Origin of the sequence: Moraxella nonliquefaciens (genome assembly GCF_001679005.1) — a bacterium.
Classification (GTDB): domain Bacteria; phylum Pseudomonadota; class Gammaproteobacteria; order Pseudomonadales; family Moraxellaceae; genus Moraxella; species Moraxella nonliquefaciens.
In genome coordinates this window covers 230,686-346,028 of record NZ_LXTW01000012.1, presented here as the reverse complement: position 1 = coordinate 346,028, position 115,343 = coordinate 230,686, and the positions used below count along the sequence as shown (strand labels likewise).

The window sequence follows — 115,343 nt, the reverse complement described above, 5'->3', positions numbered from 1 at the left end:
GGGACATTTAGTGTATCCACATTATAATTTTGCATTGGCTCTCTCCTGTTGCTCTTTGTCTTGATTCGCCCATGTATTAGAGACGATGTCAGGGCATGTTTGGCTGTGGCTGATGTTTTCATCATCAAGTGCTTTTTTACCCAAATGATATGCCGCAACCAATGCCCCCAAAAGCAAAAATGCCGCCACCTCCACAAGCAACACATACCCTGTAAATAAGCGTATACCCACATCTTTGGCAGAGATGGTATCGCTTTGTAGCTGTATGGATTGGTCTGTACCATAGCCAATAAAACCAATCAGCACCGCCCCAACAATCATCATCAGACACACAGGCATCGCCCACGCATTGGCGGTAAGCCATGTTTTTTCTTCTGTGGTATCTGTGCCTAGATTTAGCATCATGATGACAAACACAAATAACACCAAAATCGCCCCAGCATAGACAATGATTTCAAGAATGCCTGCAAATGGAGCACCTAAGATAAAGAAAATACCCGCCACGGCCAATAATGATACAATCATGGATAAAATGGCATGCACAGCATTGGCGTGCGTTACCACCCTTAGGCTTGCCCAAATTGCCACCAGCGATAAGACATAAAAACCCACCACACTGCCATTTGCCAAAAACGCCTTTAACACATCAATCATGGCAACAAACTCCGCACATTAACAGGCTCTGCTTCACGCTCGTGCGACCCTTTGGGTTTATCGTCCGTTGCCATGCCTGTTACTCTATAATAGTTGTATTCTGGGTATTTACCCACACCACTGATGAGTAAATGTTCTTTTTCATACACCAGATTTTGGCGGTCATATTCACCAAGCTCAAAATCAGGGGTGAGCTGAATGGCGGTGGTTGGGCACGCCTCTTCACACATGCCACAAAACACACAGCGACTAAAATTGATGCGAAAAAACTCAGGATACCAACGCCCATCTTCTCGCTCTGCCTTTTGTAGGCTAATACAACCCACAGGGCAAGCCACCGCACACAAGTTACACGCCACACAGCGTTCATCGCCATCAGGGTCTCGGGTCAGCACAATGCGACCACGAAAACGGGGTGGTACAGGCACAGGCTGTTCAGGGTATAAAATCGTGTCTCTGGGTCTTAGGGCGTGGCTATTGACCATCCACATTGAACGCACAATGGTAAACATGCCCACTGCCGTATTTTTTAAAGTTGCAAACATTTAATTCACCATCAAAATCACAAAAGCAGTCGCCAAAAGGTTTAGCAGCGTTATGGGTAAGCACACTTTCCAGCCAAAATTCATCACCTGATCGTATCTGGGACGCATGAGTGAACCACGAATTAGCACAAACAAAGTCATAAAAAACAAGGTCTTAATCAAAAACCAAAACACAGGTGGCACAAAGGGCAAATCCAGATTAAATGGGGCAAGCCAACCCCCAAAAAACAAACAGGTCATGAGTGCTGAGATGACAACCACATTGACATATTCACCGATAAAAAACATGCCAAATTTCATGCCAGAGTATTCCACATGATAACCCTCTGCCAGTTCTTGTTCCGCCTCTGGTTGGTCAAAAGGGTGGCGGTGGGTAACTGCCACGCCTGCCACACAAAAGGTCAAAAACCCCAAAAATTGTGGAATGACATGCCAAACATCTGCCTGAGCCAAGACAATCTCACGCAAGTTAAATGACCCTGTCATCGCCACCACGCCCATGAGCGATAAGCCCAAAAAGACCTCATAGCTTATCGTCTGAGCCGCTGAACGCAGACCGCCAAGCAAAGCAAATTTATTGGCAGAAGCCCAGCCGCCAAACATCACCGCATACACCGCCAAACCTGCCATGGCAAAGAAAAATAAAATGCCAATGTTCCAATCTGCTGCCCCCAATGTGGGTGATAAGGGAATGATGGCAAAAGACGCCAAAGCACTAAACATGGCAATGGCAGGGGCTAGGGTAAATAGGCGTTTGTCGGCAAAGTTGGGTGTCCAGTCTTCTTTAAAAAAGATTTTGAGCATGTCCGCCACCAGTTGTAGCGAGCCTTGCCAGCCAACACGATTTGGGCCATAACGGTCTTGCCACAACGCCAACATACGCCGTTCATACACAATCATCAAGGCCGCTGTCACAACAAGCCCCAAAAAAATAATCAGCGTTTGGGCGGTCATAAAAACAAACGACCACCACTCAAACGACCAAGTGCCAAGCCATGACGGCACATCAGGAATCACACGAATACTCATTTATGCCCCCACTTCATTCATCGCAAACGGTGTGTTATTAAACCCTGCCTTTGGTGTAAAGATATTCTCACGCTTGATACTTGCCAATCTCTGCATGCTCCTTTGATGTTCAGGCACATAGACAGGCGTATCAGCTTCCGCCTTTTTGACAGTCGTTGGTATACCGAGCATAAGCGGTACAACGCCATCAGGATAACCAATACAGCCATCTGCCAAATAATCCACCACCTCCACAGGCAAGGTAATCTCTGCCCCATGCTGGGCAAGAGTTAATTTATCGCCCGCCTTAACCATCCAACGCTCTGCATCATCATGGTTTATCATCCACATGGCGGGCTTGATTTGGCTTGCTACCACAGGGCTACGGCTTATCATGCGTGAGCTTGCAAATAGATTATGCACAGGCACAACGACCGCACGACCATCAAAAATGCTTGTAGCAACATTCACATTATCAATATCAACACGCCCAAACACCATTTGCGTCTTTGGCAGTGTCTCAAACAGACGAATGCCCACATCGCCACCTTTTAATCGCCCACCAACTTTATTTTGGTATTTATTCCATGCTTGTGGGGAGTTCCAGCCTGCTGACCACGCAAAAGGGATGAGGCTTGGATTGGTCTTATCGCCCACATAACCCTCCATTGAAAAGGTCAAACCACTGTCTAAGTCCTTAGGTTGCATGGGTTCGTGGATAGAAATGGGCGAGCGTAACACCGTCCGCCCCGAATAACGGCGTGGTTCACGGGCAACTTTTAGCCCTGTAATGCGATAATCTGACTCTGGGGCAGCATCTTTGATTTGAGCAAGGTATGGATACTCTACAATCAGCTCATCAATGACATCATCAAGATGGTGCCAGATGGGTTCACCCATCTTGTTTGTCATGGCATTGTCAAGTGCATGTAGCCAACGCCAACTGTCTTTTAGCTCGCTGGTTGGTTCATAATATTTTTTATCATAGCTTGCAAAAAACCGCCCTGCTCGCCCCTCAGCAGAGACAAGCGTGCCATCACTTTCAGCAAATGATGCACTTGATAACACAAAATCAGCTTTATCATGCCATTCATAAGACTGATGGTCTAGTACGATGAGTGTTTTTTGTGTTAATTTGTCAAATTGGTTTGGGGTCAGATTTGACAAATCATGTTCTAACACGACCACCGCCTCAAACGCTTGTGCCAAAACCTCCTCCATCGCCTGCCCACCCAACAAATTCACACCCACGCTATTGGACTCTGGCATGGCAACATACACGCCTGTTTTATCAGCATACAGAGTATTTGTCTTTAATAGGCGAGATGACAGCTCTTTTTCAAAGTCATTGGGGTCTCGCTCTGTGGTGTGCGTACCGTCCGTTTTGGCATCTTTATCAGGGTCAATGAACTGACGAGCGACCTCATCACGGATTTTGGCGTTTTGCACTTCTACAAATTCACGCTCCACATGGGCGATTTTGGCACGCTTGGCGGTCAAGGTTTGGGCAATGTAGCCTGCGGCCTGAACGATTGCTTTTGATGTCAAACTTGTGCCTGTAACAACAAGCGGACGATTTGCCATAATCAAATCATAAGCGATATGATGCGCCAAAAATTGCATTGCCATGTCATCATCAATCACCAAATCCGTCTGTTTTTCTTTGGCAAAAATGGCGTTCTCACTTTTGCCAATCTCATCTAGCGTATCAGCATATGCCTTGATGACATCGCCCACCATAAAGCCCAATTTGGCAATGTCATCTGGTGTGGCAACAGCAGACACTTTGGCAATGTCGGATAGCTTAGTATCTGCCACACACGCCACATAAATCGGACTGTACGCACTTTGTCCGATACGCTTAACAGGTTCAGCAAGCCAATGCTCGGTTTTTAGGGCACTTGCCATTTGGCGGGATTTATTCTTAGCCGCTTGGCGTACTGACAAGGCAACACGGCTTGCCGTTTGGGTAATGTCCTCCCCCAAAATAAACACGCCATCTGCCGTCTCAATCTGTGCCAATGATGCCTGATGCACCGCTTCATGGCGTAATAATGCCACACCCAATTCCACCACATCTTTAACGGCCGCTCGCTCGCCTGTGCTAAAATTGTTTGCTCCAACCAGTCTTTTTAGGGCAAAATTACTCTCCAAACTGGCTCTGGCTGACCCAATGCCAATCACATTTTTACCTTTTAGCAAGTCCGCCACGCCATCCACAGCAAGCTCTGCACTGGTCTTGACAAATTGTCCATTCACATTTTTAAGAGGATGGGTTGGGCGGTCAGCACGATTGACATAACCATAACCAAAACGCCCACGGTCGCATAAAAAGTAGCCATTGACATCGTGATTATAGCGGTTCTCAATACGCCGAAGCTCGCCATAACGCTCGCCTGCTGAAATGTTACAGCCTGCCGAACAGCCATGGCAAATGCTTGGGGCATATTGCATGTCCCATTTACGATTGTAACGCTCAGAATGGGTTTTATCCGTAAACACCCCTGTGGGGCAAACTTCGGTTAAATTACCACTAAACTCACTGTCAAACTGCCCATCTTCTGGGCGACCAAAATAAACACGGTTATTAGACGCATACACGCCCAAATCATCACCACCTGCATAATCTTGATAAAATCGCACACAGCGATAGCAGGCGATACAGCGGTTCATTTCATGAGCGATAAAAGGCCCAAGCTCTTGATTGTGGTGAGTGCGTTTGGTAAAGCGGTAACGGCGACGATGATGACCTGACATATAAGTCATGTCTTGCAAATGACAATGACCACCCTCTTCACAAGTGGGGCAGTCATGGGGGTGATTGGTCATCAAATATTCCACAATGCTTTTGCGAAATGCCTTGGCTTCATCATCATCAACAGAGATATACATGTCATCACTGGGGGCAACCATACAGCTCATCACCAACCGCCCTTTGCCTGCTTGATAATCCTCGGCGTTATTATACTGTTTGACGGCACACTGACGACAAGAACCGACCGAACCTAGGGCTGGGTGATAACAAAAATACGGCACATCAATGCCAAGCGACAGGCAGGCTGAGAGCAGGTTATCCGAGCCGTCCACATCATAAGTTTTACCATCTATATGAATGACTGCCATGTTACACCCCCACCTTATTTTGTTGTGGTTTTGATTGGTTGTTTACTTTTTGCTCAAATTCATGACGGAAATATTTTAACGCACTCATGAGTGGCTCCATCGCCCCTGGGGCATGAGCGCAAAAGGTTTTGCCAATCCACAAATCTCGTGTCAGCTCGGATAGTTTGTCAATGTCGTCCGCTTGGGCCTGTCCGTTATCCATGGCATCAAGGATTTTAACGCCCCACGGTAAGCCATCACGGCAAGGGGTACACCAGCCACAACTTTCACGCTGAAAAAACTGTTGTAGATTTTTTGACAAACTCACCATGTCTTGGCTTTCGTCCACCACCATCATCAAGCAAGTACCCAAACGACTGCCCGCTTTCATGATGGGGTCAAAGTCCATCACCAAATCCAAATGCTCATCACTTGCGGTCAAAAAGTCGGTACTCGCTCCCCCCGGTAGCCATGCCTTTAAGCTAAGCCCCTCTTGCATGCCACCTGCCAGCTCTATTAACTCCCTTGCGGTATGACCAAAAGGCAACTCCCAAAGCCCTGCATCTTTGACACGCCCTGACACGCCCATGATTTTGGTGCCAGGGGTGGTGGATTTGCCCTTGGCTTTTGGCAAATTCAAATACCAATCCACCCCATTTAGCAAAATGGCAGGCATGTTGTTTAATGTCTCAACATTATTCACCACCGTTGGGCGACCCCACGCCCCTGAAACTTGGGGAAATGGCGGTTTGGTGCGTGGGTTGGCACGCCTGCCCTCCAAGCAATTAATGAGTGCCGTCTCTTCACCACAAATATACCGCCCCGCCCCTGTATGAACATGCAAAGTAAAGTTAAACTCCGTCCCCAAAATCCCATCACCCAGCAAGCGATTGGCGACACACTCGTTAATGGCGTTTTGTAAGCGCTTGGCAGCTAGGACATACTCGCCACGGATAAAGACATAGCCCACGCTCGCCCCAATGGCATAGGCACTGATGAGCATGCCCTCAATGAGCTGAAAAGGCAGACGCTCCATCAATAGGCGGTCTTTGAATGTGCCAGGTTCCATCTCATCGGCATTACAAATCAAATAACGCACGCCCCCATCAGGCGGGGTCATGAATGTCCATTTTAGCCCTGCGTTAAACCCTGCCCCACCACGCCCACGCACATTGGCGGTTTTTATCATCTCGCCGACTTCTTTGGGCGATTTGGATAGGGCGTTTTTTAAGCCAACAAAACCGTCCAGCTTTTCATAATCTGCCAGTGTCAGCAGTGCATCATGATGATACAGTCGCCATGTCAAAGGGTGCGTTTGTGATGTTGGTGCTTGACCGTCCGCCAGTCCCACGCCCCAGATTGGGGTTTTTTGGCGGTTAAGCTGGCTTGGGGCAAGTCCGTTTTTACGAGCGTCAATCTGTTCGCTGACATTTGGCTTATTCATACATATTGCTCCAATAATAGACCGACCTCGGACGGCAGCACAGGGCCATAAGTGTCTTCATCTATCAGCACACTTGCCCCTTTATCACAATTTCCCAAACAACAAATTGGCAACAGGGTAAACCTGCCATCAGCTGTGGTTTGCCCAAACTCAATGCCCAGCTGTGCCTTAAACTCAGCCAAAAGCGGTTCATAGCCTGTCAAATAGCAAGCAATGCTATCACAAACCAAAATCACATGTCGCCCAACAGGCAAGCGATAAATGCGATTAAAAAATGTCGCCACCCCCTCAACATCTGCCACACTGATGCCAAGCATGTTGGCAATGGCAGCCACTTGGGCATCATTGACCCAGCCGTTACGCTTTTGCACAAGTTTCAAAGCATCAAGCACCGCCGCACGGGGCTGTGGGTAGTGATGAATGTGATGATGAATGCCGTCAATTTCTTGGGGCATTAAAATGGCGTGAATGTCCACTTTGGGGGTTTTGTCGGTAACAATTTTCATGGTAACCTTTTGTATTTAAAATTCTAAAACATTGTGTCAATGATTTAATAACAATATTTAATAATAAGTTAAGGCATTTAATAATGACTTAAAGTTTAATTAAACCTGAATGCCCAATTTTTAGAGCCAATACCAATAAAACAATAAAAATTAACATTTTAAAAAAATTTGGGCTAATCTTAGCTCTTAACCAAATGCCAGCATACAATCCAATAATAGACAATACGGACAGTAAAAATATTAAACCGTATTCACTCTTATTTAATAACCAATACTGGTCTTTTAGCATATATATTTGAACAATTTTCGCCAAAAGATAGCACAGGTTGCTTGCTTTTGCGATGCGGTTTTTATCCTCTGTTTCACTCAGCAAAAATATTAACAATATGGGGGACATGGTATTGGTTGAACCGCCAATAACGCCTGCCAAAAACCCAAACAGAACCATATTTTTATTATTGGCAACCACTTGAATATTTTTTGCTTTTGCACATACATTTAAAATGCCATTGACAGAATAATACAATGTAATGATTGCCATCAGTAAAAACAGCCAAGACACTGGAAGTATCAAAAGCAGCTTTACCCCCAAATGCTGCCAACGACGCTACCAATAGCAAGCAATTTATAGGTTTTTAAATAATAAACAATCTCTTGGTAAAAACCCTTTTTGTTATTGCTACATAGAACCAACAAGCTCATTAACAGGCTTGGTAATGCCACCAAGGCAACAACCTTAGACAATGGCATGATAAAAGCCAATGCGGTTGTACCGAGCATCGGAAACCCCATGCCTGTAATTCCGTGCAGTATGGCGGCAGCAATAAAAACAATAGATTGTATTATTTCTTGCATGACCGTCCTTTATAAATGCCTATTTTGATAACTCTTAGAGCAATTTTTAAATCGCCATCAATCTTTGGCGAAAAGGCAGTTACCTATCACAATCTGCCATCACAATATCAATGCTTGCCAAATAAATAATCGCATCAGACACCAAAGAGCCGTTAATCACGCTGGGCATCTGCTGCAAATGGGCAAAGGTTGGCGTGCGAATGCGTGTGCGATAGCTCATGGTGGATTTATCGGATATGACATAATAGCTGTTAAGCCCCTTAACGCCTTCTACCATACACGCTGACTCCCCTGCTGGCATGACAGGCCCCCATGATACTGATACAAAATGGTTAATCAGCGTTTCAATATCTTTTAGAGTTTTATCTTTTGGCGGTGGCACAGCCAGTGGATGGTCAGCCTTATATGCCCCAGATGGCATGTTATTTAGGCATTGTTCAATGATGCGTAAACTTTGGCGAATCTCTTCAATTTTAACCAAACAGCGGTCATAGGCATCACCGTTATAAAACACAGGAATTTCAAAGTCAAAATTCTCATAACCCAAATACGGTCTCGCTTTACGCAAATCAAACTCAATGCCCGTCGCCCTTAGTCCTGCCCCTGTTACGCCCCACGCCAGAGCATGTTTGGCATCATATTGGGCGACATTTTGCGTGCGTCCTTTTAGCACACTATTGGTCATGGTTGCCTTGACATATTCATCAAGGCGTTTTGGCATCCAGTCCAAAAACTCACGCACCAACCGCTGCCAGCCATTGGGTAAATCATGTGCCGTACCGCCTATCCGAAACCACGCAGGGTGCATGCGATAGCCTGTTACCGCTTCTATGACATCATACGCCTTTTGACGGTCAGCAAACATATAAAACACAGGGGTCATGCCACCAGCGTCTTGAATAAATGTGCCCCAATAGAGCAGGTTATTGGTAATCCTAAAAAACTCACTCATCATGATGCGAATGACATTGGCACGCTCAGGGGTGCTGATGCCTGCCAGTTTCTCCACCGCCATGATATAAGGCAACTCATTCATCACCCCACCCAAATAATCAATGCGGTCGGTATAAGGAATGAATGAATGCCAAGTCTGACGCTCCGCCATCTTCTCCGCCCCACGGTGGTGATAGCCAATGTCAGGGATACAATCCACAATCTCCTCACCATCAAGCTGCAACACCAAACGAAACGCCCCATGAGCAGATGGGTGGTTTGGCCCGATGTTTAAAAACATAAAATCCTCATCACGCCCAGAGCGTTTCATGCCCCACTCTTCTGGCACAAAGCGTAAGTTCTCTTGCTCAAACTCTTGTTTGGCGGTGTTCAAAAAATAGGGCGTAAATTCGGTGGCTCGTGCGTGATATTCTTTGCGTAATGGGTGTCCCTCCCAATATTTGGGCAATAAAATGCGTGTCAGATGCGGATGCCCATCAAACACCACCCCAAACATGTCCCACACCTCACGCTCATACCAGTTGGCATTGGGATAAATCTTGGTCGCAGATGGGACATGCTCACCTTCTTTTAAAGCAACCTTAATGCGAATGTCTGAATTTCGCTCCAAGCTCATCAGATGATAAAACACCGTAAAATCACTGTCAGGCAAGCCATGGCGGTACTGACGCAAACGCTCATCAATGGCGGACAAATCCACAAGCATGACAAAGGGCTTGGGCAATGTGCGTAAAAACAGCAAAACATCAAGCAACTGTTCAGCGGTTACCCAAATGGTTGGTATGGTGTCTGCCGTTTCTTGGATAACAAGATTTTCAAACTTAGCGTTTAACTGATTTAAAATATCAAAATCGTGAATGTGGTGAATGCTCATAATGCCAACTTTTTATAATATGTTTGTTAAATTGGTCGCTTGCGTGGGGCTTGCAGTCTCCAAACACTTTAACTAAATGGCAAATTATAACGCAAAATCGCTTTTTTTACAGCATATTTATGATAGATTACGAGAAAAATTGAATGATAAACCATTGTGAGATATAAATTTATTTTATAATTGATGGCTACATCTTGACAATAAATACTTTATTTGATATAAAATTGAGGAATTCCTTAGGTTAAGGATGTACCCGATGAAAACCGTAGCAGATATGCAAACTATCTTGAAAAAACTATCAAAATACTGGCAACAGAATGCAACTGTACATACTTTTGATGGTGATTATGATGATATTGAATTCTTTGCCGATAAAAAAGACTTTGCTGAATGTCTATTGCCTTTTGCCAACCATGATGCTTGGCTAAATGCACCACAACCCAAAAAAGATGCTTGCTTGTCTTATGCTTGGATTCTGTATAACATGAAAACAGTCTATATAGAATGTGATGTTGTTACGCCAGCATGCGAGAATATCTTAAAATACCCCCTAATACAGAAAATTTGGCAGATGTGCAAAAAGTCATCGCCAAAGCATTGCTTGATGAAGCATTGCACACCAAGATGTCTATTGGTGCGTGCAACTATATTTACCAAAAACGAAATTTACCTCACTTAGGCGAGAATAATTTTTACCTTTCACAATGGCTAAACGAGACACTAAATAAACAACTTGACGAAAAAAATAGAAGGTTGGTGCAATTTGCAGTGGCGTGTGCTAGTGAAACACTAATTACTGACTATCTAGACATTCTGTCCAAGGATAACACCATTCAAAATATCTGCTATGAAGTTACCAAGAGACACGCCCTTGATGAGCGTAGTCATTCTGGTGTATTTAGCCATGTCGCCTTGGAAGTGCTAAAAAATGAAAGCAAAGAAACTAGAACGCTATTCATTAATACTCTAAAATCTACCGTACCTTTATTTGCACATACTGAAATGAAAGAATGGGAAAAAATCTTTGGAATACTTAACTTTCCTAATTATCAAGAAATATTAAGAGACACGGATACATTAAAAAATATTGGTATTTATGATAACTCAGTCAATAAACTGTTACTAAGATTGGGAGCAATGTGATGGAATTACTTGGTTTTAGCATAGATATTGTTGTCTTTTTATTAATAGGTTCTTGTATTGCAGGCTTTATTGATGCGATTTGTGGGGGTGGCGGTCTTATTTCTATTCCTGTATTATTAACCGCAGGATTTAGCCCCGCACAGGCGATTGCCGCCAATAAGTTACAAGGAACAGTAGGAGCAATTGCCTCCACCCAATATTATTTAAACAAAGGTGTATTAGATAAAAAATTACTCATTGCTTTATTGCCTCCTGCTATAATTGGCGGTGCAATCGGGACTGCCACTTTATCTTTGTTACCTAGTACACTCCTTGAAAAAATTCTCCCTTTTTTGTTAATTGCAATGGCTTTATATTTTTATTTCTCCAAGAATTTGTCAGATACCACAAAGAAAGCAAAGATGGGTGTATTTCTGTTTTCTTGGACAATTATCCCTGTTATTGCTTTTTATGACGGATTTTTTGGAGCAGGTGCAGGTACTTTTTACCTACTTGCAGTAACTTCTTTACTAGGTTTTGCCGCTACCAAAGCAATGGCATATTCAAGAGTACTTAACCTAGCCAGCAACCTAATTTCCTTGCTTGTCTTTATTTATTTAGGCAAGATGGCGTGGATGGCAGGTATTTTAATGGCAATTGGCGAAACAATTGGAGTATATCTAGGTAGTCATTTAGTTGTAAAAAATGGTGCAAAACTTATGCGTCCTTTGGTGGTTATTGCCTGCGTGCTAATGGCAATTAAATTACTATGGTCATCATCTTGATTTCAAGACAAATAAATCCACAAGCATGACAAAGGGCTTGGGCAATGTGCGTAAAAACAGCAAAACATCAAGCAGCTTATCACAAGCCACCCAAATGGTTGGAATGCTGTCTGCCGTTTCTTGGACGAGAAGATTTGTAAACTTAGCGTTTAACTGATTTAAAACATCAAAATCGTGAATGTGGTGAATGCTCATAATGCCAACTTTTTATATTTGCGTTTGTTCATTTATCAAACCTGATAAACCTGATATTTGCCTTTACCAATGAATTTATTTGCTCATTTGTTTTCCTATTTGGGATAATAAACCTTGGTGCATTTGGTTAATCAGAACAATGCCCATGACAATAAAAATTGCCCCAACAAAAAACTGATGGGTTGGTAATTCATGTAAAAATACCCAAGCCATCACAACCGCAAAAATAGGCTCAGATAATTCAGTTACCTGCACTTTTGCCGCTGTCAAATAATTTAAAGCCTTAGTTGTACAATAAAATCCCAATATGGTAGGCAATAGAGCCAATGCCAATACATTCATCACAATCAAAGCATTCCAATCAATATGATGTCTGTTATTTAAATAGGGAAAAAACAAATACACACCACCAAACATCATAAATAATCTTGTTAAATAAATCCCACCATTTAACGAGAATTTTTTTACCAACACTGAAAACACGCCATAGCCACTACCTGCAATGATTGCATTTAGCAACATGGTTAAATTACTGCCACCAGACCAAGATATCAAGAATATTCCAACAATCGCCAACAATGTCCCCAAAATAGCAGTAATTGTTAATTTCTCATTTAATAACATTCTTCCAAATAACAACGCAAAAACAGAAGCAGAAGCCATTAAAACAACCACAACATTTGATGCAAAACCGTATTGATAAGCGGTTGTTTCAAAGAAAAATAGCACAAAAATACCTAAAAATGCACAGATGGCTATTTTGGTCAGTAGATTTAACCAATTTAAATCTGATGTTATTTCAGCATTGACAATCTCTTTTTTTTGTACCGATAATGGTTTGTTAATTAAAATCAAACTTAATATCACAAAAGCACAAACCGTCTTAAAAAAAGCAATGTCTTGTGGAATTAAGCCATTTTGCAGCAAAACCTTACTAAATATCCCAATGGACGCATTAAGAGCAGCAGCTGATAATGCCAATAAAACCCCCAGCATGATTTTAGACATATTCCCTTCTCCATAATTGTTGCCACATAGAGGGGTTTTTATTACCAGAAACAAAAATTCCACCAAATCTTTCATTTATGAAGCGATACTCATCATCTTGCATTAAAATATGATGAGCTTTTTTTAAGTTCCAAAATAAAATGGTAGGAAATAAATGATGAATAAGGTGCATGAGAAATTTTATCTATAAAATAAAACTCACTCCACCCCATCAGGACTTCTTAAATTTTTCACCGCAATGCGGTCAGCTTGTTTTCTATCTCGCTCTGGCATCATCATCGGCTGATACACCCCTTGGTCAAGATGAATGCCCAGCGGACGGCGTTCTTTTTGAATGCTCTCTTGTAATAGCATGATGGCTTGAATGAGTGCTTCGGGGCGTGGCGGACACCCCGGAACATACACATCCACAGGCAAGATTTTATCCACCCCCTGCACCACCGAATAAATGTCGTACATGCCGCCAGAATTGGCACACGCCCCCATGGAGATGACCCACTTGGGTTCTAGCATTTGTTCATACAGCCTGAGTATCACAGGTGCCATTTTGACAAAACAAGTCCCCGCCACAATCATCACATCAGCTTGGCGAGGGGAGGCACGAATGACCTCCGCCCCAAAACGAGACAAATCATGCACGCCTGTCAAGGTCGTGGCGTACTCCACATAACAACAGCTTGTGCCAAAGTTAAAGGGCCATAAGGAGTTTTTGCGACCCCAGTTGGCAAGGTTGTGCGTCAAATCGGACAATCTGCCCAAAAAAACATTTTTATCCACCTCGGCTTGGGTGATATCATCAATGATTTCACGGCTTTGTTGTGGGTATTGCTTGGTATGTTGGTTTGGTTTGGTGAGCGTATATTTCATCGTCTTAATCTTGCTGGTTAATAAACTGGCGTTATTTTAGATTTGGTTTTTGATTTATCCAAATGACTGTTTTAGGATTGCAAATCAGATTTTACCCTTGATTTATCATTGCCATCTGCTCCATTGTCTTAATGATCAGAATTGTTTTTTATTTTCTTGATACCAAAAATTAAACAAATAATCACCCCACCCATAAATGCAAAATTATTAGAAACAATCGCTGCCATCACAAAACTCATGGCAAGCATGGCAAATGTCCAATCAATTTTATACCCTTTTATTATCATGAGCCTTCCTTATCACTTAAAAATCACCCATACCAACAAACACTGTCAATCAATTGGCGGTGCTATTATGAGTTAAAATCTTGGGTGGTTACCCGACCTGTGGTATTAATGTGGTCAATGTTTGCCATTTGTTCGCTGTCCTTGTCAAGCACCGCTTGTAAGCCTTTACGCCCTGCAAAAATCCGCCCTGATGACTGGGCAGGGACTTTTCCTGTGGGGTCGGTATGCAGTTCATCAATGCCATGAAAAGCGGTAATGGCGGTCAAATCAAAGTCGGCAGGACGGCTTAGGATGCGTTTTTTCTTAATGCGTTTATCGGCAGGCGCCCAGTTCATCGCACCAAGGTGCATCTCATAGACAAGCCCCACAAATAAAATGGCAATAAAGACAAAAGCACTGGCAAACCCCACCCAACCCACTTCACGCACACTCACTGCATAGGCATACAAGTACAAGGCCTCTAAGTCAAATATCACAAAGAAAATCGCCACAAGGTAAAATTTGGCAGACAAACGAATACGTGCTGAACCTACTGAAACCACGCCTGCTTCAAAGTTTTCTTGTTTTTGAGAACCGCTTGAACGCCCACCCAATAGGCGTGGCACGACAAGCATAAAGACGACAAGCCCTAAACTGGCAAGTAAATAGACAATGGCTGACCATTCGGCTAGCATAATCACCTCATGTGATTTTATAAAAATAGACTATATAAAGCATCGGTAGAATTCTGCCAGTCCTGACAGATTGACCCTTGCAATTATAGCATATTTCACAAAATTATTTAAATAAAAAATAACCGTACCAGTCATGTCAATCATTGGATGGGTTTTGGTGCTTTTGATAAAAACACCGCCAACTTTTTGACGGTGTTACGTTCTATCTTATTTGTTGTGTCTGATAAATCATCAACGCAAAAACGCACGGGCGTTACGAAACAGTCGCATCCACGCCCCATCTTTGTCCCACTCATTTGGTCTCCATGAGTGATTGACCGCACGTAATGTCCGCTCTGGATGTGGCATCATTAAGGTAACACGTCCATCATTGCTACAAATGCCTGTAATGCCTTGGGGTGAACCGTTGGGATTTAGTGGATAATGTTCAGTAGCCCTCCCTTGACTGTCCACGTAACGCAAGGCGATTTGACCGCTATTTTCCAGCTCAAAAATCGCCTTATCATCAAGGTTGGCAAAACCCTCACCATGTGCCACTGCAATCGGTAAGATACTCTCTTGCATGCCCTTTAACAGCACGGATTTGGTACGCTCTACACGCACATTGACCGTACGAGCTTCAAAGCGAGCTGAGACATTGGTGCTAAACCGTGGAAAATGCTCTGCACCCACCATCAGCTCTTTTAACTGGCTCATCATCTGACAGCCGTTACATACCCCCAAAGCAAAGGTTTCAGGACGATGAAAGAATCTGGCGAACATCATTGACAGCTCTTTGTGGTGTAAAATACTGCTTGCCCAGCCTGAACCTGCTCCAAGCACATCGCCATAACTAAATCCACCACAAGCCACCAACCCATCAACATCACGCAAATTGACACGTCCGCTCATCAAATCACTCATATGCACATCAATGGCATCAAAGCCTGCCAGTTTAAAACCCGCCGCCATCTCCAAATGCCCATTAACGCCCTGTTCACGTAAAATGGCAACTTTGGGGTAACTGGTGCGATTATTCACATATGGGGCTTCTATGGCTTGATTTAGGTCGTAATTTGCCTGTGCAATCAGTCCATGATGGTCAATGTCATTGATGAGTGCAAACTCTTGGTTGGCACAGGCAGGATTATCACGAATACAAGCGATGGCATGACTGACTTTTGTCCACTCATTTTGTAGGTCGCTACGCATGAACTCCAAATTCATACTGGCTGTCTGTATGCTTAGAATGTCTTGGTCAGCACCGCCAGCAGGAGTGGCAAAGACTTCTCCGATGTCACAAACCATCTGTGATACACCCATACTTTGAGCCAGCTCCTCAAAATCAAAGACGTATTCAGGCAACACCTGCACCACCGCCCCAAGCTCCTCAGCAAATAACTGCCCTAAGAGATTATCATCATCTAAGGACAGATTGATGGCAACACGAGCGGTAAACTGCATCTCCGCCACCGTCGCAATCAAGCCGCCATCTGAGATGTCATGATACGCACTGATAAAGCCCTGATTATTGGCAGTTTGGATGAATTCAAAGAACCGTTTCAAATCATCTGCACTGTCCACATCAGGACAATCATCACCGAGTTGACCAAGTGTCTGGGCAAGGATAGAACCGCCCAAACGGTACTGCCCTTTTGATAAATCAATGCGATACAAACGACTGTCGGTATTGGTCAGTTCAGGCGTTAGGGTTTTATTAATGTCTTGAACAGGGGCAAAGCCTGTGATGATAAGACTCATGGGCGATACCACTGCCTTATCCATGCCATCATCTTGCCAGCCTGCACGCATGGACAAGCTGTCTTTGCCCACAGGGATGGCAATGCCCAAAACAGGGCACAGCTCCTCGCCCAGTGTCTGCACCGCATCATAAAGTGCCACATCCTCACCATCATCACCACAGGCTGCCATCCAGTTGGCAGATAAGGTAATCTTTGAGATATCAGCAATGTTTGCACCAGCTAAGTTAGTAATCGTCTCACCCAGTGCCAGACGTGCTGATGCTTTGGGGCTGATGAGTGCCACAGGCGTGCGTTCGCCCATCGCCATCGCTTCACCTGTATCGGCAAGCAATCCTGTCATCGTTACCGCACAGTCCGCCACAGGAATCTGATAACGCCCTACATACTGTTCACGCACCACCATGCCTGTAATAGAGCGGTCGCCAATACTAATCAAAAATGATTTGCTTGCCACGGTAGGGTGTCTTAGCACATCACGAACGAAACCTGCAATGTCTGATTGTTGAATGTTTAACGCTGTTAATTTAGGATGCAGGCGACGCACCGAACGCTTCATCTTAGGCATGCCACCTAATAGCACTTGCATGGGCATATCCACAGGTTGCTCTGGCAGCAGCTCATCATTGACTTTAAGCTGACGCACATCAGTTGCCACACCCAGTATGGCAAAAGGACAACGTTCACGTTCACAAATTTGGGTAAATCGCTCTTCATCTTTTGGGTTAATGGCAAGCACGTAGCGTTCTTGGGCTTCGTTTGACCAAATTGCCATGGGCGACATACCACGTTCTAATGATGGTACTTTTCTAAGCTCCAACACCGCCCCAAGCTCATGGTCATGAACAAGCTCTGGCATGGCATTAGACAGACCACCTGCCCCAACATCGTGGATGGAGACGATGGGATTGTGTTCTGCTCCCATCGCCCAGCAAGCATCAATCACCTCTTGACAGCGACGTTCCATCTCTGCATTATCACGCTGAACACTGGCAAAATCCAACCCCTCATCCAAACTGCCACCATCAACCGAGCTTGCTGCTCCACCGCCCAATCCAATTTGCATGGCAGGCCCACCAAGTACAATGAGCAAATCGCCCTGTTTGATGGGATTTTTTTGCACCAAATCACGCTTGATGTTGCCATAACCACCAGCAATCATGATCGGCTTATGATAACCACGCATTTGACTGCCATCTTGCATGGCACTGGTGTCAAGCTCAAAACTTCTAAAATAACCTGTCAAATTAGGACGACCAAACTCATTATTAAATGCTGCACTGCCAAGCGGTGCGTGAGTCATAATTTCAAGGGCGGATGCCATACGTGCAGGCTTACCGTATGCTTTGGTATTTTTTTCCCATTTTTCAGGCATGTTTGGCAGATGCAAATGAGATACGCTAAACCCTGTCAAACCCGCTTTTGGCTTACCACCACGTCCTGTCGCTCCCTCATCTCGTATCTCACCGCCTGAACCTGTTGCCGCTCCTGCATATGGGGCGATGGCGGTTGGATGGTTGTGCGTTTCAACTTTCATCAAGATATCAACAGGCTCTTTGTGAAAGCCATATTCATGCAAGCGGTCATCATTTTTGTTCACATAAAAACGTTCAGCAATGAAGCCCTCCATGACCGCTGCGTTGTCTTTATAAGCCGATAAAATCCCCTCAGGCGATGACTCATGGGTATTTTTAATCATCTTAAATAATGATTTGTCTTGTTTTTTGCCGTCAATTGTCCATTGGGCGTTAAAAATCTTATGGCGACAATGTTCGCTGTTGGCTTGGGCGAACATCATAAGCTCCACGTCAGTAGGATTTCTGGCTAAGATATTAAAATGCTTGACCAAATAATCCATGTCTTCATCAGATAATGCAAAACCAAACTCACCATTTGCCTGTACCAGTGCCGAACGCCCCTGCCCCATGATATCAATATGCGTTAGGTGTTTGGGCTTATCATCAGCAAAGAGTGCTTTGAGTGCTGATAAATCATGGCTTAGGCTTTGGGTCATGCGGTCGTGTAGGATATTTTGGGCAACCTGTGGCAGTTTGCGTGGCAGTTCACCATCGCCTATTAGCGTAAATAACACAACACGCTCCACACGTTCAATATTTATCCCACAGTTTGTAAAAATGTCAGTCGCTTTGGATGCCCATGGACTGATCGTACCAAAACGTGGAGACACCACCACTTGACATTCACCATCACCGGCTTTATCTTCATCAAACGCTAAGCCATCATTTAATAAACTGAGTGCTTTTTGGTGTTCATCATGGGTTAAGTAGCTGGCAAAAACATAAATCTGCTGTGATTTGATGGCACGGATGGATAAATCGGTCTTGGTGTTTAGCTCTTTGATGAGAGCGTCTGTCTGAAACTGGGTTAAAAACGGCTTTCCAGCGATGGTCATCATGATGGTCGCTCCCCACAATGTGATAAGATAAAATGAATAAATAAGATAAAAGCAATAAGCAATCTTGGATAAGATATTTTAACAGATTTTATCCCAGTTATGTCAATGCTTTGCTTGATATTTTTAAAAATTGTTAAAGACATGCTGGCACACCTTAAAGTTTGGTTTTGTTTTTATTGTCATATTCTTTGTCTTTGATGAGATGTTTTGTCTTTGATGTTTTGTCTTTTTGGGTAAAAAATGCTAAAATTAAGACAAATTTTATCATTGTGCCATCATGTCTGCCACCCCACATACCAACACCAAAAAAGCCAATGCCAATGTTTGGTACAAAAACTACATGGTCATCGTGTTCGTCATCGGACTGCCACTCATTGTGGTTATTGGCTGTATTTTCTTTATCATTCACGCTTTTAATATCAAAGATTCGCCTGTGCGTGATGATTGGTACATGGACGGCAAAAGTCTTTATCAAGATGCCTCCAAAGACAAACTTGCTCATGATTTGGGTCTGTCAGGCATCATGCGACTAGATGGCACACCTGATGATTATGCGGTACGTTTTGAGTTAAAATCCGCTCAAAATATGAACTACCCTACCACGCTTCATGTCAAAGTCTCGCACGCCACCGATAAAGACAAAGACCGTGATTTTGTACTAACTCATGAAAGCAATAACATTTATACAGGCAAATTCACACTTGACCCCTTGCCTGCCAAATACTATCTTAATATCACCAATGACAACAGCACCACCAAAACAGCGACTGACAAAACAAAGACTGACTTATGGCGACTGACCCACAGCCAAAAACTGCCCGCCCAAAACGTAGCATTTCTTCCCTTAGTCGCCTTTGATGATGAGCGTTTTGCCCTACCCGACCAACGAGACAAACGCCATCAGCGGTATGCTCCTGATACCATACCACCATTGGCACAATAATCCGACACAATAATCAATAATCCATTGGCACAACCAAATCATAAAACTCAAATGATAAGCACCAGAGGTTACCCCCATCGGTCATTGTCCGCTTTTTATTTAAAGTGGCTTGCCATGTTATTTATGAGTGTTGATCATGTGGCATGGCGATTTTGGGATTATAATACCCATTTGTCCGAGATGGCACATTTTTTGGGGCGGTCAGTTGCTCCGCTTATGTGTTATCTGCTTGTGGTGGGGTTTTATCATACTCGTGATGTCAAAGGTTATGCCAAACGCTTGGGGCTGTTCGCTCTTATCGCTCAAATTCCCTTTTGGCTGTTTGATATTGGCATCAAAAATGTCGTGCTGTTGTATCAATGGCACCAATGGGGACAAGCTGACTGGACTGTGATGGCAAATCTCATGCGTGGCAATGTGCTGTTTTCGCTTTTGCTATCGCTCATCGCTTTGATGATTTGGCATCATAAGAACATTAATCGCTTGACAAAAATCATCCTAATTGCCCTACTTTATCCCATCATTAGCCTATCTGATTATGGTTTTGCCATGATTTACATGACTTTATTGTTTGATTATTTTTATGAAGATAAAGCCAAATGCCTTAGAGCTTATCTTTTATCCTTGCCTGTGATTTATGTACTCATTTATGGTTTTAATCGTACTGTTGGGCTCGGCTACATGCACTTTGGCATGATACTCACCGCCCTACTCATCCATGGTTTTAATGGCAAAAAAGGGTCTGATTTTGGTGGTCGCTATTTGTTTTATTGGTTCTATCCTGTGCATTTATTGACCATTGCCATCATAGAGTATTTGATTTAGATGTCTTATATTTGTTATTTGCGTTTTAGTTATTTGCGTTTTTATGTCCCATTTGGCATATTGCCAACATTACCTACATTCTCATCATCGGCAACGGTTGTACCCAGTCTGCTCATGCGTCTGTCCATAAGCTGTCTGGCAAGGGCTTGCATGTCATCAACACGGTCAATCTCATCAACAATTTCAAGACCAAGCAAAGTTTCAAGAACATCTTCTAAACTAACAATCCCCTTAACTTCACCAAATTCACCCACCACAAGGGCGATATGCAGTCGCTCTTTTAACATCAAATCAAGCACATCAAACAGTCTCATCTTGGCAAAAACAAAGGTAATCTCTCGCTTAAAGGCTTTGATGGGCGTATGAATCTCTTGGTTGGCTTTGGCGATAAGTAGGTCGCTTTTTAGCACAAAACCTGTGGCATTATCCAAATCTTCATCAAAAATGGGGAAGCGAGAAAATGGCAGTTTGGGGTGTGTGGCAAACACATCGCCAACCGTCATATTCTCATCAAAGGCAATCATCACAGAGCGTGGCGTAACGATGCTCTCCACATGAATCATGCTTAGTGCCAATGAATTTTTGATGATGCGTGTCTCAAGCTCACTCATCTGCCCTGAGATTTCGCCTTGATTGGCAAGGGCAATGAACTCATGGCGATTAAAACCGTTCTCGTTATTGCCCTGCGTGAGTAAACGAGAGACTTTCTCAGCAACCCAAACGATGGGGAACAGCAAAACACTAATGCCCTTAACATAATACGCCACAGGCACAGCAAATCGTCGCCAGTAGGTTGCCCCAAGCGTCTTAGGAATGATTTCACTGCCCATAAGTACCGCCAATGTCATCACACCGCTAAACACCCCAAACCACGCACTGCCAAAGACGATGGTCGCCTGTGAACCTGCCCCAAGCGAGCCTAAGGTATTGGCGATGGTATTTAGGGTGAGAATTGATGAGATGGATTTTTCAATGTTCGCCACTTTAACTTCATTCAGTAAGTCGGCGGTTTTGGGGCTGTCTTCGTTTAGAGTATCAATATAGCTTGGGGTCATCGTCAATAAGGTTGCCTCTGAGATGGAGCAAATAAAGGAAACCACAAGCGACAGCACCACATAAAAAATCAGCAAAATGACATTGGTGCTATTTGCCTGTCCCACGCTCTGACCCATTGTGGCAAAGGCGATGCTAGGTGTGATGGCAAATAGATAAAAAGCAATAAGAAAAAATCTCGGTCGGGGCATACAAAGAATGAATGGCTTAAATTAACCGCTAATATTAAGCCAAAATGATGACAACTGCAAGCATTTTAGGATAAAATGGGCGATTTTGCGATGATGATGGCATGGCTTAGATTAAACATAAAATGATGATTTTGGGAAAATTTATACAATATTTCAAAGGCTTATGTAAAATTTGCTAAATTGCATTTGTTTTATGGTATGATATGCGTTATTTTTCGTTTTAAAAATTTAGGAATGCTCATGTTATCTTCTGTTTTGGCAACCGCTGCACCTGCTCAGCCCAATTCTTTTTTGTCAGTATTGCCAATGATTGCCATTTTTGCCATTTTTTATTTTCTCATCATTCGCCCACAGTCCAAACGAGCCAAAGAGCATCGTACCATGGTCAATGCTTTGACGGTTGATAATGAGGTGGTTTTCGCTGGTGGTTTGGTCGGTCGTATTAAAAAGATTGATGGCGACTATGCACTCATCGCCCTAAATAACAACACGGACATTAAAATCCAACGTGCCTCTGTGATGAGCGTATTGCCCAAAGGCACCATTGATAACATCTAGGCGTGTCTAACATTGATAACATTGGATAAATTAGATTGGACAATTGGACAAAAGGATAAGGGATAAGCCCAATTCATCCTTTAAGTCATCTAAACCATCCTTTAAAACATTAGCAATACCAAATGATGACTTAACAAAAATCATTGTCATTATAAAGATTAAAGGTTTTGGCTGATAAACTCAGATTCATTGATTTTAAATCATCCAAATCCACACCATCAACCTTTGTAAAGAAGTCCTTATGCATTACCCTGCTTGGAAATACATACTCATCGCTGTGGTGCTGGCCATTGCTGGCTTGTACGCTCTGCCCAACCTCTATCCTGACGAACCTGCGGTACAAATCACAGGTGCCAGTGCTGGCACAGAACTGACCTCTGATGTACTGGTACAATCACAGGCATTGCTTGATAAAGCTGGTTTGGCATATCATGATGGCAGCTTTGCCAATAACAGTGCCTTGATTCGCCTAAATACTGCCGAAGACCAACTCAAAGCCCAAGAGACCCTACGCCAAAACTTAGGTGAAAACTACGTTGTGGCACTAAATCTGGCTCAAACCACACCCCAATGGCTCAAAAGTATCGGAGCAAAACCGATGAAACTGGGACTGGACTTGCGTGGGGGCGTGCGATTTGTCCTAGAAGTTGATATGGATAAAGCATTAGAGCAACGTCTGACAGTCGCCACCCAAGAGGTGCGTCGTAACCTGCGTACCGCCAAAATCGCCATCAAAAGCCTAAGAACCAACCAAAACGGCATGGTATTGACTTTCAATAGCAATGATGAACGCAATCTGGCTCAAAATGCCCTACAAGGGAGCATGATGGATTTTGTGCTAAAACCCCTTGCCAGTAATGATGGAGCGGTATTGGAGCTTAGCTATACCGAACAAGCCCTAAACCAAATCAATGAATACGCCGTCGGTCAGAACCTAACAACACTGCGTAACCGCATCAATGAACTTGGCGTGGCAGAAGCACTGGTACAGTCACAAGGCACTAACCGCATCGTCGTTGAATTGCCTGGTGTTCAAGACACCGCCGAGGCAAAACGTGTATTGGGTCGTACGGCAAATTTAGAGTTTCGTATGGTCAGCGAAGACACTCACCACTTTACAGGAGGTATTGCTCCTGCTGGCAGCGAAGCCTTTGCTTTTGGCACATTAGAGGGCCCTCCCATACTGCTAGACCGTCAAGCCATCGTTACCGGTGATAAAGTCCAAAATGCCCAATCTGGTGTTGATGAAAATGGTCGTCCACAGGTATCCATTACCCTAGACACAGCAGGTGGTCGCCTTATGCAAAACGCCACTCGCACCAGTGTGGGCAAGCAGATGGCAGTACTGTTTATTGAAAATAAACAACGTGTTGGCTATGAGATTGACTCTGCCACAGGCGAGACCAAAGAAGTACGCCAACCTTATAGTGAGGCTCGTGTCATCAACCGTGCTACCATCCAAGCGGTGTTAGGTTCATCCTTTGTCATCACAGGACTAGACAGCCCTGCTGAGGCATCTGAGCTTGCTCTATTACTTCGCTCCGGAGCGTTGGCTGCACCCATGTACTTTGTTGAAGAGCGTACCATTGGTCCATCACTGGGTCAAGACAACATTGATAAAGGGCTTAATGCTTCTAAAATTGGCTATCTGCTTGTATTTTTGTGGATGATTGTATTTTATCGTGCTTGCGGTGTGATTGCTAACATTGCCCTTGCCTTTAATATCATCGCACTGGCGGCGGTCATGTCCATCATTGGTTCATCATTGACCTTACCTGGTATCGCTGGGATTGTACTGACCATGGGCATGGCGGTTGATGCCAACGTGCTGATTTTTGAGCGAATCCGTGAAGAGCTTGCCGGTGGTGCCAAACCAAAATCTGCCATCGTTACAGGCTTTGACCGTGCATTTAGCTCCATCTTTGATGGTAATTTAACCACATTGCTCGTTGCCTTTATCTTATTTGCCATCGGTACAGGACCCATTAAGGGCTTTGCCATCACGCTTGCTGTCGGTATCATCACTTCCTTGTTTACCGCCATCATCGTAACTCGTGCCTTGATGCAAATTTGGTACGGTAATCGCAAAAATCTCACCAAAATCAGTATCGGTTAGGAGCAGAAGATGACAGATAATAACGACAATCTCAATAGCACTGACAAGACCCGCCGTCGTCGTACTCCACGCCGTGATGGTAAAGGCAGTAATGCCGCCGCCAATGCCAGTCTTGACAATCAAGCCGTCATCGCTCAGACCGATGAATTTGCTGAAAAAGAAGGCGGTGTTAAACTGCTTGGTAACAGACGCATCATCGGGTTTATGAAAATAGAGATTCCCATGATGGTTATCTCTGCCATCTTGGTGATTGCCAGTCTCATCGCCATCACCACTAAGGGTTTAAATCTTGGATTAGACTTTACAGGTGGTATCTCTGCTGATGTGGCGTATAGCCAACCTGTGGAACAAGCACAGGTTGCCTCTGCCCTATCTGACAAAGGTTTTAATGATGCAATCGTACAGTATCTTGGCACACGTCAAGAGCTGTTAATTCGTCTGCCACCTCAGGAAAATAAAGACCCAGAGGGTCTAAGTACTGCCCTAAGCGTGGCTTTAAACTTGCCCAACAATCCTGCCAAAGTGGACAACGTCAATATCATTGGCAGTCAGGTAGGCAAAGAGGTCTACACACAATCACTCATGGCATTAGGGTTGGCACTCATCTTAATGATGGTATATATCTCCATCCGCTTTCAGTTTAAGCTGGCGGTAGGAGCAACACTTGCTTTATTCCATGATGTGATTGTGGTGTGTGGACTGTTTGCCATGTTTGGTTGGCCATTTGATTTGACGGTACTGGCCTCTGTGTTGGCCTTAATCGGTTATTCGGTGAATGACACCATCGTGGTTTATGACCGCATCCGTGAGAATTTTCGCCGTGTGCGTGGACTGTTGCCTCGTCAGATTATTGACCTGTCCTTGACCGAAACCCTACGCCGTACTTGTATGACCTCTGGCACGGTCTTTGTGGTTGTACTTGCTCTGCTATTTTTGGGGGGAGATGGGTTATTTTGGTTTGCCTTGGCTCAATTTATCGGTACCATTGCAGGGACATATTCATCCATCTATGTTGCCAGTTCTGTGCCTTTGCGCATGGGATTGTCTCGTGAAGATTTTGTGGTGCGTATCAAGCCTGAATTTGAAGAAGAGGTTGTGGTCTTTGCTGACCCCAAACTTCAAAACACCCATGATTGATTTGAACCGATGCAATTAACCGTTCAATGATTTGGACGGTTTTTTTGCTTTAAGGAAGATACTGTTGATGTGACAAGCATTTAAGATTTTGATGTCTGCTTGGGTTTTAATTTACCTTTTTAAATTATCAATAATCAACCCAACAATCAACCCAGCAGCAGCAAAAGGCAACCATTGCATAGAATACTCATTCAAAGGAACACTCACGCCCACAACAGACAGCACCGATACCATCGTTACCAAAGCAAGGCTTACTTGTTTGGCGATGGCAGGCAGGGGCTTGATGAGATGCAATCCCAACAAAATCATCGCTGTCATGGTAATTGGATACAATACCAACAGCACAGGAATGGATTTGTCAATTACCGCACTTAGTCCCTGATTTGCCAAAATAAAACCGATGAGTGTAAAGGTGATGGCATAGGATTTGTAAGATAATTTCACCGCACCGATTTTGGGAAAAATTTTGTGAAAATACTCCGATGCTGATACAGTCAGACCCACGGTTGTGGTCAGACACGCCAAAGAAGCAATCAATCCTAACACCACCCCACCTGATGAGCCAAAACCCAGCACCGCCGATTTATTCAAAATAAACGTGCCGATGTTTTGCCCTTTGTCCGCCACCTGTGTCATCTCATCTGATGATATGGGCAGATGATTGCCAATCCAGCCAAGGGACAGATAAATCAGTGCCAATGCAGAGATGGCAATCAGCCCTGATTTTGTGGTTTCAACAAACAAATCAGCACGCTTACCGAGTTTTTGGCTAATGGCATTCATGACCAGCACTGAAAACGCCACAGATGCAATCATATCCATGGTGTTATATCCTTCTAAAAAACCAATAAAAAACGCCTTACCATCATAATTTGGCAGGGCAATACTGGCAGGATTAGCACCCAACTTAATAAATGCGATGATAATAAGTGCCAATACTGTAACAAATAAGATGGGCGTTAAAATCGCTCCAATACGGTCAACCAATTTGCTCGGATTGATAGACAGCCACAGTGAGATGGCATAATAAATCACGGTAAAGATGAACAGGCTTGTCCAGTTTGTTGCCTGCAAAAATGGCAACACCGCCATCTCATACGCCACCGCTCCTGTACGTGGAATGACAAAAAACGGAGCGATGGTCAGATAAATCGCTGACAATAATGCCACCGAAAACCAAGGATGAATCTTAGCAAGAGCATGCTGATAGCCACCGTCATACTTTGAACCAATCATCAAAACCGCCAAAGGCAGACCTACACCTGTCAAGATAAAACCCAACATATCAGGGATAAAAAATTGCCCACTTTCAAAGCCCAATTTGGGTGGAAAAATCAAATTGCCCGAACCAAAGAAAAAGGCAAATAGCATAAAGCCAATGATAAGCGTGTTTTTGTTCATGATTGTTTTGCTGCCATATTTTTATAAAGATGGGCATTGTAACAATATTTTTACAAAACAAAGCTTTTTTGGGTCATTGATAATAAATTTTCATGGATTAGTAAGAAATCATCACTCATAAATAATTTTTCTTTTTATTTTATAGTAATATTGTGGTATGATATGGTTATATTTTGAAATATTAGGATAATACATGATAAACCTTTATCAAGTCTTAGGATTGTCGGCACACGCCACAGATGTGCAAATCCGCCAAGCTCTAAATACCCATGCCCAGACCTTGGACCCCAAAGTCATCAAAGCAGTCAATGAATGGCTACTAAACCCCGCCGTCCGTCCAAACTACGATGCCAAACTACACACCCAAGAACCTCACTTTTTTACCTCGCCACAGCCCATTCATCACAACCAACCATCACCCGAGCCAAGCTTCAACCCCTATCAAAGCCCAAGCTATGATTCTAGTGCAGATGAATATTACACGCCCTATCTATGGAACCCCAATAAAGCCACCTTTATTGGCCTAATTTTTGTACCTATTGCCATTTATATGCACGCTCTAAACTGGCAGGAATTGGGCGAAGATGAATTAGCACAGCAAAGCAAAACTTTGGCATTTATTGTACTTGCCATCATGTTTGGCTTGGCTATTTTTGAAATGACAACAGGTATTAGCCTACCTAATGCCACAGGGCTTATCATTCTATTTGCTTGGTATTTTGGTCTTGGCAAAAAGCAGGTTGCCTATGTCAAAGATGAGATAGGTGATGAGTATGAGCGAAAAACATGGCTAAAACCCATCTTAATTAGCATTGGTGCTTTGATTGGCTTTGTCGTAACGTCGATGGTGCTAGGGTATATATTTGGCTTGTTGGGGTTTTTACACCCTGATTTTTAGTATTATGGACCTCCAAATCAAAAAAAGAGAGGCTATACCCCTCTTTTTTTATGTTACCAATTCATCAAACTCATCATCCTTTTTAATCTTAATCTCTTGACTGGGCAAGGCATGTTCTACGTCATATTTTGCCACTTCATTTAACACATCAATGAGCAGTTCACTTTGTTTTTTCCAAAACACCGTAACATCGGACGCATTGAGATAGCACCGCATTTCAATGACAAACGCATCTTGGCGTAACTCACTCAATCTTACCAACGTCCATTCATCATTCACATAGACATGATTTTCCAAAAATAGCTGTAAATCTTTGATAAGCCTACCAATTTCATCAGGATTTGCTGTGCGTTTTAGGTATAAAAAATGATAAAAATAAAACATGTCCCGAGCATCATAGTTTTCAATCTGCATGGCACTAAACTCGCCATTTGGCACAGTTACAATCGTCCGAGACAGCGTACGAATGCGACTTGAACGAATGCCAATATCCACCACTGTCCCCTCCATGTTACCAAATCGGCAATAATCGCCAATGCGTATGGGTCTGTCTGCCACAACCATCACCGAGCCGATGAGATTTTCAATGGTTTTTTGTGCACCAAACGCAAGAGCAAGTCCCCCCACTCCCAAAGCGGCAATCCCCGTGGTCAAATCAAAACCCAAATTACCAAAAATAATGATGCCCGCCAAAATGAGCATAAAGGCTTTGGCAACTTTGCGAAACAGATTTAAAATGGATACCTGCTCTAAACGCCTGTGCTTTCGGCTGTTGTTCTCGGCACGCATAAACACCACATCAATCACCCTAAGCACAAGCCAAGCAGTAGCTAGCCACGCCACCACTTCAATGCCCCGAGTTACCGCTGAACGTAGCGTAACAGGCACCGCCATTTGCACCATCATCTCAGGGAGCATGGATGCCAAAATCACCACCGCCAAAGGCAGCAAGGCTTTGGAGGGTATGCCAAAGGGTTTGCCACGCACTTTGGGATATAAAAAGGCAAACACCCCCCACACCATCCAAAGCCCACCCCAAAGCAGTGACAAGCCAATGACCGTCAAAATAATAAACGACACAATGTCTGATATTTTATGCCCCAAAAGCTGTCTATCGCCAACAAAATCAAACCCAAAGGCATCGGCAAGCGTGGTACGATTTTCGGTCAGATTTTTGGGCAATTTGGTAAGCGTGTCTTTATAAATTTGCCAATAAACCACATTATCCTTGTCGGTTTTTCTGATAAGTAGCAAGTCTATTTTGTCATCACCAACATGAATGGTACCAACTTTTTCTAGATTGCTTGGCAATCTGTCTGCCAAATCGCCCTCACTTTTATCGCTGATTGCCAAATCAGGATGCAAACGTCCACCTTTGTCAAGGGCGATTTTTAGGTCATGAATGATGGCATCAGAGGTTTTTTGTTTTTTTAAAAAGTCAGAGTCCAAATACTTTGCGCTCAAATCCACATCCTTATCTGACAAGGCCTTGACAAAGTTTTGTATGGTGCTTCTTGGTGTATCACGCCCAAAACTGTCTTGTGGTGCAAATGCCTCACCTTTGGAGATGTTGTCAGCTAAGACAACATTGGCAAAACCTGCCACAGGCAAGGCAAGAGACAACACGGTTAGGGTCATCACAAGATAGGATTTGATAGATAACATCACAACAGATGGATAAGATGAAGATTTTGACACAGTAGACATGGTAAGAGCGGTTTTATTGATGATGGTCTTAAAAATTTATATTTTATCTATTTTATCATGCCATTATTATGACATATCATCTGCTTGGTCTAAAATTTGTTATTTTGAAATTTATTCTTATTTTGGTATAATGAACACACCAAGAGATGTTGCAACTTTTTTAAGTCAGGCTTGGTTTAATGATTTGATATTATTGGCTAAATAGAACGTGTCCGCCTTTTGTCTTGTACGTCCAATTTTTAATGTATTTTTAGCCGTATTTTAACCATTATAAAACAACGACATCTGCGTTTTTTAGGGCGTGTTAAATCTTTGGCATTTGCAATGAAAATCACGAAAAATCGCACGTTTTTCAAGGAAAAAGTGAAGTTTGATGGTCATTTTATCAAACAAGATTTTTTTCATGCAAAAACATTATGTTATTTTTAAAATATTTGTAAATATTAAATTGTGTTATAAAAGTCAACACGCCCTGTTTATCAATTCATTTTTAAGGAAAACTGTATGAACGCAGTGTCAAACCCCACCGACTACAAAGTCGCCGATATTAGCCTTGCCAGCTTTGGTCGTAAAGAGATTAAACTTGCTGAAACTGAAATGCCTGCACTCATGGGCATTCGTAAACGTTACGCAAGTCTGCAACCACTGGCAGGGGCAAAAATCGTGGGCTGTATCCACATGACCATCCAAACAGCGGTACTCATTGAAACATTGGTTGCACTGGGGGCAGAGGTTCGTTGGACGTCATGCAACATTTTTAGCACCCAAGACCATGCCGCCGCTGCCATGGCAGATGCTGGCATTGCTGTCTTTGCATGGAAAGGCGAAACCGAAGAAGAATATGAATGGTGTTTAGAGCAACAAATTCACAAAGATGGCAAATTGTGGGATGCCAACCTTATCTTAGATGATGGGGGCGACTTGACTGCACTCATTCATAATAAATACCCACAAATGTTAGATAATATTCATGGCATCTCAGAAGAAACCACAACAGGTGTGCACCGCTTGATTGAAATGCTTCACAAAGGAGAACTCAAAGTCCCCGCCATCAATGTCAATGACGCTGTTACCAAATCCAAAAATGACAACAAATACGGCTGCCGTCATTCTTTAAATGATGCCATCAAACGTGGTACGGACATGCTTTTATCTGGTCGGCGTGCACTTGTCATCGGCTATGGTGATGTGGGCAAGGGCTCAGCTCAAAGCCTACGTCAAGAGGGCATGATTGTGCGTGTGAGCGAGATTGACCCCATTTGTGCCATGCAAGCATGTATGGATGGCTATGAGCTGGTATCGCCATTTATAGATGGTGAACAAAGTCAAGGAGTAAACACCACACTGATGGCAGATACTGACCTTGTTGTTACCACCACAGGCAACTATCACGTGTGCAACAGCGAGATGTTAAAGGCTCTAAAATCCACCGCCGTGGTGTGTAATATCGGGCATTTTGATACCGAGATTGACACTGATTTTATGCGTAAACATTGGAAATGGGTAGAGGTCAAACCACAGGTTCATCAAGTCTATCGCTCCGATGATGAGATGGATTATCTGATTGTTTTATCCGAAGGTCGTCTTGTCAACTTAGGCAACGCCACAGGACACCCCTCTCGCATCATGGATGGTTCATTTGCCAATCAAGTACTTGCCCAGATTCATCTGTATCAAGAAGCCTTTGCCAAACTGCCAGCTAATAAAAAACAAGACAGTGTCTATGTCAAAGTCCTACCCAAAAAGCTAGATGAGGAGGTGGCTGCTGCCATGGTTGCAGGTTTTAATGGTGTGATGACCAAACTCACCCAAGAACAAGCGGACTATCTGGGGGTAGATGTGAACGGTCCTTTTAAGGCAAGTGAGTATAAATACTAAACGTAACATAGGTACGGTGTCGCACGTGCATCATTGATAAAAACAGCTGGCGACACCATTTAGATAATAGGTTACAACAGGGGTAAATTAAGCATGTTTTCCAAACGATTCATCAAAAATATTGGCATTTTTGGACTTAGTGCCACCACAAGCATCTTTACGCTCATCGCTTGTGGTAAAAGCATCAATGACCATCATGGCAACCAAACCGAGCTACACCAAAGCAGCGATGTATTACCCAATGAGTTATTATCACAACTGCACAACTTACCTCAGATAACCTCAGGATTGGGCGATACAGGCAAAGATGTCATCAACCCAAATAAACCCACATTGGTAAAATTCTGGGCAAGTTGGTGTCCTCTGTGCCTAGGCACACTACAAGAAACACAAGACTGGCACAACGACCCCAAATTTTCAGACTTTAATATTGTTACTGTTGTCAGCCCAAATCACCTTGGAGAAAAACCCACTCAGGCCTTTAAAGATTGGTATCAAGTATTACAAGCAGACTATCCTACCTTACCTGTACTAATTGACACAGAAGCGAAAATCATCACTCAGCTGGGCGTACAAGCCTATCCAAGTTGGGCAATATTAGACAAACACGGTAAACTTGTGTATCTTAACAGGGGAAATCTAAGCCAAGAACAAATGAACTATTTGGCAGATAATCCTAATGCCCTAGAAGCCTTAAAAACACAAAACAGCACCATGACCCAACCCAGCCAAAACACCAACTATTACAACAGTAATGGCAATACGGCTAACGTGAGCACCATCTATTTGGCAGGGGGCTGTTTTTGGGGTGTTGAGGCTTATATGGAACGCATTGACGGCGTTTTGGATGCGGTAAGTGGCTATGCCAATGGCAGTCCAAATCTACCAAATCCAAGCTATGAGGAGGTTATCAGAGGTTCAGGTCATGCCGAGACCGTCAAGGTAACATATGATGCTGACAAAGTGGATTTAGATACATTATTACAGTACTATTTTCGCATTATTGACCCCACCAGCATCAACAAGCAAGGCAATGACCGTGGCATACAGTATCGCACGGGCATTTATTACGTCAATACACAAGATAAAGCGGTCATTGATAAAGCACTAAACACCTTACAAGATAAGTACCAACAAAAAATTGCCGTTGAAAACCTGCCGTTATCCAATTTTAGCATGGCAGAAAACTACCATCAAGATTATCTTACCAAAAACCCTGACGGTTATTGTCATGTTGATTTAAGTCTTGCCAATAAAAAAATCACCAAAAACAGCCCCAATACTTTGGCTCTGGCAAAGACCGTTGATGAAGCATTAGAACCAACACGCTATCAAAATTTTGATAAAGATAATTTAAAACAAACCCTAACCGATGCCCAATATCGTATCACGCAACAAGCAAAAACAGAATGGGCATTTAGTCATGACTATGACCAATTATTTGATGACGGCTTGTATGTAGATGTTGTTAGTGGTGAACCTTTATTTTTATCTACCGACAAATACAATTCTCGCTGTGGTTGGCCAAGCTTTACAAAACCCATCACCCCAGAGGTCATCACCGAACACAAAGACGACAGTTATAATATGATTCGCACAGAAGTGCGTTCAAGAGTGGCGGATTCACATTTGGGACATGTATTTACTGATGGGCCGCAAGACAGAGGGGGTTTGCGTTATTGTATCAATGGCAATGCACTAAAATTCATACCAAAAGCACAGATGCAAAAAGAGGGTTATGGAGCTTTATTGCCACTTATTTTACCTGCCAGACCGTAAATTTTGTATAAGTATTATTTGTATAATTATTATAGGGTTGGGTTATATTTTTTAGGTTATTCATTTTTGGCAGTCATTAACCCATTGGTTTAAGATGACTGTCATTATTAAGTATTTTTAGCAACTTTCAAGGATTGATATGCAAAAACATCATGGTACGATTGCCAAATTTGACAATGAACGCAAATTTGGATTCATCCAATTTGATAATAAAAACAGACAAATCTTTTTTCACGTGAGCCGATTTAAAGCAGGTAGAAACCCCAATATTGGCGAGCAGGTTTTGTTTGATATTGGACAAGACAAACAAGGCAGACCTGTGGCAATCAATATCCAAGAAGCCCAATTTGTCGCCCAAAAACAGCAAGAACAAAAACAAAAACAACAAGCCTACAAAGCCTATCAAGAACGCCAAGAACAAAAACACGGTCAGTTAAATTTATTGTGCGGTGTTAGCGTGGTGTATTTGCTGATTTTAGCGATTGTTTTATTAATGAGCGGTTTATCTTTAAAGCTATTGGGCGTGTATTTTATTATGGGCATTGTCAGCTTTTTTATATATTATCAAGACAAAGTCAAAGCCCAAAATAACCAATGGCGAATCCCCGAAAATACCTTACACACCATTGATGTTTTGGGCGGTTGGATTGGGGCGACTTTTGCTCATAAATTATTAAACCACAAAGCCACCAAAGCTGATTTTAGGGTGGTATTTTATATCACAGTTGCATTAAATATCATCGGGTTTTTGGCATTGGTGTTTTATGTCAAATAACCCTGTTCTAACGCCAATAATTTTTCTTTAATATCCACCCCACCTGTATACCCACCCAGCGTACCGTCCGATGCTATCACACGATGACACGGTATGATAAGCGAGATTAAGTTTTTGCCATTGGCGTTAGCACACGCCCGAAAAGCGGTGGGCTTATTTATCATGGTTGCCAGCTCTTTGTAACTTATCGTTTGTCCATAAGGGATTTGGCAGAGCGTTTGCCAGACTTTTATTTGAAAATCAGTGCCATGCGATAAATCAAGCGGTAATTCAAATGCCGTACGTTTGCCTTTAAAATACTCATCTAATTGCTTTATAACCTGCAAGGCAATTGATTGATTTTTATCAGCATCTTTTAACTCCGCCTGTTTTATAAAAACCGCATGCTGATTTAATTTATCAAAAATTTGGGCGGTTTTGTCGTTATACCAATCTAACGCCAATAACCTGCCGTCTTTTACCGTCAAAGTAATCATCGGCAAATCTATGGGCGGATAATAATGCGTGGTTATCATAAGTTTGTTTTTAATTTATCCTATATAATAAAAGGTGAAATACATTCGCCTTTTTGTCATTTTTCCTCGCCGATGAGTGCATCTACAAATTCTTTTGAATCAAAGGGCTGTAAATCATCAATACGTTCACCCACCCCAATAAAACGAATGGGCACGTCGGTGGTTTGGGCGACATTAAAAACCACACCCCCTTTTGCTGTGCCATCTAGCTTGGTGATGGTAACACCTGACAATGGAGCAACCTCGCCAAACAGATTAATCTGACTGATGGCATTTTGACCTGTGCCAGCATCTAGCACAATCATGCACTCATGCGGAGCACTCTCATCTGCTTTTTTCATGACACGAATGACTTTTTCAAGCTCATTCATAAGATAAGTCTTGTTTTGTAGTCGCCCTGCGGTGTCAGCAATCAGCACATCAATGCCTTTGGCTTTGGCAGACTGCATGGCATCAAAAATCACCGATGCACTGTCTGAACCTTGTCCTTGTGCCACCACAGAAATGCCGTTTCGTTCACCCCAAACTTGCAGTTGCTCGGTGGCCGCTGCACGAAAAGTATCACCTGCCGCCAACATGACCGATTTGCCCTCACCTTGTAAGCGTTTGGCAAGTTTACCGATGGTTGTCGTTTTACCCACGCCATTAACCCCAACCATTAAGATGACAAAAGGCTTTTTGGTTGTGTCAATGACAAGTGGTGCAACCTTGGGCTCTAAGATGTTCACCAATTCCTTTTTTAGGGCTTTATATAACGAATGCGAATAAATCAAATCACCCCGTGCTGTCTGTTCAGTAAGGCTTGTGATAATCCTGTTGGTCGCTTCTACACCAATATCTGCCGTAAGAAGCTGGTCTTCAACCTCCTCTAAAAGTTCATCATCAATCTCTTTACCGCCAACCAATACATTCATCAGACCTTCTGATAAATTCTTACTGGATTTGGACAACCCTGCTTTCATGCGGGCAAAAAATCCGCTTTTATTCTCACTCATGTCTGCTTGCTCATCTTATAAAATATGCAATTTATGATAGCATATTTTTGAAGATAATTAAAATTTAGCTGTCAGAAAATGACGATATTTATCAAAAATCAATCAAAAATCGCTGTTTTTTTATGTTAAATGTGTTAAATTATCCAATTTTTAGCGTGTTTATTTTAAGGATTTTTATGAAAACGTACGCCCTATCCGCCCTAAGTATTGCCATTACTCTACTGGTCGGTTGTGATAATGACAAACCTGCCACCAAAGAGCATTCCACCCAAGAGACTGCCACACAAAAAACTCCAAAAACCATCGCCATCAGTGCCATCGTTGAACATCCATCGCTTGATGACATTAGAAAAGGGGTGATTTATGGCTTAGGGCAATACGGCTACCTAGAAGGGCAAAACTTAACCGTCAATTTCCAATCAGCACAAGGTAACATGGCTACCATGGGGCAGATATCCAAACAATTCGCCGCCGATGCCCCAGATGCCATCATTGCCATCACCACCCCCACCGCCCAAAGTTTGGCAGCTGCCACTCAAACCATTCCACTCATCTACACTGCCGTCTCTGACCCTGTGGCAGCCAAACTCATCAATAACAACAATCAAGCCTTACAAGCGAACATTACTGGTCTGTCCAGTCAGTTACCGCTTGCCCCTCAGCTTGACTTATTGACCCAAATCAAACCTGATGCCAAACGCATTGGTTTTATATATAGCCCTGGTGAGGCAAACTCTGTCGCCATCAAAGAACAGCTTGCCACCGAACTGCCTAAGCGAGGCATGACGCTTGTGGATATCCCTGCCAATCGTTCAGCGGATGTAGCTGCTGCCACTCGTGCCTTGGACGGACGTGCTGACTTGATTTATACATCACTAGATAACGGCGTGGCATCGGCGATGGAGGCCATGGTTGGGATTGCCAATGAGTTAAAAATTCCCATCATTGCCTCTGATGAGTTTAGTGTCAGACGTGGGGCGAGTGCAGGACTTGGAGTTAATGATTTTGACTTTGGGGTAACCACTGCCAAACTGGTCGCCAAAAGCCTAGACGGCACTCAGCCTACTGATATCACCCCTGAGGTTATGAACACACTCACCCTCTATGTCAGCCCCAAACACGCCCAAAATCAAGGCATTATTATCAGTGATGAACTCATAAAAGACGCCATCAATGTAGATAGCGTACCACGCAAAGAGTGATGTTTATCAAAAATTATCATTTTGCCAAAGTAATTTGTCATATTTTAACAAACTACCATCCCACAGGGTCAATGTCTATCGTCATCTTGACCCCCCGAGAGCTGGGCAGGGCAAGCACACCCTGCCACCACCATGACAGCACATCATGCAGAGCTTTGCGTTCTTTGGCAAGGATGAGCATCTGCACATGAAAACGATTGTTCTTTTTGACCATTGGGGCATCAATGGGAGCAAGCACAGCAAAAGGGTGGGCATTGGGCAGATGATTTTTTGCTCCAATAATGGCATTTTTGGCAGCATCAAGCCGATTCCCATCTGCCCGAATCAGCACCGCATGGCTATAAGGTGGCAGTCCCAACTCGCATCGCTCTGCCAACAAGTCATGAGCAAATTTATCATAACCTTGACGTATCAAATCAAGCAGTAGCGGATTATCAGGATTTAGCGTCTGTATCAGTACCTTCCCTGCTCGCCCTGCTCGCCCTGCCCTGCCAGCCACCTGCATGATCATCTGAGCGGTGCGTTCGGGTGAGCGAAAATCAGGTGACAAAAAACCACCATCAGCATTGACAATCACCACAAGCGTTACATTGGGGAAATGATGACCCTTTGCCAGCATTTGCGTCCCTACCAATATCATCGGCTCGCCTGTGCTGACACGCTCATACAACTTATCCCACGCCCTTTGACCACGCACCGTATCACGGTCTATCTTCACGATGGGATAAGGGGTTTGGACGGTTTGAGGATTAGCAAAAATACCATGCAACCTTTCATATAATTGCCCTGTTCCTTGACCCAAATGCACAAGATTGGGACTGTGACAACCTGGACAAATCTTAGGGGTGACCACTTGATAGCCACAATGATGGCATTTTAGGTAATCATACAGATACTGCTCATTGGCGTGATGTGCTTTTTTAAAGGGATTTTTATGTAAAGTCAGATGGCTGCTACACCGCACACAGTCCGCTTGCCAGCCACATGCCCCACACAGCAGTATCGGAGCATAGCCACGCCGATTTAAAAACATCAGCACCTGCTCACTTCGCTCCAAAGTATCACGCACCGCCTGTACTGTCTGATGAGACAACTTAGTATCACGGCTCTCGCCTGCCATGTCCGTCTGCCACAGTGTGCCTACTCGCATGTCCACAAGGTCAAAGGTGGGCGGTGTCGCATTCCCTGCCCGCTTGGTCAGTTTACATTCATACAGTTTATTATCATGGCTAAGTTTGATTTGTTCAAGACTGGGCGTTGCCGTGCCTAGCACCACGGGGATTTGTTTTAGCACACCCACATACAACGCTACATCACAGGCATGATATCGTAAATGGTCTTGTTGTTTAAAACTTGTGTCATGAGCTTCATCAACGATGATCAGCCCCAAATTGGCAAATGGATAAAACAGTGCCGAACGTGTGGCGATGATGATTTGAGCCTGTCCTTGACGACATGCCTGCCATCCCAACAGTCGTTCTTTGTCATTGAGTGCTGAGTGCAAAACAACGACATTCGCCCTAAAACGTGCCAAAAAACGTGTCCGATTTTGTGGGGTTAATCCTATCTCAGGCACCATAATCAGTACCTGCCTGCCCTGTGCCAATACCTGTTCCATGGCATGTAGATAAACCTCGGTCTTGCCTGAACCTGTGATGCCATTTAACAAGATACCCCGATAACACCCATCATGAATACTCTGGTTTATCTGCATCAGTGCCGAGCGTTGTTCGTCGTTTAGGGTAAGCGGTTCTTGTGCCATCTGAACCTGTGGGGGAGGTGTGTTTGGTGTGGTGTGGCATTCTATCAGCCCTTTTTGGGCAAATAATGCCAAATTTTTCTCTGTTACCCCAAGCATGTGCAAGGTGTATTTGGTTGCATTGGGATTATCACGAATAATGGCAAAATTGGCATGCTGTTTTTTGGCGGTTTTGCTTAACACGTTTTTGACAAAATCATCATCAACATGGGCAGGTACCCGATACCGCCGTATGTCATCACTAACATCCACCCCTGCCTTGATAAGCGTGGGTAACATGACCGCCATCGTATCGCCAAATGGATGATGATAATAAGATGACAACCATCTGGCAAGTTTAAAAAAATATTCATCAAAAATCGGCTCATCATCAATCACATCAATGAGCGATTTTAGCTTATTTTGTGGCACATCACTGTCATTAGGATGAACATGTCCCACCACGATACCAATCAGCTCTTGGTGAGAAAATGGTACTTTGACACGCACACCCACCTTGGGCAACACGCCTATCACACGATAATCAAAAAGACGATAAAGCGGTACAGGCAGAGCAACTTGGATTAACATAGTGTCATCTTTACAAAAACAAGACATTATAAATAAAGGCATTATTAAACATCAGAGTATTAAACAGACATTTTTATGGTAAATATCCCACATACCATAAGATGGACATGTTTTAACACCAAATAAACACCAAATAAATAAGGGCGGTGTTCGCCCTTATGTACGATTGCACGATGAGTTAAAAAGTTCATTCAATATACAAAATCGCCTCAATCTCTACCAATGCTCCTTTTGGCAAGGCTGCCACTTCTAGGGCAGCACGAGCAGGATAAGGAGCGGTCAGACGAGACTCAAAGATTTGATTTAATTCATCAAAATCATTTAAATCATCCAGTGATACATTAAACTTAACCACATCCGCCAAACTGCCACCAGAAGCTTGGGCGATGGCTTCAATATTATCAAATACTTGCTTGGCTTGGGCGACAAATCCATCACGCAAGGTCATGCTGACAGGGTCAAGTCCAATTTGACCTGAAATATAGACAGTATTACCCACTTTGACAGCTTGGGAATATGTTCCCACCGCTTTTGGGGCATCATTGGTATGAATGATTTGTTTTGGCATGGACAGCTCCTATCATTTAAAAAGTTAATGCCAATGTTTATGCTAAATGTTTGATTGTCATCTTTATGTATTTATTTGTTTGTTTATTTTATTGGCTTGCCAATAAGCCACGATTTCATCCCACAGACTCATGGCAGGCTTGCCAGTATAGACAATATTGCCTGCGACATTATCAGAGGTTTTTGGCAAAATGCTCGGTTCGGTCTTACCTAAAAAGTGAGCAACTTCATCTTTTGAGTTTAGGTCAATATGACAGCACATCGCAATCTCCTTTTATGAATTTTATGAAGCAAAAGTTATATTTATAGCAACCGATCCGAGTGGACAGATTGCTTTGATATTTGTCATATTAAACAAAATACGCCAAATATTCAAGTATTTTTTACTGTTAAATCATTCTTTCGCCGTATTGTTTTTAGATTTTGAAAATGCTATGATAATCAACAAATCGTCTCTTAGGACAGATGGGATAAGGATGCTTACAGGATACTTTATGAAAAAATCAAGCATTACCCTACTTAGTGTCATTTTGACTTTATCAGGTTGCACAACCGTTGCTGATATGGTAGGCATGGACAGCAAAACCCTAAATGCTCAGGCAGGATCAAACTACCATCAAATACTCAGCAAAGCTCAGATTGATACCACATCAAACACCGCCAAAACCATCCAGCGTGCCTTTAACCGCCTAAGACCGCATGCCAACTCTCTAAATAATACAGGCATGCGTTTTGATTGGCAGATGACCGTCATCAAAGACCCAAAAGAAAACGCATGGGCGATGCCAGGTGGCAAGATGGCGTTCTACACAGGGCTGGTCCAGAATTATCACTTGACCGAGAGTGAGATTGCTGCCATTGTTGGGCATGAGATGGCTCACGCTTTACTAGAACATAGTAAAAAACAAATGGGGGCAGGTGTACTCTCTGATTTGACAGTGCAACTGGGTGCCATCGCCGTCCAAACCAGAACAGGCTACGACCATGATTTGATTAATTTTGGGGCAAGTATGTTGCATGAATATGGGTTTGATAAGCCCTACTCTCGCCATCACGAATACGAAGCGGACGCCTTAGGCATGCAGCTGATGGCAATGGCAGGCTATAACCCCGCTGATGCCATCAATGTCTGGAAAAAGATGAACGCCAAACAAGATGGTGGTAGCAAAGCTGGCGGTATTCTCTCCACTCACCCCAGTAACAACAGCCGCATTCAAGCCATGGAAAAACTTCTGCCCAAAAACCGTGCCATCTATGAACGTGCCATCAGACGTTAATCTGCCAAATCATCATAACACACCCTGCACATTAGCAGGGTTTGTTTTTATTAATAAGCATAAACACATTAGGTTGGCATTTGATACAGTCGCATGATACTAGGATAACCCAGTATTTGACGTAGTTTTATGATGCCCTCCTCCAAATGAGATCGAGAACGCACCACCACTTGTATGAAAGTTGCCCCAACCCCACCGCCTAATTTCTCATCCGCTTTCACCGATGTCTGTTCAATACCAATATTTAAATCACGCAACTCATAAATCGCCTGACTCATCTGCTCTTCGTTTAGTACAGCGTAGATTTTGAGTGTGGCAGGAAAATGTAGCTGTCCAATGGAATTGTTGTGGTCAAGTTTGATATCAACTTTCCAATTGAGTTGTATGACCTGATAAGGGTTGTCAGCACGGATATTTTCCAGTGAGTAACATTTATGGCGATGCACGATTAACCCTTGACGTGCTGACAGATGCCCGACGATGTTATCGCCATACATGGGATTGCAACATTTGGCAAAGGTAATCTCCACGCCTTTAATTCCCGCCAGTAAATGCTTGGTTTGGGTAATTCCTGCCTCATCTGCCTCATCCACCTCTTCGCTAAACAAGCGAGAGACAACCAACTGTGGCAGTAGCGTACCTGTGGCAATTTGTAGAAAAATATCACTTTGACTTGCCACGCCACGCCACGCCAAAATGTCCGCCCAGTCCTGCTTTGATAAGTCGTCCAGATTTTTATCATAAGGTTTTAACGCACGCATCAAGGCTTCTTTGCCATAATGTTCTTTTTGGTCGTGGGGTAGGCGTTTTAGGAATTTTAAAATCTCATTGCGTGCTTTATTGGTCGCCACAAAACCAAGCCAGTCCGCTTTGGGTGTGGCATTTTTGTCAATGTCAATACTCACCGTATCGCCATCAGCCAACACCAGTCCTAGCTTGCCATGCTCACCATTAATGTCCGCCCCTGTGGCAATGTTACCCACAGCAGGGCCAACCGCATAAGCAAAATCCAAAGCCGTTGCCCCACGAGGTAATTCATAGGCACGCCCTTGGGGGCTATAACAGACGATTTTACGTTCATGCAGATAGCTCATGAGTTCATTGATGACTTTAAGCGATGTTTCTGCATCTTCGCCCTCAACTGTCGCCAAATCCTTCATATTACGTAGGCTTGCCTGTATCACCGACTGACTGATGTCATTTTTGCTATTGCCCAGCACACCCAAGCGAGATGCCTCCTTCATGCGTACGGTCATGAGTGTTACTTTGATAAAATTATAATCCTTTTGATAAATCAGCGACAGTGACTGATTGCCACCTGCTAGGGGTTTTCGGATATTATCCTGAATGTTACGGTCAGCGATTTCAAACTTTTGAATGAGATGATATGCCAATTTATCACATGCTCCGATATCTTCTAGCACCACCTCAAAATCATACTGACGAATCAAGCGGTTGGCTTGCCCACGGTTTTTAAAGAACTGCCGATACATATTTGTTCTATTATCCAGCACTTGCACATGACCTTTTAGGTTTAGATGTCCCAGCAGGTTTTGTAGATAAGTGCTGATTTCAACTTTTTGAAAATTACGCCCCAACCCATGTTGTAAGAGTTTATCATTAAATTTGTTATACATGACAGGATTAAGATTGCGATAACACAAAAGCTCAATATAGTCAGCGATGTCATTTAGCCCCATAATCCGAGCAAATGGCACATAAAAATCCAAAGTCTCACGAGCGGTTGATTTTTGTTTTTCCTCTCGCACCGCCTCCATGGTACTCATGTTATGTAAGCGGTCGGAGAGTTTAATGATGAGTACACGAGGGTCTATCAGTGTGGCATTTAAAATCTTGTGAAACGTCGCTGCCTGTGATTGCTGTTTGCTCATGTTGGCTGATTTTAGTTTGGTAACACCATCTACAAGTTGTGCCACCGTCTCACCAAATTCACTCGCTATCAACGCACCGCTAACCTCGGTATCTTCTACTGTATCATGCAAAATTGATGCAATGATGGTATCTCTATCCAATAAAAACCCTGCCAAAATCTGTGCCACAGCAATGGGATGAGTAATGTACGGTTCACCCGATTTGCGTTTGTCCTTAATGTGTGCCATGTCTCCAAAATGACATGCACGTAGCACATCCTCTCGCTCTTTGATATTTAGATAGCTTACCGCATTCATGAGACTGTCTTTGGCTTCATCTACCAAAGGATGACTAAAACGTACGGGGATATTGTTGGCGTGGTAATTGGCTAGCATGGCTTTTTGCTCGGTAAGGTGTTGGTTGTTTTTAAAATTGACATGAAGTTCTTGAAGATTCGTTTTGTATAAAAATCTCCAATCCGAACCTTATAATTAATCATTTTTCACACAAACTGTCAAGAAAAAAATATATATTTTTATAATAATATTAGAAAATTAATAAAATAAAAACAAAAAACCATGCCAAAAGCATGGTTCTAGGTCGGTATGTGCTGTATTAGGCATACATTGTATCAAAAGCCATTAGCCAACGGGTCAAACGGTGGTGGTTCTTTTTTTACGTATACTTCCTCAGGCTTATCCAAAATCGCACGGGTCACATGACCATCAGCAATCTCACGCAAGGCAAGTACCGTTGGCTTATCACCCTCAGGGGTTACCAATGGGTCGGCACGCCCTGTGGCAAGCTGACGTGCTCGTCTTGACGCCACCAAAATCAAATCAAAACGGTTGTCTACCGTATCCAGACAATCTTCAATCGTTACTCGTGCCATAAATCACACTCTTTGCATTAACAATAATCCATTATTATAACAGATTTTGACCATTTTAAAAGCAAAAATTAGGACATGTTCAGTGTTGTATTTATCATGGAGATGGGCATTTTAATTTGCCAATAGCTGACTGATTAATTTTTCGTGGCGTGCCGTTTGCCTGTCAATGGCAAGACGATAGGCGGTAATGATGGATTTCATCTCAAAGAGTGCCACATCAAAATCATCATTGATGACCACATAGTCAAAGTTTACATATTCTTGCATTTCACGCACCGCCCCTGCCAGTCGGGTCTCGATAACTTTTGTGGCATCTTGGTTGCGATTTATCAGACGCTCACGCAAGGCCTTGCGACTTGGTGGCAGGATAAAAATCATCACCGCATGAGAAATGAGCTTTTTAACTTGTAATGCTCCTTGCCAATCAATCTCCAAAATCACATCCATGCCAGCACTTAGCAAATCATTAACCGCCGTCTTGCTGGTGCCATAATAATTACCAAATACCTGAGCATGCTCCAAAAACTCACCCTCTCCTACCAAACGGACAAACTCATCCCTATTGGTAAAATAATAATGCTCGCCATCAATCTCGCCACGTCTTGGGGGGCGGGTTGTGTGCGAGACGCTGACCACAAGATTTTTGGTTGTGGCAAGCAGTTCTTTGACCAATGATGTCTTGCCTGTACCTGATGCGGCGGTGATGATAAAAAGTGTGCCTTGGGTGGGGCTTGGGTTGGTCATGACAATCTCGCCAAATGATAATATTTCATCAATTATAGCACAAATTAGCATATCCTAAAATGACAAATTATGGTAAAGTAAACCGTTTGATGTTGAATTATTTTAAGGTTTTTTATGCAAATCCTACTTGCCAACCCTCGTGGCTTTTGTGCTGGTGTTGACCGTGCCATCGCCATTGTTAATGAGGCCTTACGCCGTTTTCATCCTCCCATCTATGTCCGCCATGAAGTTGTCCATAACAAATTTGTGGTAGAGGATTTGGCACGCCGTGGGGCGGTGTTTGTTGAAGAGCTCAATGAGGTGCCCGATGGAGCAATTGTAATTTTTTCAGCTCACGGTGTATCAAAAGCGGTAGAGGACGAAGCGATGCGCCGTGATTTGACGGTATTTGATGCTACATGTCCACTGGTTACCAAGGTGCATATTGAAGTTGGTAAATTTGCCAAAAGTGGCATGGACGCCATTCTCATCGGACATGCAGGACATCCTGAGGTGGAGGGAACGATGGGACGCTTTGATACCAATTTTGGCGGTCGCATTCATTTGGTTGAAGATGCAAGCGATGTGGAGAATCTAAACTTTGGAGCAGACAAGGAACTTGCCTTTGTTACCCAAACCACCCTATCCATGGATGATACCGCTCAGGTGATAAATGCCCTAAAAGATAAATTCCCCCAAATCAATGCCCCAAGAAAGGATGACATTTGTTATGCCACCCAAAACCGTCAAGATGCGGTCAAATCTTTGGCAAAAGAGTGCCAAATCGTACTTGTGGTAGGCAGTCCCAATTCATCCAATTCCAATCGCTTGCGTGAGCTTGCCGAACGACTCGGAGCGAAGGCATATCTCATTGATAACGCAGGACAAATGGATAAAGCGTGGTTTGATGGCGTAGATAAAGTGGGTGTTAGTGCAGGTGCCTCCGCCCCCGAGGTGCTTATCAAAGAGGTGCTAGATACCTTGCAAGAGTGGGGAGCGGATACTCCCACTGAGCTTTTGGGCATTGAGGAGAACGTAACTTTTAGCCTACCTAAGAGCTTACGATAATCATTGAGCCTACTTGACAATGACCTACTTGACAATGAATGTCCCAATTAACCTTAATTGTCCAGTCTTCATAAACGAAACATTTGTTTACAATTTATCAAACAAAATGATGAAAAATGGTTGCTCCTCATTCTTGATTGGGCTACACTAAACCCAAAGCCCAATGAAGATAGGTAGCACCATGACTTGCCAAATCACTCATCATCTTGCCACCCAACTTACCTGCCCCATCACTCACCCCATCATCATGACCGTCATTCATGGTGATAAGACTTTTGCCATCAGTGATGAGATGATTGTCCAAACCTTAACCAAACTCACCACACCCATCGCACTAACACAGCCCAAACAACACATGGCATGAGAGTTTATCATGGCATGTTTGCTTGGTCTAAATCCGCCCTTTTTATCAATAACAATTCTTCAAATACCAATAATTCTTGCTCCAAAAATTGGGTCAGCTGTTCAATGTTAGGCAAGGCACTTTGGCAAGCGGTAATACCAAAATCTATTTTGTCTTGATAGTTGGTCAGTGTGATGTTTAAAGCCTGCCCATCTAACAGCACCGATGCAGGAAAAATCCCTGTCAGCCTTGCTCCATTAAGGTACATGGGCGTACCATCTCCTGGCACATTTGAGATGATGAGATTAAAGGCTTGATGGGTTGGCATCACGCCTGTACTTAGATTAGCAAATGCCATGCCATAAGCCAACAGGCTATAATTAATAACCTGTGCCTGATTCATCCGAGAAAATCGCTGTTTGCCATCATCCACGCTTGCCTTGATGGTCAAAAGACGTTCAGCGGGGTCTGATTTATGTGTGGCTAGGTTGGTTAGAATGAACGAGAGCTGGTTGCCCATCGCACTTTTATCACGGCGAAGTGAAATGGGCACAAAAGCAATGAGTGGCTTGACAGGCAGGGCATCTTGGGCAAGCAGATACTCACGTAAAGCGCCTGCACAGATGGCAAGCAAAACATCATTGGTTGTCGCCCCAAAATGCTCAGCAATCTTTGCAAATCGCCCTTTTTCAAATGAGATGAATGACAATTGGCGTGAACTGCTTATTTTTTGGTTTAATATGGATTTGGGGGCATCAAAGGTACTGGTAAAATGTGGGTCTTTTTTGCCAAAGTGATTTTTCACACTATTTATCAGCTCTCTTCCCACAGGATAGATGGTGGCAAGCTGTTCTTTGATGATTTGTAGGGGGGGTTTGTGAATGGGTAAGATGGCGTTGATTTGGCTGCGGTATTTGGTAGATAATGACCAAAATGGGGCGGTCATCTGCTCTTGGGCGGATGTGGAGAGCGACAGTTGCAACAGTCGCATGGCGGCAATGCCATCTACCATGGCATGATGAATTTTTAAGAATAGAGCAAAACGAGCATTACCACCATCATAAGCAGGAGCAAGACCATCAATGAGATGAAATTCCCATAACGGTTTGGCTCTGTCTAACATAAGTCCATGCTCTCGTGAAATATAGTTTGTCAGCTCTTGTATCCCTCCGGGTTTGGGTAAGGCGACATGGCGAAAATGATGATTGACATCAAAATTCCCATCTCTCTCCCAAAACAGTCCTTTATTTAGCACTTGATTAAAAGGAAAACTTGGTTTGGTACGTGTTACCTCAATGTCCGATACCAAATTTGTCAAAAAATCATCACCCGCTCCATCAGGTAATTCAAATATGCACAGACCTGAAACGTGCATGGGTTCTTTGCGAGTTTCAAGCATTAAAAATATGTGGTCAATAGCATTTAAAGCACGCACGTGTTGTCCTTGATTAAAAAAATATTTTGGCATTGTTCATTGCAAATGCCAAAGGCAGGCATGTCCTATATATTCATCATGTTTTGTAAAATGTTATGAGTGGCAGGCACACTCTAACAAAAAAGAGCAAAACATCTGCCACTTTTTTGTTGGTCAATTATTTGCTTTGAAGTTGTGGCACGGCGTTAGTACCTGACAATCCCAATAGCCCCACACCTGAATAAATTCCAAGTTTGGCGCGAGTATCGATGATATCAAGATTACGCATGGTCAACTGTCCGATACGGTCAGTGGCACTAAAGCTGGCATCTTCAACTTTCTCCATGGACAAGCGGTCAGGTTCATAGGTAAGATTTGGTGATTTAGTATCCAAAATAGAGTAGTCATTACCACGTCTAAGTTCAAGCATTACCTCACCTGTGATGGCTTTGGCAACCCAACGCTGGGCGGTTTCTCTTAGCATGAGTGCTTGACTGTCAAACCAACGTCCTTGATAGAGCAGACGACCCAAACGCAGTCCGTTAATGCGGTACTGTTCAATGGTATCTTCGTTATGAATGCCTGTAACAAGACGCTCATAAGCGATGTGTAGCAGTGCCATACCAGGAGCCTCATAGATGCCACGTGATTTGGCTTCTATGATGCGATTCTCAATCTGGTCGGTCATGCCCAGCCCATGTCGCCCGCCGATTTCATTGGCTTTTAGCATGAGTGCCACAGGGTCATCAAATGTTTCACCATTTAGTGCCACAGGATTGCCCTCAAAAAATCTCACCGTTACAGTCTCAGGTTCAATCTCCACACACTCATCCCAATAACGCACGCCCATGATGGGTTCTACAATTTTGTGGCTGGCGTTTAAAAATTCCAAATCTTTGGCTTCATGTGTTGCTCCAAGTATGTTAGAATCAGTAGAATACGCCTTTTCTTTGCTCATTTTGTAATCAAAACCATGATCAATCAAGAACTGCGACATTTCTGCACGCCCACCAAGCTCATCAATAAAGACCTCATCCAACCAAGGTTTGTATATTCTTAGTTTGGGATTGCTAAGCAGTCCATAGCGATAAAAACGCTCAATATCATTGCCCTTATAGGTACTACCATCTCCCCAAATGTCCACACCATCATCACTCATGGCAGTAACAAGCATCGTGCCCGTTACCGCACGTCCCAGCGGTGTGGTGTTAAAGTATGGCATACCGCCTGTGCTGATATGAAATGCACCACACTGTATCGCACAAATACCTTCATGGACAAGCTGAATGCGACAATCCACCAAACGAGCCTTTTGAGCCCCATATTGCATGGCTTTGGCAGGGATTAAATCATAATCGGACTCATCGGGCTGACCCAAATTGGCGGTATAAGCATAAGGCATCGCCCCCTTTTGTTTAATCCATAAAATGGCAGCAGACGTATCCAAACCGCCAGAAAATGCGATGCCCACCTTTTCACCAACAGGCAAAGACTCTAAAATAGTACTGCTCATATCAACTCCAATGTATATAAAATAATAGAATATAATCCAAAAATTATAACACCATTTGGCAAACCTTAGGGTAAAAATTTTAAAAATTTGGTCAATATTCACAAAAATATGGGGTAAAAATTTTAAAAATTTGCTAAACTGTTAAAATTTAAAATGGTCATCATTTTTTAAATTGATAATCCAAACATGATAACTTTAAAAATAGACACTACCACCCAAACTTTGACCGTTTTTGATGATGACAAAGCCATTCAAACCCTATCTGTCTCCACCGCCAAAAATGGCACAGGACAGATTGAAAATACAGGCTGTACGCCACTTGGCAAACATATCATCAGCGATAAAATTGGAGGCGAATGCCCCAAAAATGCCGTATTTATAGGAAGAGTGTTCACAGGGGAGATTTATGATGACCATCTTAGACAAGCCAATCCTGATAGAGACTGGATTTTGAGTCGGATTTTGTGGTTAAAGGGTTTGGAGGATGGTTACAATTTGGGCAAAACCACAGACGGCATGCTCTGCGACACACATGCACGTCATATCTATATTCATGGCACCCCCGACAGTGAACCTATGGGTGTGCCGATGTCGCACGGCTGTATTCGCATGACCAATGATGATGTGATGTGGCTGTATGATGTGGTTCATGTGGGTGTGGATGTTTTGATTGTTTAAAGCATTTAATTAAAACTGTTTAACCACTTAAATATTTTAACACAAGTGTCAATTATACAAAGGCTGGGCATATCCTAGATGGTTCATGGTGTTATATCAGTTGCCAACAGCCAAACCATAACAACACAAAAAGGACAACCATGAATTTACAAAAAATTGATTTAAATCTTATTGTTTATCTGGATGTGTTGCTGCGTGAAAAAAACGTCACCCGTGCCGCCGAACAGCTTGGCATTACTCAGCCTGCCATGAGTAACATTTTACGCAGATTGCGTTCACTTTTTAATGACCCACTGCTGGTACGTTCCTCTGAGGGTATGACACCCACCGAACGAGCCAAAGAACTACAACCACGCATTCGTGAAATACTCTTAGATGTGGGGACATTATTAGAACCACGCACCGAATTTCGTCCATATAGTACCTCTCGCATGTTTCGGATTATGGCCAGTGATTATGCCGAAGCAACCTTGGTGCCACGTCTTGTCAAAGCACTCAGAAGTGAAGCTCCCAACGTGATTTTGGATTTTTTGACCCCATCTGATGTATCGTATCGAGACATGGAACAGGGGCGTGTGGATTTGGCAATCAACCGCTTTAATGAGATACCACAAAGTTTTCATCAGGTACTGGTATGGCGTGATACGTTTAGCTGTCTTTTGTCAGCAGACAGTCCTTATTTATACCGCCTTAACCTAAAAGACTATCTCGATGCTCAACATGTTTGGGTGTCTAAGACTGGCATGGGCGTGGGTTTTGGGGTTAATCCTGACAAATCAGGTGGTTTGGGTGCCATTGATCAAGCCTTGCAAAGACTTGGTAAAAAACGCCAAATCAGCGTGTTCACTCGCCATTACCAAATGCCTGCCATGCTCGCCGCCAACAAGGATTTGATTGCCACTTTGCCCACTCGTGTGGCAAATTTACAAGCCCAAAATAATTCACAAATCGTCGTCAAAGAACCGCCGTTTTTTATTCCAGAATTTGAACTTAAAATGGCATGGTCGCCCCTACTACAACACCACCCTGCTCATAAATGGCTAAGACAGCTTATCATTCATGTGGCACGGCAAATCATGGCAGAAGAAGGCACCAAATTGTATCAGATTACAGGATAAAATGGCTCGCCCTGATTGTGGTTGGTGCTGTTTGCCAATCGCTTTGCAAAGATGATGAATGCAGTTTAAGAAATTGCAAACAAAAAGCAGATGACACACTTGATACATAAAAATAATAAAGAAATAAAAAAATCCCCAAGTCAGGGGAGACTTAGGGGATTAAACTGGAAAAACCAGTTAAAAATGGCGCAGCGGACGGGACTCGAACCCGCGACCCTCGGCGTGACAGGCCGATATTCTAACCAACTGAACTACCGCTGCTAAGGTCGCTTACTTTTATTAGTAAAAGTATAAAACTTTATTGGTGGGCGGTAACGGATTCGAACCGCTGACCCTCTGCTTGTAAGGCAGACGCTCTACCAACTGAGCTAACCGCCCGAACTTGACTTACTTAACTATTTTAATAAACAATTTAAACCATGCTTATTTGTTATGTATGTCGTTCGTTGTGGTGCGTATTATATAGATTTTTTGGTGGGTGTCAAATGTTTTTTTCAAAAAATTTAAATAAAATATGCAACATATTGAAATTTATAAAATTATTTTTTAAAATCCCTCATTCATTTTAAACGCCCTGAACATACCGCTCTACCTCGTGCAGCCGCTCTATTGTGCCAACATCTACCCATTTATCGTTTAGCATTTCACCGCTAACACGCCCTTGTATCATCGCCGAACGTAGCAGTGGTGCCAGCGGTGCTATCTCTGCTACACCCACATCTGCCACCATCTTTGGCGACATCACACTGATGCCAGCAAAGGTGTGGTTATTGCCATTATCATCGTGCAGGGCAACCCTACCCAATCCCTCTGCTGACACGTCAATCAAAGCAAAATCACCTGTAAGATTGTGTGCAGGGTTGGCGGTGAGCATCAAATGTGCCAAATCATCACCTAGGCGATGATGAGTTAGCCTGTCAAATCCAAATTCACTCCACACATCGCCATTAATGAGTAAAAACGGTTCATCTCTTAACTTCTGATGAGCCAGTGCATGGCGAATTCCCCCTGCTGTCTCCAAAGGTTCAGGCAAGACACTCTCATCGGAAATATGAATATTCACACCAAAATCACGACCATCAAAAAAGTCAATAATCACACCACCCAAATGACCGACATTTAGGGTAATATCAGTAATGCCTGCCTGTTTTAGGCGTTCAATATGCCATACCACCAAGGGTTTTTGTGCCACCATCACAAGAGGCTTGGGCGTGGTCAGAGTCAAAGGACGCATTCTGGTGCCTTTGCCTGCTGATAAAATCATGGCTTGGGTTATCATGGTTTGCCTTTTATAAATATAGTTTTTATAAATGATTGAGTTTTTAAATTAATTGCCTTAATAAAATTAACCCCATCAACTTTAAAATTAAAAATATCAAACATCAAAATAGGACAATCTATCATATCATCATCCTATTTTCATTTATTTATGCCGATATAAATACCTGATTATAAGTAGGTAGGATTTTTTGATAAATGAATTCCTTAAAATCAGTATAAATATCATCACCGCCCTGCTCACTTAGCCAGTTAAGTTCATGGCACAAATCATTCATGACTTTGGGGATATTTTGCAAATAACGCTCTTTACCATCTCGTTGATACAGACGAATAAAAATACCCAAGACTTTTAGATGTCGCTGTACGCCCATGATATTGACATTTTTGGTAAAGTCATGCAATGTCATGTTTGGGGTTTTTAATTCATAAAAAGTCCTAATCTGTTCATCTACCCAAATCTCATCCATATCAATGTACGCATCTCGCACCAGACTGACCAAATCATAAGTATCCGCCCCAATCAGTGCATCTTGAAAATCAATCACACCCAGCTCATCAGAGGCTTTATCTTGCATGAGATTACGGCTGTGATAATCTCGGTGAACGATGACTTTGGGCTGATTTTGAACATCGGTGATGACTTGTTTTTTTAGTTGTTCCCATAATAGTTCATCATCAGCTGTCAATACCACATTAATATAAGGCAAAAACCACTGGCTAAATAAATTCATCTCATCATTTAATTTATCATCGTCATATGCTGGCAAATCCACATTCGTATCCAAATTCTGTAATTTAATTAATGTCTCATACGCCTGTTGATAATAAAGAGCTATATTCTCTTTATCGTCTTTGATTAAATGAGAAAATTCGGTTGTGCCAAAATCTTGTAATAATAAAAAACCCTTGGTAATGTCTTGGGCGATGATGTTAGGCACATTAAGAGCATCGCTTATAATGCCTGCCACTGCCACAAACTCGGTTACACGCTCTTTATCAGGTGGGGCATCCATCAAAAGATAAGTCATCTCATCTTTATCATGCTCATCTAACTTAACATGAATGCGATAATAACGGCGAAAACTGGCATCTGCTGCCAAACTTGCTATGCTAAACTCAGTGCTTAGGTGATTGTTTAAAAAATTCATCATCTCATCATGGCGAGTCATGGTATGCCCTTAATGGTTTAAACGGTTTAAATAAATGCCATAGTTTAGCGAATTTTTCAGCATTATACCAGTGGTTTTGGGTGAATATTTTTGATGGCAAATTTTCATAACAGATGCAAAAACTATTAATTTTAAATCAAAAATAGGGTAAAATAATCAATCCTACATTTAAAAAATCACCCTAAGTCAATCAGGTAATATCATGACACGTGGACAGGTAACAAAAAACAAGCAAAACGGACAGCAAAAACAGGATTTTTTTGGCAAAAAACACGAATTGACCATCTGTGTTGGCATTGCCTTATTTGGTGTATTACCTACCCTAAGTCATGCCCAAAATTTTATTACATCCGATAAAATCACACACCCAATCCCCAACAACATGATGGGTCATGCCCCCACGCCTGCCACCATCACCCAAGAGACCACAAAAGTAGAGCCAAACTCAACCGATAACGATTTGACAACCTTTGCAACTAACACCGCCCAAATCACAAGTTCTTCCCCTGACATCATTCCCCCCAAACCCATTCATCCATCCCCAAGCATGGACACCACACTTATCAACAATGAGAGCATCAGTCAAGACCATCATGCCAATACGCAAAAAAGTCAAAGTTTTGCCAAGCTCACCCAATACTATCACCCCAAACCAAGCACAGGCGGACATGTGGCACGCTGTGACGGGGTTTGGGTTTTGCCCAAAAGGCAGAATTTAAGCCAAAATCTGGGTTATCAAGGTGGTGATGACAACAACACTTTCTACGCCCAAGCTGACTATGCCTACCATGATAACAAAGACCATGCTGAACTTGTGGGCAATGTCATCATCGAGCAAGACGGTCAGCAAATCACCGCCAACAAGCTCACCTATCAACCCAGCACAGGGCAAATGCACGCCACAGGACAAGTGCTGTTTAGTGATGACAGATTATCTGATGCTGATGCCAGCAAGGTGAGCGGTGCAGGGATTATTGGGGTTGCTCATGATTTACACCATCTCAATGATGGCAAAACTGTTATCGCACATGATGTTGCTTTTGCCAGCACCGCCATAAATGCCCACGGACACGCCCATACCCTAAACAAAATCGGCGATAACCAATACCACATGCAAGAGGTGATGTTTTCTACCTGCCCCCCAAACGAACGCAAATGGCATTTGGATGCCAAGAGCATTAACATTGATAACAATACAGGGCGTGGTGTGGCAAAAAATACCACACTTAGAATCGGTAATGTACCCATCTTTTATCTGCCGTATTTTAACTTTCCCATTGACAACAGACGTGCCAGTGGATTTTTATTGCCAACAGCAGGGGTTGGTTCTAATAGTTTTGAAATCAATACGCCCTACTACCTAAACCTTGCCCCCAACTATGATGCCACCATCACACCCACGGTATTTAACAACAAAAATCCCATGCTCACAGGTGAATTTCGCTACCTAACAAAGCATGTTGGCACAGGTGTATTGCGTGGGTCTTATCTGCCCGATGACCGCAAATATGATGATAAAGACCGCAAAAGCCTATTTTATGACCATCACTGGCAATCCAAACGCCATGCTCATCTGTCCGCCCATGCTCATTATCGCTATGTTTCAGACAGCAGTTATCTTAATGACTTTGACACGCTTGGCATTGAAGGCAACCCATTAAACCTGCCACGCAACATTAGAGCAAGCTACTACAATGACCATATCAGTGCTGATTTGCGAGCTGAGACTTTTCAGACATTACATGGCAAAAATAACGACGGTACGGTCATCTTGGATAAAGACAAACCCTACTCACGCCTGCCCCAATTATCGGTACACTATCGCTTGCCAAAGATTGGTAATGAATCTGATGCACTAAATCAGCTAAATGTAAAAGGGGTTCACAACTCTGCCTATTTTAAAAAATCCATCAAGGACAACTCTGAGACGGAAAAATCAGGCTTTCGCATGTATAACCAACTGTCGTTTAGTTATCCGATGACCCGTTCATGGGGTTATGCCACACCATCGCTTGCCTTGACACATCTATACACCTCTTATGATGAAGACAGCCTTATCGGACAAAATCTCACCGAAGATGAGGGGACTTATTCGGTATTTGCTCCCAGAATTGGGCTAGATACTGGGCTATTTTTTGAAAAGGCAGGTTCACCCTTTGGATTGTATGACGACAGTTTGGGTGGTCATCAGGTCATCATGCCACGCCTAAAATACACCCACACCCCCTACAAAGACCAAAGCAAAATCCCTAACTTTGAGACCGCCATTGGACAAATCAGCTATGAACGCTTGCTGTCTGATTCATGGTTCTTAGGTTATGATCGCATTCAAGATTTGCACGCCATCACCCCCGCTCTACATTATCGCTATATAGATGGTACAGGTTTGACACGCTTTGATGGGGGCATCGCTAAGCAGATTTATTTAAATAATATTCGTGTGGGCGTGGATGACAGTGAGGTTTTTACAGGCAGTACATCAGGGATGGCATGGCGGGCATCTATTTTGCCAATGAATAACCTTTGGGTGGAAACTGGTGGGGCTTTTACCCCCAACCATGACCTAAACACCATCGTCACCTGGCTTCGTTATCAGCCCAGAGACAATCAACTGTATAACTTTGGTATCATCAAACGCAAAAACAATCCTGCCACAGGTCAGCTTGCCTTGTCCGCTTATACAGCATCCGCCGTCTTTCCCATCAACAACCGCTGGCGTGTCATGACCCAGACCCAATACGATAACAAAAATAATCGTCTGCTTGATGCCCTAATTGGGGTTAATTATGAAGATTGCTGTTATGGGCTGTCGGTCTATGCTCGTCGTTATCGCAACGACCTAAATCCCAACGCGGACGCAAATAACGCCATCATGGCAGAAATACGCCTAAATGGCATTACCAGTAGCAGTAAGCTAAATCGTCTGATGTCTGATAAAGTCTTGGGCTATGATACCGTCAATCGGGCATGGCAACAAGATTATTAATGCCACCTTATTCAAACTTTTAATAGCATTTGACGAGATGGTAATGAAGTGCTAAACTGACCTGCTTTTATCTTTTATTGATGATTTTATAGGAACAACAATGAAACACCCTTTTATCCATTTACTGGTTGCTGTTAGCCTAAGTCTTGGCATGACAAATATTGCAACCGCCAACACCCCCAGCGTAACAAGCAGTGCTGATGGCATTTTGGCACAGGTCAATGATGAGATTATCCTAAAAAGTGAATTCATTGCAGCCAGTCAAGCCATGGCTCGTGAATATCGTGATAGGGGCATCGCTCTGTCTCATGCTGAGATTCAAAATCTTGCCATGAATGCACTCATCACACGCAAATTACAGCTTGGATTGGTGAACCGTGCAGGATTTCACCCTGATGAAAATCTGGTTAATCGTGAACTGCTTGCCATCGCCAACAAAGAAGGTTTTAATAATTTGGCAGATTTTCAGCGTGCACTTGATGAACAACAAGCAGGCAGTTATAACGAGCTTCGTCATCAGGTCATCGAAAATGCCAGCCTTGTGGCATTATGGCAGGCTCAGGTTCGCCCACGCATCAACATCAGCAAACAAGAAGTTGATGCCTTTTTAAATTCACCCGAAGGACAGCAAATCCCCACTGAGCAAATACTCATCCCCGAATGGCAAACCAGTCATATTCTCATCAAAACCGATGACACCCAAAATGATGCCATGGCACAACAAAAAATCAACACCCTATATCAAGAACTTCAAAAGGGGGCAGATTTTGGGATGATGGCAGCCACTTATTCTGATGACGCAGGTTCTGCCGTTCAAAATGGTCGCTTAGGCTGGGTTAGTGATGGGCAAATGGTGGCAGAGTTTGAAGCGATGATGAAAAATACCGCCTCTGGCGATTTTTCTGCTCCGTTTCGTACACAGTTTGGTTGGCACATCCTAAAAGTGGAAAATATCCGCCAACAAGACATGACCAATGAAGTACGCAAAGATAAAGCTCGTGAGATACTATTTGCTCGTCAAGCCCAAGAAGCCGAAGAAGATTGGATGGATGAACTAAGAGCTGGGGCTTATATTAAGATTTTTGACTAAGTTTTTATGGATGGTGGCTAAAAAGCAGGAAGGTTGATAAAGCTTGTCGTTGCTCATTTTTTAACCCCTACAATGCCTCTTATACCACTTGTCTTGCACCATAAGATGGTGCATCTTGGACGATGTATTTTACTGCCTTTTGTGAATAACAGTTCATGTGGGCTAAGCCGTTTTTGTTTGTGATTTATTATTTTATCAGATTTTTTGGCTTATTTTTGTAAGACACGTTTTAAATCACCACCAAAAAGACAAAATTGGCGGATAATTTTCATCCACCAATTTTGTCATCATAACAAATTCATCAGCTCTGAATGTTACCAAACCATTTTTTGAACAGCTCATCATAAGTGCCATTTGCCTTAACTTTTTCAAGCCCCATATCCAGCTTCTGTTTTAGGGCAGTGTTACCCTCTTTTATGGCAAAACCAGAATTGGTAACCCTCCCCTCAAAGGGGATTAAACGGATTTTAAGGTCAGGATAATGAGTGGTGTAATACTCAAAAGAACGGTTGTTTCCTAACGCTCCTATGGCTTTGTTGGAATACACAGCTTTTAATGCTAAAAATGCCGTTTTTTCAGGAACGATGGCAGATTTATCTTTGACAATTTCAGTAACATGCTCTTCTCCTTTGGAGTCAAATGTGCTATATGCCACAGTTTTACCAACCAAATCCGACACATCTCTTATATTAGCATTAGCATCATTGTCCAAAATTGCAACAACACGCTCATGATTCAAATATGGCTCACTAAAATCCATCACTTGTTCACGCTCAGGCGTGATAGAAATCGAAGACGCCCAAATGCCAACAGAATCTCCATCAAGATTTTGCTGTATGTTATTACGACTGCCATCAATAAAATCAACGTTAAATTCTGAGGCAGTTGCTATTGCTTCTAACAAATCTCTTTCAAAACCAACGATAATTCCCTTTTCATCCTTAAAAGAAAAGGGTGGAAAATCGGCTTGTGTTGCCACAATCACAGTCTCCCAATTAGGGTTTTTAGTTGTAGTGGTATTGGCAATATCAGCGACAACATCCGACTCACTGGTAACTGGTGTGGTCGATGCCTGCTCGGTGGGTTTATCGTTGCAGGCCGTTAATATTAAAGAGAATAAGCTCATTCCAAGTAGTTTTTTCATAACATCTCCTTAGGGTTAAGTGGGTTATCAAACATCAAGCTGTGCCATCACATCATCACTAAAATTGACGTTGGTATAGACCTCTTGTACGTCATCCAAATCTTCTAGCATGTCAATCATTTTTAACACACGCTGGGCATCGTCAATATTGTCAATGTCCGCTGTTGTACTGGGGGACATGGTTACCTCGGCATTGTCTGCTTTTAGCCCTGCATGTGTCAGTGCATCCATTACCGCCCCGAAATCATTGGGTTCTGTGATGACAAGCAAACTCTCGCCGTCATTTTCAATATCTGTTGCCCCTGCATCCAAAGCAACCTCCATGACCTTATCTTCTAATGACACATCATCAAAGACAATCTCACCACGCTTAGAGAACAGATACGCCACCGATCCTGAGGTGCCCAGATTGCCACCATGTTTACCAAAGGCATGGCGAACCTCGCCTACGGTACGGTTGACATTGTCGGTCATGGTCTCAACGATGACCGCCACACCGCCCACGCCATAACCTTCGTAAGTAATCTCTTGGACATTATCGCCCTCTCCGCCCCCTTGACCACGCTCAATGGCACGTTTAATCACATCTTTGGTCATATTGGCAGCATTGGCTTTTTCTAGCACGGCACGCAGACGTGGATTATTGGCAGGGTCTGGGTCACCGCCTTTACTGGCGGAGACGATTTCACGAATAATTTTGGTAAAAATCTTGCCTTTTGCAGCATCTTGTTTGGCTTTACGATGCTTGATATTCGCCCATTTACTATGACCTGCCATAAAATGTACCTTTTATTGATTGGATAAATATGGGTTATTATACAAGGTTTGGGCGAATTTGCCAATATTTGCTAGGGGCAATGTGTGCGATGATGCGTTTCTTGATATTCAGGCGAACTCATGTCTGGATAGCCTTGTGGTGTGCGTGGGGCTGGGATATGGTGTTGGCAATTTGGGTTGTAAGTCGGGTAAGTTTGGGGTGTTTGACGCTTACTTTCAGAAAAATCCGCCATGTTCATGCAAGCGGTCAGGACAAGGGGTAGCATTAAGATGATGATTCTCATGATAAATCAAATGTAAAAAGCCTAAAACGTATCAATCATAACAAGAATTTTGTAAAAATACTATCTCAAATCCTAACTTTATTATAAAATATGCCAATATTTATCTCATTGTACCTTGCATGAAAGCCCCTGTTTACAAAAAAAGTCTGCCATTAAAAGAGAAAATCCACATCGTCATCGAAGGCACAGACACACCTGTGGGACGATTTTTTGATGTGGTACTACTCATTGGCATTGCTCTTAGCGTGGTTGTGGTCATGCTTGACAGCGTGCTGTATTTACGCTTGCAATATGGGCGAATATTTTTGTATGCAGAATGGTTTTTTACCATTTTATTTACCATAGAATATTTGCTGCGTCTGTACTCTGCTCCCAACCGCAAACGTTATGCGTTTAGCTTTTTTGGGGTGATTGATTTATTGGCATTACTGCCAAGCTATCTTAGCTACTTTTTTGTGGGAACACAATATTTACTTGTGGTACGAATATTACGGATTTTGCGTATTTTTAGGGTATTTAAACTCAAATCCTACATGCAACAAGCAGGATTTTTGGCGGCTGCCTTTCGTACCAGTCAGCACAAAATCATCGTATTTTTCTTATCATTATTACTGCTTGTTACAATTTTTGGTTCGGTCATGTATGTCGTTGAAGGCCCTGAAAATGGCTATACCAGCATCCCCAAATCCATCTACTGGGCGGTGGTAACCTTAACAACGGTAGGCTATGGCGATATCTCACCCAAAACACCAATAGGACAGACGATTGCAAGCATGGTGATGATTATGGGTTATTCCATCATTGCCGTACCAACAGGGATTTTTACCTCCGAGTTATCACGCACCATGCGGCCACAACTACACCCCATCACTTGCCCAAAATGTGGTAAATTTGGTCATGCATCCAACGCCAAATTTTGTGACAGGTGCGGTCATGATTTGCATTTGTGATTCATCTTATTTCACCTAAAATCACGCACCACTTTATTTAAGAGCCAAACCAGATTAACTCCTAAACCTCACACCATTTTCGCAAGGTTTTAATCTTTTGTGATGGTGTGCCATGGTTAAATCTAAATTCACATTCTTTGATAAAAAGATGGCAGTGTCTTTTGTCAATACCACTGATGTGGTTGTGGTCTTTGCAAGCTCTTTTGAGTGATTGATGAAAGAGTGTTTAAAATCACTCACATCAAAAGCCACAAATAACATCAGTTTGCCTTAGCATTTATGTATGTCATAATATTAGCCAACAAAGAAACGGTTTTATTTTACTTTTACCCCCAAAAGCGTGTAAAATAGCACCTTTTAGACACCTAAGACCCATGAAAGCCCTACTTGACTATATCCCCATCATTGTCTTTTTTTATCTGTACAAAACCGCAGATAAGAATAATCCCACTCACCCCCTGCTAACTGCCATTGGACTAACAGGGGCTGAGAGTAATAATCATATTATCGTAGCGACCGCAGGGCTAACCTTTGCCACGCTTGTCGTGTATGGCTTTTTATTTGTCAGTCAAAAATTTCGTCTGCAAAAACAGCAAATTTTTGTATTACTCATGACGGTGGTATTTGGTGGTTTGACCCTTGCCTTGCGAGATGATTTTTATATCCGCCTAAAAGCGATTTTGATTAATCTGGGTTTTGCTCTTGCCTTATTTTTATCGCCATTTTTTTTAAGTGATAAAGAATCTATCATTCAAAAACTATTCGCCCCCATTTTTGAGATGTCATCATCAGCATGGAAAAAACTCAATTTGGCATGGGCGGGATTTTTTGTATTCATGGCAAGTCTGCATGCCTTTTTTGCTTTTGTGTTTATGGGGGGTAAGTATTGGGGTGAATTTACCGCCTTTGGTGACATTATTGTCATGATAAGTTTTATGGTGGGTATGTTTGTCGTTCTGCGTAAGCATATCAAGATAGATGAAACGGCGATAAAAAAATAATTTTAATTTGACATTTAAAATCATTTAACTTCAAAATACACCAATTACAGTAGGGTGCGTATTACGCACCTATTAAGTAGAAAATCTTATTGGTGCATACCACGCACCACCCAAATCAACCCCAAAATTAGGAAAACCCATGCCTTTATTTGCCATCATCGGTCATGATGTCGCCGACAGCTCCGCCAAACGTGCTAAGATTCGCCCTGCTCACATTGAGCGACTGACCGCTCTACACGCCCAGAACCGACTTGTCATCGCAGGCCCTACACCCATTAATCATGGCGAACCTGTCATGAGTGGCAGTCTCATCATCGCCCACTTTAATGACATAGATGAGGCACGAGCATGGGTAAATGACGAACCCTATCTGCATGGCGGTGTGTACAGTCATGTAGACATCAAGCCCTTTATCCAAGCCTTGCCTGCTAACGGCAGTGGCGCGTGAGGGTTGCCATGAAAGTTGTCATTATGATTGCCCTGCTTGTCATTGCCCCACTGTCTATATCAAGCCTTGCTCAGACTGCTTTGACAAACACAGCTGACACGCCTGCCACTACCAGCCAGCATTTGGGTGAGAGTGAACATACAGAAAATGAAGCCCCTACCAGCCTACACAGCCTTAACGCCCCAACATTGGCACAACTTGTCAAACCTGACGACAATCAATTATCTCGTGCCAATACCGAACTGCTTGCCAAAAACAGCCAACTACAAGGACGCATTGACGAATTAACCACACAAGTTAATGTCTTGGTGAATGAACGTAGTGGACAGTTGTTTCTTTATGGTGTCATCAGTACTTTGACATCGTTCACTCTTGGCTTTATTCTCGCCTCACTCATCATAAAACGCAAATAAATCAACCTAATAAACAATGATACAAACCGCACACGTTACATGGCAAACCGATAATTTGGGGAAAATCACACCCATCTCCGAACAATTTGATGACATTTATTTTTCAAAAGCGGGCGGTTTTGATGAGAGCAATCATGTCTTTTTGGAGAGTAATGACCTGCCAGAGCGCTTTGCAAATCTGCATGATAATGAACATTTTGTCATCATGGAAACAGGTTTTGGTACAGGGCTAAACTTTTTGGCAACCTGTCTACTTTGGCAAAAAGTCGTCACATCATCTGCTCGTCTGTATTTTGTCAGTACCGAAAAATATCCGCTTAGTCATGCTGATTTAACCACTGCCCTATTGGCATGGCAAAATGAAAAAACCAACCCATTCATCACAACTTTACTGGATGATTACCCACTGGCATTATCAGGCTGTCATCGCCTGCATTTTGGTAATATTTGCCTTGATTTATGGCTTGGGGATGCACATGACAGCTTTGCAAGCATGCACACCAAAACAGGACAGGCGGACGCATGGTTTTTGGATGGTTTTGCTCCCAGCAAAAACCATGAACTGTGGTCAGATGATATTTTTAGTCAAATCAAACGCTTATCCAAATCTGATGCCACTCTCGCCACTTTTACCAGCAGTGGTACGGTCAGACGGGCGTTGATAAACATTGGCATGAGTATACAAAAAATCAAAGGCTTTGGGCATAAGCGTGAGATGATAACCGCCAAATTTGACAGAGCCGTCGCCATCAAACCCACGCCAAAGACAGCCATCATCGTCGGAGCTGGCGTATCGGGGTTATTTACCGCACACGCTTTGGCAAGTCGTGGTGTGTCAGTAACGCTCACTGATAAAATCGCCCCACTCTCAGGAGCATCGGGCAATCCAAAAGCTCTATTTGCCCCCAAACTAACTCAATTATCAGATGCCCCCAACCATCTGCCCACCGTCAGCTTTTTATATGCTGAGCGGATTTATCAAACCTTTAATCAATTGGCAAAAGATGAAATATTTACCCAAACAGGGGCGATGGATTTTTTATTACCCACACAAAAATCACATGATAAACTTACCCATTTGGCAAACAGTTATCCTGATGAATTAATTAGCATCGTCAATGATGATTTTAATTTGAATAATGATGATTTTAATAAGCAAATCATTAACACCCATACGCCCAAAGCAGGACTGATTGACACCCATAAATTAGCAGATTTCATTCTATCAAATCCCTTAATTCATTTTGAGCATTTTCATGCCAACAACGTCATAAAAGAGCATGACAAATGGATGCTAAAAAATGCCAATGACCAATTATCCGCTGATATTGTCATCATTTGTGCAGGTTTTGAAAGTCATCTATTAAATGATGAGTTGTTTAATCCCAGAAAGATTCGTGGACAAGTCTCATGGCTTGACATTGACCAGCACTGTGATGAGCTAAAAGCCAAACTTGCCACACCGATAAAGTATGATGGTTATTGTGCCGCCTTTGATAAAGATGACACGCTTACTTTCTTAATGGGGGCAAGTTTTGTACGCAATGATACTAACACATCGGTACGTGATGATGAACATGAGTTTAATTTGAATAAGTTTCGCCAAAGTCTGCCAAATCTTGCCAACGAACTCAATGTCAATCTGGCAGATTTGCACGGGCGGGCAAGCATACGAGCCCAAACGCCTGATTATCATCCACTTGTTGGGCAGGTTGGCAGGCATGATGGGCTGTATACCGTCTATGGCATGGGGTCAAAGGGATTTAGTTTTGCTCCATTATGTGGTGAGATTTTGGCAGGGCTGATTTTTGATGAGCCGTTACCCATCTCTTATGTACTACTAAACAAATTAACCCCAAACCGTCCACGCTTACAAACACCGATTGACCAAAACCGATGAATTTAATACAAAAACCGTCATGTTTTGGTAACTTAGCACACACGATTTTATGATTTTAACCAGATTTTAACCAGATTTTAAAAAGCCATGATAAAAGCTCATACTCTAAATACACACACCCACGCTTGCACCATCATCGCCCATAAAAATCATGCACTCCCATCAGGCACTTTTGTCATCGGCATCGATGAGGTTGGGCGTGGTTCACTATTTGGGCAAATGACCGTTGGGGCGGTGATTTTGGATAATAACCTTACGGGCGAATTTGGACAAATTGATTTGGCAGGCACGCCCATATCTTCTATTAATGACAGTAAAAAGCTGTCTGAAAAAAAGCGGAATTTGCTCTTTGAACCCATCAAACAGACCTGCCAAAGTTATGCTTTAATTGACATACCTGCATTCGTCATTGATGCCATTGACATTTATCAAGCCACTCTGCTTGGCATGAGACTGGCAATTGAACATTTGATTATGTTAAATAATATCGGCATTCACGACAACCCTGTCATCATGATAGATGGCAATGCCATGCCTCTGTTGTCCAACGACTTTGCCCCATTTGGGTCGTGCATTCATACACTCATCAAAGGTGATGGCATTCACACATCCATCGCCTGTGCCAGCGTCCTTGCCAAAGTTCACCGTGATAACACCATGAGCGATTACGCCAAAATTTATCCTGATTATGGACTAGAAAAACACAAAGGCTATGCCAGCAAAATACACCGTGATGCCATTCATAAATATGGGATACTGCCCGAGCATCGTAAAAGTTTTAACCCCATGCAAGCCATATTGGCAAGTCAGCTTTTTTAAATGCTCATTGATGACAAACCATCATGATAAATCATCATTCAAATTTTTATGCTGTTTTATCATCACTTTTAATATTTCATTATTTTTATCAAATCTGGCACATTCAGGACACATCAAAAGATGAAATCTCACCATCATTTTTTGTGACAAAGTCAATGGTTCATCTTGTGATAAACTCATAAGCTCAGTCATTTTTTGGCAATTTTTAAATCGTTTCATTGTACCCTCTAAACAAACCATTTTACCGATAAACACATTTGCAATCTTAATCTGGCTCTATGTAATAACACATATAAATTTTGGCGAGTAATGTTTAAATTTTGGCAAATCTCATCACTGCCCAATTCTATATATTCCTTCATCAAAAAAACCTGTGCCTGCTCTTTTGGCAAATTTTGTAAACATAATTCCAATACTTGCCAAAATTCATCATTCTCAGCAGTTTCATGCGGACTTGTCCAGCAATTATCAAAACCATTTGGTGATGAACCATGTTGCCAACGTCCAATATCATCAAACAGCACGGATAAAAATTCATCATCGTCATTTTCACTCATCTCGCTGATGGTTACATAATGTTTATTTTGGCGAATAAAGTCGGCAATTTTATTTTTCAAAATGGCAAATACCCACGTTTTAAAGGCGGACTTTCCTTGAAAACTATCGGCATATTTTAAGGCATTCACCAAAGTATCTTGTACCACATCTTTGGCGTGTTGTTCATGATTTAACTGATTGTACGCAAAAGAAAACATGGCTTGATATATCTCATCCATGCTTTTCTTATCAAAGTGGTGTAAATTGATTTGGTGCATTTTTATAAAATTCTCAATAATTCAATGGGTCAAGAAAAATGAACAAAGCCACATAAATGGTACGTTATGAATATGTTATGAATATCTGATGATATTATTTTAACATTGGCAGACTTTTATTTAGCCAAAAATCCACACTGATAATACGCCCCGCCCCATAAATAATCAGCACAAGCAACATAATAAAATACGTCATGCCAAATTCTACGCCATTATTTAAAATCACAAAATTCCCTGTTTCGGTAAGCCAGTCATAATTACCATAGGATTGTAAAATTTCACGAGCCTTATTTAATCGCTCACCTGCTTGTATGGAATTATCCAAACTTGCCTGCCCATACCTGCCAAATAATTGGGCGATGTTTGTCGTTGGATTCGTTGGAGCGATGGCATGCCAACCATTTTTTAAATGCACCAATAACATGGCAAATGCCATGGTGATTGCCAATAATAGACCAAATAAACGTGTTGCCACCCCTAATAACAATGCCACACCGCCAATCAATTCGGCAATAATGACCACGACCGCCCAAAAGGATGCAAAAGGCAAACCAAGCCCCCAATCACCATTACCAAACCACGCCACTGTATCATAAAATGAGCGGTATTTGGTCAGCCCCGCCATGATAAAAATCGGAGCAAGATACAAACGTATTGCTAGCAGTGGTAAAAAGTCTATTTTTTTCAAAGACACAACCAATTTATCATAATAAGCAACATATTTATTCATCATAAATCTCCTTATCTTTTATAAAAAATTTGGTTGTCTAGCATGGTATTTAACAAGTCATCAAATGATGATTTTATATCATTTAAAATTTCATCATTTAATTCAAAGGTTTTTTGTAGTTGTAATAATAATTCATAAGTATTTTGATAACACACGCCTTGCTTTTGCTTTTCTTGAATAAAGGTCAATATGATAAATGTCAGTTGGTCAATTGCCATAAATGCGGTTTTAAAGACATTATCCATACATTGACGATATACCACCAAAAACGTCGGCTGTTTTTTATTGGGTAAAAATGACACGCTAATGTCTTGTACCATCCATTCATAATACAAAATCTGGGCGGTATGATTGATGATAATAGGTTCATTTTGATGAATAAAAACAGGCTTAGGGCTGTCATTGGGCAGATTATCCACATACAGCTCCACCCATTCATAATGAACAAATTGAGATAAATAAAGTGGCAAGGAAAATTTATTCAAAATATCATCTGTCAAATAACCAACAAACTGCTCATTAATTTCACTAAAATACGGACTTGTCATATCACCATGTTTTATAAAATCTTTGATGAGATTTTGCCAAAGCGATGCACCAAAATGCACTTCAATGATTTTACGAGTAATGGGAAAGCATTGGTTTATAAAGCCAGAGATGTTATTATAAATCAAATTTTGGTATAACTGCCCAACACGAGAAGGCACGGTATCGCCATCATCGTGTTTTTGCTTTCTAATATAATCACCAAATTCACGCTGAAAGCTGCGTAAATTGGGTGCTTTATCTGTCATCATTACCATAAGAATTTATTAAACCATTAAGCCAATTTAGTTACGGTGTTATTTTTGTGGATTTGTTGAATTTCTCGGATAAATTTTACTTCACGGGTAAGCTCGCTAAGTTTTGGAAAGTTAAAATCACGCTCCAAACAAGTTGGAATTTTATCCGCCGTTTTGCCCGTTTTGGCAAAAATCAACTCATAAGCATCATTTAGCAATGCCCAAACACGCTCTACCACGCCATCGCCATGTGTATCCACAATCAGACCATCATCGTCCACATAATGTCCTGCCACATGTAAATAACACGTCCGCTCTAAGGGTAATTCACGCAAATATTGGTGTGGGTCAAAACCAAAGTTCTGACTATTGACAAAAATATTATTCACATCCAAATGTAACAAACAATCCGCCTCTTTTATCACCGCTGAAATGAATTCACTGTCAGACATTTGGCTTTGAGAGGGCAGATAATAGTATGAGGCATTTTCAATACCGATTTGAGAGCCTAAAATGTCCTGTACTTTTTTTATGCGGTCAGCCACCCAAAATACCGCTTCTTGGGTGCAAGGTATGGGCAATAAATCGTATAAATGTCCTTTATCATCACCACACCAAGACAGATGCTCGGTGAATAAATTCATGCCGTGTGATTTCATGAATGTTTTGATATTATTGACATGAGTAATGTCCAATTCTTTTGAACTGCCAATAGATAAAGAAAGTCCATGACAGATGAATGAAAACCGTTCGGTATAAGCACGTAAGATACTTTCAAAACGACCGCCCATCATGCCTTGGGAATTTATCCAATTTTCAGGCGAGACCTCAAAAAAATCAATATGGCTTAATTGATAAATGGCATTGACATCATCAAGAGACATTTGTGGTAATAATTCACGGCGAAAGCCAAGCCCTGCCCCATGTGGTGATTTGTTATCTGTCATGTCTGTCTTTTTACTTATTGAGGTTTTTATTAGCATGGTATTTACAGGTGCTGATGCCCAAAAGATGATAAATGGGGCAAAAATTCATAAAGCCTGTCAATAAAGGCACAAGCCCAACGATTGCCCACCACGAACCAAAATAAGCACCCACACCAATAATAACGACACCCAAAACAATTCGCACGATTTTATCGGGTTTGCCAACATTAATTTTCATAAAAAATCCCTTAACGATAGCCTTGTTGTTTTAAATCTTCATAACCACCGTGATTGGTAACATTGGTATAACCCAATTTAAGCAGTTGCGTACGAGCAACCTCGGCACGTCTGCCACTACGACAATATAGATTGATGGGACTGTCTTTATTAGGTTCAATGGCAAAGATACGTTTGGTGATATCATCAACAGGGACATTGATGCTATCTGTCAAATGACCCGCTTGATATTCTTCTGGGGTGCGAACATCAATCCAAACGCCTTTTGCCTTTGGTGTGATTGGTGTTTGAACCTGTGTTTGGGTTGTATTGTCTTTGATGGGCATGTTGGCAAAACTGTTACATGCTGTCAATCCAAACACACCCATGATGATGGTCAGAGTAAATTTTTTCATAACATACCTTTATAAAAAACCATTTTAAAATTGAGCAAATAAATCATTTAATGATTCGCTCATGGTTGGATGCGTAAAAATCTGTCCTTTAAAATAATCTGCTTTAACGCCATTATCCATTGCCAGTTTAAATAAGTTGATAATCTCATGGCTGTCATCACAAAACAGCGTAACACCCAAAATCTCATTGGTGTCTTTATCCACAACCGCTTTTAATAAACCTTTGGTGTTGCCTGTCATTTTGGCTTTAACAATGTTTTGGGCAGCTAAGGTTGCTACTTGATAATTTTTACCACTTACTTGGGCTTGTTTTTCACTCATGCCAATTTGTGATAAAGGCGGTGTGATAAAGACGCTGGTTGGGAAGATATTGCGGTCAGCTCTTTGGCGTGTGCCACTGCCAAACAAATCATCTGCCACAATGCGATAATCATCAAGCGAGATATAAGTAAATTGTGGTGAGCCTGCAACATCGCCCATGGCCCAAATATTGTTTGTGGCTTTTAGTTTATCATCACACACCACATAACCACGCTCATCTAATTGCACGCTTGTGTTTTGTAGGTTTAGACTGTTTGTGTTGGGCTGTCTGCCAATGGCAATAAGCACGGCATCAGCATCTAGGGTCAGTTTATCGGTGATGACCTGAGTGTGGGTATCTTGATGTCTAAACTCTTGGACGTCTTGTCCCAAATGCAACTCAATACCACGCTCATCTAACAAATCAAGGACAATTTCACGCACATCATCATCAACGTTTGCTAAAAACTCCTCCGACCGCTCAACAATGCTTACTTGACTGCCAAAGGCGTGATACATAAAGGCAAATTCAAGAGCGATGAATCCTGCACCCACGATGACCAATCGCTTGGGGGCGGTTTTTTGCGTATCGCCTAAGTTTAACAGCCCTGTACTGTCATAAATACGCTCACCATCCACGCCTGCCACGTTTGGCATGATGGGGGTTGCACCTGTGTTGATAAAAATCCGCTCAGCACGCACCGTCTCGCCTGTAGATAGGGTAACGGTATTATCATCAACAAAACTTGCCTGTGCGGTAATGACACGCACGTTTGATAAATCATTGATTTTGTTAAAATTTGCTTCACGCAAAGTACTGATAAGGGCATCTTTGTTTTGCATGGCTTCATCAAAACCATCCGTTTTGGCTTCATGAATCAGTTTTTTTGAGGGAATACAGCCCACGTTAATACACGTTCCACCATACATTTTGTCCGATTGCTCAACCAAAACAGTACTCTGACCATGTTTATCAAACAGTCCCGCCAATGTTTTGCCTGCTTTACCAAAGCCTATGATTAAGTTTTTGGTTTGTATCATTATTTTTCTCCGACTCACCCATCAAAAAGAGCGTTAAATAAGTAAAAAGAACGAAAGTCAAGGTTACAAAACATCATAACCTTGTATTTGCCATCAAAAAACTGTTTATTTTGAACCGCCACAACTGGCATTAGCGTTTTTATCAGTGCTTGCCCCACAAGCAGCAGATGCTGATTTGTCAGCATTGGCGGTACTTGCTCCACAACTGGCAGACGCTGATTTGTTGTCCCCCATGGTCGCACTACATCCTGCTTCACCGCATTTACCCTCACCGCATTTGCCTTCGGCGGTTTTGGTGTCGGAGACGACTGCTTGATTAGGCTGTGCGACGGCAGGCTGGGCGGTATCAGCATTTTGATAGCCTTGTGCCAGTGGCTGTGCTTGCATTTTTTCCTCTTTGCAAGCACTCAGCCCTGTCGCCAGTAAGGTTGCTGCTGCAAGGCCTGTGATTTTACGGTTAAGATTTGACATAATAAACTCCGATTGAACATCATAAACCATTCTATGATATACCTTAGACGGACGTGGAGCAAATATCTTACAAAAAATTTGAAAAATTTTTAAAAATTATTGTCATACCCCTTATGTTTTAGGTGCAAACGTATTTTAGCACGCTCTTTTTTATGGCGTGTTTTGGGGTTGTCTTTATCATGAACACCACCCTTTTTTAATAAAGGGTTTAAGGCGGTTTGGTTGCGTACTTTAATCGCACTTGGGTAAATTGGGTGATTTGCCAATTTTTCGCCAAGTTTGATAAGCTCTTTTTGGTTTTTCATATTATTTTCCTATGTTGGACTAAATCAAAATATATTTTAGAATTTGGACGTATAAGGGTAATTTATTCACCCCAAAATCCAAATTTAACACAGAGCAAATGTAATTTGCCCCTGCACTTATTTTACAAAATGACAAATAAAAAATCAGATAGTAGTCCAAAAATCATTCATCACCCCTTAATACACATCACCTGCTTTAAGGTATGCACAACCTCCACCAAATCGGTTTGGTTTGCCATGACCTCATCAATATCTTTATACGCCTGTGGAATTTCGTCCAACACGCCCTTATCTTTACGGCATTCGATACCGTCCGTTTGGCTCACCAAATCCGCCAAGCCAAACTCACGCACCGCACGCCCCCTGCTCATTTTTCGCCCTGCCCCATGCGAACACGAACAAAAACTCTCGCTATTGCCACGCCCACGCACGATATAGGATTTCGCCCCCATAGAGCCAGGGATAATGCCAAGCTCGCCCTCATAGGCACTAATCGCCCCCTTGCGAGTTACATAGACCGAACTGCCAAAATGCCTCTCACGGCTGACATAGTTGTGATGACAGTTTATCGCCTCTTTGGTTACGGTAAAGCGGGGAAATTGTGCGTCTTTGCTTTGTAAGGCTTTGATAATGAGTCTCATCATCTCCTTGCGGTTTTCAGTCGCATAGTCCTGAGCCCAGCCCACCGCCTCAATATAATCCTCAAAAAACGGCGTACCCTGTGCCAAATACGACAGCTCACGGTCAGGAATATAACCAAAACACGTCTCATTCACTTTTTTGGCAAGACTGATAAAATACTCGCCAATACACGAGCCAATCCCACGAGAACCAGAGTGAAGCATAATCCACACATCATCGTTCTCGTCCACGCACAGCTCAATAAAGTGATTGCCACCGCCCAACGTGCCAAGCTGTTTTGCCCACGTTCTGTCAAAGTTACTCATCATTTTCAATAAACCCTTGTGCTTGTCGGTAATTTTTTTGAGACGAATGGCAAGCGGGTCAAGCGTACTCATTTTTGCCATGATTTGCTTGTGCTTTTCAAAGCCGACAGGGACGTGTTTTTCAATGGCAAGGCGGGCAGGTTTTAGGTTGTCGGGCAACTGCTCTGCCTTGATAGACAGGCGTAGGGCGTTCATGCCACAGCCAATATCCACGCCCACCGCAGACGGAATGATTGCCGATTTGGTCGGAATCACGCTCCCCACAGTCGCCCCCTTGCCCGCATGAACGTCAGGCATGACGGCGATATGGCTATGGATAAATTGCAACTGGCTCATCGCGTAGAGCTGATTTAACGCCTTTTGTTCCACGTCTTTGGTAAAGATTTTGACAGGCACGCCATTGTTGCCATTTTCATTTAAAATAAGTCCGATACTCATAAAATTATTTCTCTTTTGGGTTGGTTTGGGGATTTAGATAAAGGAGCATTAACATTAGCACAAATTTATGATATGTAGGTGTAGGGACGTGCTGAGCACGTCCAATAAAATCGTTATATCATCAAGATGTGTGCAACACGCCCCTACAAAGCCTGTGATAAATATTAATTTCATTAGGTGTATTTAAAAAAAACCAAATTTTTGATATAAAACTCCCCAACCAAAAATCATTCAATTTTTAGCTAAAACAAATAAATACAAATTAAAAAGACAATACTTCCCCAATCATTTTTAAATATAAAAATGATAAATAAATGATAAAATTTTGGGAAAAGAAAACCGTCAAAAATGATAAAGCAGTTTATCAATTTTTAAGACAAATCTTAGCGATTTTTTGGGCAAATTTTAGACAATAAAAAACGGTGAAAGCCTTGTAGATTAAGGCTTGCCACCGTCTTTATGTGTTTGGCTTGATATAAGGCTTATATCAAAAATGATTTGCCCAAACAGTCAAAACGGCTGGTCTTTTTTGAATTACAAAGATTGTAAGATACAGACATTGTTTTACTCCTATTGCTGTTTGGGTAAATGAAATGCACCAAGCGTATTTGGTGCGTGAATGTGTATATGATAAGCGATAAAAATAAAAAGTCAAGGGGTTTTTAAAAATTTTTATAAAAATCCCAAACAGTCATATATATCGCCAACTTTCTTTATCAAAATGAATAATGTCAAATAATGGCACGCTTTTTATGCTGATATTCTCTTTGTCTTTTTCTAAAATTATCATAGAGCCTGTTTCTAATTTGCCTTTTTGATTAAATTCCAATTCTTTGATTTTTACCGATTGGGTAATGCGATTATCAGCAAGTGTTTCATGATAAGGCTCGCCCGTATGCCCATAAAAATGATAACAAAAAGCGATATTATCCAACGCGTCTGCCACGTCAGATAAACCATAACTACGAATACTTTCGATTGGTTTGTCATGAGTGATTAAAATATCTATGTCGCCACAGGCTTTATAGAGCTTTTTTAATTGTTCTCGTTCATAGTTTTGGATAAACGTTTTATGCTCTCGCCCTTTTCTATCGCCAATTCGCCCAATGCCCAATAGGCTAATGCTGTCGGTGTCATTGGTTAATATGAGTGGAAAGCCTGTTTTTAATACCCGAATTTTTTGATAACAATCAATATGAAAATAAGGCAAATTTTTATCGCTGTTATTTTCTAAATTATCCAAAAAATCATGGTCTTCGTGATTGCCACGCACGGTATACATGGGGATATTGAGCGTATTTAAAAATTTGGCAATGTCACTATCCATTTTGACAAAATTATCCATAAAACCCAACTCATCTCTGTCATGTCTGGCGTGTCTTAATGTCGCTTTATCCATGTTGTTTTTGTCAGGAAATACTCCCATGTCGCCACATTGAATAATGGCATCAATCGCTTGTCCTGTCAGGGTTTGATAATAATCCACCAATTTAAAGGGTAATAAAAATTTACCATGAATGTCTGCAAAAATCGCCAATCTTAGCATATCATTCCTTAATATTTTTAATTAACACCGCCCGATTCTCATCAAAAGCATTTAGGGCATTTATCATCATCACTTTTTCATATTGCCAAATGTTATTTTTATCAATATTTGCCAAATGAATTTTTTGAGCTTCCAATAAATAAGCCCGCTGCACTCCTTTTAATAATGGTGTATTTGGTGTGTACCAAATATCATCTTTTAAAAATAATAAATTGCCAATAGAACAATCCGTAACCAAGCCGTTTTTTATAATGATAATTTCATCACAATCGCCCTTTTGGGATAATAACTGATTTAATAAATTTCTATCATCATATTTATAAGCATAATCTATACTATCACATTCTATTATTTTAAAAGATTGAATGGATTTTGGGATGTAATCAAAATATTCTACTTTTATGCTATATTTATCATAAGTAACACGACAACGGATAAATTTATTATCAAACTCATCAGAAATATTAACAATATTGGCAATATCATCAATCATCGTTTGACAATGCAAAAATAACTGCCCCTGTTTAAATCGTCTATTGTGATAATCCAGATTTAAAATACGCCCATTATTTATGGCAAGCGTCTCAAAAAGCATGGTTAATCCAGTTTTTTCCATTTGATTTCAAATGCTGTCATCTCGCCCACAACCGTTTGTTTTAGGTCTCGTGCCATCTCAAATGTGGTTGGCGATGTGGGGATATGCACCGCCATCAGCTCAGCTTGGGTCTGCGGATAGCGTGGGTTTTGGGCGGGGTTGGCGTAGCCGTGTGGGTAGATGGGAATGCCGTTTGATAGGTCGTATTTGTCGCTGGCACCAAAAGCGTGTAGGCTCTCGTGGGCAATGACCACATTATTATTAGCACCTCTTTTTGATGCCCCAAACAGATTAACAGTACCAATACGTCCATTTTGTAGGGCGGTTGAGGTCTCGGTGATGATTTTTTTACTGGGATGATGGTACTGCAAAAATAGCCGTAAATTGGTTGGTACGCCAATATCGTGAGTGTGTTTATAAGCATAATAGCGAAATTTTAAACTCCAAATAATGGCATCAATCACAGTGCCATTTCTAGGTACGACAGGGGGCACAACCTTAACCTCTTGCCCTAACCGATAATAAAAATGGGCGTTTTGACCATATTTTTTACTTTGGGCATTCAAATAATTTTCTATCTCTTGAAAATCTTTGTCAGATAGACTTGCAATATACCCAGCAACCTCTGGCGAGTTATCTACGTTAATAGGATACATGGCAACATAGACAGGCTTTTGCCAATCGTGGTTCTTATCACGAAAGCTATTAGTAGCGACGATGAGTAAAATGCAAAGTAGGATAAGAATGCGGATGTTTTTGAACATGGTTTATTTTAGATAATCAATAATTTTATTTGCTACATGATAAGCCAATTTAATGGGTACAGCATTACCTATCATTTTATAACCATCATTTACCGATGAATAAACGAATTCAAAATTATCAGGAAAACCCTGTATTCTGGCACATTCTCGTACTGAAAGACGGCGGTAGCTATCTGTTTTGAATTTATCAAATTCAAAAATGTTCTCAGCTAATTTTGTCATTCTTGGAGCATCAGGATGTTGCGGAGCCTGTCTGCCACTGGCTTGGATGGTAAAAGATGGCTCATGCCATAAACGCACACGGTTTCTGCTCATATAAATGCTAGAATAACCGCCAATAAAGTACTCATGATTAGAAATAATACAGTCTTTACCATTGGTTCTATTATTTTCTAACGCTGGTACGGCACTGTCTTTTAAATCCCAAATCACATCTTTTAAAGATATCTTATGCTCAATTGGTTGTGGAAAATCAAAATCATCAATCATTAAATCGTGACGAAAACCAACATAAAAAACTCTTTTTCGGTTTTGAGCAGTTTCAAAATCATACGCATCAAGCATCTTAATAAATACCGAATAACCAGCCTCCTTAAAAGAGGTAATGATATTTTGCACCGCTTCATGATGGCGTCTTGCAAGCATTCCAGAAACATTTTCTGCCACAAAAAACTTAGGCTGTTTGGCTTTTAAAATCCGAATATAATCAAAAAATAACTGCCCCCTTGCATCATTTATACCACGTAATGAACCCGCTTCACTCCAACTTTGACACGGTGGTCCACCGATAATACCATCACATTCTGGAAAATCATCATTATGAAATTGACGAATGTCACCCTTTAATAAAGGCGTTTGATGATTCTTTTCATAAGTTGCCCAAATGGATTTGTCATATTCATTTGCTAATACAATATCAAAACCTGCTTGCTTAAAACCCAAATCCATGCCACCTGCTCCTGTAAATAGACTAATAATATTCATTGCATGGCTCCAATAAAAAACTGGATAAGTTTGGCAGGTCTTAATTGGGCTGGATTGTTGGGATTTTTGACTTTAATATCAATTAAACTGGTGTTGGGCGTTTTATTAATCAATTTTATCAATTCATCAGTATTAGAAAATGATTGCCATTTTTGATCATTGATGATTGCCATGAAGTTAAATTGATGATTAAAATTTCTTTGATAAACATAATCAAAAACCTTAAATGGATTTTCAATATGCCACATGCCACGCACACGTAAATTCGTAATACCCAGTGGATCAATACGTTTAATTTTACCCAGCTCTTTGGTTGGTGTAAATTCAACATTCTGTATCATTTCTACACCTGTTTTGATTCTATTTTTAACTGTTTCATAAATTTCTTGCTCAGCACAATAATCATCGCCATAAATAAAAGTTAAGGCATTTAATCGCCCATTATCAACAATACCTACCACATAAAGCATATCTTTTACCATCCAACATTCTGCATTCTTACACGCTTTATTTAGCATTGGATTGTCAGAGAGTAATTTTGCCTTTGGATAACTGGAATTTAAAGCCAAATCTGAATTTCTACTTTCTATTTTTTTTAACTTCAATCGCATCACCACCTTTTAACATCATATCTGGTGGGTTACTACTATTGCCAAAATAAGAAAAACACTCAGAAATTTTCACATTTCTATCATTGGCATCTAAGTCAAAATCACCCAAAAATAAATCTTGAACATAACGTTCTAGGGCATCACCAACATTATTGATACGGTTTTTTCCCAAATAACTTTCTTGCAAATCAATGATTGGATATTGAATTAAATGAATGATTGCATTAATGATATTTGCCATGAAACACCTTACCCTCTCTTCTTATCCCGTTTTTTAAACCCAGCAATACGTTTACGCTCTCGCATGACTTTGGCTTTATTTTTGATGACGGGATTTTTTTTACCTTGATATGGGTTGGCGTTTTGTTTAAATTCCACATGAAGGGGTGTGCCTTCTAATTTAAATACCTCACGATAGATATTTTCAAGATATCGCTGATAGCTTTTTGGCAGACTGCTTGTTTGGTTGCCATGAATGACAATGACAGGTGGATTATGACCACCTAAGTGAGCATAACGAAGTTTGATACGGCGACCACTCACCATTGGCGGTTGATGGGCCGCCACAGCATCTTGCAAAATCTGCGTAAGACGAGATGTGGACACCTTAAACATGGACGCATCGTACGCCTTATGGATGGATGGATACAGATTACCCACACCATTGCCATACAAGGCAGAAATCAGATGAATCTTAACCCATGGGATAAAGTGAAAACGTCTGTCCATTTCAATTTTGACACTGTCTTTTTGGTCCTGAGTGAGATTATCCCACTTATTAATGGCAATCACAATCGCCCGTCCTGCATCTAAGGCATAGCCGAGCATGTGTAAATCTTGGTCCACAATGCCCTCATGAGCATCAATCACCAACACAACCACATTCGCATCTTTGATGGCCTGCAAGGTTTTGATGACACTAAATTTTTCCACTTTCTCATCAATACGCCCACGCCGTCTTACCCCTGCGGTATCAATGAGTGTATAAGTTCGCCCCTCTCGCTCAAAAGGGATATAAATGCTGTCTCTGGTTGTGCCTGGCATATCAAACACCACAACACGCTCCTCACCCAAAAGGCGATTGACTAGCGTGGATTTGCCCACATTCGGGCGACCGATGATCGCTAATTTTAAGCCATCTGCCTTGGAATCTTCAACGACTGTTTCAGGCATATCAGCGGTGATGATTTCAAGTAGGCTCGTTACGCCCTTGCCATGGCTGGCACTGGTAGGTATCGGCTCACCAAAACCCAACCCAAAAAACTCAGCAATGGACGCATCATGTACGCCATCTGTTTTGTTGGCTACCAAAAAGACAGGTTTGCCCAGCGTGTGCAAAAACCTAGCAATCTCCTCATCACTTGGGGTAAGTCCTGCTCGTGCATCCACAACAAACACAACCATGTCTGCCTCGTAAATGGCGGTGTATGATTGTGTCGCCATGTAGTCATCAATGTTACCCTTGCCATCATCAGCCTCGCCAATACCTCCTGTATCAATGGCGATGAAAGATTTATTTTCAAAAAACACATCGCCATACTGACGGTCTCGGGTCAGTCCTGCCAAATCAGCAACTAGGGCTTGGCGGGATTTGGTGAGTTGGTTAAACAGCGTGGATTTGCCCACATTCGGGCGACCTATAAGGGCAACTACGGATTTTAAGGACATGGTGTTCTCAGTTGTTATTTTATAAAACTTGCTATTTTAACATAAAATTGCCAAAGTGGGGCATTTGTCAATTGCCAACTTAGAACATACCAGCAAGAAATACACCAGCAGAACATCACTCCCATGCCTTAGCATACCCCTTTAAAAATCGTAAAAAGGCACTCATGGCAGGCGTGAGAGAACGCCTTTTATGGATGATGGCGATACCGTTAAGATTTATATGAATGACAAAGACAGCAATAGTATTTTTGGTGAGATTATCAATACGATGAAGACAGAGTTTTAATTGTATTGAAATTATTAAAAACACCCACGCCAGAATTGATTTGTGTGGGTGTTTTTTTGATACTTGTTCTTCTTAATTTTTTTCAAGATAGGTCTTGACTTTTGTTATTATTCTGATATGGTTGTCAATGACCTATATCACTATATAACAAGGATATCACTATGGATATGATGACTGATTTGACCCTCCAAGACTTCAACCCACTAAGCAAGCATGTAAAATATGCACAGATGCCAGATGAACCGCCAGCATCAACGATGCGTAGCGGTCAATCTCAGATTGTGGATTATCATTCCACGATTGCATTCACACCAAATAATGTTTGATGAGAAAATAATATTTGAAACTTTTTTGTATTATAAAAATCACCTACAAGACTTTCAAACACACAATAAAGCCACAGACTTTATTACTTCCATCAATGGCATTATACAATTCCAAATCGTGATATGCTTGCGATATCCAATGATGTTGATATGGACAATTATATTACACGACTTGAACATATGAACCAAAATAATGATTGGTGTATTGCTTATTTTGGCTTACATACTATCAATGCACAGATTTGGGATATAGCAAGAAATTTTGCTCATATTATTTACAATAATACCGATAAAAAACCAACAGGACGAGTAGATGTAGATTGTTTTTTGGGCAATTATGCATCAACACATTCAGGCGTGCATGTAGATTATGCACATAATTTTGCTTTTACTCTAAGAAATGGCAAAAGTATGTATACTTGGTCGCCCAATCAAAAAACAGTAAAAGGACTAAAATATCCACACTATGAACAATACAAGGATAGTGCTACAATCATTCAAAACCGAAGTGACAATATTTGTTATTTTCCTTATGACTATTATCATGTAGCAGAGAGTAAAGGTGCTACTTCTTTAGTTGTAAATATCGCATTTTGGGAAGACAATGATGATGTTGATACCATATTTGAACAAGTTGGTAAGAGTTTGTTTGTTGGAAGTGATGGTTTAAATCATATTAAATTCAATAATTTTCCCAATCACAATTTTAATTCTGGATTGGTAAGCCTAAGCGATGATAATCTTGATATTATTCATCATATTAGAAGTAGACTGAATGAGTTTAATATAAAACTTAAAATAATTGCCTATCAGCTTATTAAGACAACCAGTTTGGGTTTGTTTGTTCCTAGACCAATACAAAAACAAAAAATGGATTGTCTTTTCTTAATAAAAGATAATAATGCTGTATTGCAGTGGATTAGATCGGACGATATGTTAATTATATCATCTAATGGTCATTGTTCCTGTATTTCTTATCATCAAGATATTGACATTTTGTTAAATTATATTTTAAACAATAAGGTTATTGATATTGAGAGATGTGGGCAAGAGAATATCTTTGCTGTCATAAATAAATTATATTTATGGGGGTGTTTGGTATGCGCTACCCGCTAGTTATTATTGCAGTCGTTGTTTTGGCACTAGGAAGTTTCGCTGATGAAGCAATGTTGGTTAGTTTTGCTCTTACATTAGCTAGTGGTGACTCAAAAAATTTAACCTTACTATATACTCTGTCTATGATTGGTGGTGTTACTGCCAGTCGTAGTGGTGCGTTTATTTTGCCAAAAATTAGTGAAAAGATTATTTTACCCACTGTGTTTTTTCTACAAGGGTTGATCATACTTGCCTTTTATTTTTTTGCTAATTCAGCATTGTTGATTTTAGTTCTTAGTTTTTTATTGGGGTATTTGGGTTCGCTACTGTGGACTGTGTTTTTATCAGTGTTGCCAAATTACTTTTCTAACAATTTAACTCTTGCTAACAAATTAACTCAAACCATTAAAAACGCTGGATTTGTTTTTGCTCCCAGTTTAACAGGATTGGCATTTGGTTTTATTGAGAAGGACTTGGTATTTATTTTGTCAGCCATTAGCTTTTTTTGTTTTATTTTATTGATGTTGAATGGTCATCATTCTAATAAGCAACAACCAATAGATGAAACATCAAACAATAATTATATTATTTCTTATCGGCAATTTATAAAAAACCATACTATTCAAAAAGTTTTATTATTTTTTACGATTACTATTTCTTTAACTTCCGCATTAAATATTATTATCATTCCTTATATCAATCATCGGTTAAATCTTAATCCATTTATTTATGGGACAACTTTATCTATGATGAGCCTGGGTTTATTAATTAGTCCAATGTTATTTAGTGACTTCTTTAAAAAAATAGGACAGGTTTCTGGTGCTTATTTGGCGGCTGGGTTAATGGGTGTTGGTATGATGGGGTTTGGTTTGGCAAGTATGTTGTCTAATTATTGGGTAATTTTTGTTTTATTTTTTTCTGGATTGTTAATTGGTGTCGGAAATGGTGTGCAAAATACGCTTATGAGTGAATTTATGCTCAATTTTTGTGGAAATTATACTAAACAACTAATGCCTCATTATGTATTATCACTGCAATGCTGTGTGCTGCTTGGATTTGCTATAACTTTTTTAATTAAATCAGAGTTGATTATTTTAAGTTTGCTTTTGTTTGGATTTATTGTTGTGGTATGCGGTGTTTTGGGTGCTTGGGTAAACAGTCATATAATACAGGAAAAATGGGAAATATAGTTAAATACATTATATTTCATAAATGACAATTATTTTTTAAAAACCCCATAAGTACCCCCATAAAATCATATTTATTTATGGGGTGTTTTTGATTATAATGACATTTATTTTAAATGATGGCAAAGGTTTATGGTAATATAATGCCATCATCAGGTAATAAGGAATTGTTATGAGCAATCAAACCCCTCTTCTAAACTTAACCCCCAAACAAGCCGTCCCCATTGCTGCTGTTGTGGTCTTTGTGCTTGCCCTTACGATGATAAAATGGGGCTTTGTGCCTTTGTTGTCGCTTTTGATTGTCATTTTGGGTCTGTTGATGTTTGGGCTTACCAAAGGCATCAGCTTTGAGGCGATGCAAGATAGAATGATTGGTGGTGTTGCCACAGGTATGGGGGCGATTTATCTGTTTTCAGCAATTGGACTGTTGGTATCGGCACTCATGATGAGTGGGTCGATTCCAACACTCATTTATTATGGATTTGATGTATTATCTCCTAACATGTTTTATTTGTCCGCCTTTATCCTAGCAAGTGTGATTGGGGTGGCACTCGGTAGCGGTTTTACCACTTGTGCAACAGTGGGTGTGGCATTTTTGGGCATGACCGAAGCCTTTAATGCCAACCCTGCCATGGTCGCAGGTGCGGTGGTCTCAGGGGCACTCTTTGGTGATAAGATGTCGCCATTATCTGACACGACAAGCATCGCCGCCAGTATCGTGGGCATTGATTTGTTTGAACATATCAAAAACATGATGCACACTACCATACCTGCATGGCTCATCTCGGCGGTGGTGTTTTTTATGCTATCAGATGGTGGCAGGGCAAACTTGGCGGATGTGGCAGTGTTACAGGACAATTTGTTAGCAAGTGGCTTGGTACATGGCCATGCCCTGCTCCCCCTTGTTGTGTTGGTTGCCCTTGCCATCATGCGAGTGAACGCCATTTACGCCATATCAGCAACCATCATCGTATCACTTGCCATCACTTATACCCACAGCTCGCCCACTCTTGCTGATTTGGGCGGATGGTTCTTTACAGGCTATCAACCTGCAAAGGACTTGGAGCTTGGTCAGGTTGGACGACTGGTATCCAGAGGCGGATTACAAAGCATGTTTTTTAGTCAGATCTTGGTAATTTTGGCACTAAGCTTGGGTGGTTTGTTGCACGCTTTGGGGGTATTGCCTGCCCTGCTGTCTGCCATATCCCATCTGCTCACTCGTGCCAGCCGTGCGGTATTGGCAGCGTCTTTGACGGCATTTGGGGTCAATTTTTTGGTGGGCGAGCAGTATTTGAGTCTACTGTTATCAGGCAATACCTTTGCCCCTGAATTTAAACGCTTGGGATTACATCCCAAAAATTTAGCACGTACGATAGAAGACTCAGGCACGGTCATCAATCCTTTGGTACCATGGGGCGTGTATGGGGTGTTTTTGACAGGAATATTTGGCATGCCCGTGCTGGATTATGTACCGTATGCCGTATTTTGTTACAGCTGTTTACTTTTGACGTTATTTTTTGGATTTACAGGAATAACAATGACAAGGCTTGAATCCACAAAACAGATATGATGAAACTTTATACTTATTTTCGCTTATCGGCAAGCTATCGGATACGCATTGCTTTACATTTAAAAGGCTTAAATGCTGACCATGTGCCAGTTCATTTGGTCAAAGGCGAACAAGTTGGGGCGGATTATCTTGCCAAAAACCCCCAAGGGCTTGTCCCTGCCCTTGATGTGGGCGATGGTCGCATTATCATGCAATCGCTGGCAATTTTGGATTATCTGGAAAACACTTACCCCAGTATACCCTTACTGCCATCAGAGCCCTTTGACCGTGCAACTGTATGGACAATGTGTCAGATGATAGCATGCGACACTCACCCACTTAACAATCTTAAAGTTTTAAAATACCTACAACAACGCCTAAATGTCAGCGATGATGATAAGCGGGCGTGGTATGCCCATTGGATACATGAAAACTTTACTGCCCTTGAAAAGCTACTACAAAAGACGGCGGGCAAATGCTGTTTTGGTGATATGCTCACGCTTGCTGACTGTGTGCTGATACCACAGGTATATAACGCCAACCGCTTTGGGGTGGATTTGTCCGCCTATCCAACCATTACCGCCATTGATGAGTATTGTGGTATCTTGCCTGCCTTTATTAAAGCCCATCCAAAAAAGCAGGCAGATTGTGATGTAAGCTAGCCAAAAGATAATCAAAAGGAATTTTTATGACAAAAGTATATGACAATGCCAAATCCGCCCTTGCTGACATTGTGGCGGATGACCAAACCATTGCAGTAGGGGGTTTTGGACTGTGTGGCATCCCAGAGGCTTTGATTTATGCCCTAAAAGAGACAGGCGTTAAGAATTTGACTTGTATTAGCAACAACGCAGGTGTGGATGACTTTGGGCTTGGACTGTTGCTACAAACCCAGCAAATCAAAAAAATGATCGCATCTTATGTTGGCGAGAACAAAGAATTTGAACGCCAATTTCTATCAGGTGAACTTGAAGTGGAACTTACCCCACAAGGCACACTTGCCGAAAAACTTCGTGCAGGTGGTGCAGGCATTCCTGCTTTTTTACAAAAACAGGTAACAGGTATAGGAACGCAAGTTGCTGACGGTAAAGAAATCCGAGAGTTTGACGGAGTGAAGTACCTGATGGAGCACTCACTGGTTGCTGATGCGTCGCTTGCTAAGACATATAAAGCAGATAAAATGGGTAACTTGATATTTAATAAAACCGCTCGCAACTTCAATCCTGATGTCGCAACCGCAGGTAAAATCACGGTTGTAGAAGTTGAAGAGTTGGTAGAGACAGGCGAGCTTGACCCTGATGAGATTCATCTGCCAGGCATTTATGTGCATCGTATCGTGGTCAATGCCAATCCTGAAAAACGCATTGAACAACGTACCATTAAAAATTAACATATTAACAAGGAATAATCATGGTCTGGACAAGAGAACAAATGGCACAGCGTGCTACCAAAGAATTACAAGACGGCTATTATGTCAATTTGGGCATCGGTCTACCAACATTGGTTGCCAATCATATCCCAAAAGACATGACAGTCATGCTCCAATCAGAAAATGGACTTTTGGGTATTGGAGCATTCCCTACCGAAAGCCAAATTGATGCTGACTTAATCAATGCAGGCAAACAGACCGTAACTGCCCAAAAAGGGGCGAGCTTTTTTAGTTCATCACAATCGTTTGGTATGATACGAGGCGGTAAAGTCAATCTTACCATTTTGGGGGCGATGGAAGTATCTAAAACAGGTGATTTGGCAAATTGGATGATACCAAATAAAATGGTCAAGGGCATGGGTGGTGCGATGGATTTGGTGGCAGGTGTTCGGTATGTCATTGTACTCATGGAACAGGTCAATAAGCATGGCGAACCGAAGATTTTACCAAAGTACTAACTGCCCCTGACAGGCAAAGGCGTGGTCAATCGCATTATTACCGAGCTTGGGGTGTATGATGTTACCGACAAGGGACTGGTTTTGGTAGAACTTGCAGACGGCGTAACTTTTGAAGATGTGCAAAGAGTAACACCGTTACGGTGCATCAAAATAATTTGGTAACCAAAGAGATGAACAATGGGGCAATATCTCTCGCCCCTTGGTTCGTATTTACCTAGTTCGTATTTACTTGTTATTTATCACTCAAAACTGCCAGACTGTTACCACATCTTGACTGCTTTGAGTGTATAGACGGTTTTGTCGCACTTGCAAGCTGGTCAGTTGCCCTTTGGTGTTTGTGCGACTGATGATTTTTCCTGTATTATCAAAAACATGCACCACGCCATCTAAGTCGCCCACTGCCACATGATTGCCGATGGTAACAGGGTTGGTCAGGCGACGATATTTTAATTCACTATTTTCCCACACCACATCGCCCGTCATCGCATCAAAAGCAACCACATCGCCATGAATGCTTGTGCCGATGAGTTGATTGCCCAGTAGAGCAAGTGATTTGGTGCTGGCAAGCTCGCTGACAAACAAAGCACGCCCTGTACTCATGTCAAATCCTGTCAATTGCCCACTATAACTTGGTACATACAAATATTGACCTACCACCAGTGGCGTGCCATCAACATCACTCATCTGATGCACACGACTGCCACCGATTGCACGCCCTATCCGACGTGTCCACAGAGGTGTGCCTACCTGTGGATTAATGGCATGAATACGCCCATCTGCTGTGCCAAATAATGCTGTATTGGTATCCAAATGAATGGGCGTTGCCGCACCACGTACGCTGATGGTAGGGTTTTGAGTGCTAAACTGCCATACCTGATTACCATCATTGGCATTTAGGGCATAAATCACGCCATCGTTGGTCAATATCATGACACGACCATCACCAATAAGGGCAGGGGCAAGAGATGAGCTTGATAAATTTCGCTCCCAAACCACATTACCACTCATTGCATCAAATGCTACCACTTTGCCTGAGCGAGTGCCAACCACCGCCAGTCTGCCATCAGTTGCCACGCCACTGGTGATGGTATCGCCGACATTAACCGACCACGCCTGCACATTGCCATCAAAGGCACTGACCACACCTGTACCGCTGGCAGCGATGAGCATATTACCCAGCTGAGCTACTTGCAAATCAATCACATCTTTTTTATTGGCATAACTCCCTTTAAAACGCCCACCCGCTTGGGGCAAGGAAAAACTGGCAACTTTGTTTAAGATTACCATCTCGTTATCAATCTTAACAAGTTTGGCAGGGGTATTTTTAGGGGATTTACTGCGACCAAAACGATCGCACCCTGTGGCAGTTAATGCCAGTACAGCAACGCTTGCCACGGTCAATGATTTGGTGATGTGCTTCATACGAATCCTTATTTGATTTATGTATTTTGATTGTGGTTTGGTATCAAAACGCCTTTATTTTAGCAAAGTTTTGTTTGTCATGCGTTAATAAAAAGCATGCTTATCTTATATTGCCATTTTATGTCATCATCGCTCATGAACCTGTGCTGTTTTATTCGCACCTGCATCATCATCAGATGACATCTTGCTTACATTGTCCTCTTGGGCATTACGTGCCGTGCTTGCATCCGCCTTAGGTGTTGCTACCACCTGATGCTTGGGTGTGATGGTTGTTGGTGTCATGCCCAGTGCCTGCATTTTTAGGTTCAGTAAAGAGCGACTCTCGCCACGTTCAGACAACTCATTCCATGCCAGCTGGTAGGCTTGTTTGGCATTGTCATCATCATTTTTTAGGACGTAAATGTCTCCCAATAACTCCTGCTTTGAACTGGTAAATGCCCCAGGAAACTCACCATTGACCAATGTCAAAGCCTCATCAATACTGCCCTCTGCCATGAGTGATTGCCCCAATCTTAGTTTGGTGATGGCTGTTAATCCCTCATCATCCAAATTCATCTGACTTGCCTGTCTTAGGGTTGCTGATGCCTTAGTGTGTTGACCATCATCTGACTGATGGCGAGCCTTTATCATAAGAGCCTGCCACGCATAAGCACTTTTGGAATGATTTACCACCAATTCATCAATATCAGCAAATAAAGCCTCCTGATTCTTGGCAGTTGTTTCTTTATCAGTTTGATGGGTAAATTCATTATTTTTTTCGGTGATTAATGTATAACTGTCTGCTGCCACCGTATCAATCTTGGCATAGTTTTTTTGATAAAAATCCCACCCAAAATAACCCACCAATACCAAAATGATCGCCCACACAATTTTGTTGCCGTGCATTTTTAGGGCAGACATGGCTTGTTTGTCATTTACGACCAATTCATCACTCATTACTAGCTGTTCCTTAAAACATATCTAAACCTGCTCATGGGCAAATTTAGCGTTTAATTGCTACTTCACCGCTTATTGCTCTTACTCTAAGACAGACACGCCCCAATCTGTCATTTCATTTAATAAAAATCAAAATCCATCATGGCGTAACTTACCTGCTCCCCTGTTGCCATGTTCTTAACTGACACGGTTTGACTGCTAACCTCATCATCACCGATAATCACAGTAAACCCTGCCCCAGATTTATCGGCTTTTTTCATCTGTGATTTTAAACTTGTGGCAGATGCCATTTTAACACGCAAATTTGGGCGATGTGTGCGTAACTCATTGGCGTACAACACAGCGTTCATATAGACATTCTCACCTGCCACAACAAAGACATCGCAGGCGGTAGTATCGGCGATGGGATTGACCGCCTCTATAAGTAACATCAAGCGTTCAAGTCCCATGGCAAAACCTACCGCAGGCTCACTCTGTTCAGGTTTGCCTTTGATGATGCCAATAAGTCCATCATAACGCCCACCACCACAAACCGTTGCCTGTGAACCCAGTTTGTCCGTTACCCATTCAAAGACGGTTTTGTTATAGTAGTCAAGCCCACGCACAAGTTTTTGGTTGATGACAAAATCAATGCCAAGCGTGTGTAGGTAGTTTTGCACCTGCTCAAAATGCAAACGACTCTCCTCACCCAAAAAGTCAGACAACTTAGGTGCACCAAGCAAAATCGCCTGTGTCTGTTCATCCTTGCTGTCAAGCACTCGCAAAGGATTGGTACTGACACGGCGTTGGCTGTCATCATCAAGTCCATCAAAATGAGCAGTCAGATATTCAACCAATGCCGTTTTATAAGCGATACGCTCATGAGCCTCGCCAAGCGTGTTAAGCTCCAAGCTTACATGCTCAAAAACCCCAAGCCGTCTCCACATCATCGCCGTCATCGCAATCAGTTCAGCATCAGCATCAGGTAGCGGTGAACCGATGCTCTCTACCCCAAGCTGAGCAAACTGACGATATCGTCCTTTTTGTGGACGTTCATAGCGAAACATGGCTCCCATATACCACAATTTTGGTGTATCGCCACGGGTCAGATTATGTTCTATTACCGCACGCACGCACCCTGCCGTTCCCTCGGGGCGTAGTGTAAATGATTTATCATCTTCATCTGCACCTGTATTTTGGTTGCCATGCACCACACCAAACATCTCTTTTTCAACAATGTCAGTCGCCTCGCCCACGCCACGGGCAAACAAATCTGTATTCTCCACCATAGGCAGACGAATTTGACCAAATCCATAGGCATCCAACACTTGCATCAAAATATGCTCTACTTTTCGCCATTTGGCGGATTCGGCTGGCAAAATGTCATTAAAGCCACGGATGGCGGTAAGTTTAGTCATATTTTTTCCCAAATCAGTTTTATCAAAAAGATATTTCAATTTATATTACAACATCATTTTCGTTATTAGTTAAAAACTAAAACCACTTTTTAAATATTTTTTGATAAGTGCCATCACTTTTCATATCTAGGATGTGCTTATTCATGTCATTCATCATGTCCACATTTTCTTTATTTATCAAAAATCCATAAGATTGTTGTGGATAATCATAATCAATGGAAAAATATAAAGGGTCTTTTTTTGTTGAATATTTTGAATAAAAATAAGGCATGGCAACAGAATTACCAATGGCAATTTTAACATCATCTCTTAAAAGAGCCTGCACAGAAATCCAATCACTGACCGTATAATCTATGTTGGTATTGTCATGATTATTTTCATAATCTTTGACTATGGTGAATGTGGTTTGCATTGAATCTTCTTTAACAGCTGTATAATTCTTATCAATATCCTCCAATTTCTTGATTTTGGGATTTTTGCTTAGCAAAGTTATTGGATAAACATCCAAATAAGAGTTGGTCATATTATATTTTTGAGTTCGTTCTTTGCTAATCTCAATACCTGCAATCATGTCTATCTCTTTATCATTCATGCCATTAAAAAGGTCATCTCCTGGCTGATATTCATATTGAAAATTATAATCAGAACGTTCATCTATTTCTTTTAAAATGTCATACTCAAAACCCTGAATGCCCCCCTTTTCGTCAATAAAAATCAGTGGTGCATTACCAGTTGAAGATGACATAAGACCCACTTTAACATCAAAAGATGATTTTTGGGCAGATGGTTTTTGGATGGTATTGGCATCAGCATTAATACCTGATTGTTTATTTTCATCATTCTTTAATGAATTGTCAGCATTAGAACAAGAAGCCATCAATAAAGAACATGATAAAACTGTCATGAATGATGATATATTTTTTTTCATAAAATAAATTCCAAAAAGTAAGAGCCATTAAATACACAAAAATACGAGATAAACATTTATAAATCATCGTATGATTGGGTTGCATTATTGTCTTAGGGCGTTATTAAGGCATAAAATTTTATATCAATATAACCAATTAGGTGCAAAGTCATTTTATGTATGATTTGACAAATATCATTTAAGGTTTTTTAAATTTGCCTTGAAATTTGACTGGCACCAAATAACTGATGCTCTTTAAATCCATCACCTCTGTTAAGCTATTTAAGCCCTGCATCATTTCAAGTTCTAGCAGATTTATATGCACAGGCTCTTGTGTCATCACATTTATTGTATTGTCATCCAACTTTATGATTTTAAGGGAAGCCTCGGTTTGTATTGTCTTGCCATGAAAAGAGATGGTCAATGGCTGTACTTTACTTGCTTCTTCATGAACACCAAGAGCATTTATCCAGTCATGATCCATTTGGGATTGAATCTCTACCTTTGGAAATCTTGCTGTCTCAAAAAGCCATTCTTTAATTCTTTGGTCTCTGATAGAGATGTCTGTATCAACACTGTCAAGCTCTATCTCCATTTTTAGGTTACCTTGCTTATCCAAATAGCCAGAATAGGTATTAAAAACACCCTCCTCGACAATGTCATTATCATTCTTATCGGTCTTTGTGCTATAAAATCTAATGTCCGCCTCTTCTAAAATCCAATGAGATAAGGCATTTGACTTCTCTGTCATTTGGACGTTGTTTGAAGAATTACTCTCCAAAGCAGGCTGTTTGGCAATATTTTCTTTTTCAGTACAACCATACATACCAAGCGATAGGATAAGAAAACCCAAAACAAGAGTGCGTTTCATCACATTACCTCATATAAAACCATAAAATCAAAAAAATAACCTACTAAAATACTCTATTAAAGTCGGTATGAACATCAATTTATCAAAGAATAGCCGTCATATCATCAACAAATACAAAAGGCAAGCATGCCTTAGAATACCAAAGAGTACCAAATGACAATTTTTATTGAGCCACCCTGACAATCTCACTGGCTCGTTTGTCCGCCAACTCTTTGGCCTTTTGACGCACCATTTTTTCTATTTCATCTACCAAATTTGTGGTATCAATCAAATGGCTCTTTTGACCCATTTTATACACCAGTGAATTTGGACTTGCCCCCACCACGCCAATGGTTGCCTCTTTGGCTTCCCCCGGTCCATTGACTTTACAACCAATCACCGACAAATCAAGCGGTTCTCTGATGTCTTCTAGGCGAGATTCTAGCTCATTCATGACTTTAATCACGTCAAATTCTTGACGGCTACAAGACGGACAAGCAATGAAGTTGACGCCATTTGAACGAATGTTTAGCGATTTTAAAATATCAAAACCAATTTTAATCTCCTCCTCTGGCGGACTTGCCAAAGATATTCGCATGGTATCGCCAATGCCATCAAGCAAAAGCCCACCTAGGGCAATGGCGGATTTTACCGTACCTGTACGATACACACCCGCCTCGGTAACGCCCAAATGCAACGGGCAGTCCACCTCTGCTGAGATGAGCCGATAAGCATCCAATGTCAAAAAAACATTGGATGCCTTGACCGAGATTTTATAATCTTGAAAATTTAATTTTTCTAAAATATCAATATGACGTAAAGCTGATTCTAGCATGGCTTGCCCTGTTGGTTCGCCATATTTTTTTTGCAAATCTTTTTCAAGTGAACCTGCATTGACACCAATACGAATGGGTATGTTATGATGACAAGCACAAGAGACCACCTCACGCACCTTTTGGTCATTGCCAATATTACCCGGATTAATGCGTAGGCAGTCCGCTCCCGCTTCTGCTGCTGCCAGAGCAATTTTATAATCAAAATGAATGTCAGCGATAAGCGGTACATTGACTTGCTTTTTAATTTGGGCAAATGCTGCCACAGATTCCATGGTAGGTGTTGAGACACGCATTAAATCAGCCCCCGCCTCCACACAGCGTTGTATTTGGGCGACTGTGGCATCAATATTACACGTATTGGTATTGGTCATGCTCTGCACGCTGATGGGGGCGTTGCCACCGATGGCGACATTGCCAACCATGATTTGACGAGTGGGGCGACGTTTGATGGGACTGTGGTGCATGATAACTCGCTTATTGTAGCGTTAAAGTGGCTTTGCCATTTTGGGTATGCTCACCCAAACGAATGGGGCGTTGATTAAAATTCAAATCTACCTGTGCAGGATTGTCAATCTCAATGGTAAACGGTGTCTCACCCTTTAACTGATAACCCCCACGGGACTGCAAGCCTTGCATGAGCACTCTGTCATGTTTATCGGTGATTTTGATATTAACATCTCCTTTTGACCAAATATCAATCACACCTTGACCTGCCATGGTTTGGGTGGTAGATTCACCATCATTTGTGCCTAAATTTAATGCCGAACCCGATGCACCGACCGCCGCTCCTTGGGCTTGCTCGCTTGGATTTAGTATTTGTGTTTGGGCAGTTGGGTTTATTTCATCTGACCTGTCTATTGCACTGGATATGATTTTTAATAACACAAAACCAAAAATCACAAGTGCAATCACCCCTGCAATAAGCCATGGATTAAAACGCATGCCCCCACGCCCACGCTCAATTGTACCCATGGGCGTCAGTGGTGCTTTAATGTCATTGACGCTCTTGGTGCGTTTGTTCTCAGGGTAGATACTTTCAAATTCTCGGGCGAATTCATTGGCATCAAGTCCCAAAAACTTAGCATAGTTCATCACAAATCCCCGTGCAAAAGCAAATTGGGGCAGAGCATCAAAGTTCTCCTCCTCCATCGCCTGTACGTGGCGTTTTAGGATGTGAAGTTCAGCCGCTGCTGCATCTAGTGAGTAGCCACGAGACGTTCTGGCACTTCTTAATTTACCGCCAAAACCTGTGTTTGATGCTGGTTTGTCGTTGGTTTGGCTCACTGTAATGCTCCCGTTGGGTTGTTTAGCCATTGTTTTAGTTGTTTTGCTTCATCAGAGAGTGGATGTTGCGACAAAAGTTGACTTGACAATCGCTGAATCTCTTGGCGATCATTTTGCAAAATACCCAGACGGACTCCTTGATATAGCAAGCGTGATGGCATGGGTTGATTATGAAGTTGCGCCATCGTTTTTAGGTCATTAAAGTAGGCTTTGGCTTTTAGGGATTCATGTCTGCCAATTAGGATATCAATCATCTCCATTTTTGCTGTAACCGTTGCACTCTCCGTCTCTATTGCTTTATTAAATGCCATCTCCGCCGCTTTTGGATTGTTCATTTTTAGATAGGTCAGTCCCAAATTTTCCAACGCACCTGCACGATTATGATAGCCTAAGGTACTGCCTGCAATATTAAACTGCTCAATCGCTTCTTGATGACGTCCAAGCTCGGACAGATACACCCCATAATTATTGCGTGCTTGGATAAAATCAGGGTCCAGACTGATCGCCTTTTTAAAGTATTTTTCGGCGTTGGCAATATTGCTAGGACTGCCCTCTATTTTGAGCAAGTTGCCCATCATATCATAAGCAGGGGCATAATTTGGCTGTGCCTCTATCGCTTCATCCAACTGTCTTTTGGCAGCATCCAACTGTCTTTGGTTGATGTACTGCCCTGCCAAAGCGGTGCGTGCTTGGGCAAGCTCCATCTTATCACGTTTACGCTGTGATGGGTCAGTACCTTGATAGACCGATGTTGTGTTTTGTGAAGTGCTTTGACAAGCCGTCAATAAAACGGTCAATGTCGTTAATATGACTAAATATTTCATGATTTTACCATAATTACCATGATGAACAGTTACCATGATGAACAATTACAAATTGTTACATCATTGTGCTGCATGTAAGGGTCAAATCCATATTGACAACCATCCAAAACTTGCACGCTTTTTATAAAAACAAGACAGAAAAATCATCGCCATTCTAACAATTATCAACAATTTTTGCCAATGTTTTCATTTTTTCCAAAAGTATCGCCATTTTATCAGATTTTTACAAAAAAAGACAAATTTGGCATAAAACATCCCTAATCACTGGTAAGGCATGCTTGGCGTTTTTTGATGCTCTCTTGCCATTTTTTGGCTCGCCGTGTTCTGTCCGCCACTTGCCCAACAAGCTGACCACAAGCAGCATCAATGTCATCGCCACGAGTTTGACGCACCGTACATACAAAACCTGCATTATTTAAAATATCACAAAACGCATGAATGCGGTTATTGCTTGAACGTCCATAAGGGGCGTGGGCAAAGGGGTTAAAGGGAATTAGGTTAATCTTACTTGGCAAATCTTTTAACAACGCCACAAGCTCATGAGCGTGTTTATCGCTATCATTTACCCCATGCAACATGACGTATTCAATGGTAACGTGTTTTTTGTGACGTGGATTTTCATCATAAACATACGCCTTGGCAGCTTTTATGAGTTCAGCCAAAGGATATTTTTTATTGATGGGTACAAGCTCATTACGTAGCTCATCATTGGGGGCGTGCAAGCTGATGGCAAGAGCGACATCAATGTCCTTTGCCAAATCATACATTTTTGGCACAATGCCCGACGTAGATAGTGTAACACGGCGTTTGGACAGCCCAAAGGCATGGTCATCAAGCATGAGACTCATACTCGCCACAACAGGATGATAATTTAAAAGTGGCTCACCCATACCCATCATTACCACATTGGTAACACGGTTTTCACGCTCGGTGGGGGCAATGCCTTGCATATAGGACTGATTGGCAACCCAAAGCTGTCCGATAATCTCGCTTGCTGTTAAGTCTCGCTCAAAACCTTGCTTACCTGTACTACAAAATGAACAGTCTAACGCACAGCCTACCTGACTGGACACACACAGAGTCTTACGCCCAAACTGCTTACCATCATCGGCAGGGATAAGTACTGTCTCAACAAGCGAACCGCCCGCCACTTCAAACACCCACTTACGAGTACCATCTTCGCCAAACTTCTTGAACTTAACCACAGGTGGTACCACGCACGCAACTTTATCAAGTTTCGCTTGCAAGGCTTTGGATAGGTTGGTCATCTCAAAAAAATCAGTAACGCCAAACTGATAAATCCACTTCATCACCTGAGTGGCACGAAACGACTTTTCACCCATACCCACAAAAAATTGGGAAAGTTCATCTTTTGACATGCCCAAAAGATTGGTTTTTTGGTTTTTTTGGTCAAAGGTGGTTGTATCGGGGGTGTAAACAACAGGGATTTTGGCGGCCATGGCATGGTTTTTTATAAAAATTAACCGCTTATTATACAAAAAAAATCGGATAAAGTCATGAATTTAACAGGTAATTTTGGCAAATTTTGTTATAATGACAGTTCATTTTAAATTACAAGGAAAAACCATGTACCAACTTGTCGCCATTGGTAACGCTCTTGTTGATACCGAATTTAAGCTCTGTGATGAGATTTTAACCCAAACAGGATTAACCAAAAGCAATATGACCCTTGCTGACACGGATGAACAAACCGCCTTATTTGACATGTTAAACACGCATGGACTTACCCCCACCAAACAAGCAGGAGGTGGTTCAGCAGGCAATACGGTGGCATGCTTTTCAGCACTGGGTGGCACGTCCTTTTACTGCTGCCGAGTAGGGCATGACAAACGTGGTGCATTTTATTTGTCTGACATGCAAAATATGGGCGTGGCGATAGATGCTGGCAGAGCCGAAGTGGTGGGGGCAACAGGCACCTGTGTGGTATTGGTTACAGACGATGGTGAACGTACCATGCAGACCAATTTGGGGGTAAGTGGTGAAATTGACCAAAGCAATGTGGATTTTGATGTTTTAAGCAAAGCAAAATATCTGTATCTAGAAGGTTATCTTGCCATGACGCCATCGGTGCAAGATGCCATTAGCAAACTGTGTCAAACCGCCAAAACGCAAGGGGTGAAAATCGTGGTAAGCTTTGCTGACCCTGCGGTGATTCGCTTTGCCAAAGACGGTATATTATCATGGCTGACAGGGCTGACAGATGGTGTGGATGTGATTTTTTGTAACATGGATGAAGCCAAACTCTTTGCTGGCACAGACGATAACACCCAAGCGGTGCATGCCTTACTTGCTCATGCTGCTTTGGTTGTCATCACAGATGGGGCAAATCCCACCACTGTGGCGGACAAAGATGGTATTTATATGTATGATGTTGCCCCTGCCAACGTGATAGACACCAATGGGGCAGGCGATAACTTTGCAGGGGCGTTTTTATATGCCCTATCAGAAGGGGCGGATTATAAGAGATGTGTCGCACTGGCAGGGGGTGTGGCAAGCCGTGTGGTAAGCCAGTTTGGGGCAAGACTGCCCAAAGCGGAGTATGATTTGATTAAACAGACAGTTTTGACATAAGACAGTTTTGACATAAGACAGTTTTGACATAAAAAGACAGATGGTAATACATTTGCCAACATAAAAATAAAAGGTCAATCCCTAGGATTAGCCTTTTACTTTATTCGTTTACAATTAAAGCTCTCATCTAAGTTGTGCTAAACCCTGCTCCCTCAACCGCACCGATAAGCTCAATCTTATCTACCTGAGTGTCATCATACTCAATGACCGCTTGCTTTAATGGTAAATTAACCTCTACGCTTTGCACCCCTGCGATGTCATTAATGGCGTTATGCACACTTTGCACACAGCCATCACAGGTCATGCCAAAAACTTTTAGGGTTAAAGTTTCAACTGCCATAATACGCTCCTTTGGTAAGTGATTTGATAAATGATTTGGTAAGTGAAAATGACCAAAATGACAAATAAAAGTGATGTGGTTTATGTTGGGGTTTGTGGATATTTTTCAAGGCACTACCGCACAACCCCCAAAATCCACGCCCAATCCGCATCTTTCATCAAATCCACATAAGATGTTCATATTTTGTATCGCCTGCCCAGATGCCCCCTTGACCAGATTATCTTGGACAACCAGTACAGTCAAGACCTCATCATCTTGATGAACGGCGATTTTTAGGCGGTTGGATGCTCGCACAGAACGGGTGTCAGGCAACAAGCCTTTGGCAAGTACGTCCACAAAATACTCATGCTCATATGCTTTTTCAAAAATTTCCTGCCAATTTAACACCTTACCATCATCGGTTAAGGTCAGATGAATACTGCTAAACATACCTCGAATCATCGGCACAAGATGGGGAACAAAACGCACCTTTTGAGTAAATTTTGATTTTAAAAACACATGTATGCCTTGATTTATCTCAGGGCTGTGGCGATGAGAGGCCACGCCATAGACAGAAAAATTCTCCGACAATTCACCATACAACAAATTCACCTTGGCATGACGCCCCGCTCCTGACACCCCTGATTTGGCATCGATGATGATATTGGGCAAAATCAAGGGTTTATCAGCACCATTTTGGACGTCTATCACAGGCTTTAAGCCTAAAATGGCGGTGGTAGGATAACAACCTGGATTGGCAATAACCTGAGCGGATTTGATTTGCTTGCGGTGAATTTCAGGCAAGCCATATACCGCCTTTGTCAGCACATCAGGGCAGGTGTGTTCTAGCGCATACCATGCACCAAACTCACCCAAATCTTGTAAGCGAAAATCTGCCCCCAAATCAATGACCTTAACCCCTTGTGCAATAAGGCGTGGCGTATGATTCATAGCAACCCCATGTGGTGTGGCAAAAAAAACAACATCACACACCTTGCCAATTTCATCCATGACATCATCCGTCATATCACTGTATACAATATCACATACCCCATGTAGGTTTGGGAAGATTTCACTCACCTTACGCCCCTTTTCACTGCGAGAGGTTAGATGGCTAATACTGACATAAGGATGACAAGATAACAGGCGAATTAACTCAACACCTGTATAACCTGTACCGCCAATGATGGCAACATGAATCTTTGACATGAACTCTCCTAAATATATAAATAAGATAAACGAGTTTGACACGCCCTTTGGATTATAAAAAATTTTTATCATTTTGGCAAATAAAATCAGCCGCCCCATCATGTCATCACAATATTGACACAACCTTGCCAAAACTTGTTATAATATCCCTTTTATTCACAGCCTGCCGCCATGAATGACCGCTTATGTTGCCTGCCAATTTTATTCAACTCCTTAGACCTTGACCGCCTTAATCCCACTCAAAAAATTACCGTTCAACAAATAGATGAACAACTACCCCAAACTCAGTGCGGTCTGTGTGGATATCCAGATGGCTGTTTGCCTTATGCTTATGGCGTGGCGGTAGATGGCAAACCCCATAATTTATGCGTACCAGGCGGTCAAGCTGTTACAGACAGCATTCATATGGTGCTTGCAAAACATGGCGACATACGCCCCACTCTGCCTGCAACTACCAGTAAATGGCCAACCGACCCTACCACTGACCGCCCTACCGAAGTAAGAGCCGTCATCGATGAGAACGATTGCATTGGTTGCACCAAATGTATCCCCGCCTGCCCTGTGGATGCTATTATTGGTACAGCCAAACACATGCACACCATCATCACCGACCTATGTACAGGGTGTGAGTTGTGTTTAGCTCCCTGCCCTGTGGACTGCATTCGTTTGGAAGTACACCCACGCACCATCACAATAAGTGAACGAATACACGAACAGACTCATCTACGCAGTCGCTATCACCGCCATCTTGACCGTGTCGCCCAAAGTATCGCCGACGGTACCAAACCTGTGGTCAGCTCCGTTGAATCTGTCATGGCAAATGTCATCAGCGAACAGACAAGCACACCCATGGATAAAATCGCCGCCAAAAACGCCATTGAACTTGCCAAAATTCGTACTCAAATCAAAAAGCTCACCAAACAACTTAGCGTAAAAAACAGCCCCACCATCCAAGAAGAACTTGACAGCTTAACAAATAAGTTGCGACAATTAGAGCAATAATCCTGCGAGATGTGCCATGTCATTAGAAAACATTCACCCAGAAAATCTGAGTAACATCAATACGCTAGACCCTATCATGCACAAAAAACTTGATTTGATAAGACGCTTGGAGAATTTAGGTTTTATTTTTGCCATAAACCCCAAAGTCGCCACAGAGCAGGCTTGTTCATCAGATGGCACACCCACCGACAAGCTCATCTATCGTGCCAGTCTTATGGATGGTCAAGGCAAGCTACAAAGTGCCTTGCACAAAGGTGATTTTTGGATTAAGGGTGCAGGCAGGTTATATGCTGGCATCTCGTTCGTGGTTGGGTTTATTGGGGTGTTTGGACTGCTTAGCACACATGTAATCAATTTTTTCTATGTCCTGCTAGGATTGCTCGGCTGGCATACACTTACGCTTGTTTTGTGGCTTATCGGATTAAACAGCCCTAGCCGTCATTTTGGCATTTATGATGTGATGAACTGGTTTCGCCCCAAATCTGTCATAGACAGCGAAGCCTTTGATATTTATCAAGAAGAGTTTCAACAAAACCCCACATGGCAAATCGGTAAAATCATCCACAGAGCTTGGCTCTTTGGTTTGACAGGTAGCTTACTTGCTCTGCTTATGCTGTTTTTGTTTAAAAGTTATGCCTTTGTATGGGAATCCACACTGTTATCGCAACACCATTTTGCCATGATTTTAAAGGGATTGGGATTTGTGCCGGGTTTGTTTGGCTTTGAATTACCAAATAAAATGGGTCTGCCTTATGGTGACATACCCCCTGCTCGCCTTGCCATGCTCATGATATTATCGGTGGTGGTCTATGGCATGATACCACGCTTGTGTGCTTATCTGTTGTGCCATATCAATGCTCGTGAACGTTTTAGTATTAACCTTAATTTATATTATTACCAAAATCTACTTCGCACTTTTAACCAAAGCATTGTGGATAAAGACGACTACACCCCACGCACACCAAAACCGAGTAAAACCGTCCCCAGCACTCACAAAAAAATCGTAGCAACCCTAGAATGGGCAAGTGATGATGCACTTTGGCATGGGCTGGCCTCTGATGTCAAAAATTTAGGGGCGGTTGATACCAAAGAAGACGTGCTTCACCTCACTCAAATTGCAAACGTTCTACATGCCCAAATCCTGCTCGGTGTGGACTGTCGCATATTGCCTGATAGGGGTGTGCTTAGAAAAGTGGATTTGATACACAAAAACAGCGATTATGGCATGATTGTCAAATTCTTGCACGGTGATGGTTACATTCGTGAGTGGCAAGATACACTAAATGAACGAAATATTGAACAGTTAAATTAATACACAGACTGATTGATTATTAAATCGTTTGATTGGTTAATAAAAATGGAGCGATTTCAATCAATCCCTTTTTTTCATGCACCTTAAAAGGCAAGCGTTTTTTGATGACATGCCACGTGCCATCATCATAATACGCCAAAATATCCAAATCCATGGGTATTTTTATTTCATCTGTTTTGTCTATTTTTAAAACATCATGCTCTCGTCCACACTTTTTTTCTATGCTTTTGAGTGCAAGATTAAAGCCGTTATGGTCTATTGGTTCATATAATGTCATCACCACCACAGCATTATGATAAATCAAATCCGTTTTTCCTGTAAAATCCTTTGAAGCCACGACAGACGACAACAGCACATCACCCCATTTTTCTAATTGAGCAATGGCGATATCAAAACTTATTTTACCATCGCTATTGCTGCCTAAGGCGATGACATATTGGGTTATCATATTGTTAAAGTCAAAAATTTTTAAAGTTAAAAAATTCACGTGGATTGATGGCGAACGATTTTTACACCCACACTATCAGCGTGTTGTATGGCGTTGGGTTTATAAATGCTAAGTGTTATGGTTTGACAAGGATAATTTTCAAGTAGGTACGCACAAATCTCTTGGGCAAGTTTCTCTAACAGTTTTGCCTTTATATCACAGCACAGTCGCTCAATGTCTTCACACACGCTTTTATAATTTATGGCATGTGCCACATCGTCTGTTTGGCCTGCCTTGGTCGTATCACACACCATCTCACAGTCTACCACCAAAAGTTGCCCAATGGCTCGCTCCCAATCATACACACCGATAATTGCATCAATTTTTAAACCTTGAATAAAAACAATGTCATTCATTATTTATCTCCTTTATTAACATTAATATTAAATATATTTGGAACAATATCATTTATTCTACATTGAGTATTTTTGGTATTTAAAAAATAACACCAAATTAACCTCTTCTGTATTTTATCATATCCACACTAAATATCATAAGTCCAAGCCAAATCAACCCAAAAATTGCAAGGCGTTTTGGGTCAATCGGCTCATGATAATAAAACACAGCAGTCAAAAACAAAATACTCGGTGCCAAATAACCTAAAAAAGACAAAGTATTAAAACTTACCAATTTGGTTGATTGATTGTAGAGTAAAAGGGGCATTAATGTAATCGGGCCTGCCAAAGCAAGTAACCACACATCGCTTGATAGCCAAAGTGCCATATGGGAGCTTGCCACATTGGCATAACGAAGCCATATCAAGCACAAAGGCAATAATAAAGCCGTCTCAATAAACAAGCCATCAATGGCATTAAATGGCGTCTGGCGTTGTAACACCGCATAAAATGTAAAAGACACTGCCAAAATTAAACTCACCCACGGCAAACCACCAAATAACACCACTTGAATACCAACAGCAAGCACAGCAAGGGCGATGGCGATTTTTTGTAAGGGTCGCAATCTTTCTTTGAATATAATAAGGGATAATGCCACACCCATTAAGGGGTTGATAAAATAACCAAGACTGGCTTCAAGTACCCTATCATTTGCCACTGCCCATACATAAGTTAGCCAGTTCATACCAATTAGTAGAGCTGACATAAAGGTCAAGCCAAGCCATTTGGGGTTTTGGCGGATTTGGGCAAGCCAAGATGACCTTTTGCCAATAATGACAACAAGGCTCAACATCACAAAGGTCCACACCACCCGATGCACAATCACCTCAACGGCATGATAATTGTCTAATAATTTAAAATAAAAGGGAAAGTTGCCCCACATCAAAAATGCCAAAAGAGCAGTCATGATGCCTTTGGGGGTGGTGGTGATGGGTACGGTTGGTTGTTTTGCCATGGTTAAATCACATCATTTTTTACGTTCACATGAAGCCCTGCTCCATTCACCAGCCCAGCAAAGTTTGGAAAACTGGTGTTCACCGTTTCTGTGCCATGTATGATGATGGCATCACTCGCCTGCAAACTTGCCACCGTAAAACTCATGGCGATGCGGTGGTCGTGGTGGCTGTCAATCTTGCCCCCAGTAAACACCCTTTTGCCATGTTGATGTTCATCGCCTTTACCGATAATCTCAATGCCATCATCAAGCACCGTACAATCAATGCCCAGCGTTTTTAAACCATCTGCCATGACAGCAATACGGTCAGACTCTTTGACACGCAGCTCTTTTGCTCCACGCAAAATCGTCTTGCCAGTGGCACAGCTTGCCGCCACAAACAGCACAGGAAATTCATCAATGGCAAGTGGCACAAGATGGGCAGGAATGTTGATGCCTTTTAGTTTTGATGATTTGACCATGATGTCTGCCACAGGTTCACCGCCCATCATCGTCTCATTGGCTAGGCAAATATCTGCCCCCATGAGTTTTAAAATGTCAATCACACCCGTGCGAGTTGGGTTAATCCCCACTTGTTTTATGGTGATGTTGCCATGATTGGCGATGGTGGCCGCCACCATAAAAAATGCCGCACTAGAAATGTCCGCAGGCACGGTAATGTCGCAAGCGGTGAGTTGTCCCCCACCTGTGATGCTGATTTTATTGCCATGTGGCTGTTTGTCAACCACCACCGTATAACCAAACGCCCTTAACATGCGTTCGGTATGGTCACGACTAACCTCAGGCTCTATGATGCTTGTTGTGCCGTCTGCCCACAACCCTGCCAATAGCAAGCAGGATTTGACTTGTGCTGATGCCATGGGCATGACGTAATCAATGGCTTGTAGGGACTGACCACCTGTTATGGTGATTGGCGGTGTGCCTTTTGTGCCAGTGGTTTGAATGACCGCCCCCATTTGGCGTAATGGCTTGGCAACTCGCTCCATGGGACGCTTGGATAAACTCACATCACCCATCATCACGCTGTCAAAGGGTTGTGCGGATAAAATGCCTGATAACAGTCGCATGCTTGTGCCAGAATTGCCCATGTCTAACGGCTTGCTTGGGGCTTTTAAGCCATTCATGCCCACGCCATGAATGACAACTTTGTCATCATTGCGTTCTATCTTCACCCCCATATCACAAAAGGCTTGCAGGGTAGATAATGCGTCTTCACCTTCTAAAAAATTGGAAACTTTTGTTATGCCATTTGCCAAAGAACCAAACATAATACAGCGGTGCGAAATGGATTTGTCAGGGGCAACATGACACGTACCCATAAATGTGTGGCTTGGGGTGATGTGGTATTTCATTGCTAATTCCTAAGCTAAAAAAGTTTTGGTAAATAGTGCAAATTACACACCATTTTAGGCATTAAGTTTTGTCCAAAAGTTTTCTTAATAATTCAATTTCTTTATCTTTTTGAGCAAGTAATTCATCTTTATAAGAAAGGGATAATTGTAATTTCTCAATTTGGGTAATTAAATATTGGTCGCCATTATAATAATTATTGCTATTATTTTCACTAATTTGACAAACAAATTTTTTATTATCCAATAATTCAGTAACTTCAACACCAAATAAAGTTGCTATCTCATTTAACCGCTCTAAGTTTGGCATACTCTCACCCCTTTCTATTTTGGCATAGCCATTTCTGGTAATGCCTAATTTTTCCGCCATTTGCTCTTGCGTCCAGTCGTTTTGCTCTCTTAACTCACGAATGGTTTCAACATTTATCATAAAAATACCCATATTTTTTAACAAAAGACCACTCGCAGTTGTCAAATGACAAGTGTGGGTTGGTTTAAAAATAAAATAAATTATTGTAACATATAATGGTTGAAATTCAAAATTTTTTGGAGAAACTATGCTTGGTTTTTTACGGTTGGTGCGTGGGTTTTGTGGGCTTGTCTTTGCTTTGCAAGTTCTTGGTGCTTTTGGTACATTACTAACATTAAGTCAAGTTGAAAATATTTCACCAAATGACGAAGCGAGTGTTTTTGCCTTTATTTTTATCAAAATAATTTTTGCCGTTATTTTTGGTTTTCCTTATTTTTATTTAAGAAAAGTTATCAATAATATCCACCAAAAACAAACTGGCGATAATGAATTATTGATAAAATCAAAATGGGCTTTGTGATTTCATTTTGGAGTGGATTTTATGGGATTTGCAGAAACCTTAATTTGTGTAACTTGTATTGGTATCTTGATCACCTATTTTATTTATGTGGAAAAGTTACGGACAAGATAAAGCAAAAGAAAGAGAGCATATTTACAATACCATTTTACAAAATCTAATTAGCACTTATGTAAAAATGCCTAATTTATTTGCATCTTTTAATGAATACAATAGAGACCCAATGCAAATAGAAAGATTTATTATGGATTATGTTTTTAAAACATTGCAAGATAAAGGTCATAAAGATATTAGTCTAATTACTTTTTGTGGAGATATAGAAAGACTACCTGATATTAGAAAATCATTGAAATTCTTAAAGGGAATTTATATACTCGGTTTGAGACAAGCCGAAAATTTCGGACTTATAAAATAGTTGGTTGATAATATTATGAAAATCTTATTTTGGATAATTGCCATTATCGCCATTTACTTTATTTATGCGTATTTCTCTGGCTATCAAAGACAACTCAATTACCAAAGAGCAATCGCTGATTTAATGCAACAATTAGCGATAAATCCACATCAATTTTTTGCCCCAAAGTTTAGTTCTCCCCCAAAAACTTTTCTGACGCCACACGACATATATGATTTGGCAATGTTCAAAGTAATTGAATTGTCATTGGAAAGAAATATTCGTTCTCCTATCAATGCCAATATTATTCCGTCAGATATTATGACTTTACCAAATGCAAAACAAGATTTTGAAAAATTATGTGCATTTGCTTATTCTGTTGTGAATGATAGGAATTAAATTTCTATTATTCTACTATTTAGGGTGCGTAATACGCACCTTACACACACAATTTTATAAATTCTTTAACTTCTCTTTCTCCACCAACAACCGCCCAAAATGTTCTCGTGCGTTTTTGGCAATTTCAAAAGTTTTTAATAAATCATCGGAATTGTCATCTTCAATGGCGGATTTTAATTGATTTAAAATGGTTTGATAATTATCCAATCCTTTTAACACCGCTTGTTTATTTGCCAAAAAAATATCATGCCACATGATTGGGTCGCTGGCTGCGATGCGACTAAAATCCCGAAATCCGCCCGCTGTATAACGAAAAATGTTTAGATTTTCATCGTCTTTGGCAAGCTGATAAGTCAAGACATAGGATAATAAATGGGGCAGGTGGCTCGTTAATGCCAAAATCTCATCATGTTTATCACAAGAAACAAAATCTACCTTTGCCCCAAGTGCTTGCCAAAGTGTGGCAATTTTATCTACTGTGATTTGATGATTAAATTCATGTGGGCAAATGATGAGCTTATGGGCTTTAAATAAATTGCCATCTCTTGCCATAAAACCTGACTTTTCTGCTCCTGCAATTGGGTGAGCCAAAACAAGATTTGATGGCAATACCCCAAAAACATCAAAAGCATCCTTTAAAATATTGCCTTTGGTGCTGGCGGTATCACTGATGATAACATCATCTGGCAGTAATTTATTATCAATGGCGGTTTTAATTTTGGCTAAAATATTTTTAATTGCAAATGCAGGAACAGCGATGATAATACATTCACAATCTTTTAGTTTGCCTGTATTTGCTAACATTAATAAATCATCATCACCATCTTGAATTAATTTATCATTAATAGAATTTTTAATAACCAATTTATTAAAATCTACCGCATATAATTCGCCAACAAGATGATTATCAATAATCCCTTGTAAAATACTACCACCTATTAAACCCAAACCGACGATTAAAACTTTGTTGAACATCTTATTTCATACTTATTTATAAAATATCTTTTATTAAATGAGCGTTTTGCTTTATGTCAGTTTTTTCAAAAAGACAGGCACGCCAAAACCATATTCATTAATGCTTAAAAATTTAAAGTTCTAGCTTTTATTGTTTGGCTCAAAATAAATCAAATCACCGCCTTAGGGTACGAACCCAGCACCCTAAGTTCTTTGACAATGCCACGAATTTCACCAATGGCAGCACTGACATTGGGGTCTTGGATATGACCATTCATGTCAATAAAGAACACATATGACCATTTATTAGGACGCTCAGGGCGAGTCTCGATGCTGGTCAAAGACACCCCATGCTTTCTAAAAGGGTCTAAAATCTCAATCAATGCGCCCGATTTGTCATGTGCTGCCGCCAAAATGGACGTTTTATCTTGCCCAGATGGGGCGATGCTCTCACGCCCAACAATCAAAAAGCGGGTGGTGTTACCAGGGTTGTCTTCAATGTTCTCATACAATTTATGCAAGCCGTACTCATTGACCGCCACCTCTCCTGCAATGGCGGCTGAGTGCCACTCGTTTTGTAGGCGTTTTGCCGCTTCACCATTGCTTGACACCGCCACCCGCTCCACATTGGGAAAATTCACATCAAGCCAATGACGACACTGTGCCAATGATTGCTGATGCGAATAAATACGGCTTAGGCTATCTACTTTGGTATGCTCTGCCACCAAAAAATTATGATGAATGGGCAATTCCACCTCACCGATGATTTTAAGAGTTGACCCTAAAAAGGCATCAAGGGTATGATTAACCACGCCCTCGGATGAATTTTCAACAGGGACAACGCCATACATGGCAGAACCTGCCTCCACTTCACGAAACACATCGGTAATCGTGGTAAGCGGTACGGTTGTCGCCGCCTTACCAAAATGTTTTAGGGCGGCAGCATGGGTAAATGTACCAACAGGCCCCAAATAAGCAATCACTTGCGGTGATTCTAAATCAAGGCAAACCGACATGATTTCACGAAATAAAGTCGCCATTTTTTCATCGCTGATGACCCCACCTAAGTGATTGTTCCTCGCCATGACAGCTTTTAGCACCTGTGCTTCACGCTCAGGGCGATAAAATATGGGGTGGTCTTCATGTTGTTTTTTAATCTCTGCCACTTGTTGGGCAATGTTCGCTCGCTCATTAATAAGTCGTTGAATCTGTTCATCAATAACGTCAATCTTGCTACGCAAATCTCTGATTTGGTTGGTGTTTGGGTGGGTTTTGGGGATTTGTTCGCTCATTTTTGCTCTTTTTGTTTGTTAAAAATCAACTAATGATACATGAATAATAAGGGTTTGGGCAAATGTTTTTTGGGATTTTACAAAAAAATTATCATGCTCGTTTTTTGTATCTTTTGGGCAAGCATACCCAAAATAAGTCTTTTATGTCCCAATTGATAAAACTAAGCATCACAACTGCCCCAATTGATAAAACAGCTCATCATAAGCCATTTTTTCCTGTACGTTTTGTCCGACCGCCACCGCCACATCATCAAGACCCGCTAAAAATCCCTCCACCTTATCAAGACTCAGAATTTGTGTTTCGCCCATCAATCCCATCACATCAATGTCCGTATGAATACTATCAAGTCCAAAGCTCACTCGCATCACATCCATAAGCATCAGCCGTGTCAAAACAACAAAATCAGCAAAACTCATCACACCCTGCCAATAGTCACTGGCACTCACCGCTGACCGTTCGCCATACCTTAGAGTAAGCCATGTTTTTAGCCACAGCATTCGCTTATCAAACCATACCGCCTTTGGCAAATCTACCGCCTTTAATACCGCCCCATCTGTAAGCATCAAAGCAAGTTTGGCAAGGTTGCCATCACCTAACTGTTCGCTGACATAAGACAACGCCACATCATAAGAGACATGCCCAAGCGGTAAGGCTTGCACACGACTTTTTATGGTTGGCATAAGTTTGGCGAAATTATCGCTGATGAGTATCAAATACACACCTGCTCGTGGTTCTTCTAGGGTTTTTAAAAGGGCATTACTCGCTCCAACAGTTAGGGTATCGGCATCATCTAATACAATAAGCCGAACGCCATGCCCCTTGATATGACCATACTCTTGCAAGGCTCGCACATCATCAATCTTAATAGACGACGATTCGCTCTTTTTGGAGGTTGGCAGACTCTCATGTGGTAACACCATGACATCAGGGTGTGTGCCTGCCATCAGCCAACGACAACTCTCACACGCCCCACACGCTCCACGCTCGTTTTTATTTTGGCAAAGCAACCACGCCACCAGACGCCACACAAATTCACGTTTGCCAATGCCTGCCATGCCATACGCCAAAAGCCCATGTGCCAATTTACCATCATGAAATTGGGAGGTTACCTGCCTCCAAGGCTGTTTTTGCCAAGGAAGCAATGGAGCAAAGTAGGGTAACTGTTCTTGCTCGCTCATGGCGTATCGTCCATGTGAATTTCGTGGTAGTGTTTTAGCATGATACCGTCAAATTCAAATGCCATTATCCACGGAAATTTATGCTTATTGGCATTAAAATCCTGATAACCAAAATCCGCCTGATAATACTTAATGATGGTAGATAATGCCGTACCGTGCGTGCCGATAACAATCGTCTGATTGGGATAATTTATCAAAATTTCATGCAACATAGCAATGTTTCGTTGCTGGACACGGTGCAGACTTTCGCCATTTTTTAGATGATACCCAAAATCTTGCCACTGCTTTTGGCTAAATTCATCAAAATCATCCACCCAAGTGCCAACCCGCCTTTCACAAAGCTCCGCTTTTAGATGAATGTTTTTTTTGCGGCTGTTGGCAAGCGGATAAATTGTATCCACCGCCCGTTTGTAAGGGCTTGAAAAAAACACATCAATATCAATGCCCCTAAACACATCAAGCAGCCGCTCGCTTTGGGCAATGCCTTTTGGGGTCAATTCTCGGCTAAACTCATCACGATTGGCATAATTGGGTTCGGCATGGCGAATAAAATAAACTGTGGTCATCGCTACCCCTAAAATTTCAAAAACTCATCAATCGGCATGGCATTTAGTCTGTCCAAATCCTCTTGTGTGTCCACCCCAAGCGGCAAAACAACTTTGGCAACATCTATGGCAATTTTTTGTCCATGCTCCAAAATACGAAGCTGTTCTAGACTCTCTAAACATTCAAGCGTGCCTTGTTCCCACGCACTAAATTGCTTTAACAACCCAACCCGATAGGCATATAACCCCAAATGGCGATGGGCATTTTTTGGGGCATTACCCAATCTGTCTGTCAAATGAGCGTCTCTGTCGTAGGGTATGGGGCTGCGACTAAAATACAGTGCTTTTTGGTGTGCATGGACAACTTTTACCACCGAATTTTTATAAAAATCATCATAATTATCAATCACCTCGCACAAGGTTGCCATGACACAGTCATCATTGGCAAGTAGCAGATTTTTAACCTGCTCTAACAACAAAGATGGTACAAGCGGTTCGTCACCTTGCATGTTAATGACAATGTCATCGTCTGCCAAACCCAAAAGTTGTGCCACCTCTGCCAGTCTGTCCGTGCCTGAGACATGCTCAGCTGTCATCACCACAGGCACGCCTGCACGCTCACACACATCAAAAATGCGTTCATCATCCGTTGCCACACACACGCTGTTGGCAAAAGTCGCTTGTAGGGCTTTTTGGGCTGTCCATAAAATCATGGGCTTGCCATGCAAATCAAGCAAGGGCTTGGCAGGTAGACGAGTGGATTTGTAGCGGGCAGGGATAATGATGTGGGTTTTGGGAGTGGGTTTCATGGGTGTTCCTTTGGATTAAGAAGTAAATTTGTGTCTATTGTATGATATTTTTGGAAAAAATTTTAGGTTTTTGTGAGCAATGCCACCCTACAATCTAAAAATGGTAGATTATCAATAAAATCCCAACTTGATGAAGTTGGGATTTTATTGTTCATTTTGATTTTTTTAGTAGCTCAATAATCTCTTTTAAGTTATTGATTTCAATATCTTTTTGAGCAATTATTTCCTGCAAATGGTCTAGTCTTACCTGCAATAATGCCACTTCACTTGATTGTGATGCTTCGCCAAACTGCATAGTTTTATGATAAAAATTGGTAATAGGAGAATGGTTAATGCCTGTTGCTTCATCATTAATAATAACAATACTATCTCTCTCCATAAGAGCCTCCATACTAACACCCAAAGCTTGTGCAATTTTTTGTAAACTTTCGGTATTTGGCGAACATTCGCCACGCTCAATCTTGGCATAACCACTAATAGATAAGTCTGTTAATTCCGCCATTTGGCTTTGCGTTAGGTTTTTTTCTTTTCTTAACTCTTTCATAGTTGGCATTTTTTGAGTGGACATAAAATAACTACTTTAAGGTTATAAAATTGTTATTATAGTTGCTTTTATCACAAAAAGTAAAGTGATATGATAATGCTAACTTCAAAATCCATCAACCAAAAGAGGTGAGTTATGTTTATTTATCACAAAAATTTTGCAATTATTTATTGCAATAGCAAATGGCAATGCGATAAATGCCATACAGTCAATCTTGGCGGTAAGCGTTGCCAAAATTGTGGCTCTCCAAGATAATTTCTTTTTACGGTAAGTTATTTATAATAAATATCTTACCGTAAATAACCTATAAGCTTTTAAATCTATTTTTAAGGTACTAGCTATGTCATTAAAATACCAAGCTTCGGCACTTGACAAAAACGGAAAAGCAACCCATTTCACAACCATCTTAGCCAACAATAAAGATGAAGCCTTACAAAAGGCATGGGCTAAATTTTATGAATTAGGTATTAGACCCGCTTCTGTTAAGGTAAGTTCTTAAAACTCAAATAGCGATAAATTCAATGTAAATAAAGTGAGATAACTATGGGTTTATTTGACTTTTTATTTTCAAGCAATAACAGCTCAACCTCCTCTAATCATACAAAAACATTGGTTCGAGTTTGGGTTCAGGCATCTTGGGGAGACTGGGAGGGTTGTCAAGATGTTGAAGAGTATAGGCTGTATTTACAACGCAAGCTAAATTTTTACGGAGAGATAGACATTCGACACGGCTTGGAATGGTGGAACTATGGTATGGATTTATACAGAGATTACAATACCGCAAATGATAATTGGACACCAGAAAGTAGTGATTGGATTGATAGCCTAGCAAGAAATAGTAATGTTGCATCCAATTTAACAGGTAAATACATGGCATTATGGTATAGTAATGGCAGTATTGAGGTTATTGATAAAGACGGACGGGTTTGGCGTAGTTGGACAGCCTCCTCATTGCCAATCTAAGATAACAAGTTGGTATTTTTATAAAGATCAATCCATTCAAAAGCACTTAAAAACCAACTCCCAACACCCCAAGCACCCTATCCATTTCTCCATAGACGCTATCCGACAATACCGCCTGCACAGGTAGCACCCAAATGTTATCAAATGCCCCATGATTTGGGTACGTATTAGCAAGTTTGTGCAATTTAACGGCGTCTTTGCTGGTTGTAATAATCGGCAAATCGGTCAAATCGGTCAAATCATCAATCTCAAAGACATGATGATCGCCAAAGGCCTGCTCTATCACGTCAAATCCAAGCTCGCTTAGGGTTTTAAAAAAGCGTGTAGGATAACCAATGCCACTTAACGCATAAACCCTTTGGGGTGCCAAATTTTTATCACCCCCCAATAGCGGTATGGGCTTAGTTGGGATTAGGTGCATGAGTAGAGCTTTATCATCATAACGTTCAGCTCGGCTGTCATGATGGATGACGGTCGCCTCTGTCAGACGGTCAAGCGGTTCACGTAAAAAACCCTGCGGAAAGAGCTTTTCATTGCCAAAACCACGCATACCATCTACAACTATCCATTCCACATCTCGGTGTAGGGCATGGTGCTGTAATCCATCATCGCTGATGACAAGTTGCAAAGTTGGATGATTGTGTATTAATAAATCAATCACTTGACCACGATTTGCCCCTACCGCCATGGGTACATTTGTCTCTTGGACGATAAGGCATGGCTCATCACCCACTTGAATGGGTGTGCTATCAGCACAAACCATTGCAGGGGCATTGCCTGTACGTCCATAACCACGACTTATCACGCCCACATTGATGCCCTTGCCTTGTAAATACTTGACAAGGGTAATGATAAGCGGTGTTTTGCCACTACCGCCCACCGTGATATTTCCGATGACCATCACAGGGATGGGGGCATGATATTTGCTAAGTTTGTCATTATCATACAAAAACTTACGCACACGCCCCACCACGCCATACAGCAAAGACAAGGGGCTTAACATGATAAGTATGGGTGAATTATCTTGCCATGCTTTGGTGATAAGAAGTTCTGGATTTTTCATGTGGGCTTTGGGGGCTTGGTTTGTGTTGCTGGTCAAAGGTACGTTCATACATGGTGCGATACATCCCATCTTTGGCAAAGAGTTCATCATGTGTGCCCATTTCCACGATTTGCCCTTTATCCATGACGATAATACGGTCGGCGTTTTGAATGGTAGATAGGCGATGGGCGATGACAAGTGTTGTCCGTCCTTGCATGACAGTTTCTAGTGCTTTTTGAATGTAGTATTCGCTTTCGTTATCTAAGGCAGATGTCGCCTCATCTAATATCAAAATCGGTGCATCTTTTAACAACGCTCGCGCGATAGAAAGCCGTTGGCGTTGCCCACCTGACAGCTGTAAGCCGTCTGAACCGATGAAGCTGTCATAACCGTTTGGCAAATCCATGATAAAATCATGGGCATAAGCTGACTGGCTTGCCTGAACAATCTGTTCATAAGACTTGGTAGACAATGCCCCATAGGCGATGTTATGAGCAACCGTATCTAAAAATAGCGTTATTTGTTGATTCACCATGGCAATCTGTTCACGCAAAGATGATAATTTGATGTCATCAATGGGCATGCCATCTATCAGTACTTGCCCTGATGTTGGGGTCAGTGAGCGAGTGAGTAGATTGACCAATGTGGTTTTACCAGAGCCTGACCGACCAACAACCGCCACCGTTTCACCTGCCTTAATGTCAAGATTAAAGTCCTTTATCGCTTGTACACCGCCGTCATAAGTAACACTTACATGGTCAAAGCGGATATTACCATAAAAGATAGGGGTGAGTGTGCCTGTATCACGCTCTTCGGGTGCATCTAGTAGCCTAAACACAGATGCACCGCCTGCCAAACCTCGTTGTAGTCTCTGATTGACATCGGTCAAGGCTTTGACAGGGCGAGCAAGCAATCCTGCGGCGATAAGAAAAGATACAAACTGCCCTGCTGTCATTCCCCCCAAAATCTCAGGACGCAAAGACAACCACACCACAAAGCACATGCCCATCGCCATCAGCAATTGAATTAATGGTGAGTTGATGGCAGCAAGCACGGTAATTTTCATGCCTTTTTGTAGATTGTCCAAACTGGCTTTATTAAACCTATCAGCTTCGTACGCCTGACCGCCATAATTTTTAACGACTTGATAACCTGCCACGGCTTCGTTAGTGATATGGCTTACCGCACTCATGGATTCTTGGATGCCTATTGACAGCATGGCAAATTTCTTGGATACTTTTTTGACAATCCAAAAAATCGGTGGAACAACTGTCATTAGCACCAATGTCAATCGCCAGTTGCTATAAAACAGGTAGCCAAATAAAGCGATGACCGTCATGCCCTCTTTTAGTAGCGTGGTAATCGCCTCATTACTGCCTGCGGTAACTTGCTCAACATCAAAGATGAGTTTGGATGAGATGGTACCAGCAGGATTTTTTAGATAAAAATCAGATGGCAGGCGTAACAATTTTTCAAAAACCGCCACACGCAAATGATAGACAAGGTTGCGAGAGACATACGCTGAATAATATCCCCCCAAAAATGCCCCCATACCCCGAAAAAAAAATAAGGCAATCACCAAAAAAGGAAACCAAAATTTACCTTTTTCGTCATCATGATTGATGGCATCAATAATAAATTCAAAAAGTTTGGCACTGGCAACCTCAGAGCCTGCACTAAGTATCATACCAAATACCATAAAAATTGCCGCCCACCAGTAGGGTTTTAGATAGGACACCAGACGCAAAAAGACCGCCAATTTATCATTGGAGTCAAAGTTAGTTTGGGGGGTAGGTTTTGACATGATTTTCAAAAGAAAGATTTATTGGCATTGTAACACAAAATACCACATTGCATTGCATAAATTACACGACTACCTAGCCATACAATTATTTGGCACCATGCTGTGGTACTGGCACAACGGTAGTAATGTTTAAGTTTAAAAAACCCATTTTGCCTGCCACATCCATAACACGCACTACCGCTTGGTGTGATGCTTGGGCATCGGCGGCGATGACAAAGAGTTGTTTTCGGTCGTTGCCTGCTTCTTTTTGAAGCATGTTAATAAGCTCAGCTTCGGTGCCAGATTCTAACGCCAACCCATTGACCAAATAAGTACCGTCTTTTTGTACCGCCACCTCTATTTGCTTGCCCTCATGGGTTACTGCCACGCCTTGGGCTTCGGGCAAGACGATATTAATGCGACTAAAATGGTTAAAGGTCGTCGCCATCAATAAAAAAACAATCAAGAACAACAAGCAATCAATCATGGGTGTCAGATTGATATCCAAAGGCTCAACGGTCGGTTTACGAAATCTCATGACAACACTCGGTTATGATGGCTCTTGGCTTTGTGTGCATTGGCTTTGTGTATAAGCGACAGGTTCACTGGCATAAACTTGACTCAATCCATGTTGTAGATTGTCCTTGATAAGTCCATAATCATACATCTCTTGGATGAGTAGTCCCGCTTCACTCTCAAATCTGGCGTTAATATCCACAATACGTCTTTGAAAATAGCGATACGCCATCAAGGCAGGAATGGCAACAAACATCCCCCCTGCTGTGGTAATCAATGCCTGAGAGACACCTCCTGCAAGCATGGCAGGATCTTGCATAGAGCCATCTGTTACCGCCAAAAATGAGATGATGATACCCAATACCGTTCCAAGCAGTCCCAAAAGTGGTGCAATCGCCCCAATTGTACCGAGCATGTTAATATTTTTCTCCAAGGCGTGAATCTGAACACTGGCACGGTTTTGCATATGCATGGTCATGCTGTCTAGTCCATACTGGCGATACAACAGCCCCGTTGCCAAAATATCACCCAATGGCGACTCACCTTTGATGACAAGTAGGGTATTTTTGGCAATATCACCCTTAGTACGTAACTGGCTAACGAGTTTCTCTCTAAGCCCACTCGGAGCAAGCAAACCCATGCGTAATACTTTACCACGCTCAATGATGATGACCGACGCCACAATAGAACATACAATGATTGGCAACATCAACCAACCGCCTGCTTTGACAAGCTCCCACATAATTTACACCGTTACTACAATTATTAATTAGACATCAAGACACTGCCACACCAAGCTGTGTCATCAGTTCACTTAGCTCATCATGGCTGTGAAAAAATATCTCCACACTGCCCTTACCGTCTTTACCTTGTTTTAGCTTGACCCTCGCCCCCAGTGCATCTGATAACCTTTGATTTAGGGCGATAATCTCACGGCTATTGATTGATACCGCCTTTGGCTTAGGGTGCAAAATGGATTTGACCAGTCTTTCCGCTTCACGTACCGTCATATCAGCATGGATGATTTTTTTGGCGATGATGGGCTGTTGGTCTTTGGATAAAGACAACAGT

114 protein-coding genes, 2 tRNA genes and 4 pseudogenes (1 of these 120 running past the window's edge) are annotated in these 115,343 nt (G+C 41.9%); 41 read left to right on the top strand and 79 right to left on the bottom strand.

All coding sequences use genetic code 11. From position 1 onward, the window contains the following. Positions 1-21: 21 nt before the first annotated feature. The 8 genes and pseudogenes from nuoJ to nuoC form a co-directional block, all read right to left on the bottom strand. Positions 22-654, bottom strand: a complete 633-nt coding sequence (gene nuoJ / locus A7456_RS05840) for an NADH-quinone oxidoreductase subunit J (RefSeq protein WP_064623671.1) — start codon at positions 652-654, stop codon at positions 22-24. Then, entirely contained in the window at positions 651-1,199 is a 549-nt protein-coding gene (nuoI, locus tag A7456_RS05835; protein WP_003659463.1) for an NADH-quinone oxidoreductase subunit NuoI, read from the bottom strand. Before nuoI ends, nuoJ begins: the two co-directional genes overlap by 4 nt. Next, positions 1,200-2,228, bottom strand: a complete 1,029-nt coding sequence (nuoH, locus tag A7456_RS05830) for an NADH-quinone oxidoreductase subunit NuoH (protein WP_082995467.1) — start codon at positions 2,226-2,228, stop codon at positions 1,200-1,202. It abuts the gene before it with no gap. After that, entirely contained in the window at positions 2,229-5,330 is a 3,102-nt protein-coding gene (gene nuoG / locus A7456_RS05825) for an NADH-quinone oxidoreductase subunit NuoG (RefSeq protein WP_067008502.1), read from the bottom strand. 1 nt (position 5,331) lies between these two features. Beyond that, positions 5,332-6,753: an NADH-quinone oxidoreductase subunit NuoF gene (nuoF, locus tag A7456_RS05820; RefSeq protein ID WP_064641093.1), complete on the bottom strand. Its 1,422-nt coding sequence runs from the start codon at positions 6,751-6,753 to the stop codon at positions 5,332-5,334. Further along, positions 6,750-7,259 carry an NADH-quinone oxidoreductase subunit NuoE gene (gene nuoE / locus A7456_RS05815; RefSeq protein ID WP_067008499.1) on the bottom strand — a complete coding sequence of 170 codons (510 nt, stop codon included), beginning with the start codon at positions 7,257-7,259 and terminating at the stop codon, positions 6,750-6,752. The genes nuoF and nuoE overlap by 4 nt, the downstream gene beginning before the upstream one ends. Positions 7,260-7,347: 88 nt before the next feature. After that, positions 7,348-8,114: pseudogene (locus A7456_RS05810) on the bottom strand (sulfite exporter TauE/SafE family protein). A 79-nt stretch (positions 8,115-8,193) separates the two neighbouring features. Continuing rightward, positions 8,194-9,942 carry an NADH-quinone oxidoreductase subunit C/D gene (gene nuoC, locus A7456_RS05805; RefSeq protein ID WP_067008496.1) on the bottom strand — a complete coding sequence of 583 codons (1,749 nt, stop codon included), beginning with the start codon at positions 9,940-9,942 and terminating at the stop codon, positions 8,194-8,196. Between the two features lie 256 nt (positions 9,943-10,198). Here nuoC and A7456_RS11905 point away from each other — a divergent pair, with 256 nt between their 5' ends. The 3 genes from A7456_RS11905 to A7456_RS05795 are packed head-to-tail and all read left to right on the top strand — an operon-like array spanning position 10,199 to position 11,849. Further along, positions 10,199-10,621 (top strand): diiron oxygenase, encoded by a 423-nt coding sequence (locus tag A7456_RS11905; protein WP_197940312.1) that lies wholly within the window; start codon positions 10,199-10,201, stop codon positions 10,619-10,621. Further along, positions 10,516-11,085 (top strand): diiron oxygenase, encoded by a 570-nt coding sequence (locus tag A7456_RS05800; protein WP_253850833.1) that lies wholly within the window; start codon positions 10,516-10,518, stop codon positions 11,083-11,085. Before A7456_RS11905 ends, A7456_RS05800 begins: the two co-directional genes overlap by 106 nt. After that, on the top strand, positions 11,085-11,849 hold the full coding sequence (locus A7456_RS05795) for a TSUP family transporter (protein WP_066893406.1): 765 nt from the start codon (positions 11,085-11,087) through the stop codon (positions 11,847-11,849). The genes A7456_RS05800 and A7456_RS05795 overlap by 1 nt, the downstream gene beginning before the upstream one ends. Here the strand turns inward: A7456_RS05795 and A7456_RS05790 are convergent. From A7456_RS05790 to purL, 5 genes are all read right to left on the bottom strand, one after another. After that, positions 11,841-12,044, bottom strand: coding sequence for a hypothetical protein (locus A7456_RS05790; RefSeq protein WP_067008493.1), 204 nt, complete (start codon positions 12,042-12,044; stop codon positions 11,841-11,843). The genes A7456_RS05795 and A7456_RS05790 overlap by 9 nt on opposite strands. A 75-nt stretch (positions 12,045-12,119) precedes the next feature. Further along, positions 12,120-13,052, bottom strand: coding sequence for a DMT family transporter (locus tag A7456_RS05785; RefSeq protein WP_067008657.1), 933 nt, complete (start codon positions 13,050-13,052; stop codon positions 12,120-12,122). Positions 13,053-13,250: 198 nt separating this feature from the next. Beyond that, positions 13,251-13,919 (bottom strand): NuoB/complex I 20 kDa subunit family protein, encoded by a 669-nt coding sequence (locus A7456_RS05780; RefSeq protein ID WP_067008490.1) that lies wholly within the window; start codon positions 13,917-13,919, stop codon positions 13,251-13,253. 352 nt (positions 13,920-14,271) lie between these two features. Beyond that, complete coding sequence (gene ndhC / locus A7456_RS05775) at positions 14,272-14,880, bottom strand: NADH-quinone oxidoreductase subunit A (protein ID WP_067008487.1); 609 nt, start codon at positions 14,878-14,880, stop codon at positions 14,272-14,274. Positions 14,881-15,111: 231 nt separating this feature from the next. Then, on the bottom strand, positions 15,112-19,038 hold the full coding sequence (gene purL, locus A7456_RS05770) for a phosphoribosylformylglycinamidine synthase (protein WP_067008654.1): 3,927 nt from the start codon (positions 19,036-19,038) through the stop codon (positions 15,112-15,114). Between the two features lie 274 nt (positions 19,039-19,312). Here purL and A7456_RS05765 point away from each other — a divergent pair, with 274 nt between their 5' ends. Together A7456_RS05765 and A7456_RS05760 are read left to right on the top strand one after the other, a co-directional pair. Next, entirely contained in the window at positions 19,313-19,978 is a 666-nt protein-coding gene (locus tag A7456_RS05765) for a FixH family protein (RefSeq protein ID WP_067008484.1), read from the top strand. Positions 19,979-20,029: 51 nt separating this feature from the next. Then, the gene (locus A7456_RS05760; RefSeq protein WP_067008481.1) at positions 20,030-20,803 is read left to right on the top strand and encodes a TraX family protein; all 774 of its coding nucleotides are present in this window, start codon (positions 20,030-20,032) and stop codon (positions 20,801-20,803) included. A 41-nt stretch (positions 20,804-20,844) separates the two neighbouring features. On the opposite strand, the gene A7456_RS05755 is transcribed toward A7456_RS05760, so the two are convergent. Then, on the bottom strand, positions 20,845-22,047 hold the full coding sequence (locus A7456_RS05755) for a CNNM domain-containing protein (protein WP_082995463.1): 1,203 nt from the start codon (positions 22,045-22,047) through the stop codon (positions 20,845-20,847). A gap of 234 nt (positions 22,048-22,281) precedes the next feature. Between A7456_RS05755 and yajC the strand changes: the two genes are divergently transcribed. The 3 genes from yajC to secF all read left to right on the top strand — a co-directional run bounded on the left by yajC (position 22,282) and on the right by secF (position 25,858). Further along, the gene (gene yajC / locus A7456_RS05750; protein ID WP_067008478.1) at positions 22,282-22,605 is read left to right on the top strand and encodes a preprotein translocase subunit YajC; all 324 of its coding nucleotides are present in this window, start codon (positions 22,282-22,284) and stop codon (positions 22,603-22,605) included. Positions 22,606-22,846: 241 nt separating this feature from the next. Next, complete coding sequence (secD, locus tag A7456_RS05745) at positions 22,847-24,721, top strand: protein translocase subunit SecD (RefSeq protein WP_067008475.1); 1,875 nt, start codon at positions 22,847-22,849, stop codon at positions 24,719-24,721. Positions 24,722-24,730: 9 nt separating this feature from the next. Continuing rightward, entirely contained in the window at positions 24,731-25,858 is a 1,128-nt protein-coding gene (gene secF / locus A7456_RS05740) for a protein translocase subunit SecF (RefSeq protein WP_066893394.1), read from the top strand. A 111-nt stretch (positions 25,859-25,969) separates the two neighbouring features. Here secF and brnQ read toward each other — a convergent pair whose 3' ends face one another. Continuing rightward, entirely contained in the window at positions 25,970-27,259 is a 1,290-nt protein-coding gene (gene brnQ, locus A7456_RS05735) for a branched-chain amino acid transport system II carrier protein (RefSeq protein ID WP_067008473.1), read from the bottom strand. A 193-nt stretch (positions 27,260-27,452) separates the two neighbouring features. On the opposite strand from brnQ, the gene A7456_RS05730 reads away from it, so the two are divergent. After that, positions 27,453-28,157 carry a hypothetical protein gene (locus A7456_RS05730; protein WP_067008470.1) on the top strand — a complete coding sequence of 235 codons (705 nt, stop codon included), beginning with the start codon at positions 27,453-27,455 and terminating at the stop codon, positions 28,155-28,157. 48 nt (positions 28,158-28,205) lie between these two features. Here the strand turns inward: A7456_RS05730 and A7456_RS05725 are convergent, their stop codons facing one another. Next, positions 28,206-29,864: a mechanosensitive ion channel family protein gene (locus A7456_RS05725; protein WP_067008467.1), complete on the bottom strand. Its 1,659-nt coding sequence runs from the start codon at positions 29,862-29,864 to the stop codon at positions 28,206-28,208. Positions 29,865-30,368: 504 nt separating this feature from the next. Between A7456_RS05725 and ahcY the strand changes: the two genes are divergently transcribed. From ahcY to A7456_RS05705, 3 genes are all read left to right on the top strand, one after another. Further along, the gene (gene ahcY, locus A7456_RS05715; protein WP_067008464.1) at positions 30,369-31,742 is read left to right on the top strand and encodes an adenosylhomocysteinase; all 1,374 of its coding nucleotides are present in this window, start codon (positions 30,369-30,371) and stop codon (positions 31,740-31,742) included. 93 nt (positions 31,743-31,835) lie between these two features. Further along, the gene (gene msrAB, locus A7456_RS05710; protein ID WP_067008461.1) at positions 31,836-33,521 is read left to right on the top strand and encodes a bifunctional peptide-methionine (S)-S-oxide reductase MsrA/peptide-methionine (R)-S-oxide reductase MsrB; all 1,686 of its coding nucleotides are present in this window, start codon (positions 31,836-31,838) and stop codon (positions 33,519-33,521) included. A 139-nt stretch (positions 33,522-33,660) separates the two neighbouring features. Next, a complete protein-coding gene (locus A7456_RS05705) occupies positions 33,661-34,296 on the top strand; it encodes a DUF1294 domain-containing protein (protein WP_067008458.1) in 636 nt (211 codons plus the stop codon). Here the strand turns inward: A7456_RS05705 and A7456_RS05700 are convergent. Together A7456_RS05700 and ftsY are read right to left on the bottom strand one after the other, a co-directional pair. Further along, positions 34,284-34,811 carry a methylated-DNA--[protein]-cysteine S-methyltransferase gene (locus A7456_RS05700; protein WP_067008455.1) on the bottom strand — a complete coding sequence of 176 codons (528 nt, stop codon included), beginning with the start codon at positions 34,809-34,811 and terminating at the stop codon, positions 34,284-34,286. The genes A7456_RS05705 and A7456_RS05700 overlap by 13 nt on opposite strands. A gap of 56 nt (positions 34,812-34,867) precedes the next feature. Beyond that, complete coding sequence (gene ftsY, locus A7456_RS05695; protein WP_066886499.1) at positions 34,868-35,806, bottom strand: signal recognition particle-docking protein FtsY; 939 nt, start codon at positions 35,804-35,806, stop codon at positions 34,868-34,870. Positions 35,807-35,982: 176 nt separating this feature from the next. Here ftsY and A7456_RS05690 point away from each other — a divergent pair, with 176 nt between their 5' ends. Beyond that, positions 35,983-37,008: an ABC transporter substrate-binding protein gene (locus tag A7456_RS05690; protein WP_067008452.1), complete on the top strand. Its 1,026-nt coding sequence runs from the start codon at positions 35,983-35,985 to the stop codon at positions 37,006-37,008. Between the two features lie 52 nt (positions 37,009-37,060). Here A7456_RS05690 and A7456_RS05685 read toward each other — a convergent pair whose 3' ends face one another. The 3 genes from A7456_RS05685 to A7456_RS05675 all read right to left on the bottom strand — a co-directional run bounded on the left by A7456_RS05685 (position 37,061) and on the right by A7456_RS05675 (position 40,166). Beyond that, positions 37,061-39,337 carry a primosomal protein N' gene (locus A7456_RS05685; protein WP_145916072.1) on the bottom strand — a complete coding sequence of 759 codons (2,277 nt, stop codon included), beginning with the start codon at positions 39,335-39,337 and terminating at the stop codon, positions 37,061-37,063. A 187-nt stretch (positions 39,338-39,524) separates the two neighbouring features. After that, on the bottom strand, positions 39,525-39,905 hold the full coding sequence (locus A7456_RS05680) for a Rid family detoxifying hydrolase (RefSeq protein ID WP_066886505.1): 381 nt from the start codon (positions 39,903-39,905) through the stop codon (positions 39,525-39,527). A gap of 63 nt (positions 39,906-39,968) precedes the next feature. Then, on the bottom strand, positions 39,969-40,166 hold the full coding sequence (locus tag A7456_RS05675; RefSeq protein WP_065256459.1) for a hypothetical protein: 198 nt from the start codon (positions 40,164-40,166) through the stop codon (positions 39,969-39,971). Positions 40,167-40,398: 232 nt separating this feature from the next. Between A7456_RS05675 and A7456_RS05670 the strand changes: the two genes are divergently transcribed. Next, positions 40,399-41,181 carry a M48 family metallopeptidase gene (locus tag A7456_RS05670; RefSeq protein ID WP_067008446.1) on the top strand — a complete coding sequence of 261 codons (783 nt, stop codon included), beginning with the start codon at positions 40,399-40,401 and terminating at the stop codon, positions 41,179-41,181. Positions 41,182-41,249: 68 nt separating this feature from the next. Here the strand turns inward: A7456_RS05670 and A7456_RS05665 are convergent, their stop codons facing one another. From A7456_RS05665 to gmk, 3 genes are all read right to left on the bottom strand, one after another. Then, positions 41,250-43,448 (bottom strand): RelA/SpoT family protein, encoded by a 2,199-nt coding sequence (locus tag A7456_RS05665; RefSeq protein WP_066886511.1) that lies wholly within the window; start codon positions 43,446-43,448, stop codon positions 41,250-41,252. 236 nt (positions 43,449-43,684) lie between these two features. Next, complete coding sequence (rpoZ, locus tag A7456_RS05660) at positions 43,685-43,945, bottom strand: DNA-directed RNA polymerase subunit omega (protein WP_066885931.1); 261 nt, start codon at positions 43,943-43,945, stop codon at positions 43,685-43,687. 111 nt (positions 43,946-44,056) lie between these two features. After that, positions 44,057-44,689 carry a guanylate kinase gene (gene gmk, locus A7456_RS05655; protein ID WP_066885928.1) on the bottom strand — a complete coding sequence of 211 codons (633 nt, stop codon included), beginning with the start codon at positions 44,687-44,689 and terminating at the stop codon, positions 44,057-44,059. A 114-nt stretch (positions 44,690-44,803) separates the two neighbouring features. Here gmk and ispH point away from each other — a divergent pair, with 114 nt between their 5' ends. Beyond that, positions 44,804-45,736 carry a 4-hydroxy-3-methylbut-2-enyl diphosphate reductase gene (ispH, locus tag A7456_RS05650; protein ID WP_066885925.1) on the top strand — a complete coding sequence of 311 codons (933 nt, stop codon included), beginning with the start codon at positions 44,804-44,806 and terminating at the stop codon, positions 45,734-45,736. A 181-nt stretch (positions 45,737-45,917) separates the two neighbouring features. Continuing rightward, the gene (locus A7456_RS05645; protein WP_066893191.1) at positions 45,918-46,100 is read left to right on the top strand and encodes a hypothetical protein; all 183 of its coding nucleotides are present in this window, start codon (positions 45,918-45,920) and stop codon (positions 46,098-46,100) included. 7 nt (positions 46,101-46,107) lie between these two features. On the opposite strand, the gene A7456_RS05640 is transcribed toward A7456_RS05645, so the two are convergent. After that, positions 46,108-47,514 carry a WS/DGAT/MGAT family O-acyltransferase gene (locus A7456_RS05640; protein WP_067008652.1) on the bottom strand — a complete coding sequence of 469 codons (1,407 nt, stop codon included), beginning with the start codon at positions 47,512-47,514 and terminating at the stop codon, positions 46,108-46,110. Between the two features lie 157 nt (positions 47,515-47,671). Further along, the gene (gene argG / locus A7456_RS05635; RefSeq protein ID WP_067008443.1) at positions 47,672-49,006 is read right to left on the bottom strand and encodes an argininosuccinate synthase; all 1,335 of its coding nucleotides are present in this window, start codon (positions 49,004-49,006) and stop codon (positions 47,672-47,674) included. A gap of 186 nt (positions 49,007-49,192) precedes the next feature. Here argG and A7456_RS05630 point away from each other — a divergent pair, with 186 nt between their 5' ends. Together A7456_RS05630 and A7456_RS05625 are read left to right on the top strand one after the other, a co-directional pair. Further along, entirely contained in the window at positions 49,193-49,684 is a 492-nt protein-coding gene (locus A7456_RS05630) for a L,D-transpeptidase (protein ID WP_067008440.1), read from the top strand. A gap of 140 nt (positions 49,685-49,824) precedes the next feature. Continuing rightward, positions 49,825-50,802 carry a LysR family transcriptional regulator gene (locus tag A7456_RS05625; protein ID WP_067008438.1) on the top strand — a complete coding sequence of 326 codons (978 nt, stop codon included), beginning with the start codon at positions 49,825-49,827 and terminating at the stop codon, positions 50,800-50,802. Between the two features lie 184 nt (positions 50,803-50,986). Here the strand turns inward: A7456_RS05625 and A7456_RS05620 are convergent. The 4 genes from A7456_RS05620 to A7456_RS05605 all read right to left on the bottom strand — a co-directional run bounded on the left by A7456_RS05620 (position 50,987) and on the right by A7456_RS05605 (position 53,252). Next, positions 50,987-51,063 (bottom strand) — tRNA-Asp (locus tag A7456_RS05620). A gap of 41 nt (positions 51,064-51,104) precedes the next feature. After that, positions 51,105-51,180 (bottom strand) — tRNA-Val (locus A7456_RS05615). A gap of 187 nt (positions 51,181-51,367) precedes the next feature. After that, entirely contained in the window at positions 51,368-52,081 is a 714-nt protein-coding gene (locus A7456_RS05610) for a nucleotidyltransferase family protein (RefSeq protein WP_067008435.1), read from the bottom strand. 148 nt (positions 52,082-52,229) lie between these two features. Then, the gene (locus A7456_RS05605; RefSeq protein ID WP_067008433.1) at positions 52,230-53,252 is read right to left on the bottom strand and encodes an aminoglycoside phosphotransferase family protein; all 1,023 of its coding nucleotides are present in this window, start codon (positions 53,250-53,252) and stop codon (positions 52,230-52,232) included. A 202-nt stretch (positions 53,253-53,454) separates the two neighbouring features. Between A7456_RS05605 and A7456_RS05600 the strand changes: the two genes are divergently transcribed. After that, positions 53,455-56,238: an LPS-assembly protein LptD gene (locus tag A7456_RS05600; RefSeq protein ID WP_067008430.1), complete on the top strand. Its 2,784-nt coding sequence runs from the start codon at positions 53,455-53,457 to the stop codon at positions 56,236-56,238. 100 nt (positions 56,239-56,338) lie between these two features. Further along, positions 56,339-57,328: a peptidylprolyl isomerase gene (locus A7456_RS05595; protein ID WP_067008427.1), complete on the top strand. Its 990-nt coding sequence runs from the start codon at positions 56,339-56,341 to the stop codon at positions 57,326-57,328. Between the two features lie 301 nt (positions 57,329-57,629). Here the strand turns inward: A7456_RS05595 and A7456_RS05590 are convergent, their stop codons facing one another. From A7456_RS05590 to A7456_RS11175, 3 genes are all read right to left on the bottom strand, one after another. After that, entirely contained in the window at positions 57,630-58,472 is an 843-nt protein-coding gene (locus A7456_RS05590; RefSeq protein ID WP_067008424.1) for an ABC transporter substrate-binding protein, read from the bottom strand. Positions 58,473-58,499: 27 nt separating this feature from the next. Continuing rightward, entirely contained in the window at positions 58,500-59,249 is a 750-nt protein-coding gene (locus A7456_RS05585) for a YebC/PmpR family DNA-binding transcriptional regulator (RefSeq protein WP_067008421.1), read from the bottom strand. Positions 59,250-59,320: 71 nt separating this feature from the next. Further along, positions 59,321-59,533, bottom strand: coding sequence for a hypothetical protein (locus tag A7456_RS11175; RefSeq protein WP_145916071.1), 213 nt, complete (start codon positions 59,531-59,533; stop codon positions 59,321-59,323). Between the two features lie 119 nt (positions 59,534-59,652). Between A7456_RS11175 and A7456_RS05580 the strand changes: the two genes are divergently transcribed. After that, positions 59,653-60,483, top strand: coding sequence for an ion transporter (locus A7456_RS05580; RefSeq protein WP_066891899.1), 831 nt, complete (start codon positions 59,653-59,655; stop codon positions 60,481-60,483). A 61-nt stretch (positions 60,484-60,544) separates the two neighbouring features. Here the strand turns inward: A7456_RS05580 and A7456_RS11540 are convergent. Beyond that, positions 60,545-60,732 (bottom strand): annotated as a pseudogene (locus A7456_RS11540) (IS1595 family transposase); the annotation flags it as partial. A 125-nt stretch (positions 60,733-60,857) separates the two neighbouring features. Between A7456_RS11540 and A7456_RS05570 the strand changes: the two are divergent. The 5 genes from A7456_RS05570 to A7456_RS05550 all read left to right on the top strand — a co-directional run bounded on the left by A7456_RS05570 (position 60,858) and on the right by A7456_RS05550 (position 65,064). After that, complete coding sequence (locus A7456_RS05570; RefSeq protein ID WP_067008417.1) at positions 60,858-61,484, top strand: inner membrane-spanning protein YciB; 627 nt, start codon at positions 60,858-60,860, stop codon at positions 61,482-61,484. A 139-nt stretch (positions 61,485-61,623) separates the two neighbouring features. Next, positions 61,624-61,932: a YciI family protein gene (locus A7456_RS05565; protein WP_062498246.1), complete on the top strand. Its 309-nt coding sequence runs from the start codon at positions 61,624-61,626 to the stop codon at positions 61,930-61,932. Positions 61,933-61,940: 8 nt separating this feature from the next. After that, the gene (locus A7456_RS05560) at positions 61,941-62,345 is read left to right on the top strand and encodes a hypothetical protein (RefSeq protein WP_145916070.1); all 405 of its coding nucleotides are present in this window, start codon (positions 61,941-61,943) and stop codon (positions 62,343-62,345) included. 16 nt (positions 62,346-62,361) lie between these two features. Further along, positions 62,362-64,245, top strand: coding sequence for an FAD-dependent 5-carboxymethylaminomethyl-2-thiouridine(34) oxidoreductase MnmC (gene mnmC / locus A7456_RS05555; protein WP_067008410.1), 1,884 nt, complete (start codon positions 62,362-62,364; stop codon positions 64,243-64,245). A gap of 87 nt (positions 64,246-64,332) precedes the next feature. Beyond that, entirely contained in the window at positions 64,333-65,064 is a 732-nt protein-coding gene (locus tag A7456_RS05550; RefSeq protein ID WP_082995461.1) for a ribonuclease HII, read from the top strand. A gap of 21 nt (positions 65,065-65,085) precedes the next feature. Here the strand turns inward: A7456_RS05550 and A7456_RS05545 are convergent, their stop codons facing one another. The 18 genes from A7456_RS05545 to der form a co-directional block, all read right to left on the bottom strand. Then, positions 65,086-65,283, bottom strand: coding sequence for a zf-HC2 domain-containing protein (locus tag A7456_RS05545; protein WP_066888709.1), 198 nt, complete (start codon positions 65,281-65,283; stop codon positions 65,086-65,088). A gap of 8 nt (positions 65,284-65,291) precedes the next feature. Beyond that, the gene (locus A7456_RS05540) at positions 65,292-65,879 is read right to left on the bottom strand and encodes a sigma-70 family RNA polymerase sigma factor (protein WP_067008407.1); all 588 of its coding nucleotides are present in this window, start codon (positions 65,877-65,879) and stop codon (positions 65,292-65,294) included. Positions 65,880-65,973: 94 nt separating this feature from the next. Continuing rightward, on the bottom strand, positions 65,974-66,612 hold the full coding sequence (locus A7456_RS05535) for an HvfX family Cu-binding RiPP maturation protein (protein ID WP_228141023.1): 639 nt from the start codon (positions 66,610-66,612) through the stop codon (positions 65,974-65,976). 8 nt (positions 66,613-66,620) lie between these two features. Next, on the bottom strand, positions 66,621-67,403 hold the full coding sequence (locus tag A7456_RS05530) for an HvfC family RiPP maturation protein (RefSeq protein WP_067008402.1): 783 nt from the start codon (positions 67,401-67,403) through the stop codon (positions 66,621-66,623). A gap of 26 nt (positions 67,404-67,429) precedes the next feature. Beyond that, a complete protein-coding gene (locus tag A7456_RS05525; protein ID WP_067008399.1) occupies positions 67,430-68,338 on the bottom strand; it encodes an HvfB family MNIO-type RiPP peptide maturase in 909 nt (302 codons plus the stop codon). 10 nt (positions 68,339-68,348) lie between these two features. Further along, positions 68,349-68,555 (bottom strand): YgaP family membrane protein, encoded by a 207-nt coding sequence (locus A7456_RS05520; RefSeq protein ID WP_065255386.1) that lies wholly within the window; start codon positions 68,553-68,555, stop codon positions 68,349-68,351. A gap of 10 nt (positions 68,556-68,565) precedes the next feature. Then, positions 68,566-68,949, bottom strand: a complete 384-nt coding sequence (locus A7456_RS05515; RefSeq protein WP_062498237.1) for a rhodanese-like domain-containing protein — start codon at positions 68,947-68,949, stop codon at positions 68,566-68,568. A gap of 24 nt (positions 68,950-68,973) precedes the next feature. Beyond that, positions 68,974-70,290 (bottom strand): FAD-dependent oxidoreductase, encoded by a 1,317-nt coding sequence (locus A7456_RS05510; protein WP_227713295.1) that lies wholly within the window; start codon positions 70,288-70,290, stop codon positions 68,974-68,976. Between the two features lie 105 nt (positions 70,291-70,395). After that, positions 70,396-70,761, bottom strand: coding sequence for an HvfA family oxazolone/thioamide-modified RiPP metallophore (locus A7456_RS05505; protein WP_145916068.1), 366 nt, complete (start codon positions 70,759-70,761; stop codon positions 70,396-70,398). Between the two features lie 89 nt (positions 70,762-70,850). Beyond that, positions 70,851-71,066 (bottom strand): hypothetical protein, encoded by a 216-nt coding sequence (locus A7456_RS05500; RefSeq protein ID WP_051225941.1) that lies wholly within the window; start codon positions 71,064-71,066, stop codon positions 70,851-70,853. 170 nt (positions 71,067-71,236) lie between these two features. Beyond that, positions 71,237-72,451, bottom strand: a complete 1,215-nt coding sequence (locus A7456_RS05495; protein WP_067008393.1) for an RtcB family protein — start codon at positions 72,449-72,451, stop codon at positions 71,237-71,239. 691 nt (positions 72,452-73,142) lie between these two features. Next, entirely contained in the window at positions 73,143-73,997 is an 855-nt protein-coding gene (locus A7456_RS05490; RefSeq protein ID WP_067008390.1) for a metallophosphoesterase family protein, read from the bottom strand. Position 73,998: 1 nt separating this feature from the next. Then, on the bottom strand, positions 73,999-74,490 hold the full coding sequence (locus A7456_RS05485) for an aminotransferase class IV (protein ID WP_158512487.1): 492 nt from the start codon (positions 74,488-74,490) through the stop codon (positions 73,999-74,001). Between the two features lie 104 nt (positions 74,491-74,594). Beyond that, complete coding sequence (locus A7456_RS05480) at positions 74,595-75,356, bottom strand: hypothetical protein (protein WP_067008384.1); 762 nt, start codon at positions 75,354-75,356, stop codon at positions 74,595-74,597. Between the two features lie 3 nt (positions 75,357-75,359). Further along, the gene (locus A7456_RS05475) at positions 75,360-76,340 is read right to left on the bottom strand and encodes a DNA cytosine methyltransferase (protein ID WP_067008381.1); all 981 of its coding nucleotides are present in this window, start codon (positions 76,338-76,340) and stop codon (positions 75,360-75,362) included. After that, a complete protein-coding gene (locus A7456_RS05470; protein WP_265091094.1) occupies positions 76,337-76,951 on the bottom strand; it encodes an NgoPII family restriction endonuclease in 615 nt (204 codons plus the stop codon). Before A7456_RS05470 ends, A7456_RS05475 begins: the two co-directional genes overlap by 4 nt. Next, entirely contained in the window at positions 76,920-77,192 is a 273-nt protein-coding gene (locus tag A7456_RS11900) for an NgoPII family restriction endonuclease (protein ID WP_265091093.1), read from the bottom strand. Before A7456_RS11900 ends, A7456_RS05470 begins: the two co-directional genes overlap by 32 nt. Before the next feature lie 8 nt (positions 77,193-77,200). Beyond that, positions 77,201-78,619, bottom strand: a complete 1,419-nt coding sequence (gene der / locus A7456_RS05465; protein ID WP_066888725.1) for a ribosome biogenesis GTPase Der — start codon at positions 78,617-78,619, stop codon at positions 77,201-77,203. A 447-nt stretch (positions 78,620-79,066) separates the two neighbouring features. On the opposite strand from der, the gene A7456_RS11535 reads away from it, so the two are divergent. The 7 genes and pseudogenes from A7456_RS11535 to A7456_RS05435 all read left to right on the top strand — a co-directional run bounded on the left by A7456_RS11535 (position 79,067) and on the right by A7456_RS05435 (position 85,111). Beyond that, the gene (locus tag A7456_RS11535) at positions 79,067-79,231 is read left to right on the top strand and encodes a hypothetical protein (RefSeq protein ID WP_169816055.1); all 165 of its coding nucleotides are present in this window, start codon (positions 79,067-79,069) and stop codon (positions 79,229-79,231) included. A 150-nt stretch (positions 79,232-79,381) separates the two neighbouring features. After that, positions 79,382-80,347: a hypothetical protein gene (locus tag A7456_RS05460; protein ID WP_227713294.1), complete on the top strand. Its 966-nt coding sequence runs from the start codon at positions 79,382-79,384 to the stop codon at positions 80,345-80,347. After that, positions 80,332-81,516 (top strand): MFS transporter, encoded by a 1,185-nt coding sequence (locus A7456_RS05455; protein ID WP_082995458.1) that lies wholly within the window; start codon positions 80,332-80,334, stop codon positions 81,514-81,516. Before A7456_RS05460 ends, A7456_RS05455 begins: the two co-directional genes overlap by 16 nt. Before the next feature lie 169 nt (positions 81,517-81,685). Further along, positions 81,686-83,083: a Na+/H+ antiporter NhaC family protein gene (locus A7456_RS05450; protein WP_067008376.1), complete on the top strand. Its 1,398-nt coding sequence runs from the start codon at positions 81,686-81,688 to the stop codon at positions 83,081-83,083. Next, positions 83,083-83,724, top strand: coding sequence for a maleylacetoacetate isomerase (gene maiA, locus A7456_RS05445; RefSeq protein ID WP_067008373.1), 642 nt, complete (start codon positions 83,083-83,085; stop codon positions 83,722-83,724). Before A7456_RS05450 ends, maiA begins: the two co-directional genes overlap by 1 nt. 26 nt (positions 83,725-83,750) lie before the next feature. After that, positions 83,751-84,452 carry a CoA transferase subunit A gene (locus A7456_RS05440; protein WP_067008371.1) on the top strand — a complete coding sequence of 234 codons (702 nt, stop codon included), beginning with the start codon at positions 83,751-83,753 and terminating at the stop codon, positions 84,450-84,452. A gap of 20 nt (positions 84,453-84,472) precedes the next feature. Then, positions 84,473-85,111: pseudogene (locus A7456_RS05435) on the top strand (3-oxoacid CoA-transferase subunit B). A gap of 81 nt (positions 85,112-85,192) precedes the next feature. Here the strand turns inward: A7456_RS05435 and bamB are convergent. The 9 genes from bamB to rlmN form a co-directional block, all read right to left on the bottom strand. Continuing rightward, positions 85,193-86,371 (bottom strand): outer membrane protein assembly factor BamB, encoded by a 1,179-nt coding sequence (gene bamB, locus A7456_RS05430; protein ID WP_067008368.1) that lies wholly within the window; start codon positions 86,369-86,371, stop codon positions 85,193-85,195. A gap of 126 nt (positions 86,372-86,497) precedes the next feature. After that, entirely contained in the window at positions 86,498-87,307 is an 810-nt protein-coding gene (locus A7456_RS05425; protein WP_067008365.1) for a YfgM family protein, read from the bottom strand. A 119-nt stretch (positions 87,308-87,426) separates the two neighbouring features. Then, positions 87,427-88,704 carry a histidine--tRNA ligase gene (gene hisS, locus A7456_RS05420; protein WP_067008362.1) on the bottom strand — a complete coding sequence of 426 codons (1,278 nt, stop codon included), beginning with the start codon at positions 88,702-88,704 and terminating at the stop codon, positions 87,427-87,429. A gap of 76 nt (positions 88,705-88,780) precedes the next feature. Beyond that, positions 88,781-89,608, bottom strand: a complete 828-nt coding sequence (locus tag A7456_RS05415; protein WP_158512486.1) for a substrate-binding periplasmic protein — start codon at positions 89,606-89,608, stop codon at positions 88,781-88,783. Between the two features lie 202 nt (positions 89,609-89,810). Further along, the gene (locus A7456_RS05410) at positions 89,811-90,482 is read right to left on the bottom strand and encodes a YceI family protein (protein WP_067008356.1); all 672 of its coding nucleotides are present in this window, start codon (positions 90,480-90,482) and stop codon (positions 89,811-89,813) included. A 163-nt stretch (positions 90,483-90,645) separates the two neighbouring features. Then, positions 90,646-91,761, bottom strand: coding sequence for a flavodoxin-dependent (E)-4-hydroxy-3-methylbut-2-enyl-diphosphate synthase (gene ispG / locus A7456_RS05405; RefSeq protein ID WP_067008354.1), 1,116 nt, complete (start codon positions 91,759-91,761; stop codon positions 90,646-90,648). A gap of 10 nt (positions 91,762-91,771) precedes the next feature. Continuing rightward, the gene (locus A7456_RS05400) at positions 91,772-92,581 is read right to left on the bottom strand and encodes a helix-turn-helix domain-containing protein (RefSeq protein WP_158512485.1); all 810 of its coding nucleotides are present in this window, start codon (positions 92,579-92,581) and stop codon (positions 91,772-91,774) included. Continuing rightward, complete coding sequence (gene pilW, locus A7456_RS05395) at positions 92,578-93,405, bottom strand: type IV pilus biogenesis/stability protein PilW (protein ID WP_158512484.1); 828 nt, start codon at positions 93,403-93,405, stop codon at positions 92,578-92,580. Before pilW ends, A7456_RS05400 begins: the two co-directional genes overlap by 4 nt. 257 nt (positions 93,406-93,662) lie before the next feature. Then, the gene (rlmN, locus tag A7456_RS05390) at positions 93,663-94,865 is read right to left on the bottom strand and encodes a 23S rRNA (adenine(2503)-C(2))-methyltransferase RlmN (protein WP_067008352.1); all 1,203 of its coding nucleotides are present in this window, start codon (positions 94,863-94,865) and stop codon (positions 93,663-93,665) included. A 127-nt stretch (positions 94,866-94,992) separates the two neighbouring features. Here rlmN and A7456_RS05385 point away from each other — a divergent pair, with 127 nt between their 5' ends. Next, positions 94,993-95,997 (top strand): adenosine kinase, encoded by a 1,005-nt coding sequence (locus A7456_RS05385; protein WP_067008349.1) that lies wholly within the window; start codon positions 94,993-94,995, stop codon positions 95,995-95,997. A gap of 127 nt (positions 95,998-96,124) precedes the next feature. Here A7456_RS05385 and A7456_RS05380 read toward each other — a convergent pair whose 3' ends face one another. Both A7456_RS05380 and argC read right to left on the bottom strand, forming a co-directional pair. After that, the gene (locus A7456_RS05380) at positions 96,125-96,337 is read right to left on the bottom strand and encodes a heavy-metal-associated domain-containing protein (RefSeq protein WP_066888750.1); all 213 of its coding nucleotides are present in this window, start codon (positions 96,335-96,337) and stop codon (positions 96,125-96,127) included. 105 nt (positions 96,338-96,442) lie between these two features. Beyond that, the gene (gene argC, locus A7456_RS05375) at positions 96,443-97,525 is read right to left on the bottom strand and encodes an N-acetyl-gamma-glutamyl-phosphate reductase (RefSeq protein ID WP_067008643.1); all 1,083 of its coding nucleotides are present in this window, start codon (positions 97,523-97,525) and stop codon (positions 96,443-96,445) included. Between the two features lie 171 nt (positions 97,526-97,696). Here argC and A7456_RS05370 point away from each other — a divergent pair, with 171 nt between their 5' ends. Both A7456_RS05370 and A7456_RS05365 read left to right on the top strand, forming a co-directional pair. After that, positions 97,697-98,527 (top strand): RnfABCDGE type electron transport complex subunit B, encoded by an 831-nt coding sequence (locus A7456_RS05370; protein ID WP_067008346.1) that lies wholly within the window; start codon positions 97,697-97,699, stop codon positions 98,525-98,527. 16 nt (positions 98,528-98,543) lie between these two features. Next, positions 98,544-99,839, top strand: coding sequence for a DUF2868 domain-containing protein (locus A7456_RS05365; RefSeq protein WP_067008343.1), 1,296 nt, complete (start codon positions 98,544-98,546; stop codon positions 99,837-99,839). A 19-nt stretch (positions 99,840-99,858) separates the two neighbouring features. Here A7456_RS05365 and A7456_RS05360 read toward each other — a convergent pair whose 3' ends face one another. From A7456_RS05360 to A7456_RS05340, 5 genes and pseudogenes are all read right to left on the bottom strand, one after another. Continuing rightward, on the bottom strand, positions 99,859-100,287 hold the full coding sequence (locus A7456_RS05360; RefSeq protein ID WP_067008640.1) for a 2-amino-4-hydroxy-6-hydroxymethyldihydropteridine diphosphokinase: 429 nt from the start codon (positions 100,285-100,287) through the stop codon (positions 99,859-99,861). 35 nt (positions 100,288-100,322) lie between these two features. Then, positions 100,323-100,682 carry a dihydroneopterin aldolase gene (gene folB, locus A7456_RS05355; RefSeq protein WP_067008340.1) on the bottom strand — a complete coding sequence of 120 codons (360 nt, stop codon included), beginning with the start codon at positions 100,680-100,682 and terminating at the stop codon, positions 100,323-100,325. Positions 100,683-100,779: 97 nt separating this feature from the next. Next, a complete protein-coding gene (rarD, locus tag A7456_RS05350; protein ID WP_067008338.1) occupies positions 100,780-101,676 on the bottom strand; it encodes an EamA family transporter RarD in 897 nt (298 codons plus the stop codon). Positions 101,677-101,678: 2 nt separating this feature from the next. After that, a pseudogene (gene aroA, locus A7456_RS05345) lies at positions 101,679-103,037 on the bottom strand (3-phosphoshikimate 1-carboxyvinyltransferase); the annotation flags it as partial. A gap of 52 nt (positions 103,038-103,089) precedes the next feature. Next, positions 103,090-103,455 (bottom strand): helix-turn-helix domain-containing protein, encoded by a 366-nt coding sequence (locus A7456_RS05340; RefSeq protein WP_067008332.1) that lies wholly within the window; start codon positions 103,453-103,455, stop codon positions 103,090-103,092. Positions 103,456-103,582: 127 nt separating this feature from the next. On the opposite strand from A7456_RS05340, the gene A7456_RS05335 reads away from it, so the two are divergent. The 3 genes from A7456_RS05335 (at position 103,583) to A7456_RS05325 (ending at position 104,645) form a co-directional block, all read left to right on the top strand. Continuing rightward, entirely contained in the window at positions 103,583-103,855 is a 273-nt protein-coding gene (locus A7456_RS05335) for a hypothetical protein (RefSeq protein ID WP_067008318.1), read from the top strand. Positions 103,856-103,940: 85 nt separating this feature from the next. Continuing rightward, positions 103,941-104,267, top strand: a complete 327-nt coding sequence (locus A7456_RS05330; RefSeq protein WP_067008314.1) for a hypothetical protein — start codon at positions 103,941-103,943, stop codon at positions 104,265-104,267. A gap of 15 nt (positions 104,268-104,282) precedes the next feature. Next, entirely contained in the window at positions 104,283-104,645 is a 363-nt protein-coding gene (locus A7456_RS05325; RefSeq protein WP_067008311.1) for a hypothetical protein, read from the top strand. Positions 104,646-104,699: 54 nt separating this feature from the next. On the opposite strand, the gene A7456_RS05320 is transcribed toward A7456_RS05325, so the two are convergent. From A7456_RS05320 to A7456_RS05295, 6 genes are all read right to left on the bottom strand, one after another. Continuing rightward, positions 104,700-105,620 (bottom strand): prephenate dehydrogenase/arogenate dehydrogenase family protein, encoded by a 921-nt coding sequence (locus A7456_RS05320; protein WP_067008308.1) that lies wholly within the window; start codon positions 105,618-105,620, stop codon positions 104,700-104,702. Between the two features lie 149 nt (positions 105,621-105,769). Further along, the gene (pheA, locus tag A7456_RS05315) at positions 105,770-106,891 is read right to left on the bottom strand and encodes a prephenate dehydratase (RefSeq protein ID WP_067008306.1); all 1,122 of its coding nucleotides are present in this window, start codon (positions 106,889-106,891) and stop codon (positions 105,770-105,772) included. Positions 106,892-107,059: 168 nt separating this feature from the next. After that, complete coding sequence (locus tag A7456_RS05310; protein WP_066888764.1) at positions 107,060-108,070, bottom strand: DNA polymerase III subunit delta'; 1,011 nt, start codon at positions 108,068-108,070, stop codon at positions 107,060-107,062. After that, positions 108,067-108,636 (bottom strand): histidine phosphatase family protein, encoded by a 570-nt coding sequence (locus A7456_RS05305; RefSeq protein ID WP_067008303.1) that lies wholly within the window; start codon positions 108,634-108,636, stop codon positions 108,067-108,069. Before A7456_RS05305 ends, A7456_RS05310 begins: the two co-directional genes overlap by 4 nt. Before the next feature lie 8 nt (positions 108,637-108,644). Then, on the bottom strand, positions 108,645-109,424 hold the full coding sequence (kdsB, locus tag A7456_RS05300; protein WP_067008300.1) for a 3-deoxy-manno-octulosonate cytidylyltransferase: 780 nt from the start codon (positions 109,422-109,424) through the stop codon (positions 108,645-108,647). Positions 109,425-109,575: 151 nt separating this feature from the next. Next, on the bottom strand, positions 109,576-109,992 hold the full coding sequence (locus A7456_RS05295) for a helix-turn-helix domain-containing protein (RefSeq protein WP_082995454.1): 417 nt from the start codon (positions 109,990-109,992) through the stop codon (positions 109,576-109,578). 316 nt (positions 109,993-110,308) lie between these two features. On the opposite strand from A7456_RS05295, the gene A7456_RS11385 reads away from it, so the two are divergent. Next, complete coding sequence (locus A7456_RS11385; RefSeq protein WP_158512483.1) at positions 110,309-110,467, top strand: hypothetical protein; 159 nt, start codon at positions 110,309-110,311, stop codon at positions 110,465-110,467. Between the two features lie 44 nt (positions 110,468-110,511). Continuing rightward, positions 110,512-110,931, top strand: a complete 420-nt coding sequence (locus tag A7456_RS05290; protein WP_067008294.1) for a hypothetical protein — start codon at positions 110,512-110,514, stop codon at positions 110,929-110,931. A 46-nt stretch (positions 110,932-110,977) separates the two neighbouring features. Here the strand turns inward: A7456_RS05290 and lpxK are convergent, their stop codons facing one another. From lpxK to A7456_RS05265, 5 genes are all read right to left on the bottom strand, one after another. Next, a complete protein-coding gene (gene lpxK, locus A7456_RS05285; RefSeq protein WP_067008291.1) occupies positions 110,978-111,994 on the bottom strand; it encodes a tetraacyldisaccharide 4'-kinase in 1,017 nt (338 codons plus the stop codon). Then, the gene (msbA, locus tag A7456_RS05280) at positions 111,951-113,777 is read right to left on the bottom strand and encodes a lipid A export permease/ATP-binding protein MsbA (protein ID WP_066891992.1); all 1,827 of its coding nucleotides are present in this window, start codon (positions 113,775-113,777) and stop codon (positions 111,951-111,953) included. The genes lpxK and msbA overlap by 44 nt, the downstream gene beginning before the upstream one ends. Positions 113,778-113,862: 85 nt before the next feature. Beyond that, positions 113,863-114,294, bottom strand: coding sequence for an ExbD/TolR family protein (locus A7456_RS05275; RefSeq protein ID WP_066891995.1), 432 nt, complete (start codon positions 114,292-114,294; stop codon positions 113,863-113,865). A 12-nt stretch (positions 114,295-114,306) separates the two neighbouring features. Continuing rightward, positions 114,307-115,014 carry a MotA/TolQ/ExbB proton channel family protein gene (locus tag A7456_RS05270; RefSeq protein ID WP_082995453.1) on the bottom strand — a complete coding sequence of 236 codons (708 nt, stop codon included), beginning with the start codon at positions 115,012-115,014 and terminating at the stop codon, positions 114,307-114,309. A 34-nt stretch (positions 115,015-115,048) separates the two neighbouring features. Beyond that, a protein-coding gene (locus tag A7456_RS05265; RefSeq protein ID WP_067008637.1) for a ParB/RepB/Spo0J family partition protein crosses the window boundary here: on the bottom strand, positions 115,049-115,343 show its 3' portion. 740 nt of this gene lie beyond the right edge of the window; 295 of the gene's 1,035 nt are visible here — the last part of the coding sequence; the start codon falls outside the window, past its right edge; it ends in the stop codon at positions 115,049-115,051.

What these genes read in the sequence shown, in the direction of transcription:
- yajC (WP_067008478.1), top strand. Translation starts at nt 22,282, where the DNA reads ATGCTCATGTTATCTTCTGTTTTGGCAACCGCTGCACCTGCTCAGCCC.
- A7456_RS05530 (WP_067008402.1), bottom strand. Translation starts at nt 67,403, where the DNA reads ATGACAGATAAAGCACCCAATTTACGCAGCTTTCAGCGTGAATTTGGT.
- A7456_RS05560 (WP_145916070.1), top strand. Translation starts at nt 61,941, where the DNA reads ATGAAAGTTGTCATTATGATTGCCCTGCTTGTCATTGCCCCACTGTCT.
- A7456_RS05505 (WP_145916068.1), bottom strand. Translation starts at nt 70,761, where the DNA reads ATGTCAAATCTTAACCGTAAAATCACAGGCCTTGCAGCAGCAACCTTA.
- A7456_RS05460 (WP_227713294.1), top strand. Translation starts at nt 79,382, where the DNA reads ATGGACAATTATATTACACGACTTGAACATATGAACCAAAATAATGAT.
- A7456_RS05450 (WP_067008376.1), top strand. Translation starts at nt 81,686, where the DNA reads ATGAGCAATCAAACCCCTCTTCTAAACTTAACCCCCAAACAAGCCGTC.
- A7456_RS05290 (WP_067008294.1), top strand. Translation starts at nt 110,512, where the DNA reads ATGGGTTTATTTGACTTTTTATTTTCAAGCAATAACAGCTCAACCTCC.
- ahcY (WP_067008464.1), top strand. Translation starts at nt 30,369, where the DNA reads ATGAACGCAGTGTCAAACCCCACCGACTACAAAGTCGCCGATATTAGC.
- ndhC (WP_067008487.1), bottom strand. Translation starts at nt 14,880, where the DNA reads ATGCTAGCCGAATGGTCAGCCATTGTCTATTTACTTGCCAGTTTAGGG.
- ftsY (WP_066886499.1), bottom strand. Translation starts at nt 35,806, where the DNA reads ATGAGTGAGAATAAAAGCGGATTTTTTGCCCGCATGAAAGCAGGGTTG.
- A7456_RS05665 (WP_066886511.1), bottom strand. Translation starts at nt 43,448, where the DNA reads ATGCTAGCCAATTACCACGCCAACAATATCCCCGTACGTTTTAGTCAT.
- A7456_RS05480 (WP_067008384.1), bottom strand. Translation starts at nt 75,356, where the DNA reads ATGTTCAAAAACATCCGCATTCTTATCCTACTTTGCATTTTACTCATC.
- A7456_RS11905 (WP_197940312.1), top strand. Translation starts at nt 10,199, where the DNA reads ATGAAAACCGTAGCAGATATGCAAACTATCTTGAAAAAACTATCAAAA.
- A7456_RS05570 (WP_067008417.1), top strand. Translation starts at nt 60,858, where the DNA reads ATGAAAGCCCTACTTGACTATATCCCCATCATTGTCTTTTTTTATCTG.
- A7456_RS05790 (WP_067008493.1), bottom strand. Translation starts at nt 12,044, where the DNA reads ATGAGCATTCACCACATTCACGATTTTGATGTTTTAAATCAGTTAAAC.
- A7456_RS05340 (WP_067008332.1), bottom strand. Translation starts at nt 103,455, where the DNA reads ATGATAAATGTTGAAACCATTCGTGAGTTAAGAGAGCAAAACGACTGG.
- A7456_RS05725 (WP_067008467.1), bottom strand. Translation starts at nt 29,864, where the DNA reads ATGTCTACTGTGTCAAAATCTTCATCTTATCCATCTGTTGTGATGTTA.
- nuoI (WP_003659463.1), bottom strand. Translation starts at nt 1,199, where the DNA reads ATGTTTGCAACTTTAAAAAATACGGCAGTGGGCATGTTTACCATTGTG.
- A7456_RS05540 (WP_067008407.1), bottom strand. Translation starts at nt 65,879, where the DNA reads ATGCACCAAATCAATTTACACCACTTTGATAAGAAAAGCATGGATGAG.
- A7456_RS05360 (WP_067008640.1), bottom strand. Translation starts at nt 100,287, where the DNA reads ATGATAACCCAATATGTCATCGCCTTAGGCAGCAATAGCGATGGTAAA.
- A7456_RS05425 (WP_067008365.1), bottom strand. Translation starts at nt 87,307, where the DNA reads ATGAGTGATGAATTGGTCGTAAATGACAAACAAGCCATGTCTGCCCTA.
- A7456_RS05320 (WP_067008308.1), bottom strand. Translation starts at nt 105,620, where the DNA reads ATGTTCAACAAAGTTTTAATCGTCGGTTTGGGTTTAATAGGTGGTAGT.
- A7456_RS05455 (WP_082995458.1), top strand. Translation starts at nt 80,332, where the DNA reads ATGCGCTACCCGCTAGTTATTATTGCAGTCGTTGTTTTGGCACTAGGA.
- A7456_RS05550 (WP_082995461.1), top strand. Translation starts at nt 64,333, where the DNA reads ATGATAAAAGCTCATACTCTAAATACACACACCCACGCTTGCACCATC.
- argC (WP_067008643.1), bottom strand. Translation starts at nt 97,525, where the DNA reads ATGTCAAAGATTCATGTTGCCATCATTGGCGGTACAGGTTATACAGGT.
- A7456_RS05730 (WP_067008470.1), top strand. Translation starts at nt 27,453, where the DNA reads ATGATAAACCTTTATCAAGTCTTAGGATTGTCGGCACACGCCACAGAT.
- A7456_RS05330 (WP_067008314.1), top strand. Translation starts at nt 103,941, where the DNA reads ATGTGGAAAAGTTACGGACAAGATAAAGCAAAAGAAAGAGAGCATATT.
- A7456_RS05585 (WP_067008421.1), bottom strand. Translation starts at nt 59,249, where the DNA reads ATGGCAGGTCATAGTAAATGGGCGAATATCAAGCATCGTAAAGCCAAA.
- A7456_RS05520 (WP_065255386.1), bottom strand. Translation starts at nt 68,555, where the DNA reads ATGAAAATTAATGTTGGCAAACCCGATAAAATCGTGCGAATTGTTTTG.
- A7456_RS05600 (WP_067008430.1), top strand. Translation starts at nt 53,455, where the DNA reads ATGACACGTGGACAGGTAACAAAAAACAAGCAAAACGGACAGCAAAAA.
- der (WP_066888725.1), bottom strand. Translation starts at nt 78,619, where the DNA reads ATGTCCTTAAAATCCGTAGTTGCCCTTATAGGTCGCCCGAATGTGGGC.
- A7456_RS05760 (WP_067008481.1), top strand. Translation starts at nt 20,030, where the DNA reads ATGATAAGCACCAGAGGTTACCCCCATCGGTCATTGTCCGCTTTTTAT.
- A7456_RS05415 (WP_158512486.1), bottom strand. Translation starts at nt 89,608, where the DNA reads ATGACAGTTTTATCATGTTCTTTATTGATGGCTTCTTGTTCTAATGCT.
- A7456_RS05270 (WP_082995453.1), bottom strand. Translation starts at nt 115,014, where the DNA reads ATGTGGGAGCTTGTCAAAGCAGGCGGTTGGTTGATGTTGCCAATCATT.
- A7456_RS05610 (WP_067008435.1), bottom strand. Translation starts at nt 52,081, where the DNA reads ATGATAACCCAAGCCATGATTTTATCAGCAGGCAAAGGCACCAGAATG.
- A7456_RS05795 (WP_066893406.1), top strand. Translation starts at nt 11,085, where the DNA reads ATGGAATTACTTGGTTTTAGCATAGATATTGTTGTCTTTTTATTAATA.
- A7456_RS05335 (WP_067008318.1), top strand. Translation starts at nt 103,583, where the DNA reads ATGCTTGGTTTTTTACGGTTGGTGCGTGGGTTTTGTGGGCTTGTCTTT.
- secD (WP_067008475.1), top strand. Translation starts at nt 22,847, where the DNA reads ATGCATTACCCTGCTTGGAAATACATACTCATCGCTGTGGTGCTGGCC.
- A7456_RS05690 (WP_067008452.1), top strand. Translation starts at nt 35,983, where the DNA reads ATGAAAACGTACGCCCTATCCGCCCTAAGTATTGCCATTACTCTACTG.
- pheA (WP_067008306.1), bottom strand. Translation starts at nt 106,891, where the DNA reads ATGAGCGAACAAATCCCCAAAACCCACCCAAACACCAACCAAATCAGA.
- A7456_RS05755 (WP_082995463.1), bottom strand. Translation starts at nt 22,047, where the DNA reads ATGCCCCGACCGAGATTTTTTCTTATTGCTTTTTATCTATTTGCCATC.
- A7456_RS11535 (WP_169816055.1), top strand. Translation starts at nt 79,067, where the DNA reads ATGGATATGATGACTGATTTGACCCTCCAAGACTTCAACCCACTAAGC.
- A7456_RS05700 (WP_067008455.1), bottom strand. Translation starts at nt 34,811, where the DNA reads ATGATAACCACGCATTATTATCCGCCCATAGATTTGCCGATGATTACT.
- A7456_RS05525 (WP_067008399.1), bottom strand. Translation starts at nt 68,338, where the DNA reads ATGACAGATAACAAATCACCACATGGGGCAGGGCTTGGCTTTCGCCGT.
- hisS (WP_067008362.1), bottom strand. Translation starts at nt 88,704, where the DNA reads ATGACTAAACTTACCGCCATCCGTGGCTTTAATGACATTTTGCCAGCC.
- maiA (WP_067008373.1), top strand. Translation starts at nt 83,083, where the DNA reads ATGAAACTTTATACTTATTTTCGCTTATCGGCAAGCTATCGGATACGC.
- argG (WP_067008443.1), bottom strand. Translation starts at nt 49,006, where the DNA reads ATGAGCAGTACTATTTTAGAGTCTTTGCCTGTTGGTGAAAAGGTGGGC.
- lpxK (WP_067008291.1), bottom strand. Translation starts at nt 111,994, where the DNA reads ATGAAAAATCCAGAACTTCTTATCACCAAAGCATGGCAAGATAATTCA.
- brnQ (WP_067008473.1), bottom strand. Translation starts at nt 27,259, where the DNA reads ATGAACAAAAACACGCTTATCATTGGCTTTATGCTATTTGCCTTTTTC.
- nuoC (WP_067008496.1), bottom strand. Translation starts at nt 9,942, where the DNA reads ATGAGCATTCACCACATTCACGATTTTGATATTTTAAATCAGTTAAAC.
- nuoE (WP_067008499.1), bottom strand. Translation starts at nt 7,259, where the DNA reads ATGAAAATTGTTACCGACAAAACCCCCAAAGTGGACATTCACGCCATT.
- A7456_RS05625 (WP_067008438.1), top strand. Translation starts at nt 49,825, where the DNA reads ATGAATTTACAAAAAATTGATTTAAATCTTATTGTTTATCTGGATGTG.
- A7456_RS05295 (WP_082995454.1), bottom strand. Translation starts at nt 109,992, where the DNA reads ATGTCCACTCAAAAAATGCCAACTATGAAAGAGTTAAGAAAAGAAAAA.
- A7456_RS05765 (WP_067008484.1), top strand. Translation starts at nt 19,313, where the DNA reads ATGTCTGCCACCCCACATACCAACACCAAAAAAGCCAATGCCAATGTT.
- gmk (WP_066885928.1), bottom strand. Translation starts at nt 44,689, where the DNA reads ATGACCAACCCAAGCCCCACCCAAGGCACACTTTTTATCATCACCGCC.
- A7456_RS05545 (WP_066888709.1), bottom strand. Translation starts at nt 65,283, where the DNA reads ATGAAACGATTTAAAAATTGCCAAAAAATGACTGAGCTTATGAGTTTA.
- A7456_RS05310 (WP_066888764.1), bottom strand. Translation starts at nt 108,070, where the DNA reads ATGAGCGAGCAAGAACAGTTACCCTACTTTGCTCCATTGCTTCCTTGG.
- A7456_RS05630 (WP_067008440.1), top strand. Translation starts at nt 49,193, where the DNA reads ATGATAACTTTAAAAATAGACACTACCACCCAAACTTTGACCGTTTTT.
- A7456_RS05780 (WP_067008490.1), bottom strand. Translation starts at nt 13,919, where the DNA reads ATGAAATATACGCTCACCAAACCAAACCAACATACCAAGCAATACCCA.
- A7456_RS05380 (WP_066888750.1), bottom strand. Translation starts at nt 96,337, where the DNA reads ATGGCAGTTGAAACTTTAACCCTAAAAGTTTTTGGCATGACCTGTGAT.
- bamB (WP_067008368.1), bottom strand. Translation starts at nt 86,371, where the DNA reads ATGAAGCACATCACCAAATCATTGACCGTGGCAAGCGTTGCTGTACTG.
- A7456_RS05590 (WP_067008424.1), bottom strand. Translation starts at nt 58,472, where the DNA reads ATGAAAAAACTACTTGGAATGAGCTTATTCTCTTTAATATTAACGGCC.
- A7456_RS05305 (WP_067008303.1), bottom strand. Translation starts at nt 108,636, where the DNA reads ATGACCACAGTTTATTTTATTCGCCATGCCGAACCCAATTATGCCAAT.
- pilW (WP_158512484.1), bottom strand. Translation starts at nt 93,405, where the DNA reads ATGAAATATTTAGTCATATTAACGACATTGACCGTTTTATTGACGGCT.
- A7456_RS05485 (WP_158512487.1), bottom strand. Translation starts at nt 74,490, where the DNA reads ATGATTGATGATATTGCCAATATTGTTAATATTTCTGATGAGTTTGAT.
- A7456_RS05645 (WP_066893191.1), top strand. Translation starts at nt 45,918, where the DNA reads ATGACTTGCCAAATCACTCATCATCTTGCCACCCAACTTACCTGCCCC.
- rlmN (WP_067008352.1), bottom strand. Translation starts at nt 94,865, where the DNA reads ATGGCCGCCAAAATCCCTGTTGTTTACACCCCCGATACAACCACCTTT.
- A7456_RS05440 (WP_067008371.1), top strand. Translation starts at nt 83,751, where the DNA reads ATGACAAAAGTATATGACAATGCCAAATCCGCCCTTGCTGACATTGTG.
- A7456_RS05675 (WP_065256459.1), bottom strand. Translation starts at nt 40,166, where the DNA reads ATGTGCTGTCATATTGACCTAAACTCAAAAGATGAAGTTGCTCACTTT.
- nuoG (WP_067008502.1), bottom strand. Translation starts at nt 5,330, where the DNA reads ATGGCAGTCATTCATATAGATGGTAAAACTTATGATGTGGACGGCTCG.
- A7456_RS05605 (WP_067008433.1), bottom strand. Translation starts at nt 53,252, where the DNA reads ATGACTCGCCATGATGAGATGATGAATTTTTTAAACAATCACCTAAGC.
- A7456_RS05515 (WP_062498237.1), bottom strand. Translation starts at nt 68,949, where the DNA reads ATGAAAAAATTTACTCTGACCATCATCATGGGTGTGTTTGGATTGACA.
- ispH (WP_066885925.1), top strand. Translation starts at nt 44,804, where the DNA reads ATGCAAATCCTACTTGCCAACCCTCGTGGCTTTTGTGCTGGTGTTGAC.
- A7456_RS05685 (WP_145916072.1), bottom strand. Translation starts at nt 39,337, where the DNA reads ATGTTAATCCAAGTTGCTCTGCCTGTACCGCTTTATCGTCTTTTTGAT.
- A7456_RS05565 (WP_062498246.1), top strand. Translation starts at nt 61,624, where the DNA reads ATGCCTTTATTTGCCATCATCGGTCATGATGTCGCCGACAGCTCCGCC.
- msrAB (WP_067008461.1), top strand. Translation starts at nt 31,836, where the DNA reads ATGTTTTCCAAACGATTCATCAAAAATATTGGCATTTTTGGACTTAGT.
- A7456_RS05670 (WP_067008446.1), top strand. Translation starts at nt 40,399, where the DNA reads ATGAAAAAATCAAGCATTACCCTACTTAGTGTCATTTTGACTTTATCA.
- kdsB (WP_067008300.1), bottom strand. Translation starts at nt 109,424, where the DNA reads ATGAAACCCACTCCCAAAACCCACATCATTATCCCTGCCCGCTACAAA.
- A7456_RS11385 (WP_158512483.1), top strand. Translation starts at nt 110,309, where the DNA reads ATGTCATTAAAATACCAAGCTTCGGCACTTGACAAAAACGGAAAAGCA.
- rarD (WP_067008338.1), bottom strand. Translation starts at nt 101,676, where the DNA reads ATGGCAAAACAACCAACCGTACCCATCACCACCACCCCCAAAGGCATC.
- rpoZ (WP_066885931.1), bottom strand. Translation starts at nt 43,945, where the DNA reads ATGGCACGAGTAACGATTGAAGATTGTCTGGATACGGTAGACAACCGT.
- mnmC (WP_067008410.1), top strand. Translation starts at nt 62,362, where the DNA reads ATGATACAAACCGCACACGTTACATGGCAAACCGATAATTTGGGGAAA.
- A7456_RS05365 (WP_067008343.1), top strand. Translation starts at nt 98,544, where the DNA reads ATGTCATTAGAAAACATTCACCCAGAAAATCTGAGTAACATCAATACG.
- nuoJ (WP_064623671.1), bottom strand. Translation starts at nt 654, where the DNA reads ATGATTGATGTGTTAAAGGCGTTTTTGGCAAATGGCAGTGTGGTGGGT.
- A7456_RS05510 (WP_227713295.1), bottom strand. Translation starts at nt 70,290, where the DNA reads ATGATACAAACCAAAAACTTAATCATAGGCTTTGGTAAAGCAGGCAAA.
- ispG (WP_067008354.1), bottom strand. Translation starts at nt 91,761, where the DNA reads ATGCACCACAGTCCCATCAAACGTCGCCCCACTCGTCAAATCATGGTT.
- secF (WP_066893394.1), top strand. Translation starts at nt 24,731, where the DNA reads ATGACAGATAATAACGACAATCTCAATAGCACTGACAAGACCCGCCGT.
- A7456_RS05410 (WP_067008356.1), bottom strand. Translation starts at nt 90,482, where the DNA reads ATGAAACGCACTCTTGTTTTGGGTTTTCTTATCCTATCGCTTGGTATG.
- A7456_RS05325 (WP_067008311.1), top strand. Translation starts at nt 104,283, where the DNA reads ATGAAAATCTTATTTTGGATAATTGCCATTATCGCCATTTACTTTATT.
- A7456_RS05385 (WP_067008349.1), top strand. Translation starts at nt 94,993, where the DNA reads ATGTACCAACTTGTCGCCATTGGTAACGCTCTTGTTGATACCGAATTT.
- A7456_RS05495 (WP_067008393.1), bottom strand. Translation starts at nt 72,451, where the DNA reads ATGAGTATCGGACTTATTTTAAATGAAAATGGCAACAATGGCGTGCCT.
- nuoF (WP_064641093.1), bottom strand. Translation starts at nt 6,753, where the DNA reads ATGAATAAGCCAAATGTCAGCGAACAGATTGACGCTCGTAAAAACGGA.
- nuoH (WP_082995467.1), bottom strand. Translation starts at nt 2,228, where the DNA reads ATGAGTATTCGTGTGATTCCTGATGTGCCGTCATGGCTTGGCACTTGG.
- A7456_RS05595 (WP_067008427.1), top strand. Translation starts at nt 56,339, where the DNA reads ATGAAACACCCTTTTATCCATTTACTGGTTGCTGTTAGCCTAAGTCTT.
- folB (WP_067008340.1), bottom strand. Translation starts at nt 100,682, where the DNA reads ATGAATGACATTGTTTTTATTCAAGGTTTAAAAATTGATGCAATTATC.
- A7456_RS05475 (WP_067008381.1), bottom strand. Translation starts at nt 76,340, where the DNA reads ATGAATATTATTAGTCTATTTACAGGAGCAGGTGGCATGGATTTGGGT.
- A7456_RS05580 (WP_066891899.1), top strand. Translation starts at nt 59,653, where the DNA reads ATGAAAGCCCCTGTTTACAAAAAAAGTCTGCCATTAAAAGAGAAAATC.
- A7456_RS05370 (WP_067008346.1), top strand. Translation starts at nt 97,697, where the DNA reads ATGAATGACCGCTTATGTTGCCTGCCAATTTTATTCAACTCCTTAGAC.
- A7456_RS05470 (WP_265091094.1), bottom strand. Translation starts at nt 76,951, where the DNA reads ATGCGATTGAAGTTAAAAAAAATAGAAAGTAGAAATTCAGATTTGGCT.
- A7456_RS11175 (WP_145916071.1), bottom strand. Translation starts at nt 59,533, where the DNA reads ATGAGAATCATCATCTTAATGCTACCCCTTGTCCTGACCGCTTGCATG.
- A7456_RS05705 (WP_067008458.1), top strand. Translation starts at nt 33,661, where the DNA reads ATGCAAAAACATCATGGTACGATTGCCAAATTTGACAATGAACGCAAA.
- A7456_RS05535 (WP_228141023.1), bottom strand. Translation starts at nt 66,612, where the DNA reads ATGATGAATAAATATGTTGCTTATTATGATAAATTGGTTGTGTCTTTG.
- A7456_RS11900 (WP_265091093.1), bottom strand. Translation starts at nt 77,192, where the DNA reads ATGGCAAATATCATTAATGCAATCATTCATTTAATTCAATATCCAATC.
- A7456_RS05500 (WP_051225941.1), bottom strand. Translation starts at nt 71,066, where the DNA reads ATGAAAAACCAAAAAGAGCTTATCAAACTTGGCGAAAAATTGGCAAAT.
- A7456_RS05275 (WP_066891995.1), bottom strand. Translation starts at nt 114,294, where the DNA reads ATGAGATTTCGTAAACCGACCGTTGAGCCTTTGGATATCAATCTGACA.
- msbA (WP_066891992.1), bottom strand. Translation starts at nt 113,777, where the DNA reads ATGTCAAAACCTACCCCCCAAACTAACTTTGACTCCAATGATAAATTG.
- A7456_RS05680 (WP_066886505.1), bottom strand. Translation starts at nt 39,905, where the DNA reads ATGCCAAAACAAATCATTCATACCAATGATGCCCCAAAAGCGGTGGGA.
- A7456_RS05490 (WP_067008390.1), bottom strand. Translation starts at nt 73,997, where the DNA reads ATGCTAAGATTGGCGATTTTTGCAGACATTCATGGTAAATTTTTATTA.
- A7456_RS05785 (WP_067008657.1), bottom strand. Translation starts at nt 13,052, where the DNA reads ATGTCTAAAATCATGCTGGGGGTTTTATTGGCATTATCAGCTGCTGCT.